The sequence below is a fragment of the Nonomuraea sp. B19D2 genome (assembly GCF_040137845.1).
Taxonomy (GTDB): domain Bacteria; phylum Actinomycetota; class Actinomycetes; order Streptosporangiales; family Streptosporangiaceae; genus Nonomuraea.
In genome coordinates, this window is the sequence record NZ_JBEFAK010000028.1 from 1 (window position 1) to 113,557 (window position 113,557).

The 113,557-nt window shown below is 69.5% G+C and carries 99 protein-coding genes and 6 pseudogenes (1 of these 105 cut by a window edge); 55 read left to right on the forward strand and 50 right to left on the reverse strand.

The genetic code is table 11. The features are described 5' to 3' along the window. Both ABN273_RS38105 and ABN273_RS38110 read right to left on the reverse strand, forming a co-directional pair. Positions 1-261 (reverse strand): annotated as a pseudogene (locus ABN273_RS38105) (hypothetical protein); the annotation flags it as partial. Between the two features lie 481 nt (positions 262-742). Then, positions 743-1,462 (reverse strand): annotated as a pseudogene (locus ABN273_RS38110) (recombinase family protein). A 226-nt stretch (positions 1,463-1,688) separates the two neighbouring features. Here ABN273_RS38110 and ABN273_RS59785 point away from each other — a divergent pair. From ABN273_RS59785 to ABN273_RS38130, 4 genes and pseudogenes are all read left to right on the forward strand, one after another. Beyond that, positions 1,689-1,814, forward strand: a pseudogene (locus tag ABN273_RS59785) (helix-turn-helix domain-containing protein); the annotation flags it as partial. A 272-nt stretch (positions 1,815-2,086) separates the two neighbouring features. Next, positions 2,087-2,491: an SRPBCC family protein gene (locus ABN273_RS38120; RefSeq protein ID WP_349454010.1), complete on the forward strand. Its 405-nt coding sequence runs from the start codon at positions 2,087-2,089 to the stop codon at positions 2,489-2,491. A gap of 1 nt (position 2,492) precedes the next feature. After that, the gene (locus tag ABN273_RS38125) at positions 2,493-2,924 is read left to right on the forward strand and encodes a MarR family winged helix-turn-helix transcriptional regulator (RefSeq protein ID WP_349454011.1); all 432 of its coding nucleotides are present in this window, start codon (positions 2,493-2,495) and stop codon (positions 2,922-2,924) included. After that, a complete protein-coding gene (locus ABN273_RS38130) occupies positions 2,921-3,814 on the forward strand; it encodes a DNA-3-methyladenine glycosylase family protein (protein ID WP_349454013.1) in 894 nt (297 codons plus the stop codon). The genes ABN273_RS38125 and ABN273_RS38130 overlap by 4 nt, the downstream gene beginning before the upstream one ends. A gap of 775 nt (positions 3,815-4,589) precedes the next feature. Here ABN273_RS38130 and ABN273_RS38135 read toward each other — a convergent pair. Next, positions 4,590-5,561: an FAD-dependent oxidoreductase gene (locus tag ABN273_RS38135; RefSeq protein ID WP_349454014.1), complete on the reverse strand. Its 972-nt coding sequence runs from the start codon at positions 5,559-5,561 to the stop codon at positions 4,590-4,592. 88 nt (positions 5,562-5,649) lie between these two features. Further along, a pseudogene (locus ABN273_RS38140) lies at positions 5,650-5,988 on the reverse strand (FAD-dependent oxidoreductase); the annotation flags it as partial. A 429-nt stretch (positions 5,989-6,417) separates the two neighbouring features. On the opposite strand from ABN273_RS38140, the gene ABN273_RS38145 reads away from it, so the two are divergent. From ABN273_RS38145 to sigJ, 3 genes are all read left to right on the forward strand, one after another. Next, positions 6,418-6,855 carry a hypothetical protein gene (locus tag ABN273_RS38145; RefSeq protein WP_349454015.1) on the forward strand — a complete coding sequence of 146 codons (438 nt, stop codon included), beginning with the start codon at positions 6,418-6,420 and terminating at the stop codon, positions 6,853-6,855. Positions 6,856-7,152: 297 nt separating this feature from the next. After that, positions 7,153-7,665 (forward strand): SDR family oxidoreductase, encoded by a 513-nt coding sequence (locus ABN273_RS38150; protein ID WP_349454017.1) that lies wholly within the window; start codon positions 7,153-7,155, stop codon positions 7,663-7,665. After that, a complete protein-coding gene (gene sigJ / locus ABN273_RS38155; protein ID WP_349454018.1) occupies positions 7,662-8,669 on the forward strand; it encodes an RNA polymerase sigma factor SigJ in 1,008 nt (335 codons plus the stop codon). The genes ABN273_RS38150 and sigJ overlap by 4 nt, the downstream gene beginning before the upstream one ends. A gap of 47 nt (positions 8,670-8,716) precedes the next feature. Here the strand turns inward: sigJ and ABN273_RS38160 are convergent, their stop codons facing one another. Next, the gene (locus tag ABN273_RS38160; RefSeq protein ID WP_349454020.1) at positions 8,717-9,178 is read right to left on the reverse strand and encodes a hypothetical protein; all 462 of its coding nucleotides are present in this window, start codon (positions 9,176-9,178) and stop codon (positions 8,717-8,719) included. Positions 9,179-9,310: 132 nt separating this feature from the next. After that, positions 9,311-9,616, reverse strand: a complete 306-nt coding sequence (locus ABN273_RS59790) for a GMC oxidoreductase (protein ID WP_502911189.1) — start codon at positions 9,614-9,616, stop codon at positions 9,311-9,313. 114 nt (positions 9,617-9,730) lie between these two features. Between ABN273_RS59790 and ABN273_RS59795 the strand changes: the two are divergent. Then, positions 9,731-9,865, forward strand: a pseudogene (locus tag ABN273_RS59795) (galactonate dehydratase); the annotation flags it as partial. Positions 9,866-10,078: 213 nt separating this feature from the next. Here the strand turns inward: ABN273_RS59795 and ABN273_RS38170 are convergent. The 3 genes from ABN273_RS38170 to ABN273_RS38180 form a co-directional block, all read right to left on the reverse strand. After that, positions 10,079-10,393, reverse strand: a complete 315-nt coding sequence (locus tag ABN273_RS38170; protein WP_349454023.1) for a hypothetical protein — start codon at positions 10,391-10,393, stop codon at positions 10,079-10,081. Positions 10,394-10,469: 76 nt separating this feature from the next. Then, positions 10,470-10,634 carry a hypothetical protein gene (locus tag ABN273_RS38175; protein WP_349454025.1) on the reverse strand — a complete coding sequence of 55 codons (165 nt, stop codon included), beginning with the start codon at positions 10,632-10,634 and terminating at the stop codon, positions 10,470-10,472. Positions 10,635-10,995: 361 nt separating this feature from the next. Next, on the reverse strand, positions 10,996-11,406 hold the full coding sequence (locus ABN273_RS38180; protein ID WP_349454026.1) for a TraG/VirB4 family ATPase: 411 nt from the start codon (positions 11,404-11,406) through the stop codon (positions 10,996-10,998). 716 nt (positions 11,407-12,122) lie between these two features. On the opposite strand from ABN273_RS38180, the gene ABN273_RS38185 reads away from it, so the two are divergent. Together ABN273_RS38185 and ABN273_RS38190 are read left to right on the forward strand one after the other, a co-directional pair. Further along, a complete protein-coding gene (locus ABN273_RS38185; protein ID WP_349454027.1) occupies positions 12,123-13,316 on the forward strand; it encodes a hypothetical protein in 1,194 nt (397 codons plus the stop codon). A gap of 65 nt (positions 13,317-13,381) precedes the next feature. After that, positions 13,382-14,236: an SGNH/GDSL hydrolase family protein gene (locus ABN273_RS38190; protein ID WP_349454029.1), complete on the forward strand. Its 855-nt coding sequence runs from the start codon at positions 13,382-13,384 to the stop codon at positions 14,234-14,236. A gap of 195 nt (positions 14,237-14,431) precedes the next feature. On the opposite strand, the gene ABN273_RS38195 is transcribed toward ABN273_RS38190, so the two are convergent. Both ABN273_RS38195 and ABN273_RS38200 read right to left on the reverse strand, forming a co-directional pair. Further along, positions 14,432-14,986, reverse strand: coding sequence for an ArsR/SmtB family transcription factor (locus ABN273_RS38195; protein WP_349454030.1), 555 nt, complete (start codon positions 14,984-14,986; stop codon positions 14,432-14,434). Between the two features lie 1,215 nt (positions 14,987-16,201). Then, on the reverse strand, positions 16,202-16,456 hold the full coding sequence (locus ABN273_RS38200) for a TetR/AcrR family transcriptional regulator (protein ID WP_349454184.1): 255 nt from the start codon (positions 16,454-16,456) through the stop codon (positions 16,202-16,204). Here ABN273_RS38200 and ABN273_RS38205 point away from each other — a divergent pair. From ABN273_RS38205 to ABN273_RS38220, 4 genes are all read left to right on the forward strand, one after another. Then, entirely contained in the window at positions 16,341-16,637 is a 297-nt protein-coding gene (locus ABN273_RS38205; RefSeq protein WP_349454031.1) for a hypothetical protein, read from the forward strand. The genes ABN273_RS38200 and ABN273_RS38205 overlap by 116 nt on opposite strands. 45 nt (positions 16,638-16,682) lie before the next feature. Further along, positions 16,683-17,558 (forward strand): alpha/beta hydrolase family protein, encoded by an 876-nt coding sequence (locus ABN273_RS38210; RefSeq protein WP_349454032.1) that lies wholly within the window; start codon positions 16,683-16,685, stop codon positions 17,556-17,558. Between the two features lie 498 nt (positions 17,559-18,056). Continuing rightward, complete coding sequence (locus tag ABN273_RS38215; protein WP_349454033.1) at positions 18,057-19,163, forward strand: FAD-dependent oxidoreductase; 1,107 nt, start codon at positions 18,057-18,059, stop codon at positions 19,161-19,163. Between the two features lie 20 nt (positions 19,164-19,183). Beyond that, entirely contained in the window at positions 19,184-20,806 is a 1,623-nt protein-coding gene (locus tag ABN273_RS38220; protein ID WP_349454034.1) for a thiamine pyrophosphate-binding protein, read from the forward strand. 421 nt (positions 20,807-21,227) lie between these two features. On the opposite strand, the gene ABN273_RS38225 is transcribed toward ABN273_RS38220, so the two are convergent. Continuing rightward, complete coding sequence (locus ABN273_RS38225) at positions 21,228-21,686, reverse strand: winged helix-turn-helix transcriptional regulator (protein ID WP_349454035.1); 459 nt, start codon at positions 21,684-21,686, stop codon at positions 21,228-21,230. A gap of 87 nt (positions 21,687-21,773) precedes the next feature. Here ABN273_RS38225 and ABN273_RS38230 point away from each other — a divergent pair, with 87 nt between their 5' ends. Further along, a complete protein-coding gene (locus ABN273_RS38230; protein ID WP_349454036.1) occupies positions 21,774-22,967 on the forward strand; it encodes an MFS transporter in 1,194 nt (397 codons plus the stop codon). A gap of 338 nt (positions 22,968-23,305) precedes the next feature. Beyond that, a complete protein-coding gene (locus tag ABN273_RS38235; protein ID WP_349454039.1) occupies positions 23,306-23,884 on the forward strand; it encodes a dihydrofolate reductase family protein in 579 nt (192 codons plus the stop codon). A 99-nt stretch (positions 23,885-23,983) separates the two neighbouring features. On the opposite strand, the pseudogene ABN273_RS59800 reads toward ABN273_RS38235, so the two are convergent. Continuing rightward, a pseudogene (locus ABN273_RS59800) lies at positions 23,984-24,205 on the reverse strand (tyrosine-type recombinase/integrase); the annotation flags it as partial. Positions 24,206-24,336: 131 nt separating this feature from the next. On the opposite strand from ABN273_RS59800, the gene ABN273_RS38240 reads away from it, so the two are divergent. Beyond that, positions 24,337-24,750, forward strand: coding sequence for a VOC family protein (locus ABN273_RS38240; protein ID WP_349454041.1), 414 nt, complete (start codon positions 24,337-24,339; stop codon positions 24,748-24,750). 918 nt (positions 24,751-25,668) lie between these two features. Here the strand turns inward: ABN273_RS38240 and ABN273_RS38245 are convergent. The 3 genes from ABN273_RS38245 to ABN273_RS38255 all read right to left on the reverse strand — a co-directional run bounded on the left by ABN273_RS38245 (position 25,669) and on the right by ABN273_RS38255 (position 27,319). Continuing rightward, positions 25,669-25,878: a hypothetical protein gene (locus ABN273_RS38245; RefSeq protein WP_349454043.1), complete on the reverse strand. Its 210-nt coding sequence runs from the start codon at positions 25,876-25,878 to the stop codon at positions 25,669-25,671. Positions 25,879-25,920: 42 nt separating this feature from the next. After that, complete coding sequence (locus tag ABN273_RS38250; RefSeq protein ID WP_349454045.1) at positions 25,921-26,196, reverse strand: hypothetical protein; 276 nt, start codon at positions 26,194-26,196, stop codon at positions 25,921-25,923. Positions 26,197-26,698: 502 nt separating this feature from the next. Beyond that, the gene (locus ABN273_RS38255) at positions 26,699-27,319 is read right to left on the reverse strand and encodes an SAM-dependent methyltransferase (protein WP_349454047.1); all 621 of its coding nucleotides are present in this window, start codon (positions 27,317-27,319) and stop codon (positions 26,699-26,701) included. A 122-nt stretch (positions 27,320-27,441) separates the two neighbouring features. Here ABN273_RS38255 and ABN273_RS38260 point away from each other — a divergent pair, with 122 nt between their 5' ends. The 4 genes from ABN273_RS38260 (at position 27,442) to ABN273_RS38275 (ending at position 32,212) form a co-directional block, all read left to right on the forward strand. Then, positions 27,442-28,539: a radical SAM protein gene (locus ABN273_RS38260; RefSeq protein WP_349454049.1), complete on the forward strand. Its 1,098-nt coding sequence runs from the start codon at positions 27,442-27,444 to the stop codon at positions 28,537-28,539. Between the two features lie 210 nt (positions 28,540-28,749). Further along, the gene (locus ABN273_RS38265) at positions 28,750-29,655 is read left to right on the forward strand and encodes a putative selenate ABC transporter substrate-binding protein (protein ID WP_349454050.1); all 906 of its coding nucleotides are present in this window, start codon (positions 28,750-28,752) and stop codon (positions 29,653-29,655) included. Continuing rightward, a complete protein-coding gene (locus ABN273_RS38270; protein ID WP_349454052.1) occupies positions 29,652-30,398 on the forward strand; it encodes a phosphonate ABC transporter ATP-binding protein in 747 nt (248 codons plus the stop codon). Before ABN273_RS38265 ends, ABN273_RS38270 begins: the two co-directional genes overlap by 4 nt. Then, positions 30,395-32,212, forward strand: a complete 1,818-nt coding sequence (locus ABN273_RS38275) for a PhnE/PtxC family ABC transporter permease (protein WP_349454054.1) — start codon at positions 30,395-30,397, stop codon at positions 32,210-32,212. The genes ABN273_RS38270 and ABN273_RS38275 overlap by 4 nt, the downstream gene beginning before the upstream one ends. A gap of 21 nt (positions 32,213-32,233) precedes the next feature. On the opposite strand, the gene ABN273_RS38280 is transcribed toward ABN273_RS38275, so the two are convergent. From ABN273_RS38280 to ABN273_RS38290, 3 genes are all read right to left on the reverse strand, one after another. Continuing rightward, positions 32,234-32,515, reverse strand: a complete 282-nt coding sequence (locus tag ABN273_RS38280; protein ID WP_349454056.1) for a hypothetical protein — start codon at positions 32,513-32,515, stop codon at positions 32,234-32,236. 51 nt (positions 32,516-32,566) lie between these two features. After that, positions 32,567-33,361, reverse strand: coding sequence for an Rv1678 family membrane protein (locus tag ABN273_RS38285; RefSeq protein ID WP_349454058.1), 795 nt, complete (start codon positions 33,359-33,361; stop codon positions 32,567-32,569). Between the two features lie 486 nt (positions 33,362-33,847). Beyond that, a complete protein-coding gene (locus ABN273_RS38290) occupies positions 33,848-34,249 on the reverse strand; it encodes a MerR family transcriptional regulator (protein ID WP_349454060.1) in 402 nt (133 codons plus the stop codon). A 545-nt stretch (positions 34,250-34,794) separates the two neighbouring features. Here ABN273_RS38290 and ABN273_RS38295 point away from each other — a divergent pair. Beyond that, on the forward strand, positions 34,795-36,297 hold the full coding sequence (locus tag ABN273_RS38295; RefSeq protein ID WP_349454062.1) for a SulP family inorganic anion transporter: 1,503 nt from the start codon (positions 34,795-34,797) through the stop codon (positions 36,295-36,297). A 560-nt stretch (positions 36,298-36,857) separates the two neighbouring features. Here the strand turns inward: ABN273_RS38295 and ABN273_RS38300 are convergent. Next, entirely contained in the window at positions 36,858-37,415 is a 558-nt protein-coding gene (locus tag ABN273_RS38300; RefSeq protein WP_349454063.1) for a carboxymuconolactone decarboxylase family protein, read from the reverse strand. Next, positions 37,415-38,011, reverse strand: coding sequence for a TetR/AcrR family transcriptional regulator (locus ABN273_RS38305; RefSeq protein WP_349454065.1), 597 nt, complete (start codon positions 38,009-38,011; stop codon positions 37,415-37,417). The genes ABN273_RS38300 and ABN273_RS38305 overlap by 1 nt, the downstream gene beginning before the upstream one ends. A 472-nt stretch (positions 38,012-38,483) precedes the next feature. Here ABN273_RS38305 and ABN273_RS38310 point away from each other — a divergent pair, with 472 nt between their 5' ends. Further along, positions 38,484-38,795, forward strand: a complete 312-nt coding sequence (locus ABN273_RS38310) for a DoxX family membrane protein (RefSeq protein WP_349454066.1) — start codon at positions 38,484-38,486, stop codon at positions 38,793-38,795. An 83-nt stretch (positions 38,796-38,878) separates the two neighbouring features. Next, positions 38,879-39,475 carry an FAD-dependent oxidoreductase gene (locus ABN273_RS38315; protein ID WP_349454068.1) on the forward strand — a complete coding sequence of 199 codons (597 nt, stop codon included), beginning with the start codon at positions 38,879-38,881 and terminating at the stop codon, positions 39,473-39,475. Between the two features lie 114 nt (positions 39,476-39,589). Here the strand turns inward: ABN273_RS38315 and ABN273_RS38320 are convergent, their stop codons facing one another. Continuing rightward, positions 39,590-39,976 carry a hypothetical protein gene (locus ABN273_RS38320; RefSeq protein WP_349454070.1) on the reverse strand — a complete coding sequence of 129 codons (387 nt, stop codon included), beginning with the start codon at positions 39,974-39,976 and terminating at the stop codon, positions 39,590-39,592. A 454-nt stretch (positions 39,977-40,430) separates the two neighbouring features. On the opposite strand from ABN273_RS38320, the gene ABN273_RS38325 reads away from it, so the two are divergent. Beyond that, a complete protein-coding gene (locus tag ABN273_RS38325; protein WP_349454072.1) occupies positions 40,431-41,204 on the forward strand; it encodes an SDR family oxidoreductase in 774 nt (257 codons plus the stop codon). A gap of 182 nt (positions 41,205-41,386) precedes the next feature. Here the strand turns inward: ABN273_RS38325 and ABN273_RS38330 are convergent, their stop codons facing one another. Next, the gene (locus ABN273_RS38330) at positions 41,387-41,668 is read right to left on the reverse strand and encodes a class I SAM-dependent methyltransferase (RefSeq protein WP_349454186.1); all 282 of its coding nucleotides are present in this window, start codon (positions 41,666-41,668) and stop codon (positions 41,387-41,389) included. 221 nt (positions 41,669-41,889) lie between these two features. Then, positions 41,890-42,642, reverse strand: a complete 753-nt coding sequence (locus ABN273_RS38335) for a glycoside hydrolase family 12 protein (RefSeq protein ID WP_349454074.1) — start codon at positions 42,640-42,642, stop codon at positions 41,890-41,892. Positions 42,643-43,011: 369 nt separating this feature from the next. Here ABN273_RS38335 and ABN273_RS38340 point away from each other — a divergent pair, with 369 nt between their 5' ends. Both ABN273_RS38340 and ABN273_RS38345 read left to right on the forward strand, forming a co-directional pair. Then, a complete protein-coding gene (locus ABN273_RS38340) occupies positions 43,012-43,830 on the forward strand; it encodes an NmrA family NAD(P)-binding protein (protein ID WP_349454075.1) in 819 nt (272 codons plus the stop codon). 18 nt (positions 43,831-43,848) lie between these two features. Further along, positions 43,849-44,994: an epoxide hydrolase family protein gene (locus ABN273_RS38345; protein ID WP_349454187.1), complete on the forward strand. Its 1,146-nt coding sequence runs from the start codon at positions 43,849-43,851 to the stop codon at positions 44,992-44,994. 21 nt (positions 44,995-45,015) lie between these two features. Here the strand turns inward: ABN273_RS38345 and ABN273_RS38350 are convergent, their stop codons facing one another. Next, positions 45,016-48,408, reverse strand: coding sequence for an ATP-binding protein (locus ABN273_RS38350; RefSeq protein ID WP_349454077.1), 3,393 nt, complete (start codon positions 48,406-48,408; stop codon positions 45,016-45,018). 224 nt (positions 48,409-48,632) lie between these two features. Between ABN273_RS38350 and ABN273_RS38355 the strand changes: the two genes are divergently transcribed. After that, positions 48,633-49,883 carry a hypothetical protein gene (locus ABN273_RS38355; protein WP_349454080.1) on the forward strand — a complete coding sequence of 417 codons (1,251 nt, stop codon included), beginning with the start codon at positions 48,633-48,635 and terminating at the stop codon, positions 49,881-49,883. Between the two features lie 42 nt (positions 49,884-49,925). Here the strand turns inward: ABN273_RS38355 and ABN273_RS38360 are convergent, their stop codons facing one another. The 3 genes from ABN273_RS38360 to ABN273_RS38370 form a co-directional block, all read right to left on the reverse strand. Continuing rightward, positions 49,926-51,425, reverse strand: a complete 1,500-nt coding sequence (locus ABN273_RS38360; RefSeq protein WP_349454081.1) for a putative Ig domain-containing protein — start codon at positions 51,423-51,425, stop codon at positions 49,926-49,928. An 11-nt stretch (positions 51,426-51,436) separates the two neighbouring features. Continuing rightward, complete coding sequence (locus ABN273_RS38365) at positions 51,437-53,302, reverse strand: Ig domain-containing protein (RefSeq protein ID WP_349454083.1); 1,866 nt, start codon at positions 53,300-53,302, stop codon at positions 51,437-51,439. Positions 53,303-53,486: 184 nt separating this feature from the next. Beyond that, positions 53,487-54,518 carry a LacI family DNA-binding transcriptional regulator gene (locus ABN273_RS38370; RefSeq protein WP_349454085.1) on the reverse strand — a complete coding sequence of 344 codons (1,032 nt, stop codon included), beginning with the start codon at positions 54,516-54,518 and terminating at the stop codon, positions 53,487-53,489. A gap of 134 nt (positions 54,519-54,652) precedes the next feature. Here ABN273_RS38370 and ABN273_RS38375 point away from each other — a divergent pair, with 134 nt between their 5' ends. Genes ABN273_RS38375 through ABN273_RS38390 form a run of 4 tightly spaced genes read left to right on the forward strand, consistent with a single transcriptional unit; the run spans position 54,653 to position 59,666 of the window. Further along, positions 54,653-56,506, forward strand: a complete 1,854-nt coding sequence (locus tag ABN273_RS38375; RefSeq protein ID WP_349454087.1) for a glycoside hydrolase family 127 protein — start codon at positions 54,653-54,655, stop codon at positions 56,504-56,506. A 12-nt stretch (positions 56,507-56,518) separates the two neighbouring features. Then, positions 56,519-57,886 carry an extracellular solute-binding protein gene (locus ABN273_RS38380; RefSeq protein WP_349454089.1) on the forward strand — a complete coding sequence of 456 codons (1,368 nt, stop codon included), beginning with the start codon at positions 56,519-56,521 and terminating at the stop codon, positions 57,884-57,886. Further along, positions 57,886-58,767, forward strand: coding sequence for a carbohydrate ABC transporter permease (locus tag ABN273_RS38385; RefSeq protein WP_349454091.1), 882 nt, complete (start codon positions 57,886-57,888; stop codon positions 58,765-58,767). The genes ABN273_RS38380 and ABN273_RS38385 overlap by 1 nt, the downstream gene beginning before the upstream one ends. Further along, on the forward strand, positions 58,764-59,666 hold the full coding sequence (locus ABN273_RS38390; protein WP_349454093.1) for a carbohydrate ABC transporter permease: 903 nt from the start codon (positions 58,764-58,766) through the stop codon (positions 59,664-59,666). Before ABN273_RS38385 ends, ABN273_RS38390 begins: the two co-directional genes overlap by 4 nt. 242 nt (positions 59,667-59,908) lie before the next feature. On the opposite strand, the gene ABN273_RS38395 is transcribed toward ABN273_RS38390, so the two are convergent. Beyond that, positions 59,909-60,883: a LacI family DNA-binding transcriptional regulator gene (locus tag ABN273_RS38395; RefSeq protein WP_349454095.1), complete on the reverse strand. Its 975-nt coding sequence runs from the start codon at positions 60,881-60,883 to the stop codon at positions 59,909-59,911. 307 nt (positions 60,884-61,190) lie between these two features. Between ABN273_RS38395 and ABN273_RS38400 the strand changes: the two genes are divergently transcribed. From ABN273_RS38400 to ABN273_RS38420, 5 genes are all read left to right on the forward strand, one after another. Further along, positions 61,191-61,637, forward strand: coding sequence for a hypothetical protein (locus ABN273_RS38400; protein ID WP_349454097.1), 447 nt, complete (start codon positions 61,191-61,193; stop codon positions 61,635-61,637). Continuing rightward, entirely contained in the window at positions 61,638-62,054 is a 417-nt protein-coding gene (locus ABN273_RS38405; protein ID WP_349454098.1) for a hypothetical protein, read from the forward strand. Between the two features lie 195 nt (positions 62,055-62,249). Then, the gene (locus ABN273_RS38410) at positions 62,250-62,582 is read left to right on the forward strand and encodes a hypothetical protein (protein ID WP_349454100.1); all 333 of its coding nucleotides are present in this window, start codon (positions 62,250-62,252) and stop codon (positions 62,580-62,582) included. 289 nt (positions 62,583-62,871) lie between these two features. Beyond that, positions 62,872-63,210 (forward strand): STAS domain-containing protein, encoded by a 339-nt coding sequence (locus tag ABN273_RS38415; RefSeq protein WP_349454189.1) that lies wholly within the window; start codon positions 62,872-62,874, stop codon positions 63,208-63,210. A 73-nt stretch (positions 63,211-63,283) separates the two neighbouring features. Continuing rightward, complete coding sequence (locus ABN273_RS38420) at positions 63,284-64,123, forward strand: universal stress protein (RefSeq protein WP_349454102.1); 840 nt, start codon at positions 63,284-63,286, stop codon at positions 64,121-64,123. A 109-nt stretch (positions 64,124-64,232) separates the two neighbouring features. Here ABN273_RS38420 and ABN273_RS38425 read toward each other — a convergent pair whose 3' ends face one another. Beyond that, positions 64,233-64,910, reverse strand: a complete 678-nt coding sequence (locus ABN273_RS38425) for an SDR family NAD(P)-dependent oxidoreductase (protein ID WP_349454104.1) — start codon at positions 64,908-64,910, stop codon at positions 64,233-64,235. Between the two features lie 2 nt (positions 64,911-64,912). Then, positions 64,913-65,902, reverse strand: coding sequence for an NADP-dependent oxidoreductase (locus ABN273_RS38430; RefSeq protein ID WP_349454106.1), 990 nt, complete (start codon positions 65,900-65,902; stop codon positions 64,913-64,915). Positions 65,903-65,998: 96 nt separating this feature from the next. Here ABN273_RS38430 and ABN273_RS38435 point away from each other — a divergent pair, with 96 nt between their 5' ends. Beyond that, positions 65,999-66,721: a TetR/AcrR family transcriptional regulator gene (locus ABN273_RS38435; RefSeq protein WP_349454107.1), complete on the forward strand. Its 723-nt coding sequence runs from the start codon at positions 65,999-66,001 to the stop codon at positions 66,719-66,721. 366 nt (positions 66,722-67,087) lie between these two features. Here the strand turns inward: ABN273_RS38435 and ABN273_RS38440 are convergent, their stop codons facing one another. The 3 genes from ABN273_RS38440 to ABN273_RS38450 all read right to left on the reverse strand — a co-directional run bounded on the left by ABN273_RS38440 (position 67,088) and on the right by ABN273_RS38450 (position 70,973). Next, positions 67,088-68,611: a glycoside hydrolase family 43 protein gene (locus tag ABN273_RS38440; protein WP_349454108.1), complete on the reverse strand. Its 1,524-nt coding sequence runs from the start codon at positions 68,609-68,611 to the stop codon at positions 67,088-67,090. A 25-nt stretch (positions 68,612-68,636) separates the two neighbouring features. Next, positions 68,637-69,635, reverse strand: a complete 999-nt coding sequence (locus ABN273_RS38445) for a pectinesterase family protein (protein ID WP_349454109.1) — start codon at positions 69,633-69,635, stop codon at positions 68,637-68,639. Positions 69,636-69,746: 111 nt separating this feature from the next. Further along, positions 69,747-70,973 carry a pectate lyase family protein gene (locus tag ABN273_RS38450; protein ID WP_349454110.1) on the reverse strand — a complete coding sequence of 409 codons (1,227 nt, stop codon included), beginning with the start codon at positions 70,971-70,973 and terminating at the stop codon, positions 69,747-69,749. A 209-nt stretch (positions 70,974-71,182) separates the two neighbouring features. On the opposite strand from ABN273_RS38450, the gene ABN273_RS38455 reads away from it, so the two are divergent. From ABN273_RS38455 to ABN273_RS38480, 6 genes are all read left to right on the forward strand, one after another. Beyond that, positions 71,183-72,484, forward strand: a complete 1,302-nt coding sequence (locus tag ABN273_RS38455) for an ABC transporter substrate-binding protein (protein WP_349454111.1) — start codon at positions 71,183-71,185, stop codon at positions 72,482-72,484. 11 nt (positions 72,485-72,495) lie between these two features. Further along, positions 72,496-73,416 carry a carbohydrate ABC transporter permease gene (locus tag ABN273_RS38460; protein ID WP_349454112.1) on the forward strand — a complete coding sequence of 307 codons (921 nt, stop codon included), beginning with the start codon at positions 72,496-72,498 and terminating at the stop codon, positions 73,414-73,416. Beyond that, positions 73,406-74,269, forward strand: coding sequence for a carbohydrate ABC transporter permease (locus ABN273_RS38465; protein WP_349454114.1), 864 nt, complete (start codon positions 73,406-73,408; stop codon positions 74,267-74,269). Before ABN273_RS38460 ends, ABN273_RS38465 begins: the two co-directional genes overlap by 11 nt. Next, positions 74,266-75,663 carry a Gfo/Idh/MocA family protein gene (locus ABN273_RS38470; RefSeq protein ID WP_349454115.1) on the forward strand — a complete coding sequence of 466 codons (1,398 nt, stop codon included), beginning with the start codon at positions 74,266-74,268 and terminating at the stop codon, positions 75,661-75,663. The genes ABN273_RS38465 and ABN273_RS38470 overlap by 4 nt, the downstream gene beginning before the upstream one ends. Positions 75,664-75,734: 71 nt before the next feature. Beyond that, the gene (locus ABN273_RS38475) at positions 75,735-76,649 is read left to right on the forward strand and encodes a DUF6807 domain-containing protein (RefSeq protein ID WP_349454117.1); all 915 of its coding nucleotides are present in this window, start codon (positions 75,735-75,737) and stop codon (positions 76,647-76,649) included. Next, positions 76,646-77,932 (forward strand): ROK family transcriptional regulator, encoded by a 1,287-nt coding sequence (locus ABN273_RS38480; RefSeq protein WP_349454118.1) that lies wholly within the window; start codon positions 76,646-76,648, stop codon positions 77,930-77,932. Before ABN273_RS38475 ends, ABN273_RS38480 begins: the two co-directional genes overlap by 4 nt. Before the next feature lie 17 nt (positions 77,933-77,949). Here the strand turns inward: ABN273_RS38480 and ABN273_RS38485 are convergent, their stop codons facing one another. The 8 genes from ABN273_RS38485 to ABN273_RS38520 all read right to left on the reverse strand — a co-directional run bounded on the left by ABN273_RS38485 (position 77,950) and on the right by ABN273_RS38520 (position 88,586). Next, positions 77,950-79,356 (reverse strand): MFS transporter, encoded by a 1,407-nt coding sequence (locus tag ABN273_RS38485; protein WP_349454119.1) that lies wholly within the window; start codon positions 79,354-79,356, stop codon positions 77,950-77,952. A gap of 258 nt (positions 79,357-79,614) precedes the next feature. Beyond that, positions 79,615-80,958: an ankyrin repeat domain-containing protein gene (locus tag ABN273_RS38490; protein ID WP_349454120.1), complete on the reverse strand. Its 1,344-nt coding sequence runs from the start codon at positions 80,956-80,958 to the stop codon at positions 79,615-79,617. 413 nt (positions 80,959-81,371) lie between these two features. Then, positions 81,372-81,566 carry a Gfo/Idh/MocA family oxidoreductase gene (locus ABN273_RS38495; RefSeq protein WP_349454122.1) on the reverse strand — a complete coding sequence of 65 codons (195 nt, stop codon included), beginning with the start codon at positions 81,564-81,566 and terminating at the stop codon, positions 81,372-81,374. 53 nt (positions 81,567-81,619) lie between these two features. After that, positions 81,620-82,345, reverse strand: coding sequence for a ThuA domain-containing protein (locus ABN273_RS38500; protein ID WP_349454123.1), 726 nt, complete (start codon positions 82,343-82,345; stop codon positions 81,620-81,622). A gap of 32 nt (positions 82,346-82,377) precedes the next feature. Then, positions 82,378-84,456 (reverse strand): beta-galactosidase, encoded by a 2,079-nt coding sequence (locus ABN273_RS38505; protein ID WP_349454124.1) that lies wholly within the window; start codon positions 84,454-84,456, stop codon positions 82,378-82,380. Next, on the reverse strand, positions 84,396-85,508 hold the full coding sequence (locus tag ABN273_RS38510; protein ID WP_349454125.1) for a LacI family DNA-binding transcriptional regulator: 1,113 nt from the start codon (positions 85,506-85,508) through the stop codon (positions 84,396-84,398). The genes ABN273_RS38505 and ABN273_RS38510 overlap by 61 nt, the downstream gene beginning before the upstream one ends. 99 nt (positions 85,509-85,607) lie before the next feature. Further along, positions 85,608-86,513, reverse strand: coding sequence for a sugar phosphate isomerase/epimerase family protein (locus ABN273_RS38515; protein ID WP_349454126.1), 906 nt, complete (start codon positions 86,511-86,513; stop codon positions 85,608-85,610). 9 nt (positions 86,514-86,522) lie between these two features. Then, the gene (locus ABN273_RS38520) at positions 86,523-88,586 is read right to left on the reverse strand and encodes a PQQ-dependent sugar dehydrogenase (protein ID WP_349454127.1); all 2,064 of its coding nucleotides are present in this window, start codon (positions 88,584-88,586) and stop codon (positions 86,523-86,525) included. Positions 88,587-88,863: 277 nt separating this feature from the next. On the opposite strand from ABN273_RS38520, the gene ABN273_RS38525 reads away from it, so the two are divergent. The 4 genes from ABN273_RS38525 to ABN273_RS38540 are packed head-to-tail and all read left to right on the forward strand — an operon-like array spanning position 88,864 to position 94,930. Then, positions 88,864-89,436 (forward strand): RNA polymerase sigma factor, encoded by a 573-nt coding sequence (locus ABN273_RS38525; protein ID WP_349454128.1) that lies wholly within the window; start codon positions 88,864-88,866, stop codon positions 89,434-89,436. Further along, positions 89,429-90,307, forward strand: a complete 879-nt coding sequence (locus tag ABN273_RS38530; protein WP_349454129.1) for a CU044_5270 family protein — start codon at positions 89,429-89,431, stop codon at positions 90,305-90,307. Before ABN273_RS38525 ends, ABN273_RS38530 begins: the two co-directional genes overlap by 8 nt. Before the next feature lie 29 nt (positions 90,308-90,336). Next, on the forward strand, positions 90,337-93,477 hold the full coding sequence (locus ABN273_RS38535) for a S8 family peptidase (RefSeq protein WP_349454131.1): 3,141 nt from the start codon (positions 90,337-90,339) through the stop codon (positions 93,475-93,477). Between the two features lie 58 nt (positions 93,478-93,535). Further along, positions 93,536-94,930: a serine hydrolase domain-containing protein gene (locus ABN273_RS38540; RefSeq protein WP_349454132.1), complete on the forward strand. Its 1,395-nt coding sequence runs from the start codon at positions 93,536-93,538 to the stop codon at positions 94,928-94,930. A gap of 67 nt (positions 94,931-94,997) precedes the next feature. Here the strand turns inward: ABN273_RS38540 and ABN273_RS38545 are convergent, their stop codons facing one another. Then, positions 94,998-96,119 carry a glycoside hydrolase family 53 protein gene (locus tag ABN273_RS38545; protein WP_349454134.1) on the reverse strand — a complete coding sequence of 374 codons (1,122 nt, stop codon included), beginning with the start codon at positions 96,117-96,119 and terminating at the stop codon, positions 94,998-95,000. Positions 96,120-96,504: 385 nt separating this feature from the next. Between ABN273_RS38545 and ABN273_RS38550 the strand changes: the two genes are divergently transcribed. From ABN273_RS38550 to ABN273_RS38570, 5 genes are all read left to right on the forward strand, one after another. Then, positions 96,505-100,464 carry a metallophosphoesterase gene (locus ABN273_RS38550; protein ID WP_349454135.1) on the forward strand — a complete coding sequence of 1,320 codons (3,960 nt, stop codon included), beginning with the start codon at positions 96,505-96,507 and terminating at the stop codon, positions 100,462-100,464. 68 nt (positions 100,465-100,532) lie between these two features. Then, complete coding sequence (locus tag ABN273_RS38555; RefSeq protein ID WP_349454136.1) at positions 100,533-101,672, forward strand: HupE/UreJ family protein; 1,140 nt, start codon at positions 100,533-100,535, stop codon at positions 101,670-101,672. Positions 101,673-101,786: 114 nt separating this feature from the next. Beyond that, complete coding sequence (locus ABN273_RS38560) at positions 101,787-104,678, forward strand: ATP-binding protein (RefSeq protein WP_349454137.1); 2,892 nt, start codon at positions 101,787-101,789, stop codon at positions 104,676-104,678. 19 nt (positions 104,679-104,697) lie between these two features. Next, the gene (locus ABN273_RS38565; RefSeq protein ID WP_349454138.1) at positions 104,698-104,892 is read left to right on the forward strand and encodes a hypothetical protein; all 195 of its coding nucleotides are present in this window, start codon (positions 104,698-104,700) and stop codon (positions 104,890-104,892) included. 530 nt (positions 104,893-105,422) lie between these two features. After that, positions 105,423-107,423, forward strand: coding sequence for a zinc ribbon domain-containing protein (locus ABN273_RS38570; RefSeq protein ID WP_349454140.1), 2,001 nt, complete (start codon positions 105,423-105,425; stop codon positions 107,421-107,423). 340 nt (positions 107,424-107,763) lie between these two features. Here the strand turns inward: ABN273_RS38570 and ABN273_RS38575 are convergent, their stop codons facing one another. The 3 genes from ABN273_RS38575 to ABN273_RS38585 are packed head-to-tail and all read right to left on the reverse strand — an operon-like array spanning position 107,764 to position 110,337. Then, on the reverse strand, positions 107,764-108,912 hold the full coding sequence (locus tag ABN273_RS38575; protein ID WP_349454141.1) for an NAD(P)/FAD-dependent oxidoreductase: 1,149 nt from the start codon (positions 108,910-108,912) through the stop codon (positions 107,764-107,766). Between the two features lie 3 nt (positions 108,913-108,915). Further along, complete coding sequence (locus tag ABN273_RS38580; protein WP_349454143.1) at positions 108,916-109,110, reverse strand: ferredoxin; 195 nt, start codon at positions 109,108-109,110, stop codon at positions 108,916-108,918. 15 nt (positions 109,111-109,125) lie between these two features. After that, on the reverse strand, positions 109,126-110,337 hold the full coding sequence (locus ABN273_RS38585; RefSeq protein WP_349454145.1) for a cytochrome P450: 1,212 nt from the start codon (positions 110,335-110,337) through the stop codon (positions 109,126-109,128). A 140-nt stretch (positions 110,338-110,477) separates the two neighbouring features. Between ABN273_RS38585 and ABN273_RS38590 the strand changes: the two genes are divergently transcribed. Beyond that, positions 110,478-111,032 (forward strand): TetR family transcriptional regulator, encoded by a 555-nt coding sequence (locus tag ABN273_RS38590; RefSeq protein WP_349454146.1) that lies wholly within the window; start codon positions 110,478-110,480, stop codon positions 111,030-111,032. 3 nt (positions 111,033-111,035) lie between these two features. Here ABN273_RS38590 and ABN273_RS38595 read toward each other — a convergent pair whose 3' ends face one another. From ABN273_RS38595 to ABN273_RS38605, 3 genes are read right to left on the reverse strand one after another with little or no spacing between them, the layout of a single operon-like run. Further along, positions 111,036-111,617 carry an arabinan endo-1,5-alpha-L-arabinosidase gene (locus tag ABN273_RS38595; RefSeq protein ID WP_349454190.1) on the reverse strand — a complete coding sequence of 194 codons (582 nt, stop codon included), beginning with the start codon at positions 111,615-111,617 and terminating at the stop codon, positions 111,036-111,038. Between the two features lie 19 nt (positions 111,618-111,636). Further along, on the reverse strand, positions 111,637-111,804 hold the full coding sequence (locus tag ABN273_RS38600; protein WP_349454148.1) for a hypothetical protein: 168 nt from the start codon (positions 111,802-111,804) through the stop codon (positions 111,637-111,639). 28 nt (positions 111,805-111,832) lie between these two features. Then, on the reverse strand, positions 111,833-112,306 hold the full coding sequence (locus ABN273_RS38605; protein ID WP_349454149.1) for an RrF2 family transcriptional regulator: 474 nt from the start codon (positions 112,304-112,306) through the stop codon (positions 111,833-111,835). An 82-nt stretch (positions 112,307-112,388) separates the two neighbouring features. Here ABN273_RS38605 and ABN273_RS38610 point away from each other — a divergent pair, with 82 nt between their 5' ends. Continuing rightward, the gene (locus ABN273_RS38610; RefSeq protein WP_349454150.1) at positions 112,389-113,132 is read left to right on the forward strand and encodes an SDR family oxidoreductase; all 744 of its coding nucleotides are present in this window, start codon (positions 112,389-112,391) and stop codon (positions 113,130-113,132) included. Between the two features lie 86 nt (positions 113,133-113,218). Here the strand turns inward: ABN273_RS38610 and ABN273_RS38615 are convergent, their stop codons facing one another. After that, a protein-coding gene (locus tag ABN273_RS38615) for a hypothetical protein (RefSeq protein WP_349454151.1) crosses the window boundary here: on the reverse strand, positions 113,219-113,557 show its 3' portion. Its footprint extends 996 nt past the window's final position; only the last 339 of its 1,335 coding nucleotides appear in the window; the start codon falls outside the window, past its right edge; its stop codon occupies positions 113,219-113,221.

Genomic DNA, 113,557 nt, shown 5'->3' on the forward strand with positions numbered 1-113,557 from the left:
GGGGTGGGGGAGTTCGAGGTCGGCCACGATGGGGAAGTGGTCGGAGGCCTCGGTGCCGATGACGGCCACCGAGGTCGTTTTGATGTCGCGAGAGGTCATGACGTAGTCGATGCGCTGGTACGGCCTGCTCACGCTGTAGGTGAAGCCGTCGCCCGCACCGGCCACGTCCCAGGCGTCAAGCAGCCCCCGCCAGCCCAGAGGTCTGACCGCGTCCTCGGCCGCCGCCCTGCAAATGCCCCTCGCTTGTGGCCTGTCCGGCAAGGGTGTACCCCAACACCACACTCGAGACTGCAGGCGAACGGCGTCAAGATAGGTTCCATTTCCCAGTTTCTTGACGCCTGTCTGCTCGGTTCTTAGAGTCCAACCTGACATTTGAGGACGTGGAAAGGGCCACGACGGTGCGCGTCGGCTACATCAGGGTCTCCAGCGTTGATCAGAACACCGTCCGGCAACTGGACGGGATCGAGATCGAGAGGACTCTGGGACTTCCCCGGGGTTGAGGAACCGGCGGACGGCCGTTATCGATGAGAATGATCTTTCTAGGGCGCCGAAGGGGCAATTGCGGGATGCGGGTGGAATAGCTGCTGGTCAGCGTCCGACGAGTGCCGCATAGGCGGTGGAGCGGCCGATTTTGAGAGTGCGGGCGGCTTCGGTGACCGAGATGCCGTCGTCGACCAGGCGGCGTGAGGCCCAGAACTCCTATAGCTACGGCGAGGGGCAGAGTAGATGGTGATCCTGCGTTCTACCTGGGGTTGTCCGGGCCGCTGATGATGCGGTGGATGGTGGAGCGTCCGACGCTGTACTCGGTGGCCAGGTCGGCGAGGGAGACCTCGCCTTCGGCGTAGCGGCGGCGGATGGAGCGGCGGGCGGGTTCGGGGAGTTTGGGCTGCTTGCCCTTGAGCTTGCCGTTCTTCTTGGCCAGGGCCATGCCTTCGCGGGTGCGCTGGTGCCCGATGTTGGCTTCGAATTCCGCGGCCATCGCGAGGGTCTGGGAGAAGAGCCGGCCGAAGGGGTCGCTCTAGTCGTAGACGGATGCGCCGAGGCCGAAGTGGACGCCGCGGCTGGACAGGTCGGTGAGCAGGTCGTTGGCTTCGGCCATGTTGCGGGCGAACCGGTCGAACTTGGTGACGGTGAACACCGTGCCGTCCCATACGGCGGCGAGGGCCTGATCGAGGCCGGCGCGGTTGCGGCGGCTGGTCCCGGAGAACCCGCGGTCGATGTAGATCCGGTCTTGCGGCACGCCGAGCGCCAGGAGCTGCTCGGTCTGGATGATGACGTCTTGTTCGTCGGTGGAGCAGCGCGCGTAGCCGACCCGGGTCCCGTTCACGCGTTTACGTGTTCCGGATAGGGGGCCTTCACCGGAACAGTTCGCGGAACACCTATACGGAACACCCCGACCTGGGTGTCCGCCCGGCCCGGGTGGTGTTCCGTTGAGGGATCCCCTTACGGAACACCGGTTCATCCCAGATGCCTTCTGATGCTCTGGGTCGCGCGTCTTCGGCCCCGGCGAACGAAGAGACCAGTCAAGTGATGCTGGTCAGCCCGCCGTTCGCGATGATGGATAGGTCCTGCGCCATCTGCGGAGTGACGAGGTCGGCGCGGTTGTCGCCGCAGATGGCGCTTCACGCGGAGTTCGCCGGGATCGGGGCCCGCATCGGGGCATCCCCAGGAGCTTCGATCGTTCGGCTGGCGTGAGCAACCGCGACATCGCGGCGCAGCTGTTCCTCGGCCATCGGACCGTCGAATACCACCTCTACAAGGCCTATCCGAAGCTCGGCATCAGATCTCGTCACGAGCTGGCCGCCCTGGAGCTCGGGCCGGTTGTGGGCCAGCAATCTTTCAGAGACCCCGGTGAAGTCCATCGCGATCGCCAACCGCGGTGCCCACCGAACGAGCCTGGGCGATCAGTTCCGCAAGGCCCTCCTCGATCGGGCCTCACGGCAAGCGAGGAACCAACTGGCGTCGGCTCGATGGGAATCTCTGGACGGGCACTTCGCTCCAGAACCAGTCCTGGGCTGTAGGGGTTGCACATAAAATCTGCGCGCAGATAGTCTACGCACAGATTTTTCAGTGAAGGGAACACGAGATGTACGCCTACGAGCACACGATGGACACCACCGCCCCCACCGCTGCGATCTGGGCCCTCTACGCCGACGTCAACGGCTGGACCGCGTGGGACACCAGCGTCCTCCAGATCAACCTGGAGGGCCCCTTCGAGGTGGGCGCGGAGGGCACCATGACCCCCGAAGGCCAGGACACCGTCCGATTCCGCATCGTCGAGCTGCTCACCAACGAGCTGTTCACCGATGAGACCGTCGTCGGCGAGCTGACCCTGCGCTTCATCCACAAGCTGGAGGATGCCGGAGCCGGCACCCGCGTCACCCACCGCGTCGAGATCATCGGCCCGGGCGCCGAGCAGATCGGCCCGATGGTCACCTCCGACGTCCCCGATGCCATGGCCGCCCTGATCAAACTGGCCGAGGCGTCCTGAGATGGCGCTCGGGCCCGACGACAGCCCGGGATTCCTGCTCTGGCGGACCACGCTGCGCTGGCAGCGGACCATCGCCGCCGCGCTGGCGCCCTTCGATCTGACGCACGTCCAGTTCGTCCTGCTGGCCAGCACCGAGTGGCTGAACCGGCACGGCGAGCTGCCCAACCAGCTCGCCGTCGCCACCTTCGCCGACACCGACGTCAAGATGACCTCCCAGGTCGTGCGCAAGCTGGAGGAGAAGGGCCTGCTCGTGCGCGAGCCAGACCCCGCTGACAGCCGCGCCCGTCTGCTGCGCGTCACCAGCCAGGGCGGCGACCTGATCCGCCGGGCCGTCGAGGAGGTGGAGCGGGCCGACGCCGAGTTCTTCCAGACCGTGCCCGAAGCGGCCGGCCTCGTCACAATCCTGCGACAACTTGCCGAAAGACAGCCGTGATCCTCACCGCACGCGGCCCCTTCAATTTCGCCGCCTCGCTCGCCTTCCTGCGCCGCTTCCCGCCCACCGCAGGCGAGCAGCGGCTCACCGCCGACACCCTGACCAAGGCCTTCCGAGTGGCGGGCCAAACAGTCCTGGCCCGCGTCACCGCCACCGAGGCCGGGCTGGAGCTCACCCCCGACCTCGACGCGCTGTCCGACCGGGTCCGCTTCTACCTCAGCCTCGACGACGACCTGTCCCCCTTCTACGCTCGCGCCGACGAACGCTTCGCCCAGGTCGTTTCACGACTGCGCGGCTACCACCAGGTCAAGTTCCCCTCTCCCGTGCAGAACCTGGTCTGGGCCATCCTGTGTCAGCGCACACCCATGTCGGTCGCCTCGCGTGCCAAGGCCGCCCTGGTCGAGCACGTCGGCAACGAGCACGGTGCCTTCCCCGACCTCGACCAGCTCCTGGCCATCCCCGAGGAGCGGCTGACCACCCTGGTGAAAGACCCGCGCAAAGGCGCACGACTGCACGCCGCCCTGCGAACCTGGGGCGAAGTGTCCGAGCCGTTCCTGCGCGACGGGCCGTACGAGGAGGTCAAAAGCTTCCTCCTCGGCCTGCCGGGCATCGGGCCCTGGTCGGCGAACTTCATCCTCATCCGCGGCCTCGGCCGAATGGACGAGGCGCCGATCGACAACGAACTGAAGTTGTCCACCCAGCGGGTCTACGGCCAGGCGTACAGCGAGCACGAGTTGCGCGCGATGGCCGAACGCTACGGACCCTGGCAGGGCTACTGGGCCCACTACCTCCGAGTGGCCGCCAAGCGCCCCCGGCCCCGTGCTTGGCGCACGGAACGACCACTCAGCCCTGCGCACATCCAAGACCGAGGGAAGGAGGCGATCTTGTAGTGCGCTCAGAGCTTGATCGTACCCACTATGTTCCCGAGACGCCCATCGCTATAGGAAAAGAGGAGGTCAGAGGCCTATCGCGACGGGACTGTAAAACCGTCGGCTCAGCCTACGCAAGTTCGAACCTTGCGCCTGCCATACCAGCGGGAAGAGGCCCGTCACCAGCGGAAACGCGGTGACGGGCCTCTCGCGCTGTGTCCGGTTATCTACGGTGATCATCGGTGTCCTACGGCTTCTCACGGCCAATACGCGGCCGAGTTTCGGAGGGGCAATCGTCGCACGCTCAACGCGATCGTCCGGTTCGTACGGGACGGTTTGGGCGTGAGGCGGGGCTGGAGCTCAGGGCCACAAGCCGAACAGCGAAAGCGGCGAGGCTGGCCTGATCGTCCGCCTTGCAGCGGACAGGCTGCTTAGGTTCAGACCGTCCCCGTGAGGTCAACGGGTAGGTACGTAAGTGGGCTGATACTCGCTTGTGGCGGGTTACCTTGTCGCCAGCCCAGCTATCTAAGGCATAGCCACAGCGTAGAAGGCAGGGGTACCCGATCGCCCCAATCGATGACGGCGACGGCCAATAGCCAGCGATCGCCTCGCATCAGTCAAATTGGATCATGAGACAACAAGATCGTGTATGGCTCTTGCCCCACTACGTGCTGTGAGCACGACGGTGGTCCAAGTTGAGCCGCTTCAGCTACCAACGAGTCACGCAACCTCAGCGGATCCTGGCGGAGCATGATCGTCGGTAACCTAGTGCGCGAAGCGGTCGATGCGCTTGACGTCAAGGACCGCTTCCGTGGGCAGGCTGGCCGACAGGCGCAGTAGCCCTGCCGAGCCCAGCGCGAGCAGGGTGGCGAGCAGGCCCCACAGCAGCGGTGGTGCCACGCCGAGCAGGAGCGAGAACCCGGCGGGCGCCAGAACCTGGCCCACGGACCAGGTCATCTGGTGGACCGCCAGGTAGCGGCCGCGCGGGGCGGGGGGTGCGGCGCTCGCGGCCAGGGAGGAGGGGGTGGCGTGCATGAGTTCGGCGAGGGTGAAGACGGGGGTAGCGGCCACCACGGCGGCGATGCGTGGCGGGCCGGACGGGAGGAGGGCGGCGGGCGTACAGGGCGCAGGAGGCGATGAACACCACGCCGGACAGGGCCATGGCGTGCGTGCGGCGGGCGTGCCGCTGGAGGCGGCGCACCCCCATCTGCCCGGCCGCGACCAGCAGGGTGTTGATCGTGTAGAGGATGCCGAGCACGGCGGGTGGGGTGCCGAGCGCGGTGACCGCGTACAGCGGCAGGCCCACGGACAGGATGAGCTTGGTTAGCGTGAAGGCCTGCTCGACGCCCACCAGGGCCATGAACGGCCAGTCGGTGCCGCCGAATCCCCGGGCCGCGACTATGCGCCCATCGTCCACGCTGGCCAACGTCTCGTCTGTGAGCAAGCGGCCCACGGCGTCGGTCCTCAGCCCGCTGCGCGCGGCCAGGTCCGGGACGCCGAACCCGGCGGTCCAGATGGTCACCGTGCTCGGCAGCTCGCGGCCGTCACGGAGCTGCACGGCGTCGCGCGTCACAGCTGTCACCGTCGCGTCGGGGCCGTCGAGCACGGTCACACCGAGTCGGGCCAGCTGCTTGGCGACCGAGCGCCGCCCCTGTGGGTGCAGGTACGGGCCCAGCACCCCGCCGCACACCAGCGTCACGGCCCGGCCGGCCTCCGCCAGCTCGGCGGCGGTCTCGATGCCGGCCGGACCCGCTCCGATCACGGTCACCGCTGCCCTTGCGGGAGCGGCGTCGAGGACCCCCCCGTAGACGTTGAGCCTCCTCAAGGCTGGCGATCTGGTACGCGAACTCGGCCGCTCCCGGCACACCCGGGTCGGCGCTGCCACTTCCCACAGCGTAGATCAGGTAGTCGTAGCCGATGGTGTCACCGGTCGCCAGCATCACGCGGCGCTCGGCCGCGTCGATCCGCGTCACGGTGTCGACCACCAGCCAGATACCCTCGGCCAGGACGTCGCGGTAATCGACGACCGCGTCGTGGGACCCGCCTACCAGTTGGTGCAGGCGGATCCGGTCGACGAAGGTCGGGCGCGGGTTGATCAGCGTCGCTGTCACGTCGTCGCGCTGCATCAGGCGATTGGCTGCCAGGACGCCGGCGTATCCGCCGCCGACCACCACCACATCGGTGTTCCCAGTCATGGTGTCTCCTTGCTTCTTGGGCGTTCGGCATCAAGGCACCGCGTGGCCGACCGTTATAACAGCGTGTGAGACAGATCACTCGACCGGTGTGGACTCGGCTAAGAAATAACCCCAGGGCTCACTGAGCCCCTCCAGCTGATTTCACGCACGGAGATGCCAGCCTTACACCCCTTCAGTGCCGCAGGCCGAGCCCGGACGCACCTGCAGGACGTGAAGCGGTGGTGTGGATGCCTTCTGGGCGGCGGGGGATGGGCATCTCCGCCCATCGTGCGCGCTGCCCGCCGACTGCTCAGCCAGCCCGGCTACCAGGTCACCCAGACGGTGGCAGACGACCCCCTTGGTTGGCGGCCTGCGGCCTGATGGGGCCGCGAGACCACGGCGAGTCCCAGCCGGTGTCACATTTCGGCAAGACGGTCTCGTCCAATGTGTATGAAGCTCCGCACTAAACGACTACTTGCCGCCGTGCTGGCAGTGGCAGCGGCAGGCATCGGCGTGTGGGCGCAGTTCGCTCCCCACTCGTTCTACACCTCGTTCCCGCTACCCGGGCGGCACTGGGTATCGGCGCTGGGCCCCTACAACGAGCACATGACACGCGACACCGGCGGCCTGTTCCTCTCGATGCTGCTCGTCAGCACCTGGGCGACGGTACGCCCGCGAGCGGAGACGATGCGCTTGGCCGGGGCCGCATGGCTGGCGTTCAGCATCCCGCACTTCGTCTTCCACATGTTGCACCTGGACATTTACGAAACCGTCGACAAGATCGCGAACATCATCGCGCTCGGCGGAATGGTCGTTCTGGCCGCACTGCTGCTCCTGCCCACCCGGCCGACGACGTCCGTCAGCGTGAATGGAGAGGGGAAGACGTGAAGATCGCAGTGGCCGGGGGCACTGGCTGGGTCGGCAGGCTGGTTGTGGACGCGGTGCACGCCGCCGGCGACACCCCGGTGGTGCTCGCACGCTCGACCGGCGTCGACCTGACCACGGGGGCGGGCCTTGGAGAAGCGCTCCATGGCGTGACGGCCGTGATCGACGTGAGCAATGTGGGCACCCTCGCCAAGAGGCAAGCCATCGCGTTCTTCGAATCCGCTACGACGAACCTGCTCACAGCGGGCGAGCGGGCGGCAGCTGTCCATCATGTCGCCCTCTCGATCGTGGGCAGCGACCGTGTGGACCTGGGTTTACTATCTCGGCAAGCGGCGTCAGGAGGAGCTGGTGCTTTCTGGAAGGGTCCCGGGGAGCGTGCTGCGGACGACGCAGTTTTACGAGTTCGCCGCGCAGATGCTGGCACGCGGGGGACCGTTCGTGTTCGTGCCCCAGCAGCTCAGCCAGCCCATCGCGGCCCGAGAGGTCGCCGAAGCCCTGGTCGAGCTCGCGCGGAGGAGCACACCCATCGGTCTGGCTCCAGAGCTCGCCGGTCCCGGACGCCACACGATGCCGGACCTGGTGCGCCGGTTGCTCCGAGCGCGCGGCGAACACCGGCTCGTCATCCCGGTGCGCCTGCCCGGCCCGGTCGGCAAGGCCATGGCCGGCGGCGGGTTGCTGCCCACTGAGCCCGGGCCACGCGGCAAGATCACCTTCGCTGAATGGGTCGCCACCGATGGCAAGACGCCGGCGCCCGCCCACGGTCGAGACCGCAGCGCCGAACCTCACAGCACGCCAAGACGGGACCGGCCGTGAACGCCCGAGAGAGTGAACTCGCCGCTGCCTACGAGCAGGTCCGGCCACGCCTCGTCCGTGTGGCTTATGCCGTGCTCGGCAGCCATGCCGAGGCCGAGGACGTCGTCTCCGAATGCTGGCTGCGTCTGATCGTCGCGGACGGCCGAGAGCCGGTTGTTGACGTGGAGGCGTTCGCCACGACCACCGTTGCCCGTGCCGCCCTCGACACGCTGCGCTCTGCTCGTCGACGCCGTGAGCTCTACCTCGGACCATGGCTGCCCGAGCCCATCATCGAACTCGGCCCGACAGAACAGGACCCGGCCGACCGGGTAACCCTCGACGACACGATCAGCTACGCGCTCCTGGTCGTCCTGGAGACGCTGACCCCGGCCGAGCGCACCGCCTGGGTCCTGCACGACCTATTCGGCATGAGGTTCACCGACGTCGCGCAGACGGTCGGCCGCACACCTGCCGCCGTCCGCCAACTCGCGGCCCGCGCCCGCGCGCACATCAACGCCCGGGCACCACGCGTCACAGTCGGCACCATCGAGCACAACGTGGCCGTGGCAAGGTTCCTGCAGGCGGCAGTCGGCGGCGACCTGGCGCCCCTGCTTGAGGCGCTTGACCCCGACGTCATCTTGACCAGCGACGGTGGCGGCCAGGTCACCGCTGCCCGCCGTCCCGTGCACGGCGCCGATAACGTGGCGCGCTTCCTCAGCGGAGCGATCAGAATGCTCAAGCCGTCCGAGCACGCGAAGATCCTCAACGTCAACGGCACCCCCGGCCTCGGCTTCTTCGACGGCGACTCGCTGACCAGCGTCGTCTCGTTGACTTTCCTCGAGAACCGCATCAGCCGCATCGACATCATCCGCGCCCCCTCCAAGCTGCCTCGACCCTCTCGACATGACGAATCGCATGACCTGCGCCTCACGGCAAATCCGCGCTCCGGCACCTCCCGCGAGCCGGCCGCCAAGCAACGCCCGGCTCGCCCATCGGACCCGGGCCGCGATCAGCGGGGTGGCTAGGACGATCGGACCAATCATGGCCACGAGCCCGAGCGCCGAGCCATTGCTCAACTTGGGATTGCCTGCATCGTCTTCGCGGGGATCGGCGCCTCGGCCTGGAGCTCAAGCCACCGCTTGTAGGCGTCGCCGTGCTTTTTGCGCGCCTTGAGCGGGTCGAGCCCGGTTTCGGTGCAGAACGCGAACCACCGCGCGATCTCGCGCCGGTAGGCGTCGCGTGTGTCCGGCGATTCGTACGACAGCAGCCACGCCATCGTCGTGTCCTGTGCGAAGCCGAGCAGGGTCGGAGGGAAGCCGATCCCGCCCGCCTCGCTGACAAGCTCAGCGCTCAACGCCTGCGACTCCGGGTCGGCATACCTGGTGTCGAGCGGGCTGCCGGCTGACAGCCACCGCGTCTCACCAGGCGCGATGTCGTACGCCTTCCGCATCAGGCCGAGCAACATGCGCACGTCCTGCGGGTCCAGGTCGGCCAGCGCGCTGACCGCACGCCGGTCCTGGACTCCCGGGCGCACGCCCAGCTCGTCGAACGTGGCGATGATCTGCTGGAGGTTCCGGTCACGCGCCCCACGCCGACGACAACCGGGCCCTGTTCCTCAATGTCAAGGGCAGACGGCTGACCGCCCGCGCGGCCAGCAGCAGCAGCATCATCGCCGCCACCACCCTGGTCTGCGGCAAGACGGACCTCGTCCTGGTCGCGTGGCGCGAGGGATCACGGGCATGATCGAGGCGTCGATGATCCAGAGGTTGTTGCTGCCGTGCACTCGCCCCGTGCTGTCGACCAGGCCCCCGTGGCCGGATCGGGGCCGCTCGTGACCTCGTTCACCACCCGCCGCCGGGGCCGATTGTTGGGCACCCTCCTCGACGGCGCCACCGAGGATGTGGCCCGACAGGTATTTAGCGACCGTCCGCCGGTTCGGCCCGGTCTCGGCTGCGATCTCCCGCAAGCTCATCGCGTCGGACTCGTGGCGACTGCGAAGTGTCAGCGCATCAAGAACGGTGCATTCTCATCCATACGCGCTGGCGCACGTTCGCTCGTGCGCCGACACGCGGCCGAGATCCGGGCGATGGCACGCCGCGTGGAGATCCGGCGCGACGCGCTCGGCGACGACGTCGACATCGCGCTGGACCTCCACGACCACTTCAGCATCGCGGCAGCCCGCCGGATCCTGCCGCTGCTCCCGTTGTTCGTGGAGGAGCCGGTGCTGCCGGATTTCGCGCGGGGCATGCGCCGGATCACCGACGCCACCAGCATCCCGATTCGCCACCGGGGAACGGCTCTACTCCCGGTGGAACTTCCGCGACGTCCTGCCCACCGGCATCGCGGTCGCGCAACCCGCCCCGACTTGGCGCGGATCAGCGGGTCGAGAGCAGGTAGGGGCCTGGACCTCAAGGAGAGGCCCAGGCCTGGTGGTTCAGCAGTCTTCCTTCTTGTAGCAGCCGATTACGTCCCACATGCCGCTGTAGCAGCCGCTGCTGGTGGCCTTGCTCGTGCCGCCCTTTTTGGCCAGGCTGCCCGGCAGCCACTGGCAGTTCGAGGTGGAGCAGAAGTAGCCGTGGACCCGGAAGTAGTTCCCCTCCCCCTTGGTGCACTTGACGCTCACGGAGTGCTTGCTGCTCGCGGTCTTGGAGCAGCCGGTTATTGCGGCTGCGGGGGAGGCGGTGACGCCGACGAGGGTGGCGGCCCCGAGAACGATGCCGGCGACGCTGGAAATGATCTTTTTCGTCACGGGTGTTCATGATCGCGTGTCGGGACCGCTCTTGACAAGTGGGAGCGTGAGTTCTTGACAGGCGCCTTCGGCCGCGTCACGTGCGGAAGTAGGCGCGGGCCGGCGGGAGCAGGAGTAGGACGATGACGGTCAGCGAGGCCAGCATGGTGAAGACCAGTCGGCAGTTGGACACGGCGAGCAGCCAGGGCCGGGGGCAGGCCGCACCGTCTCGGCGGGCAGTCGCCCAAGCAGCGGCACTCACCCTGCGCAACATGCTCGACGACATCGCCGCCTGGGGCTGGGCCGAGGCACCCACGCGTCGTCTGGTCTTCGCCGCCGCCATCCCCAAACTCGGCCCAGCCGCCGACGCGCGTACGGCCACGGCCACCCCGAGCGATGATCAGATGGGTGACACCGGCGGCGACGAGTGCCGCGGCGGCCGTCTCACCACACGCCCACCAGGTAGCCGCCCGCCGGTCAGGTCGTCTTCCCGGCCATCCAGGAGATGGCAGGCGAACGGGTTGGCGGCCGGCGGTGGGTGCCCGCGGTGGCCGCGGCCAGCTGGGCGGCACTCCGCAGGAGGCTTCCTGCGTCCACGCGTGACGTACTCCGCACGGTGGGCCTCAGATTTCAGCGGGCGACGCCACGATGCTCAGCGCTGCTCGATTCGCGGGCCCGGCGATGAGCAGGGCTTCGCCCCGGTCAGCTGTGAGCAGGAACTGGCGTTCACCGTCGGTGAGGTCGAAGGCGTCACCGACGGCGCCGATGGCCTGCGGTGCTTGGCGGAGCAGGATCTGGCTGGCGGCATTGGCGACGATCGCCTGCCCCAGCTCCGAGCCGAGCAAGTCGGCGGCATCCTGAGTGACGACCGCCAGCCCAGCCCAGTGCTTCCGCGCGGCCTTGGCCATCCGGAACAGGAAACGGGCGCCCTCAGGCTCCTTCATCAGCAGCCAGGCTTCGAGTTTGGTGAAAAAGCGGCGCCGGAGCGGGCCAGGGCGATGGAGTTGTGGTTGTCCTGGTTGTAGCGGTCCCACAGGATGACGCCGGAACCGGTGGCGCTCAGCCCGTACAACACTCCGGTATCGCCGATCGGAGCCGCGAGGTCAGATGAGGTGAACGGGAAGGCAGCGGCCAGGGCGGTGGTGTCGAAGCTGCGCGTCGTGCGCAGCGAGTCGACGGCGTACCGTCCCGGATCCGATCAACGATCCGAAGCGAATAGATCACCTGAACATAGGCCGACGAGATCGGTTCGGCGGGGTTCCTCCAGTACTCACATGCCGCTTGAACTGCACGGACGGGGTTTCGGCAGGCGCAGTGCCGACCGCGCTCGTCGTACATCCAGCACTGCCCCCGCATGAAACGTTCACGGGGCCGCGCCGCGGAATGCCGAGTCGCGACCCGGTGGCCCGGCGCTGCCTGACACATTGCTTGACACGATCGCCATCCATCCTTAATGTCGCGGTGGCAAGGCGGTGTGAAACGTTTTATCGAAGCTGTGCGCGCTTGGCGGCAAGGCGCGGTCGCCATCTCCCATCCTCCAATCCACGGGAGACGTTCATGCGGTTCTGGAAAGCGCTTACCGTGGCGCACGCCGACGTGATCAGTGACTCCATCGGCGAGGGACGCCTCAGTCCCGGGCGCCGGCCATGACTGCGCCGGACTGTACAAGCCATCCCGACAGGCCCCGTGTTGAAACGATTCAGCACAGTCTTCCGCACCCCGTTTCGCGAATCATCCACGGAGAACCCCCATGACCACAGCCACCCCCACGGCGTTACGCTCGTCCAAGGGACGGCCTCGCCTGCTCACCCGAGTCACCACTGCGCTCGCCGCCCTGACGGCCGGCGCCGGGGCCGGTGTCGTGCTCGGCTCGTCCCCGGCGTTCGCCGCCTGCGGAGACGGCACCTTCCAGTCGCAGGTGACGGTCAGCGGTAGCACCTGGACCGCCCGCAACAGCGCCGGCAGCAGCGTCTACACCGGCACCGACTTCCGGGCGGCGGTCCAGGCCGGCATCGGCAGTCTCGCGGCCGGGCGCACCTCGATCCAGCGCGTCGTCGTGCGCGGCAACGGCACGATGAGCGCGGGCACCCGGATCTCGCTGCCGAGCTACACCTCCCTGTCGGTCTGCGGCACCATCAACGTCACCGGCTCCGGCTCCGGCGACTACGCGCCGGTCTACTCCCGCGGCACCACGAACATCGAGGTTCCCTACCTCAACGTCACCGGTACCCCGGTGTATGGCATTTTCCTGCGCAACGTCACGAACGTCTGGCTCGGCCAGATCGACATGCGGCTCGGCTCGGGCCTGGGCGTGCGCATCGACAACCGCGGCGACACCAGCCAGTGGACCCGCAACGTCCGGGTCGACAACGTGTACGTGCAGGGAGCCAGCTCGCATGCGATGGAGACCTACGGCGTCGACGGCATCACCGTCGGCACCGTGACGGCCCGCAGCGTCGGCGAGTCCGGGCTGCTGCTCAACCAGACCATCAACGCGACGGTCGGCACCGTGGACGCCGACAACGCCGGTGCCGGCACCGGGTACGCGGCCTTCCGCATGGCCAACCGCAACGGCCGGGTCGGCAGCTCCTACCCGAACAACATCCGTGTGGGCACGGTCAAGGCACGCGGCGGCGGCCGGGGCATCTTCTGCGTCTCGGAGAGCGGCGGCGCCACCATCGACCGGGTCGACATCGCCAACACCGGCAACAACTCGGTCCTGGTGGAGAACTGCTACAACGTCGTCATCGCCGGGGTGTCGGGCACGATCAGCGGCGGCGGCGAGGTCCGCATCGCGGCCCGCACGGAGTTCGCTCCGTCGTCGGGCATCCGGTTCCAGAACCTGACGGTCTCCAACACCAACATCAGGTGGAGCCCCTGCACCGGCAGCAACAACACGATCAGCAACGTGACTCGGGTCAACTCGACGCTGACCTGGTGCTGAACCGGCCGCGCCGGCAGTCCGCCGCGGCTGCCGGCGCGGTTCCACTCCCGTTGACAGGAGAAACCATGCGTAAGGTCTGCCTCCTCATCGTCTTCGCCCTGACGTTATCCCTGTCGCTGGTCGCCCCGAACGCCGCTTCCGCCGCGGCGCTCGGCTCGGCCGCGTGCAGCGCCCGGACCGGCACGGCTGCCACGGCGGCAACCGCCGCCATGGCGACGACCACCGTCTGGCTGGCAGGCGACTCGACCATGGCCAACCCCAGCGGCACCTGCCCCGTGGGCTGGGGCACCGAGTTCGACTCGCTGTTCCACAGCAACATCGTGGTCAACAACCTTGCCGTCGGCGGGCGCAGCATCCAGACCTGGCTGTACGAGGGCAACGTGACCTCCACCATCGGCTCGAACGGCGAGTGCGTGCTCAGCTCCACCACCTACTCGTCCCGGTGGCAGCAGGTGCTCACCAACATGAAGGCCGGCGACTACCTGTTCATCCAGTTCGGCATCAACGACGGCTCGACCACCTGTCCCCGGCACGTCGGCACCACGCGCTACCAGCAGCTCATGACGATGATGGCGCAGACGGCGCTGGCCCGTGGCGCCCACCCGGTCTTGCTCACCGCCGTCGCGGCCATCACCTGCTCGGGCAGCACCGCGGTCAAGAACCGCGGCTACGTCTCCCAGACCAACGCCGCCGGCGCCGCCACCGGCTCCCCGGTCATCGACCTGCAGACCCTCAGCGTCGACTACTACAACTCTCTGGGCCTGTGCCCCAACAACGGTGACTACACCTCCGGGCTGCTCGGACAATTCTTCTGCAACGACCACACGCACTTCGAGGCGTACGGCGCCCGGCGGATCGCCCGGCTGGTCACCGGCGCCCTGCGAACGCAGAACATCCCGCTCGCCGGATCCCTGCTATGAAGGACGAAGCATCCATGAGATGCCTCTTGATCAAACTGGTCCTGTCGTCATCATCTTGCGCATGGCCGCGTACAGGCGGTGACAGCACCCCGGGCGATGGAAGATCGTCGGTGTTGCTGGGGTCGTGTGCGGACACTGCGGGTGGTGGTGTCACAGACGCCGGCGGCGCCGCTGAGGAGGGAGACGCCGAGGTGGTCAGGAGCCGCGGGGGTCGGGGAAACCGATCCAGCGCAGCAGGATCATCCGGGCGTCGGCGGGTGCGTTGTCGCGGTCGGAGCCGAAGCGGTGCACCAGTTTGAGGTACTCCTCGTGAAATTCCTTGAGCTGTGCTTTGGTCATGAAGGTGCTGGCGCGGGAGCCCTGCTGCCAGTCGCCGGCCTCGTCCCGGTTGTGGGCGAAGGCTGACAGCAGCCGTAGGTCCTCGGCGAGTTTGGAGTCGCCCAATCGCTCGGCGAGGTCTTGTTCGGCATCGGTCAGTTCTTCGCGGGCGGGCATCCGCCGGTCGGCTTTGACGACGTCCCACCAGCGTTCCCGCCCTTTGGCGCGCTCGCGCAGCTCGGTCACGAAACCGGTGTCGGACAGCATCCGCAGGTGGTAGCTCGTGGTCCCGGTGTTCTGGCCCATGGCTTTGGCCAGCGTGGTGGAGGTGGCCGGGCCGTGATTGGCGAGATGCCTGAGGATCTCTCGCCGCAGTGGACTGGCGAGCGCCTTCATCGCCGCCGGGGTGTGCATGACCGGTTCGGTTGACATCTGACCAGCTTAGCCGCACCGGGACCATTGTGCAGAAAACTTTATGCAGAGAAGAACTTGCAGAAAAAATTCTGCAAGGCTAGGGTCGGGCCCCATGCATTGGAAGCGAATCGTCGGGCTGTCCTTTGTCGCCGCACCGCTGCTGGTCCTGGCCGGCTGGGCTTTGATGCGCCTGGGTGGTACCGGTGGCCAGGAACCCGGCTGGACCCTGGCCCACATCGCCTGGGCCGTCAGCAACATCATGTACGCGATCATCTGCGTCGAGCTGTATCGACGAGCCAAGGACACCACCTCGGGAGGGCGGATGCCGGCCACCGCCTCGCTGATCATCGGTGTCGTCGGCGCGGGCTGCCTGCTCATCCAGATGGTGATCGATCTGGTGGTGGGCTTCTCCACCGGCAACCGCACCGACATGCGGGCGCTGAGCAGCCAGATCCACGACCTGCCCGGAGTGCAGGCGGCCATCTACGACGTCGGGCCGGCGCTGCTGTTCCTGGCACTGACCGTGCAGGCGATACATCTCGCGGCGCAGGGCAAGGGCACCGCACTCTTCGCGATCCTGGTGACCGTGGCGGTACTGGTCAACGGCGCCGAACTGCTGGTGGAGATCCCGTTGCGGCTGGCGCAGGCCGGATCGGCACTGATCCTGTGGCTGGCCTTCCTGCCAGTAGGGCGTGAACTGTTGCGCCGCAGCCCATCCGACCGGACCCGGGCGGGGACGATGACCTGGCGAACCCTCGCCGGGTGGTCACTCATCCTGGCGCCGGTGGGGCAACTCGGCGGCTGGACCTTCATGAGATTCGGCGGCAACGAAGGAGTCGAGCCATGGACGACGATCGCGCATACGGTGTGGCTCATCGGCTTCGTGATGCTGGCGATCGCCTGCGTCGAACTGTTTCGCCAGGTACGAAGCCGCGGTGCCGGGCAGATCCTCGCCAGAGCGAGTCTGGCGGTGGCGCTGATCAGCGTCACCGCCTCCATCGCCGAGATGCTCGTCGACCTGTATGTCGGGTTCGCGACCGACAACCGCGCACAGTTGGAGGCCCTGGACCAGCAGATCCGGAGCATCCCGGCAGCCGAGCCGATCCTGTATGGATTCGGCACCCAGCTTGTCTACCTCGGGTTCCTGGTCCTGATCATTCAGTTGGCCATCCTGAGGCGAATCAGCACGACGACCCTGGCACTCGTGCTGGCCACCCTGGTCCTGTTCATCAGCTACGAAGTGTTGGACGGACCCGGCCGCCAGGCCATCATGCCGTTCGCGGTCCTGTGCATGTGGCTGGCCCTGGCGCCCTTGGGACGGCGACTACTGAAGCCTGCGCCGGCCGCCGACGCGATCACGCCGTAGCGGTTCGTGGGGAAGTGGTGGAAGAACGTCTTCCTGGCCACGTCGGCCACCTGGGTGATCTGCGCGATGGTGGTCGGCTCGTTTCCCTGTTCGGCGAACAGCCTGAGCGCCGTGTCGACCAGCCGTTGCCTCGTCTGGAGCTTCTTTCACCTCGCAGGTGCTTATCTGCACCTGGCCGATCTTGGCAACATGGATGATCATTGCTCTGGGCTCTTGTCTCGTGCGGGGTGGCAGGGATGGGATGCCGCAGCTGATGATCGGCCGTCTTGCCTGGCGCTCAGCCTCATCGCGTTTCGCGTTTAGGACGGTGAGGATCAGGTCGATCGGTGGTCTCGCTACGCTGTCGCCATGACGATCTTTGAGTGGGAAAAGCCGCAGATACGTGTTTTGTCCGACACGTCGCGCCGGGATCTTCGCGAGCCGGATCGTCCGCGTCCCGTTCGGCTCTACCTGTGGGAACCGCGGCGCCCGGTAGCCGTACCCGCTCCGCTGGTTGTCGTCTCGCACGGCACAGGAGGCTCCGGGGGCGACATGGAGTGGCTGGTCGTACCGCTGACCGAGGCGGGGTTCCAAGTGGCTGCTGTCGACCACCACGGCAACAACCTCGTCGACGGCTACGATCCGGAGGGCTTCTGCTTCATCTGGGAGCGGCCCCGGGACATCTCGTTCGCTCTTGATGTTCTGGCCAGCGAGCAGACGCTGGGACCGGTCGGCGCCGCCGGCTTTTCCCTGGGCGGTTACACCGTGGCGGCGCTGGCCGGTGCGCGGCTGGACATGCAAATCTTGGAGGCCGTTGTGGCGGGGCATGTGCCGTTGCCGGTGGTTCCGGAGTTCCCTGGACTGTCTGAGGCGCTGCGGAAGATGGTGTCGGAGGCATCGGAGGACGAACTCAGGGCGGCGTTGAGCATTGCGGGGACGGATCTGTCCGATCCCCGCGTGCAGGCCGTCTTCCAAGTGGCTCCCAGCGACGGGATGTCCGTAACGGCAGAAAGCATGCAAAGTGTGCATGTGCCCGTGGAGATCCGGTGGGGCGGAGCCGACACGATCGTGCCGTTCGACGACCACATCAGGCCCTACCTGGAGCACATCCCCACGGCGCACGGTTGCTCGGTCGGACCTGATGTCCGCCACGAGGACTTCATTGGGCCGGACCCGGCGGATCCGACCGCCCGCACCCGGGTCGGCGAAGAGGCGGCCGCTTTCTTCCTGCGGCAACTCACCTGACGTCCTCCCACGCAAGCCCTCAAGTGTTGCCGAAACAGGTCGCCGACTTCGGGCCGTCTCAGGTGTGAGCGCACCGGAACTGGCCTGGCGTTTCACTGATCCTCCTTCGCCCGGCGGGCGGTGGGGATACCGAGGTCGACTGCCGGACGCTGGGCTCGGCGTTGGGTCTCGTCCGTTTCGCGCGAAGGAATGTAAGGGTGAGGTCGACGCCTTCGATCTCACCGATCCAGCCCTCCGCTTCGGCGCGCTCGCGGCGGGCGAGCAGATCGGGTGAAGCCTGAGCCGCCGTCAACGTCCCCGGCACGCAGGCGGCGAATATCCGTTTCGTCCGCCTATTTTGACACGCCCCAGGTGATGTATGTGGCATATCGCCCAACGCGATCTCGCGGAAACAGCATACGGCAGGTCAAAGCCTTGTATCCGGTGAGTCCGCCACCGTGACCAGGGGTAGACATTCGGACGGACAGCCTTCCAGAAGGTAATTGGAGCGTTGACAGGATGCCATCCGAGCGCGCGAACGCCGTACCAAATCTACCCACCCCAAATTTCGCTTTCGATCCAGATGTGCCGTGTGCGTGCATCGCGGGAGTCAGGCCTTACCGCGAAGGTTCCTATCGCCTCGACACCGAGCTGTCGTCCGGCAAGTTCATCGTGCACAATTACGGTCACGGTGGCGCCGGCATCACGATGAGCTGGGGCTGCGCAGCCAAGGTGAAGGAGATCGTCCAGCACCGCATCGCGACGTCGCATGACACGGAGGTCGCGGTGCTCGGGGCCGGCGTCATGGGGCTGACCGCCGCCACCCGGCTGCGCGAGCTCGGCCTCAAGGTCACGATCTATGCGCACCGCAGGCCGGTGCAGACCACGTCGTTCAAGGCCGGTGGCCAGTGGGCCGTGTCCGTCGTCGCGCACGAAGGCAAGGACAACGAGCTCAGGGACATCATCAGGACCTCCCACACGACCTTCAAGAACAGCATCGGCAAGGGCTTCGGCGTCTCCGAGGTGCCCAACTTCAGCAGGAAAAGGACGCCGGGTCTCGAACTCGTGGAGCAACTCGTGCCCGGGCTGCTGCCGGCCCGCGTCTCGCTGGACCGGCTGCCGTTCGAAGGGCACACCCAGCCGGGCTTCAAATATACGACGCTGCTGGTCGAGACACCCATTTTCCTGCCTCGGCTGGAACGCGATCTGAAAGCAGCCGCCGTCACATTCGTGCAACGTAAATTCCTGGCCAAGGAAGAGGTGCTCACGTCGTTGCCGGAGAAGCTCATCGTCAATTGCACCGGGGTGGGCGCGAAGAGGCTGTGGAAAGACGAGAAAGTGGTCCCGATCCAGGGGCAGCTCGCGATGTTGCCGGCGCAGCCCGAGCTGAAATATCTCTACGGACAGGACGGCTACATGTTCCCGCGCGCCGATCACGTCGTCATCGGCGCCACGTTCGAGGAGTGCTCGGACAGCGAGGTGGCCGAGCCGGACCTGTGCAAGACCCTGGTCCGGCACATGGCCTCGCTGTTCGGCCAGGCGGCGCCCGTGGCGATGCCCGACTTCCACATTCACCACCCGAGTAACGCGCGGCTGGTCAACCCGCCGCTGCCCGTCACCGTCTGAGCCTCACCGCAGGGATGACCATGGTCTTCACCGTCGCCGACTACATTCTGAAACGGCTGAGCCAGCAGCGGGTCGACACGCTGTTCGGCGTGCCGGCTGCCTTCTGCGCGCCGTTGTTCGACGCGGTGGGCGCGCACAACATCAAACCGGTCGTCACCGCAAGCGACCTCGAAGCCGGTTACGCGGCGGACGGCTACGCGCGGACGAAGGGTCTGGGCGCGGTCGCGGTGGCCAACGGCGTAGGCACGCTGAGCATGCTGAACGCCATCGCCGGAGCCTTCGTCGAACGCAGCCCGGTCGTCGTCATCAACGGCGGCCCGAACGCCCGCAACCTCAACAATCTGAAGGACTTCGACGTCCTGTTCTCACACTCCACCGGCCAGCCCGACGCCGACCTGGCCGCGTACAAGCTCGTCACCGCGACCGCGGCGCGCGCCGGCCAGGCTTCAGAAGTGCCCACTCTGGTGGACAACGCGATCGCGACCGCGGTCAAGAAGAAACGGCCGGTCTACATCGAGATCAACCGGGATATCTGGAAACTTGCCTGTCCCATGCCGAGTGGGCCGCTGTCAGTGAGCAATCCCGCGGCAGGCACCGAGACGCAACTCGCGACGACGATCGTCGGGCTGATCCGCAACGCGACGTCGCCGCTCATTCTCGTCGGCACCGAGATCCAGCGCTACGGACTCGCGGACAAGGCCGCCGAGCTGATCGCGAAGCTCGGGATACGCTGGTCGAGCCAACTGCTCGCGAAGTCGGCGCTGGCCGAGCAGGGCAACGGCTGGGTCGGGGTGTACGCCCCGCCCAACTCGACCCCCGCCGCCGCGAACGCCGTCGAGCGCGCCGACCTGCTCGTGATGCTCGGCTGCGTCTTCCCGAGCGGCTTCGCGCCACTGGTGACGAGCGCCGGCAACCGCATCGTCTCAGCCTATGACGGCAAGGTGAGAATCAAGGGCGGCCCCAAACAGAACGCGGAAATCGGTGCCCTTGTCACGGCACTCGTCACCGAAGCCGCAAAGGCGCCGCCGGCACTCGTACCCGCCGCGGTGGATCCGCCCCCGCCCGCGCCGGCTGCGGGCCCGTTGACCTATCGCCAGTTGTTCGAGCGGATCGGCGCCGCGCTGGACAGTTCCTGGCTCGTGGTCCCCGACACGTTCATCGGCATTTCCTCGGCCGCGAACCTGCCGGTGAAAGGGCGCGACTCGTTCATGTGCGGCGCCGTGTGGGCCTCGATCGGGCATTCGGTGGCCGCCGCGGTGGGGGCGTCGTTCGGGTCGAGCAGGCGACCGCTGGTCATCTGCGGCGACGGCGGCTTCCACATGACCGCGCAGGCGCTCTCCACGATCGTGCGATACGGGCGCAACCCGGTCTTCGTCGTCATCGACAACGGCATCTACGCGTTCGAGCAGTTCCTCATCGACGACACGTATTTCAGCAATCCCAACGCGCAGCCGAAACCGTACGTGGTGCTCAACAGGTGGGACTTCGTCAAGTTCGCGAACGGGCTCGGCCTGCAGTCCGCTCAGGCGGTCAACACCGCGGCGGCTTTCGACACGGCCCTCGGTACGGCGAAGGCGTCCAACGCCCCGGCCCTGATCGTCGCGAGGGTCAACCCGCGCGACCTGCCGGCCGAGCTTTCCTAGAGCGCGCCGAGCTCCCCCCAACGGCGTGCGCCAGTGGTCCTCGTCGAGGGGACCTGCTCTGGAACATGGCCCGGCCGCCGATCAGCGTGCCCGCCCCGGCGGGAAGAGCCGTCCGCAGGCCCCGCCCGACGAGTGGGCTCGCCAGGGCCTGTGGTCGGCGATGGTGGATGCCATGGGGTGTTCAGCGGTTGCCGCGTTCGCGTCATCCCGCAGGCCCGGCTGGTGAAGTTGTTCGCCGCCGACCGCCGCTCGCTGCGGAACGGGTTCTACGGCGGCTCCTCCAGGAGACGGCCGCCAGAGTGGAGGAAATCCTCTCGCTCGACGTCGGTGACCTCGACCTCGAGTTCCGCAGGCCGACTCCTCTGACGGGCGCGTGGGGGCGGGGTGTCTGCGAGGTCTGAAGGCGCCGAGGGTCTGCTTTCTACCGGATCTTCTGCACGTGGGTGGTGTCGGTGTCGAGAAGGGTGCCGTCGGCGCTGGTCGGCGCGATTTCCGGCACAGGGGCGCCGTGCTGGTCGACAAGCGTGGAGTGGGTCTCGCCGGGGGCGAAGGCGTGGCGTTCTCCCCACTGTCGCAGGGTGAGGATGACCGGGAAGAGGTCGCGGCCGGCGTCGGTGAGCACGTATTCCTGGCGGCGGCCCGATGGTGCGGTGCGCTGGGCGAGGAGTCCGTGAGCGATGAGCTTGCGGAGGCGGTCGGTGAGGATGTTGCGGGCGATGCCGGTGCGTCGCTGGAACTCGGTGAACGATCGTGCCCCGTCCATCGCGTCGCGGATGACGAGAAGGCTCCACCTGTCGCCGACGAGGTCGAGCGTGCGGGCGACGGGGCACTCGGGGTCGGTCCAGCCGGAGTCCGGAGCGCGCGTGACGGTGCGCGACATGACACCTCCCCGATGGGTTGCAGATTGAAACCATCATGCCCTACGGTCAAATTAGTTGCAATCTGCTACTGATTGGATTGGAGTGCGATGGACGTGTGGCGGCGGTTGCTGCTCGCGGTGGTGTGTGGTGTCGCTGTGGCGAGCATCTATGCCGCGCAACCGGTTCTGGAGCCGATGGGCCGCGATCTCGGTGTGCCGGCAGAGCTCACTGGGTGGATCGTCGCGACCGGCCAGGTCGGCTATCTGGCAGGGCTGGTGCTGCTGGTGCCGCTTGGCGATGTGGTCGACAGGCGCCGACTCATCGCCGTGCACCTGGCACTCACCGCAGTGGGCATGATCCTGACGGCCTCGGCGTCAGCCGCATGGGTGGCGTTCGTGGGGCTCGCGGCGGCTGGGGTGTTCTCGGTCGTGGTGCAGACCACGGTGGCCTACGCCGCGTCGGTCTCGGCGCCTGCCGAACGCGGACGGAACATCGGTGTCGTGACCTCGGGCGTTGTGGTCGGCATCCTGGGCGCGCGGATCGTCACCGGCACGCTCGCCCAGGTGTGGGGCTGGCGGAGCGTCTACGCCGTGCTCGCGGTGCTGTCACTCGGGCTCGCGGCCCTCGTCCTCGTCATACTGCCGTCAGAGGAGCGCCCCAACCGGCCTGCGGGGTACCGGCGGGCCGTCGTCTCGCTCGGCGGACTGTTCCGGCAGCGCATCTTCCTGACGCGCGGGCTCATCGCGTTCTTCCTGTTCGCATCGTTCGGAACGCTTTGGAGCGGACTGTCGCTGCCGCTGGCGGACACGCCGTGGCAGCTGAGCGAGAGCCAGATCGGACTGTTCGGCATCGCCGGACTCGCCGGCGCACTCGGCGCGGCACGCGCGGGACGGTGGGCGGACGCAGGACGGGCGGCCCCGGTCACCGGTCTCGCGCTCACCCTGCTCATCCTCTCGTGGGCAGCGATCGCGCAGCTGCCGTGGTCACTGTGGCTCCTCATCGTCGGAATCGTGGTTCTCGACTTCGCGGTCCAGGCCGTGCATGTGAGCAACCAGCACCTGCTCACCGCCGCGCATCCGGATCGTACCAGCAGCGTCATCGGCAGCTACATGGTCTTCTACTCGCTCGGCTCCGCCCTCGGCGCAGCCGCAACCACCGCCATCTTCACCGCCCACGGCTGGGCGGGCTCCGGTCTTCTCGGGGCCGGATTCGCGGCCTGCGCGCTGGCCGTCTGGGCGACCGGCAGGCGACTACCCCTCGATAGCGCGAACCTCCGATCCGTGAAGGCAGGCACGCGATGACCTCACCTGACCCGTTTGCCGAACCCGAGTTGATCGCGTACGCGGACCGACGCGCCCAGCGTTGGCCGGCGGGCATCGGCTCGACGGGTCAAGCGAGGCGAGACCCTACACGACCACGCCCTCGTCACACGCGCTGCGGCCCTGCGCCGCGCCCGCAGATGGCCGGTGGGACGCGCCCTCAGCGGCATCCTCATCGGAGAAGCCGGCGTCCACGGCCGTCCACGTTCACGTCATTGCCACTGATCTTTCCGTCGTGGTGTCAAGACGGCCGGATCGGCTCCGACCTTCTCATGACGGCGCCGGATGGCGGCGACGGTGGAGCGAAAGGCAGGCTCGCGATGAGCAAGGTGGTGCTGGATGTGTCGGTGTCCCTGGACGGGTTCACGGCGGGGCCGAATGTCCGGAAGGAGGAGCCTATGGGGGACGGCGGCGAACGGCTGCACGAGTGGATGGCCGGGAACGGGCCGGACGGCGGGGTCGACATCGGCATCCGCCGACAGGTGGACGCGGCGGTAGGGGCCGCCGTCATCGGACGGCGTACCTTCGACCTCGGCGTGGTCCCCTGGGGCGGCACACCATGGCCCGGCGTCCCGAGCTTCGTGGTCACCCACCGGACCAGGCAGGACCTCCTCGGCGACAACGGCGGGACGTTCGCCTTCGATGGGCTGCAGGCCGCAGTCCGACGTGCCAAGGACGCCGCGGGGGACAAGGACGTCCTCGTGCTGGGTGCGGACGTCGCCCGGCAGTTGCTCAGAGCGGGCCTGCTCGACGAGGTATGGCTCCACCTCGTCCCCCTGCTGATGGGGGCAGGTACGCCGCTGTTCGCCGGGGAGCGGGCCGAGCTGGTCCCGGAGGGAAAACCCGTCGCGGGCACCGGGTCGGTGACCCACCTGCGCTACCGCGTCCTGAAGCCCTGACGCCCTTGACGCCCGCTGCCTCGCAGCGCGTGACCGCGCCACCGTGACCAGCTTGAGGGCGTCTTCCTTGTCCTTGTCAGGCTGCAAGCTGTAGCGGCGGTTCGTCTCCGGGCGGGCGTGGCCGAGGCTCTCGGCGACCAGGACCAGGCCGGTCTTGCCGCGGACCAGAGTGGTGGCGAGCGTGTGGCGCAGGACGTGCGCGGTCGTGGAGTCGTCCAGGCCAGATCTCTGGGCGATCTCGGGGATGATGCCGCCGGCGGCGCGGGCGGTCAGCCGCCCGCCCTTGGCGTTGAGGAATAAGGGCCCGGTTGTCGCCGGCATGGGTCCAGAGCTGCAGTCAGGTGCGGAGCACAGGTGACCAAACCGATCAGGAATCAAGAAGCGCCGGGTACGGGGCCGTTTCTAGCCTGATCCGCATGTGCAGCATCCCTGAACCACGAAGGAGACAAGGCATGAAATCGCATGTTAGCTCGATCCTCCTCGGCGTCCGGGACCTGGACCGGGCCAAGCAGTTCTACACGGAGGGGCTCGGCTGGAAGGTCAAGGACGACTACGGCGTCTCGGTGTTCTTCGAATCGGACGGAGGCTCGCTGGTCGGCTTCTACGGTCGCGACGGCCTGGCCGACCAGGTGGGCACGAGCCCGGAAGGCAGCGGCTTCAGCGGGCTGGTCCTCACCTATGTCGTCCGTAGTGAGGCGCGGGTCGACGAGATCATCGCGGAGGCCGGGAAGGCCGGCGGCACGATTCTCAAGCCCGCCGGCGCCCTGCCGTGGGGCGGGTACGGCGGCTCCTTCGCGGACCCGGACGGCTACATCTGGAGTCTCGGCTACAGCGCTCAGGGAACGGACCAGCCCTACGCGGAGTAGCCGCCGAGGAAAGCCTCCGGCGACTGTGGGCGACGCGGCGATTGTCGGGCACGCCGGCCGGACTCCTCTGGACGGATGGTCCCACAGCGTGACCGGCGTGACCGGTGCCGACGAGTAGGTTCGGCGTCGACGCGGGATCGTGTCGACGCCGAACCACCACGCGTTGTCGGACGAGGCCTTAGCCATCCAGGCCGGTCTTGAGACGTCGGCTCGCCCGGGAACCGCATCTCGGGCTCGTACGGAACAGAGCGTGACGTCGGGTAGGCCGCCGCTGACGTGGTGCCAGGGGGCGCGCCACCCTCGTCGATCCCGACCCCACCGGCGCCCTCATCGACGAAGTCGGCGAGCTCTCACGTCAGTAGGGGAAGTGGCTGCAGGACCGCGCCCACGTAGTGCAGCGCCACCGAGCACACCTCCGGGTCGCCGTCGCGGCGCTCGGAGCGAACGTCCAGAGGAGAAAGGTGTCCACGGCCCGCTGCTCTTGCATGACCTCTTGAGATGCATCAACAAGGTGTGGCAATCCGCGCGGCGACCCTCTCGCGGACGTCGGCCAACGATCCCGGAGCCCCGCCGCAGTTCATGGGTGCCGCATCGGTGATGAGCAGATCATGATCGACAAAACCACGCCCACGACTCCGGAGGCGGTGGAGTCGCAGCACATCTTGCGCACCATGCGTGATGCAGGGGCGGGCGCGGTGGTGTTCCCCGTCAAGTCTGCGTGTTGAACTTCGTGTCGCTGTCTCCCATGTCCCTGATGCTTGAGCTTGATCCTCCGCCAAAGCCGTCACATAGCCGGGACGGGCGAACACCTGGCGCAGCCCGGTCTCTGTCCGTCCCGGCCGGTTCCATTCAGCGGACCTTCTCCATGGTGAGCCCGCAGCAGCAGGTGGGGTTGCGGTCCCCGCCATGCCCTGGGCCCTACCCTTGTGCGGATTCACCGCTGCCGGCGTCGTCCAGGGGCGGATGAACGAGCGCCCACGCCCGGTCCTGCTGCGTCCGGCCGCCGCGCTTCAGGTTGTCCTGGCCGTACGTGCGCTTACGCGCCGTACGCGCCCGGGTCCGGCTCGCCCCATAGCCGACTCCCGCCGTGCAGTGGGCAATCGAGGCGAGGCTGATGGGGGCCCGCACGCAGGCTGATCCCCCAACCCGCGTGCATGGCCTGCTCGCGGCTCATGGCCGGGACCGGGCCAGCCGCCGCAGGACGACCACGACGACAACGAGGCAGGCGAGGGCCACCACCAGCAGGCCGGGCAGTTGCAGACCGGCGGCGAACTCCTGCAGCCCGGCCTCCCCGCTGTCCGGGAACGGCACGGTCAGGCTGCGGGTGCCGTCGAAGACGAGGAAGACGATGCCAAGGCCGATGAACTTCAGCCCCGACAGCAGGGCGGTTGTGTGCAGGTGCAACGGGCCGAGCCGGATGCCGCGCCCGCGCAGCCAGCGCGGCAAGAGTAGAGAGCAACTGTTCGCTGGGCCCACTACTTCCGCTCATTCGATCATCTCCGAGGAGAAGGCGGTTGGATCACCAGCTGAGCCACAGTCTCAAGCTCCGCCGGAACCCTTCGTAATCCCATCTCTCTCTTCTGCCAATTATTGCAGCTGCATTCGTTAGCTGAGCTGGGGACGGACAGGGAGCGCGCGCCGGACACGAGCCCTGACGTGATCCAGCCCTCACCACCTTCGAGCCGCCGGGCGGGCCACGTCATCGCCGTGACGATGCCGTGCACCGCAGCGGTCTGACCGACTTCCTGGCGGATAAGGACGCTGGCGCGCACGGAGCAGGTGACGCTCAGCGGCGGCAGTCCGCCGACGCCCTCCAGCAGGTCGGTGGCCGCGCTGTGCAGCCCACCGACATCGCCAGAGCAGTGACCGCGAGCCCGAACAGGCCGAAAACCGTGACGAATCCGGCGGTTATGGCCGCCGAAAGCATCAGCGCCTGTGCCGAGGAGGCTCAGTCCGGGCGACGTAGCAGGACCGCGGTGAACTGCTGGGTGGTGCCCCAGGGGGTCACGTGGTCTTCGCCGCTGGTGGCGATCAGCTCGTAGTTGGGGAACTCGGCGGCGAGTTCCTGATGGGTGTAGCGCACGATCGGCAATCCGCTGCAGGTGGTCGGCCCGTCCGGTCCGAAGGTGGCCACGATCGCCCGTCCTCCGGGGCTCAGGCATCGCTCGAGTGAGGCGAAATAGTCGGCACGTTCGTCAGGTTCAATGAGGAAGTGATAGACGGCACGGTCGTGCCAGAGCGTGTACCGGCGGCTCGGACGCAGGTCGAGGACGTCGGCCAGCTGGAAGACCACATGCTTCCCGGCGGGGCCGAGGCGTGAGCGGACGGTGTCGAGCGCGGTCGTGGACAGGTCGACGGCGGTCAGGTCACGGTAATGACGATCGACGAGGTGGTCGACGAGGGTGGACCAGCCGGCGCCGACGTCGATGATCGGGTCGTCGGTTTCGACCCGGGCCTGCTCCACCAGGCTGAGGGAGAGTTCGGGGACCGACTGCCACCAGGAGACCGCGTCCACGTCCTTGGCGTCATGCACACCCTCCCAGAAGTCCTTGCGTGATGTGGGGTCCATGGGGCGAGCTGGAGGCGACATGGCGCCACGGTAGTGCGCGGCATCACGGCCGGCGGCGGTCCGCGGGTTGAGGTCATGGAATCGTAAGATCCGTCGACGGCCCCGCTGGCTAGGGTCGGCGCATGCCTGACCAGATCCCCACATCGACGCGACCGACCCCGGCGGGTGAGGTCGCCGCCTTGGTGGACGGCGGTGACATGGACTGCGGCAGCGGGCTGTTGCTGCTCATCACCCGTGCGATGCGACGCCTGGAACCGGGCCAGGTGCTCGGGATCCGTAGCGCTGAACCGAGCGTGGTCGTCGATCTGCCGGCCTGGGCCGACCTGGTCGGGCACTCGGTCGACGCGCAGGTGGGCGAGACGCCGGATGGGCCGTGGTGGTTCGGGGTGCGCAAGGCCGCACGGGCGGATCAGCCGGTCGCGATGTTCAGCCGAGGAGGGCGTACGCCATTGGGGCAGCGGCTCTGGGCGTACACCAACTTCGACTGCAACCTCGCCTGCGGGTACTGCTGCGCGGAATCCTCCCCGCGTGCCGCGGCCCGGCGGCTGGAGCCCGACCTGGGCCGGGAGGTGTTCGGCGAGTTCCGTGCCGTGGGCGGCAGGGAGGTGTTCCTGACCGGTGGCGAGCCCTTTATGCACCCTCGGCTGACCGAGTTGGTGGACGCCGCCGAGGGGTTGGAGCGCACCGTGCTGACCAACGCCATGATCTTCGGGCGTGGGCGGCGGCGCGAGATGCTGGAGGCGCTGGACCGGTCCGTGACGCTGCAGGTCAGTCTCGATTCCGCGACGCCGGACCTGCACGACCGGCAGCGTGGTGCGGGATCCTGGGCGCGGGCGCTGGACGGTATCGGGCTGGCCGTGTCCCTCGGCTTCCGGGTCCGGGTGGCGGCGACGTTGTACGACGAGGACCCGGCGGGGGTGGAGGCCCTGCACCGCAGGCTGGACTCCGAAGGAATCGCCGGCGAGGACCGGCTGATCCGGCCGGTCGCCCGGGAGGGCTTCGCCCAGGCAGGGGTCCACGTGTCGATCGACACCCTGGAGCCCGAGCCCACCGTCACCGCGGACGGTGCCTGGTGGCACCCCGTGGCGGTGACCGATCCCCACATGCGTATCGCCGATGCGGCCCTGCCGGTCGCGGAGGTGTTCGGCGTGGTCCGGGACACGCTGGCGGTGCAGGACGCCGCGGCCCGGTCCGGACGGCAGGTCTTCCGCTGTGCCTGAGACGAACACCGCTCCCGAGGCGTGTGGCCATGTCTGGGCCCGCCGCATGCTCACCGGCGCTTTCGTACAGCTGGGTGATGGAACACCTGGTGCTCCCGGCCTGCACCGCCTTCGGATGGGCGCTCATCCATCGTCCGTGCCGTCCTCGCCGGGGCAACCAGGCCGCAATGAGTATGAGCGATCGGTAGCTGACTTCGGCTGGAGAAACCTGTGCCTTACCTGAAGCGCCGTGAGCTGTTGCTCGGATCTGCCGGACTGTTCCTGCTCGCCGCGTGCGGCACGCAGGAAGGCCGCGCCGCCGGTGCGTCCTTGATGATCTCCGCGATCCCCGACCAGGATCCCGAGAAGCTGAACCGGCTGTACCCCATGCTGGCCGACAGGTTCGCGGCCGTCACGAAGCTCAAGGTGGTCTACCGGCCGGTTACCGACTACACCGCCGTGGTCCGGGCGTTCGAGGTCGGTGACATCTACCTGGCCTGGATGGGCGGCCTGACCGGGGCCCAGGCCCGTAACCGGGTCTCCGGGGCGACGGCAGTGGCCCAGCGCAATATCGACCAGGACTTCCACAGCGTGTTCATCGCGAACAAGGCCTCCGGTCTGAGGCCGTTCGACACGGTCGAGGGGGTGCGCACGCTCGCCGGTCACACCTTCACCTTCGGCAGCGAGACGTCCACCTCCGGCCGGCTGATGCCGCAGTACTTCCTGCGCCAGGGCGGCCTCGACCAGGCCGCCTTCAAGGGCAAACCTGGGTTCTCCGGCTCTCACGATGCGACGATCGAGGCGGTCGCCTCCGGCAGCTTCGAGGCCGGTGTGGTCAACGAGCAGGTGTGGAAGGCCACGCAGGCGGCCGGCGAGGTGGACCTGAGCGACGTCGTGGTGCTGTGGAAGACCCCCGGATACGCCGACTACCACTGGCTGGCACGCCCCGATCTCGACGACCGGTTCGGCAAGGGCGCGACTCGGGCGGTGACCGACATGCTCCTGGGTCTGAACGTCTCCGATCCGGCCGACAAGGCGATCTTGGATCTCTTCGGCGCCACTTCGTTCATCGCGACGGACAACGCGAACTACGACCGGATCGAGGCTGTCGCCCGCGAACAAGGGCTATTGACGTGACCGCTTCCCCTCCCGTCATCCGTCTTCGGGGGGCAGGCCGGCGGTTCGGGTCGCACCACGCCGTGGCCGACGTCGACCTCACCGTTTACGCGGGCGAGCGGGTGGCGGTTCTCGGCACCAGCGGGGCCGGCAAGAGCACGCTGCTGTCGATGCTCAACGGATCGCTCTCCGCGACGTCCGGCGAAGTGGAGGTGTTGGGCGCAAACCTGGCGAATCTTTCGCCGTCCCGGCTTCGGGCGATCCAGCGGCGTATCGGCACGGTCTCCCAGCGCCTGGATCTCGTGAACCAGGTCCGGGTGTTGCACAACGTGAACGCCGGACGGCTCGGCCGGTGGGGCAGCATCCGCGCGCTGGCCGCGCTGGCCTGGCCAAGGGCTGATCCGACGGTCACCGAGGCCCTGCGACGGGTCGGACTCCCGTGGGCCGTCCACGAGCGCACGGAGCGCCTGTCCGGCGGGGAGCGGCAGCGCGTCGCCATCGCCCGGCTGCTCGTCCAGGAGCCCGATCTCGTGGTGGCCGACGAACCGGTCGCCAGCCTGGATCCGACCCGGGCGGCCGGCATCCTGGAGCTGCTCGGCGTGCCGGGCCGGCCGGTCACCGTCGTGGTGAGCCTGCACCAGCCCGAGCTGGCCCGGCGACACTGCACCCGGGCCATCGGGCTGCGCGGTGGACGCCTGGTCTTCGACCTGCCCGTCGAGCATCTCGACGACCGCGTCCTGGCCGACCTGTACACCCTGACATGACACTCCAGGTCGACGCCCCCAGCGAGCCCTCGCCGGCGGCGACTGCGCAGGCGTACCGGGTGACTGGGCGGACGGTCGCGGCCCGGCGGATCGTCGGACTGTTGCTGGTCGCGGTCCCCCTCGTCTGGTCCTGGCGGCAGGCGATGCCGGACGGCTCGGACGTGGTGAATCGCAGCGGCCTCTCGCTCGTTGCCGACCTGTTCGCGTCGATGCTGCACCCGCAGCTGTCGACGGAGTTCCTGGCCGTGGTGCTGAACGCCATGGTGGTGACTTTGGTGTTCGCGGTGCTGGGGACGGCGGGAGCATTGGCGGTCGGCCTCGCCGGCGGGATCGTGCTCAGCGACGCCGCCTGGCACAGCCGGCCGCCGCGTGCGGTGCGGGCGCTGCGCCTGCTGATACGGAGTCTGCTGGTCGCGGCCCGGTCCGTCCACGAGCTGGTCTGGGCATTGTTGTTCGTCAGTGTGCTGGGCCTCGATCCGCTGGCCGCCGTCCTGGCGATCGCCGTCCCGTTCGGAGCGCAGACCGCGAAGATCTTCGGTGAAACTCTGGACGGCATCCCGCCCGGACCGTTGCTGACCCTACGCAATGCCGGGGCGCGACCGATCGCCGCCCTGTGCTACGGCCTGTTCCCCCCGGCCGCACCGCTGCTGCTGTCCTACACCTTCTACCGTTTCGAGTGCGCCATCCGCTCTGCGGTGGTCCTCGGAGTGGTGGGACTCGGTGGGCTAGGACAGGAGCTGGTGGTCAGTCTCCAGTCACGCAACTGGGACGAGGTGTGGACGCTCGTGTGGGCCGTCCTGCTGCTCTCGGCGGTTGTGGACCTGTGGAACAGCCGCCTGCGCCGCGATCTGGCCGTCGTCACCTGCGCCGACTGGTCCGGCGGCCAAGACGCCGGAGCGCGCCGATCGTCCCGCGCCGAGGACCGCAACGCCCGGCCGGCCACGTCGCGGTGGGCACGCGCGTCCGCCGTCGTGGCGGTCCCGGGGCTGCTGCTGGCATGGCTGGCCTCGGAGGTGTCCCTGTCCGGCCTGAGTTCGCCGCGCACCCGTGACCTGACCGTACGGCTACTGGACGAGATGTGGCCGCCCGCGCTCCCGAACGGCGGCTGGCCAGCCCTCGCGGAGGCGATACCGGACACCGTGGCGATCGCGGTCCTCGCCATGGCCGTTGCCGTCATCATCACCCTGGTGATCGGTCCCTGGGCGGGACGGGCACGGCACGGGTCCTTCGACGAGCGAGCCCACCCCACCCGCCACATCCCGCGCAAGGTGGCATGGTGGGCCGCGCGCGCGGTGCTGCTGGTGCTGCGTTCCATCCCGCCGACGGTCTGGGCCGTGATCGCCCTCCTCGCACTGTTCCCCGGCGTGCTGCCGGGCGCCCTGGCCCTCGGCCTCTACACCGGAGGCATCCTCGGCAGGTTGGTTGCCGAGGCATGGGAAAGCGTCGATACCCGTCCCCGTGATGCCCTGCGCGCCATCGGGACACGGGGTTGGCTCGCCTCCGTGGCCACGATCGTCCCACCGTCGGCCCACCACCTTCTGACCTATACGCTTTACCGCTTCGAGATCTGCATCCGGGACACGGCCGTCGTCGGCGTCGTCGGCGCCGCGGGTCTGGGCCGCCTGATCGCCGAGAATCTGGCCGCCTTCCGCTGGCCGGCGGTCACGACACTGCTCGTCGCATCCTTCGCGCTGAGCGTCGGCAGCGAGGCCGTCGGACGGCGACTCAGACGGGCGCTACAGGGATCGGCCGGGGAGGGGCGTAACCGGTCCGGCCGGGCACGCCCGCCCACCTCGACCACAGGCGGCCGATGAAGGAGATGACCGAGTCAACGATCACCTGGTGGCGCCCTCGGCCATCACCGACGGGAAGATGACACCCGCCGGCTGCCCCGCGTCATGCCTTGTCCGGCACTCGCCCTTGGGAGTTCCGGCCGACGAAGACGCGTTGCTTGGGCAGCTCGTAGTGGCGGGTGAGGCCTTTGAGGGCCAGAGCGTGCGGGAGAGCACCAGCAGCAGGTACGTCGCTGCCGTGACCAGCGCCACGCTGATGGCGGTGAGGGAGACGGCTTGACGCTCGGCGGCCCAGGCAGGCAGTCGCTGATGCCCCGCATTCACCTGCGGCGCGGCATCGCGAGCACGGGATCCAAGCGGGACGACGGCTCCCTCTCACTCCTTCACGTGGGTTGCCACCGAGGTACGCCGAGCCGCCGCCACCAGCCCGGCGCCGAGCCCGAGCCACACGCTGAACACCGATCCGGTGCCGCCGGTGAGCCGGAAACCGAAGGTCATCTCTGCCAGCACGAGCAGCGCCGCCACCAGGAACAGCGCCCCGGCGGCGAGCGTCAGCGGCGGCCGGTCCAGCCGCGCGGCCACGCAGGCCAGCAGGCCGAGCGCCACCGCGACGAAGCGCCAGTCGCCGCTCGCGTCCACGAACACGGTGCTGACGACCGACGCGACGCCCAGCGCGAAGGCGTACGGCACCGGCCTCGTCTCTCCCATCCGCAGCCCATCCGCGCCGTAGTACCGTCCCGCCGCGGTCGCGAACAGCACGATGAGCACCATGAACATCAGGAAGTACGACCAGCGCCACTCGTGCGGTGCGTTCAGCACCGACAGCGTGATCGCCATCGTCTGCCCGATCCCGATCAGCGCCCACACCCGGGTCCACAGCCCCGCCAGCAGGAACGCGCCCAGGCCTGCCTCCACCAGCAGCACCGTCCAGCCGAAGAGCGTGAAGTTCGGCAGCACGACGTGCTCCACCAGCCAGGCGTACGGGGCCAGCACCGGATATTCGACGGCGTAGCCGGTCCACTGGAACAGCCCGCGCGGCGGCGACGTCTGGCCGAAACCGTCCCCGGGCGTCTTCCAGCCCGCGTTCTCCACCCACAACATGGCCATCGCGACGCGGACGACCGCAAGGGCGGCGGGCGCCCCGCGGGGCAGACCGGCAATATCAGGCATCGGGCGCCTCCTTACAGGCGGGTCACCACTGATCCAATACCGAAACGGCCGCCGCGTTCCTTACAGATCCCGAACGTCCGACCGCACCAGCACAACAGCCGCCAGCCGAGGAGTTTCCTCGGGCAACTGCATCTGGACCATCCAGGCAGGGATCTTCCCCGAGAACGCCGCCAGCCTCGCCCTGCACGCCCGCGCCGGGTTCCGGGTGATCGGCACTCGGGAGCGAGTCGGCCGCCATCACGGCCTCTGGCGCGACGTCGTACTCATCGAGCGGCGCAGCTCCGTCATCGCCTGAAGGAACAGGCGCCTTCACCAGCCGTCAGCCAGCCTACTTGCCTTACATGGTTTACAGGCCTGCAAGCCACTGACCAGCCAGATCGCTTGGCAACCCTAGATAAGGCCCAAGGCCCATCCTCAAACGTCAACCGCAGTCGAGGTCAAGGCGGTAGTCTCTGGCCGCCCAGGGCTGAAGGTGCCGGCCGCCGGTCAGGAAGTGCCGGCGGTCAGCTGGCCGGCGCGCCGCTGTAGGTCGGCGGCGAACTCCTCGGCCCTGCTCAGCTGAGTGCGCAGCGCCGCGCAGCGCTCGCGGGTGGCCTGCTCGAACCGCCCCAGCCGCGCCAGCAACTGCTCGCGCTCGGCCGTCTCCAGGGCCGCCGCGCTGCTGTTGTCGAGCCGATCGGTGATGGACAGCAACTCGCCCATCTCCTCCAGCGTGAAGCCCAGCGGCTTCATCCGGCGGATCACCATCAGCCGGGCCACATCGGCCTCGGTGTAGAGCCGGAAGCCACCTTGGCTGCGGGCCGAGGGCCGCACCAGGCCCAGCTCGTCGTAGTGCCGGATGGTCCGCAGCGACAGCCCGGTCCGCGCCGCCACCTGCCCGATGTGCATGTGATCTCCACCACTACCCACCGAAGCCGGATCTTCGCCATCGGCGGCGGGAAGCGCCGGTCCGTCCATCTTTCGCACGACCTCCCTGCTGGCTGATGGCGGCGGTAGCGAGCGGCAACGCCCGCCCCGCCGAATCTCTACCTTAACGTTAAGGTAGAGTTGCCGATGCCGGACCACCGAGGCGCGCTCCGGCACAGGCACACCGACACCCTGGCACAACCCGGTCGCCTGACGACATTCACCGGGTGTCTGCTGAGCGCCGCCATCACGATCGCGAGGTAAGGAACATCGACGCGCGCATGCCTTTGATCACCACCGCCTGCTGCCCGCCGTGACCTGCCCGCGGTAGCGCCGCCGACATCATTGTCGCCTCGCCCTGCCTCCCGCCCTTCCTTTGACCCGGCACGCCTGCGAGCCTGTCGGCGGCCCTTTCCCCGGCCGCTTCCTCACCTACTGCCGCCGTGCCTGCGGCCGGTGGCCTGCTGCCCGCTGCCCCTTGAGGGGCCGGTCCAACGTTTGAAGGACGCCTGTTGCCCAGTTCATCCATGCCCGCACGCCCGTTTTTGACCCTGGCTGGGCGCCTGCGGCCCGGCCGGCCCACCTGGCTGAAGCCCTCGGTGGCCCGTACCGAGATCCTGTCTGGCCTGGTCGTCGCCCTCGCCCTCATCCCCGAGGCGATCTCGTTCTCCATCATCGCCGGGGTCGATCCCAGCATCGGACTGTTCGCCTCCTTCACCATGGCCGTGGTCATCGCCATCGCCGGCGGCCGCCCCGCCATGATCTCCGCCGCCACCGGCGCCATCGCCCTGGTCGTCGCCCCGCTGGCGCGCGAGCATGGTCTGGATTACCTGGTCGCCACCGTCATCCTCGGGGGCCTCATCCAGGTCGTGCTCGGCGCGCTCGGCGTGGCCAAGCTCATGCGCTTCGTCCCGCGCAGCGTCATGGTCGGCTTCGTCAACGCCCTGGCCATCCTCATCTTCATGGCCCAGGTACCCGAGCTCATCGACGTCCCGTGGGTCGTCTATCCGCTGGTCGGCGGTGCGCTGGCGCTGATGGTGTTCCTGCCTCGCCTGACCAAGGTGATCCCGGCGCCGCTGATCTCCATTGCCGCGCTCACCGCGCTCACCATCGGCGTCCACCTGGCCGTGCCCACCGTCGGCGACCGCGGCGCGCTGCCCTCCTCCCTGCCCGTCCCCGGCCTGCCGGACGTGCCCTTCACCCTGGATACCCTGACACTCATCGCCCCGTACGCGCTCGGGTTCGCGCTGGTCGGGCTGATGGAGTCGCTGATGACGGCCAAGCTGGTGGACGACATCACCGATACCCGCTCCTCCAAGACCCGCGAATCCATCGGCCAAGGCGTCGCCAACATCGTCACTGGCTTCTTCGGCGGCATGGGCGGCTGCGCGATGATCGGCCAGACCATGATCAACGTGAAGAACGGGGCCCGCACCCGCCTGTCCACCTTCACCGCCGGCGTCATGCTCATGGTGCTGTGCATCGTCTTCGGCCCGCTGGTCTCTCAGATCCCGATGGCCGCCCTGGTCGCCGTCATGATCCTGGTCTCGTTCGGCACCTTCGACTGGCACTCCGTCGCCCCGGCCACGCTCAAGCGCATGCCCGCCGGCGAGATCGGCGTCATGGCCATCACCGTCGCCGTCGTGGTCGCCACGCACAACCTGGCCATCGGCGTTGTGGTCGGCTCGCTGACCGGCCTGGTCATCTTCGCCCGCCGGGTGGCGCACCTGGCCAACGTGACCGCCTGCCTCGACCCCGACGGCGGCCAGGTCGTCTACGCAGTCACCGGCGAGCTGTTCTTCGCCTCCAGCAACGACCTGGTCTCCCAGTTCAACTACGCCAGCGACCCCGACGACGTGGTCATCGACCTGACCGACGCCCACATCTGGGACGCCTCCTCCGTCGCCGCCCTGGACGCCGTCGAAGCCAAGTACGCAGCTCGCGGCAAGAGCGTGCGCATCATCGGCCTCAACCAGCCCAGTGCCCGCATGCACGGCGCGCTGTCCGGCGAGCTGTCCGGCAGCCACTGACGCCTGGTCCAGATCGTGTTGCGCGATCCGGCTTGGCAAAACGGCTGAGCCCGGCCGATCGGCGGGGCCTGTCGGCGTGGTTCTGGACCATCTGAACGTACGGGCGCTTCGAGCTCGACAAGTACCGCGATCTGGAACTGGAGGCCGTCGCCGCTTTGCCGGAGTGACCGGCGACGCGGACGCGCACTGGCTGGCCGGCGTGGAGTCCATGCGCCCGACCAGCGGGTGCGGTGATCATGCTGTGCCCGGCGCGAAGAATTTCGGCGTCCCTGTCGTATCGAGGCGTCGGCCGATCGTCTGTGAAATGAGGGCCAAGCCGTCAACGGGCAGGTCGCAGTATGCGGCTCGTGGCCACGTGATGTGAGGTGAGCCCGATAGGGGCCTCACGGACGGCCTGGGAAACTCACCGACCGAGCCCGAAGGAGCGCAACATGCATCCCACCCTGAACACCATCGACATCGTGGTGTCCGACATGGACGCCTCCCGCCCCGCCCGTGCCGGACCAGGACAGCGGCAGTGCGGCGGTCGTCCCCGCAGAGTCGGGCGGCCGGGGACGGTTTCAGGTCCGGTCGCGGGTCCACTCCTGATCTTGCCAGGCCGGGTCGAGTGGGGTGTGGGCGATGTGGTTGGTGTAGTTCGACAAGGTCTTCATCCCCACGCCGAGCACGATGTCCAGCACGTGCCGGCGCGTGTAGCCCGCACTCAGGAACCCCTCGATCTCGGTGTCGTCCACCCAGCCACGCTGGGCGACCATCGCCTGGGTCAGCCGGCGGGCGGCCTCCAGCGCCGCGTCCTCCAACGGCTTGCCCGTCCGTAGCGCGGCCACCACCTCCTCTGGGACCCGGGCGCGCAAGGCGAGCGTGGAGTGCGCCGCAACGCAGTACTCGCAGCCGTTCTCCACGCTGGCCGTGATCCACACCACGTGCTTGGCCGGTCCCGGCAGTGAGGACTTGCTGAACTGCTCGGCCAGCGCGTTGTAACCGGCCAGCAGCTCGGGTGACTCGGCCATCACGCCGTTGAGCGTGGTGACGAAACCCATGCGCCTCTTGGCCGCCTCCAGCATCGGGCGCGCCGCCTCGGGGGCGTCGCTCTCGTCATACACCGTGAAATCGATCATCACTTCTTCTCCTTGGTGAGGGAATCCAGTACGGCGCGCACGCCGGTCAGCAGCTCGGTCGCGTCGGCGCCGGCTCGCGAGCGGAGATTGACCCCGTAGGCCAGTAGGGTGAGCGCCTCCGCTTCGGACTCCAGGTCGAGCTCGGGCCGCAGCTGGCCGTGCCCGCGGGCCGCCTCCAGTGCGGTGCGCATGGCCGAGCGCAACGTGCCGTGGTGGTCATCCAGTGCCTGCCGCACCGCGGGAAGGTCGCGTCCTGACGCGGCGTGCGCGTTGGTGACCAGGCATCCCCAGCGGGCGTGCTCACCCGCGCAGCGGGCGGCCACCAGTTGCTCGAAGAATCCGAGGATGGCGGGCAGGCCCCGCTCGTCGGCGGCCAGGGCGGCGAACACCGGCTGTGACTGCCGCTGCAGGTAGCGGCGCAGGGCGGCCGTGTACAACTGTCCTTTGCCGCCAAAGGTCGCATACAGGCTGGAGCGGCTCAGCCCGGTCACCTCGACCACATCGGCGATGCCGGTGGTGTCGGCACCCCGCTCCCAGAACAAGCGGACGACCTGATCCAGCGCCACGTCGGGATCGAAGTGCTTGACGTCCGGCATCTGCCAGCTCCTATCTTGGAACGATTATTCCAAGATAGGGCAAGGCGGCCGTCAAGAGCAAGTAGCGCCGACAGGTCCGCTGACCTGCCCGACCACGATCCGCGCGCCGGTGGGGCGGTCGCTCAGCTACACCTCCACCCAGCTGCTGGTGATGCCGCGAAGAACACTGTCACCTCGTGAACAATCAGCGCGCGCCCCGCCCGGTGACGGGGAGGTGCCGCGCGACAACGCATCAACGCTCACCCGTGACCGGGTGAGCCATCCACAACGGGGGGAACATCGTGATCGCTGCAGCATCAACCGCCCTGGCGGCCATCATGCTCGCCGGAACCGGACCAGCCCTATCGGCGGGCGAACAGCCGAGAACCACCAAGATCATCCAGCTGACCGGCAAGCGCACCTCTATGCATAAGCCCGACAAGCTCGCCCCCGGCGCGTCGATGACGTCCACGCTCGACTTCTGTTCGCGGTCGTGGCCGGGCTCAGCGAGTTCGGCGGCGGCCTACTGCTGGCAGCCGGGCTGTTCGCCCCGCTGGCTTCGGCCGTCGTGCTCGGCGTCATGGTCAACGCCATCGCCGTCGAATGGCCCAAGGGGCTCCTGCAAGGTTTCGAGTTCCCGCTCGTCCTGGCCACCGCCGCGGGAGCCCTCGCGGGTACGGGGCCGGGCCGGTACGCGCTGGACGAAGGACGCCTCTGGCAGCGCCACGGCCCGGAATGGGCAGGCGCGAGCATCACGCTGGGTCTGGGCGCTGCCGCCTTCACACTCCTGCTCCGCGCATTCTGAAGGCAAGACTGTCATGCGGGTGACAGTCCGGGTGGCCGTCGCCGCCGCCACCGGTTGCACTCCACCAAAGAAGGGGGCCGGCGATGAACGCTGAGCAGTACGACGTGATCGTGATCGGAATGGGACCGGGCGGCGAGGAGGTGGCAGGGCGGCTGGCCGAGGCCGGGCTGCGCGTCGCCGGGATCGAGGCCAAGCTGGTCGGCGGCGAATGCCCCTACTGGGGCTGCGTGCCGTCCAAGATGATGATCCGCGCCGCCGACCTGCTCGCCGAGGCCAGGCGAATCCCCGGGATGGCCGGCGAGGCCGGCGTACAACCGGATTGGGCCCCGGTGGCGCGGCGCATCCGTCAGGAGGCCACCGACGACTGGAACGACAAGGTCGCCGTCGACCGGTTCGAGGGCAAGGGTGGCCACTTCGTCCGCGGACACGGCCGGATCACCGCACCCGGGCAGGTCAGCGTCGACGGCGAGCGAGTACTGCGCGCCCGGCGTGGCATCGTCATCGCCACCGGCACCGAACCGGCCGTCCCGCCGATCCCCGGCCTGGACGGCACACCGTACTGGACCAACCGCGAAGCGATCGAGACCAAGGAAGTGCCCGCCTCGCTGATCGTGCTCGGAGGCGGCGCCGTCGGTACCGAACTCGCCCAAGTCTTTGCCCGCCTCATCACACAGACATGATCATGAGCGGCTGCTCTCGTCGCGTCCGCATCCGACCACAAGATCGCATCGACCGGCCGCCATCATCCCAGCTCACACCCCAATTGGCGCTGCCGTACCAGGCTCGGCGCACTCCTAGCGGTCCTGGCATCCGTCGCAGGGAACCTCCGTCACCTGGCCTGTTGCGGCCGAGATGGCCAGGAGACGGTCGCCGGCCATGGTGAACACGTGGCGGCCGTCGGTGGTGAAGGCGGGGCGGGTGCCGAGCCAGCCCAAGGAGGCGCGGCCGATCTGCTTGGTGCCGTTCATGGCGACGAGTTCGCTGTTCGTCTGCGTCCAGTCCTGGCCGAAATGCACCGTCATGTAGGCGTAGACACGCGGCGGGTCCGGCTGCTTGACCTCGTCGGTGCCCGATGGGGCAGCGCTGCCTGATGGGGCCGATTGGTTCAGCACGATCGCGATAGCGGTCACAGTTGCCACCACGAGTCCGACCACGGCGAGCATGACCGTGCGTTTCGACACCCCATACACCTCCGAACGCGACTGCACGTGACACTGTGCGCGCTCCGCGGTGGGACCGGTCCCGACACAGGCCAGCCCGCCCCAGAGAGTGAGCCCGCCCATGACGACGACCCGCGCGCAACACCACGCACTTCCCTCTGTGGGCCACCGCGGTCGAGCTGGGGAAGCGGCGACACGACGCACTTGGCCCTCCACACTGCGACTGACCCCGCCGGCGACTGGCGTTGACGAGCGGGCGGCCGCGATGACCGCCTGTGGTGGATCCGCCCGAGCAGCTTCGGGTGTCCTCGGTGAGGAACGCGGACACCCGACCATCGCGTCTGGAACCCGGTCAGTTGACGGATTTGTCCATTCGGCCCCAGGTCTACTATTTATGATCTGCGATCTGGTCCAAATTTCATGCTTTCGTCAGGCATGGCGCTGGACGCGGGTCCATGAGGACTGGGGGCGTGTTGTGAGCGGATTGGTCCTGGTGACCGGGGCGACCGGCAGGCTGGGCAAGGCGTTGCTGCCGCGGCTGGCCGAGGCCGGGTTCGAGGTGCGCGGGATGAGCCGCAGCCCTCGCTCCGGGGACGAGGTCCACTGGACGGTGGCGGACCTGACGACCGGTCAGGGCCTGGCCGAGGCGCTGCGCGGGGTCGACGTGGTGGTGCATCTGGCCGCGGCGCCGTACAAGGGCAGGTACACCGATCGGGTCGAGGTGGATGGCACCCGGCGGCTCTGCGAAGCGGCCCGTGAGGCGAACGTCGGGCATCTGCTCTACACCTCGATCATCGGTGCGGACCAGATCCCATGGGGGTATTTCCGCACGAAGGTGCGCACAGAGGAGATCGTCAAGTCGGCCCAGGTGCCGTGGTCGATCGTGCGGGCCGCGCAGTTCCACGAATTCATGGACCAAGCGTTCGGACTGGCGGCGCGTACCGGGCTGATGATCGCCGACCCCGGCATCAAGGCGCAGCCGGTCGATGTGCGCGATCTGGCGGACCTGCTCGTGCGGCGTATCCAGGCCGGCCCCACGAGCCGGACGGAGGATTTCGGCGGGCCGGAGGTGCTGGCACTCGATGAGGTCGTCCGGCAATGGCTGGGCGCGAGGCGCAAGAGGCGGCCCATCGTGCGCGTGAAGCTTCCCGGCAAGCTCGGCGCAGCCTTCCGCGATGGCCGCCTCGCCACCCATTCCACCCCCACGGGGACGATCACCTGGAAGCGATACCTGCAAGAGAGGTCTTGAGCACCGCCGAGCAACCAAGAGGGCAACTCGGGCAGATGTGACTTGGTCCTGCTCATTGGGCGAGCAAACGAACAGGCGGTGATCAATCGACTGCTCGTGGACGTTCGTGCCGGCAGGAGCGGGGCCCTGGTGCTGCGTGGCGAGGCGGGCATCGGCAAGCCGGCGCTGCCGGACCACGCCGCCTACGTCGCCGCGGGCGAGATGCGAGTGAGCATCTCCTCCAGCCAGCCGGGTTCAGTCAGGTTCGCGGCGATGCTGTGGACGTGCGGGCGATCGGGGATGGCCTGAGGCCGGGCCTCGATGACGTCGGGGAAGTCGATGTCGAACCAGCGCACCGACGGCGGCGGGTCCAGCCGGTGTACGCGGGTGTCCAGGCCGCAGGCCAGGTGCGGCACGGTGGCCTCAGGGTGGGCGGTCAGGAATTCTCTGGTCCAGCGGTCGAGCTCTCGGCCGCGCAGGGCCAGCGTGGCGGCGTCCCACGGCGCCGGGTGTACGTCTCTTGCACGACATCTGCCGCATCGGCCAGGGAGCCTCTGAACGGGCGCTCACAGTGTCGCCGACTTCCTTTGCCGCATCTGCCCTCACCAGATGGACGAGACAACCCCGCGGAATGTGAGCACCTCGCCGCACATTCCGCGGGGTTGGCTGGTTCTACTGCTGAGACGAACACGCCTCACCGGCGCTGTCAGCTCGCCGACACCGAGAAGCTGTTGGTACGGAAGTCCATTCCGCCGCTGGATGACGTGATCTCGTACCCGAACTGGACGTCGCCGAGCGTCACGTCGCCGAACCAGTTCCTGGACCGGAGCCAGTTCAAGATCGCCTTGATGTCCACGGTCCCGGAGTTGACGTTGCCCTGCCGCACGAAGGAGAACACCTGGTTGGACCCGTTGGAGCCACGGTAGACGTCCCAGCTGTGGCCGCCCACCGATGCGCTGGTCTGCCGGGACCCGATCGGGCCGACCGGGCCGTACTTGTTCATCCAGAGCATGATCTCGTAGGTGTGACCGTCGCACCAGATGTCGTACGCGGACGTGTAGGCGCCGCCGTTCGGCACGGTGACGTTGAAGCTGCTGGTCGCGCTGCCGAGAGCACTGAGCCGCCGGTTCACGTTCTTCGTGGCGTTGGGGTAGGACTTGACGCCACCGGTGTTGGGATGGTTCGCCCAGACACCCCAGTTGCTGTACGAGTTTGCCCAGATCGTTTGTGGGCCGGCGCCGCTGCCCCAGATGTTGTTGTAAAGGGTGTAGCCGCCGTTGGTCCAGGTCGCCCACTGGGCCGACGAGGACCAGACGGCGGCCTGGGCCGGCTGGGCGAGCACGGCGATGAGCGCGACGAGCATGGATGCCGGGACGAAGAGGCGGAGCGTCCTGAGCATGGTCTCCCTTTCCGCTGTTGTCCGCCGGTGGCGGGCACCACTTTGTCGAATCCGGTGCATCGAAGCGCTTCGACGACAGTTCGACGCGGCCGAGACCGGTTTCAACGGGAAGTGGGGTCACCGTAAGTCCGCGTCCGGCCAGAGGAAACACCGGCGAGCAAGAAATCCTCACCAGCGCAGGTCAAGCGATGAGAGGCGATGGGAGCGACGTGAAAGTTTCACCCCCGCCGGTGGCCGACGTCGCCGAGTCGGCCGTAGTGGCGGTCCTGGCCGTTGACGAAGAGGCCACTTTGCCGGCCTCGGCGCGATAGCGCTTGCCGAACTGCGGGAGCGGGTCCGCGGTGGCGGCGTAGCGGGTGCTATTTCGCATGTAGCGCCTCCTGGTCGAGAAGTCCGAGACGTTCGAGACGTCCTGACTGGAGGAAAGCAATGACGATTCTCGTGACGGGCGCCACCGGGACGGTCGGCCGGCAGATCGTGGCGCAGCTCGTCGCCCGCGGCGAGCGGGTGCGCGCGCTGACCAGGAACCCGGCCGCGGCCCGGCTGCCCGCCTCCGTGGAAGTGGCCTGCGGCGATCTGACCAGGCCGCAGTCACTGGCCCCGGCGCTGGAAGGTGTGACCGCGCTTCACCTGATCACGGTCGGCGGCGACGACCAGGCGGCGCTCCAGACCGGGCCCGAGCTCGTCGAGCTGGCCGCGAAGGCGGGAGTGACCCGGGTCAGCGTGCTGAGCAGCTGGGACGAGAGCTCGGTCGAGGAGGCGCTGCGGGCCAGGGAGATCGGCTGGACGCAGCTGCTGTGCGTGGAGTTCATGGCCAACGCGCTCGAATGGGCCCAGTCCATCCGTGAGGAGGGGGTGGTCCGGGTGTTCGGCAATAACCCGGGGGCCGTCGTGCACGAGGCCGACATCGCCGCCGTGGCCGTGGCGGCGCTGGTCTCCGACGGGCACGCCGGCGAGTCGTACCTGATCACCGGACCGGAGACGCTGACGCCCGCGCAGCGGGCCCAGCTGATCGGGGAGGCGATCGGCCGGGAGATCCGGTTCGAGGAGCTGAGCGAGGCGCAGTATCGGGCCTCGATGGAGGCGTGGGGAGCGGGGGAGGAGTTGATCGAGTTCGCGGTCCAGCTCGGCGCCAACCCGCCGGACGCCGCCTCGGTCGTGCTGCCGACCGTCGAGCAGGTCACCGGCCGTCCCGGCCGTACGTTCGCCCAGTGGGCCGCGGAACACGCCACCGCGTTCCTTCTTTGATCCAGGAGAACTATCGTGATGATTGATCCGTTCCGCATTGACATCGTCCAGCAGGACCTGGACGACCTCCGTACCCGCCTGGCCATGACCCGCTGGCAGGACCAGCTTCCCGGCACCGGCTGGGAGCGCGGCGTCCCCCTGGACTACCTCAGGGACCTGGCCGAATACTGGCGTACCGGCTACGACTGGCGCGCGCACGAGGCCAGGCTCAACACGATCCCGCAGTTCACCACCACGATCGACGGGCAGAACATCCACTTCGCCCACATCCGCTCCGAGAACCCGTCCGCCCTGCCGCTCATGCTGCTGCACGGCTGGCCGGGCACGTTCGCGATGTTCCTGGACGTCATCGAGCCGCTCTCGCGCGACTTCCACCTGGTCATCCCGTCGCTGCCGGGTTTCGGCTTCTCCACTCCGCTGTCCGGACCCGGCTGGGGTCCCGTCCGCACCGCGAAGGCGTTCACCCACCTCATGGCGTTGCTCGGCTATGAGAGGTACGGGGTGCAGGGCGGCGACAGCGGGTCGTTCATCGCACCGGAAATGGGCAAGCACGATCCCGGCCACATCGCAGGCATCCACCTCAACGCCGCGATCACCTTCCCCGCCGGTGAAGAAGGTGAGATGGACGGGCTCACGCAGGAGGAACGGCGGCGCTGGAACTCGATGGAGAACTTCAACGACGGCTACCTCCAAACCCAGTCGAAGCGGCCTCAGACGGTCTCGTACGGGTTGCACGACTCGCCGGTGGGGCAGCTCGCGTGGATCATGGAGAAGTTCAAGGAGCTGACGGAGCCCGTGGAGGGCCTGCCGGAGGACTCGCTTGATCGCGACCTGATGCTGACCAACGTCACCATCTACTGGCTGACCGGGACGGCGGGGTCATCGGCGCAGTTCTACTACGAGAGCATGAGCGCCGACGACTGGAGCGACGCCGGCACGGGCGACTGGGGAGATGGCGCTGAATGGGCCGCAGCCGACCGGGGCACCGTGCCGACGGGGGTGCTCGTGTCCAAGGCATGCGACGTCACCATCCGCCCCTGGGCGGAACGGGACCACAACATCGTGCACTGGGCGGAGTACGACCAGGGCGGCCACTTCTTCGCGACCGAGCAGCCCGCCCTCTTCGCGGATGACGTCACCACGTTCTTCGCCAAGCTGCGCTGAACCAGGTCCGTGTGCCCGCCGTCAAAGTGACCAGCGCACCGCCGGGCTCGGATGGTAGCGGCAAGTGGCGCCGGTGGAGACCGAGGCCCTCAGGTGGGCGGCCAGCTCCGGGTGGCGCTGGTCGAGCTGGCGTAGCGTGCTGCGGATGCGGTTGGTGACGGCCTTGCGGGCGCGTTCGGCCTCGTCGCCGAGCCTTCGCGTACGGCCGCCGAGCCCGGCAGCCGTACGCAGCTCGTCCAGCAGCGCCTTCCGCTCGGCGTCGAGCTCGGCCGCCCGCCGGTCGTCACCCAGCTCGGCGGCCCGGTCGATCTCGTAGTCGAGCAGCTCCAGCCGCTGCCGGTAGCGCTTCTTGGCCTCCTCGTCCAGCACGTCGTCGCCGCCCATGCTCCGCGCCGCGACCACGACCTCGCCGCCCGCCGGGTTCAGCAGCTCGACCGCCCGGACCTCGCTCCCCGGACGGCCGAGCAGGACGCGGAGGTCGGCCAGGCCCTTGGAGTCGGGCAGGTGCACGGTCCTGCCGGCGTAGGTCAGGGTCCAGACCTGGCCGTCGAAGCGGAAGGCGTCGGCTCCTGGGCGCGGCAGGCGCACCAGCATGCCGAGGGCGGCGGCGTCCCGTTCGACCTGCTCGATCAGCGCGGAGGCGTCGTCGCCACGCGCCTGCAGCACCTCGGCCAGGCGGGCGCGGGACTCGATCGACCACGGGCGCGCGCCCAGCAGGTCGGCCGCGCGGTAGGCGGCGGTGAAGCCGTCGACGGCCTCGTCCCAGCGTCCCTGGGCGGCGTCGAGCACGGCCGCCCAGTGCGCGAACGGCCCCTCCACGGCGACCGTGGCGGTCACGGCCCACTGGCCGACGTACGGGGTGATCGCGGCCCGTGCGTGCGCGCACAGCACCGGGTCCTTCGACAGGGCGGCCGCCTGCGCCTGGAACCTCAGCCACAGCGGCGCCATCCACCGCAGGTACTGCTCGCCTGCCGCCATGATCTCCGCCAGGTGACGTACGGCGGCCTCACCCCCGTCGCCCCGCTGCACCGCCGTCACCGCGCGGTAGAGCGGGAAGTGGCGGCTGCCCGCCCGCTCCATCTCGCCCAGCACGCTGTCGGCCACGTCGAACCGGCCCCTGAGCAGCGCGACCGACCACCGTTGCATGCAGCGCAGGTCCCGCCGGCCGATGCCCGGCTGCTCGCCCAGCTCGTAGGCGGCGTCGATGTGGGTCCCGGCCTCGTCGAAGCGTCCGGCGAGCGTGGCGAACATGGCCTTGAGCACCGCGGCCTCGTGCTGGAACAACGCCAGCTCGGCCCCCTCGGCGCGCGCCACGAAGCCGCGGAGCTCCGGGAGGCACCGGGGATCGCCCGCCTCCAGGAGCGCGCCGACACGCCAGGATCGGGCGGTCAGGTCGAGCCGGGCGTCTCGCGTCCGCCGGGCAACGGCAGCCAGCTCCTCGGTGATGGCCAGCCGCTCGCCCGCGGTGTCCGGCCCCCAGATGGCCCCGAGCCTGGCCACCAGGCTGAACCCGAGCGTCTCGTCGTCATCCCCCCGGCGGGCCAGCTCGGCCGCGACCTCAGTCAACTCCAGCGCCGCGGCGTCCAGCCGTCCACCGCCAGTGCCGGGCTCACGGGAGCCGCCGCCCGTCGATGGCGGGAGGTCGCCGGGCTTGTGTGGAGCGTCGCCGGGTCGGCGTGCTCCGGCGTCGAAGGCGTGTGGGGTGACGCCTGAGCCGGGTGCGAGGCCGCCCGGCCCCTGTGTGGTGCGGCCATGATCGAGTGCGGCGCTGCGCGGACCGCGGACGACGTTGCTCGGCTCGCGTGCGGCGTCGGCCGGTCCGGGGGTGGCGGCGCGCGCGGGCATCGTGGTGTGCGAGGGATCGTACGTGGCCGGGCGCACCAGGCGGTGGTGCGCCTCGTGGACGAAGTCGGCCCATTGGCCGCCCTGGCCGAAGTAGCAGAGGTCGTGCAGCTTCAAAGCCGTCAGCGCCATCAGGTCGGCGTCGTCGAGCCGGCGGGTGATCGCGATGGCCGCCTCCAGCGTGCGCACGCCGGTGGCGGCGTCGCCCGCGCGGTGCTGCGCCACGCCGAGGTCGAGCCCGATCGTGGCCCGCCTGCGCGGCTCCCAGGCAGGGGTCAGCTCCAGCGCGCGGCGGTAGTGCCCGGCGGCCTCCTCCTCCGCCATCCGCGCCTCGGCGTCCCTGGCGGCGGCGAGCAGCAGGTCGGGCGCGTCGGGCACGGCGGCGAGGTACGCGTGGTGGGCACGGGTCGCGGGCAGCGCCGAGTCCAGCGCACGCAGCGCGGCCGCGTGCCGGGCACGGGCCTCGTCCTCGTCGAGCTCGGCGTAGAGGGTCTCACGAACGAGGTCGTGCACGAAGGCGTGGCGCCCGGAGCCCAGCGAGGTGATCAGCTTGGCCGACACCGCCTGCTCGAGCGCCGACCACACCGAAGCCTCCGAACCGCCCAAGAGCGCCGACCGCACCGAAGCCCCGGAACCGCCCAAGAGCGCCGACTCCACCGAAGCCTCCGAACCGCCCAAGAGCGTCCGGTCGTGCGGGAGAGCGGCTCGATCCCTCAAGCTCACCGCCGCCGAACCGCGCGAGGCGGCCCGCCGGTCGAGGGCATCAGGGGGCACCGGGGTGAGCGCCGCACGAAGAGCGTCCGCGGTGAACTCACGGCCCAGGACCGCCGCCATCCGCAGCACCTCCAGCACCGCCTCTGGCAGCCGCGACAACCGCCGCCGCACCGCCGCCCCCACCCCAGGGGGGATCGTGGCGAGCGGAGTCCCGCCCTGCCACAGCCGGGCGGTCTGCTCCACGAAGAAGGGATTGCCACCCGTACGCCGGTGGATCTCCGTCACCAGCCGCTCGTCGGGGGAGAGGCCCGTGGTGCGGGCCACGAGCCGGCCGACCTCCTCCCGGCTCAGCCCCGTCAGCGTCAGCGTGATGGCCTTGGCTTCCAGGGGCAGCGCCCCGCCCACCTCAGAGTCCCGATAGGTGCCGATCACCAGCAGCCGCTCGAACCAGGCATGCCGCACCACGAACTCCAGCAGCCGCAAGGACGCCGCGTCCGCCCAATGGAGGTCTTCGAGCACCACCACGACGGGCCGCTCCCTGGAGGCGTCCACCAGCAGCCCGGTCACCGTGTCGTACAGCTCGAACCCCTCGGATCCCGTCAGGGGCTGGGCGTCGAGGCGGCGGACCACCTGCACCCACGGCCAGTGGCCCGGCGCCCCCTCGCCCTCCCAGCAGACCCCGGTGAGCAGCCGGGCGCCTCCGCGGACGGCCTCCTCCGCCGCGCTCGCCACCAGGGCGCTCTTGCCGATCCCCGCCTCGCCCGTGACCAGCACCAGCGAGCCGTGGCTGACCAGGGCACGCTCGACCTCGCCCCGCAGAATGGCCGTGGGCCGGTCCCGTCCGATGAGCGTCGCCATGCGGGGCACCCTACGCGGCCCGGCCGACAATCCAGGCTCTGCGGCGCCGCCGGCGGGGGTGCCGGGCGTGAAAGTTTCAGCGGGAACCCGCAGGTCGCTGAGAACACCTTGACTCCCGGTTTGACGGGAGCGTTCGCCCGTGCGATCAAAGCAGGCGCGGTTCCCGCCGGAAGGGGCGTGCCGCGTTCGCCAATGTTAGCGCTACCAAAAACAGAGGTGACCGAATGAAACGCCTGGCCGTCCTGCCCCTCCTGTTGATCGCCACTTTCCTGTTACCCGCCCAGGCCGCCCTGGCCGACACGAACGTGGCCAGGAGTGCGACGCCGTCCGCCTCCTACACCTCGTCCTGGGAGAGCGTGGCGGCGATCAACGACGGCATCGACCCGCCCAGCTCGAACGACACCGTCAACCGCCGCTGGGGCACCTGGCCCAACACCGGCACCCAATGGGCCGAGCTCACCTGGGGGTCGTCCCAGACGCTCAAAGGCGCCGACGTGTACTTCTTCGACGACGGCGGCGGCGTCCGCGTCCCGGCCTCCTGGAAGCTCCAGTACTGGAACGGCAGCGCCTACACCGACATCTCCGCCACGTACCCGATCGCGGTGAACGCCTACAACAAGGTGAGCTTCACGCAGGTCAGCACCACCCGGCTGCGCGTCGTCCTGCAGAGCGGCCAGGGCTCGGTGGGGCTGCTCGAGGTGAAGGCGTGGGCCCCCGACTCCGGCGGCGGCACCTCGACCTGGAACCCGCCGGCCAACCTGGTCACGCCGCTCAACGAGGTCTGGCAGCACGTCGAGAGCACGTACCCCAACCTGTACGGGTTCCGCAACTACGGCTGGGACCAGATCATGGCCAACCGCGGCTCGATCAACTACTGCGTCCGCTGGGACACCACCGCCACGGTGACGGCGGCCCAGCGTGACCAGATCCACGCCGCGCTGGCCCGCCAGTTCAAGAAGTGGATGGACGTCATGGCCGGCCACAACGGCTGGCCGTACGCGAACGTGCCGGTGAAGGTCGTGGGCTGGGCCGTACGTGACCGCGCCCAGCTGCAGTGGAACGACAACTCGGTGGACATCTACGTCAACGACATCCGGGAGAACGCGCCCCAGTGCGCCGAGCCCTGCGGCCGGTTCTTCAACCAGAGCGGCAACTACCCCAACTGCCCGGGCGGCGCGTCGCACCACTACGACATGTCGCTGTGGCTGACCGCCGGGTTCGGCGGCGGAGCCGGGGGCGACTGGGGGCAGCGGATCGGCAGCGAGTACTACATGTCGAACCTCAACGCCGACAACATCCACATCCTCCTGCATGAGATGGGCCACTCGTTCGGCCTGGACGACTTCTACGACTGGACTCCGACGGGCGTCTGCTGCTTCCTGATGAAGGCGGGCAGCGCGGCGTACATCACGGACTTCGACGCGTGGATGTTCCGGGACTGGTGGCGGCACCTGAAGAGCCGTTACGGCTACTGAAGAAAGGGGAGGGCGGCGGGGTCTCCGCCGCCCTCCTTCTCGCTATCCGACGGTGAGTTTGTACCCACGCGTGACGGGGGTGCTCAGCTTGTCGTTGTCCCTGAGCTGGACGGTGAACGTGGCGGTCCCGGCCGTGGTGGGGGTGCCGGTGATCGCCCCGGTGAACCGGTCGAGGCTGAGGCCCGCGGGCAGCGAGCCCTCGACGACCTGCCAGTCGTAGAACGGGACCCCGCCCTTGGCCTGGAGCCGCTGCTCGTAGGCGGCCCCGGCCTTCGCCGCGGGGACGGCGGAGGTCTCGATCGAGGGCTTGAGGAACGGGGTCAGCTTCCTGTTCAGCTTCCACCCGGCGTTCTCCGCGATCAGCAGCGTGAGCTTGGTCAGTTCCCACCTGCGGGTCGGGAAGATGTGCCGCCAGCCGCCGCTCTGCCCGCTGATCCGGTCCCAGTAGGGGTCGTCACCGGGTACGTGGTAGCTGGTGTCGAGCGGCACGGGGTAGCCCTGGTAGTCGATGACGTCCTGGTCGTCCTTGCCCTTGGACGCCACGTAGTCGGCCATGCCCTGCCAGTCGCTGTGGAAGGCGACCGCGTGGCCGTACTCGTGCATGACCAGGCCCTGGACGTCGATCACCTGGCCGAGGTCCGTCTTCCACCAGTCCTCGTCCTTGAGCGAGGTGAACAGCTTCATCAGCTGCTCGTCGTACTCGAGGATCATGCTGGTGGAGCGGTGGTAGGGGGTGGGCTTGCCGTTCTGGGTGTGGAACTTGCCGTTGATGGTGGGGTAGCCGGTCGAGTACGGCGTCTGGATGCCGCGGAAGAAGACGTACATGCCGTTGTACGGCTTGGCGTTGGAGACCTCGACCTCGTTCTGCCAGTCGTCGCCCGGCAGCCGGTTGACCTCGTCGCCCGCCGGGACCGTGTCGAACGGCTGCAGGTCGAAGAACGCGAACCAGTTGCGCACCGCGGCCTCGGCGGCCTTGCGCACGGCGGGGTCCTTGAAGTAGCCGGTGATGTTGTCGTAGCGGTAGTCGAAGTCGATGGGGATGGTGGGCTTGATCGGGGTCTTCTCGTCCTGCTGCACCCGGATCGGCATGGTCTGGGTGCCGGTGGCGCCGGTCGCGTCAGTGGTCTTCATGACCCACTGGTGCAGTTCGTCCTGGCCGCCGCTCTGCTTGGAGTGGATGGCCAGCCGCACGACCTCGCGGTCGGCGGGGCCGGTGAGCGTGAAGGACTTGGTCGCGCCGGTGGCCGTCAGCTCGCTCGGCATGTTGAACATCAGCCTGGAGGTGCCCCTGGCCTGCAGGTCAACCTTCAGCGGGTAGCTGATGCCGGGGACCTTGGGCGCGCGTACCGTCAGCTCGATGTACGGGTTGGCGAGGTAGCCCTGCCAGTCCACGAGCTGGACGCCGTAGTCGTTGACCTTGCGGTAGAAGATGTCGAACACGTCCAGCGCGGGAGCCGCCTGACGGGCGGCGAGGCTGGGGGAGGGGACCGACAGCGCGCCGGCCAGGGCGGCCAGCGCGCTGAGGGTGGCGAACTTCCTCATCGAATCCTTTTCTAGGTGAAGGCCTTCACTTCGAGCAGTCCCACCGAGGCTTGGCCGCTCTCCAGGACCACGCGTAAGCGGGTGGTGCTGATCGGGTTGAAGGTGACCTTGTTGTAGGCGTTGATGGCGATCGGGTAGGTGCCGGGGACGTCGGCGTACGCGCTGCCGTTCCAGTACTGGAGCTTCCAGGAGGCGGGCAGGCGGACGCCGTCGTTGTCGTCGAAGAAGTAGACGTCGGCGGCTTTGAGGGTCTGGGCGGAGCCCCAGGTGAGCTCGGCCCATTGGGTGCCGGTGTTGGGCCAGGTGCCCCAGCGGCGGTTGACGGTGTCATTGGAGCTGGGCGGGTCGATGCCGTCGTTGATCGCCGCCACGCTCTCCCACGGGGAGGTGTACGAGGCGGACGGCGTCGCGCTGCCGGCGACGTTCACGGAGGTCCCGCCGCCGCTGCCGACAGTGAGCTGGAACGTCCTGGTCAGCGGCGTGCTCAGCTTGTCGTAGTCCCGCAGCTGGACGGTGAAGCTGGACGTCCCCGCCGTGGTGGGGGTGCCGCTGATCGTCCCGGTGAACCGGTCGAGGGTGAGCCCCGCGGGCAGGGATCCGCTGGTGACCTGCCAGTCGTAGAACGGCACGCCGCCCTTGGCCTGCAGCGTCTGGCTGTAGGCAGCGCCCGGCGTGGCCGACGGCAGCGAGGTGGTGACGATCGACGGCGGCAGGAACGGGGTCAGGTTGCGGTTGAGCTTCCAGCCCGCGTTCTCGGCCACCAGCAGGGCGAGCTTGGTCAGCATCCACCTGCGGGTGGGGAACAGGTGGGTCCAGCCGCCGCTCTGCCCGCTCAGCCGGTCCCAATAGCGCTGCTCGCCGGGAATGTGGTAGCTGCTGTCGAGGGGGACGGCATAGCCCTGGTACGCCACCACGTCCGGATCGTTGCCGCCGCCCTGCACGTATGAGCGCATGCCGGCCCAGTCGCTGTGGAAGGCCACCGCGTGGCCGTACTCGTGCATGACCAGGCCGTGCACGTCGAGCACCGAGCCGGCGATCTCCGTCTTGTACCAGTCCTCGTCGGCCAGGGAGGTGAACAGCTGCTTGTTCGCCTCGTCGTACTCGAAGATCATCGCGGTCGAGCGGTGCAGCGGGCCCGCGAGCTGCTGGCCGCCCCGGGTGCTGTACTTGCCGTTGGCGGCGGGGTAGCCGGTCGAGTACGGGGTCTGGATGCCGCGGAAGAACACGTACATGCCGTTGTAGGCGGCGTTGTTGGCGACGTTGATGGTGTTCTGCCAGTCGTTGCCCGGCAGGTGGTTGTTCTCCGCCCCGGCCGCCACGGTGTCGAACGGCTGCATGTCGAAGAACCTGAACCAGTCCTTCACCGCCTCCTCGGCGGCGGTCCTGAAGTTCGGCTGGTTGAAGTAGCCGGTGATGTTGTCGTAGCGGTAGTCGAACGTGGTGGGCAGGCTGGGCTGCAGCGCGGTCTTCTCGTCCTGCTGCACCCGGATCGGCATCTGCTGCTGGTACGTCGCGCCTGACGCGTCCCGGATGTTGAGCTTGAGCGTGTAACTTTCATCCTGGCCTGGACCGCGCTTGGAGTGGATCGCGAGGCGGAACGGCTTCTGCTCGGTGGCGCCGGCGAAGGTCAGCGTCTTGGTGGCGCCGGTCGCGGTCAGCTGGCTGGGCAGGTCCATCATGAGCCTGGAGGTGCCCTCGGCCTTGAGGTCGATGGTGACCGGATACCGCACGTCGGCCGGGGGTTTGACGGTGAGCTCGACGTACGGGTTGGCCAGGTAGCCCTGCCAGTCGACCAGCTTGACGCCGTAGTCGTTGACGGTCCTGCCGAACATGTCGACCACCGTGGCGGTGGTCGCGGCGTGCGCTTGTTGCGGCACGCCGCTGAGTAAGGAGGCGAGTAAGGCTGCCGCTACGGTGATTCGCCTGGCGCCCTTAGCGGCCCTCAGGGCATGGCGGGATCCTCGGTCCATCCGGACTCCTCTAAGGATTTTGGGAATAGGTTTTCCCAGGCGCACAGTAAGGTGTTACACAGCACCGGTCAACCCCCGCCCCGGCGGGTCGTCAGGGGGTGGCGCGGCGGGTGGACTCGCGCAGGACCAGGCTGGCCGGGACGATGGTGACGCCGCCGGTCGTCGGGTTGCCCGCGATCGCGTCCAGCAGGTGGCGGGCCGCCAGGCGCCCGATCTCGCCCAGGTTCATGTCCACGGTCGTCAGCGGCGGCCGGCACCCCAGCGCCATCGGCTCCCAGTTGTCGAACCCCACCAGGGCCACGTCCTCGGGCACCCGCCGCCCCCGCTCGCGCAGCGTCTCCGCCACCCCGCGCGCGATCTGGTCGCTCCCGCAGAAGATGGCGTCCACGTCGGGCTCCGCGTGCAGCAGCACGTCGGCTCCCTGCCGGCCCCACTCCTCGCTCCACTGCCCGTACAGGATCTCGCCCGCCGGCGACAGCCCGGCGGAGGCGAGGGCGGTGGTCAGCCCCTGCGCGCGGCGGCGCGCCGCCTGGAAGCGCTGGGGTCCGGTCACGTGGCCGATGCGCATGCGTCCCGTCGCCATGAGGTGGCGGGCGGCCAGCGCTCCGCCGCCCTCGTCGTCCGGGATGATCGAGACGTCCGAGTCGTCGGTGGACTGCGTCATCGCGTACACGACGGGAACGGGCAGGTCGCGGCCGATCCCGGGCCGCGGCTCCGTGCGCCGCCCCGTCACGATGATGCCCTCGACGCGCCTGGCCAGCAGGCGCTCGACGTAGTGCCGCTCCCTGATCGGGTCGTCGCGCGTGTCGCACATGAACACCGAGATCTGGCCCGCGCCCAGCGCGTCCTCGGCACCCAGCATCACCGGGATGCTGAAGCGGCCGAAGCTGTCGCCCGTGACCAGGCCCACGGTGTACGTGCGGCCCGCCAGCAGTCCCTGGGCGAGCGGGTTGGGCCGGAAGCCGAGCCGTTCGGCGGCGGCGAGCACCCGGTCGCGGGTCTCGGTACGCATCCGGCCCCGCCCGTTGAGCGCCTTGGACGCGGTGCCGATCGACACGTCGGCGGCCGCCGCGACATCCCTGATCGTGACGGTTCTCGTTGTCCCATCGGAAGGGTTGGCCAACCGAGTCCCCTTTCGCGGTCACACCCTATTGCGCACAAGCATCCCCTTGACCGGTGATGTATCACACCTTACCCTCCGTTTGAGAAAACCTATTCCCATTGTTTTCTCACCGAGGTCCGAGGTCGAGGAGCTAGATGCAGCAGAGTCCTGTCATTCCGTCCGGCCGGACAGTGTGGCGGCCGCTCGGGATCGAAGACGTGGTCATCACCGCCGGCCCGTTGGCGCGCTGGCAGCGGATCAACCACAAGGCCAGCATCCCGCTGGGTCTGGAGCAGATGGAGCGCTCAGGTGCTCTGCCCAACCTGCGCCGCGCGGGAGGAGAGGGCGAGGGGCCGTTCCAGGGCTACCGGTTCCAGGACTCCGACCTCTACAAGCAGCTCGAGGCGATCTCCTGGGAGCACGTCCGCGCGCCCGAGCCCGGCTACGGCGAGTTCGCCGACCAGGCGGCGGCCGTCCTGAAGAAGGCACAGCGGGACGACGGCTACCTCAACTCGCACTACCAGGTCGTCAAGCCGGACAAGATCTACACCGAGCTCGAGTACAGCCACGAGATGTACTGCGCCGGCCACCTGTTCCAGGCGGCGGTGGCGGCCGCCCGCGCCGGGATCGGCGAGGGGGTGGTCGAGGTCGCCAGGCGCCTGGCCGATCACCTGGTCGAGGTCTTCCTGACCGGCGGGAACGACGGCATCGACGGCCACGCGGAGGTCGAGACCGCGCTGGTCGAGCTGTACCGGCTGACCGGCGAGCGTTCCTACCTGGACCTGGCGGCCAAGCTGATCGACAACCGCGGCAAGGGCCTCATCAAGGACAGCGGCATGGGCATGCTGTACGCCCAGGACCACCTGCCGGTACGCGAGGCCGACACCGCGGTGGGCCATGCCGTGCGCCAGCTCTACCTGGAGTCCGGCATCGTCGACGTCTACCTGGAGACCGGTGACGAGTCGCTGCTGGAGTGCTCGCTGCGCCGCTGGGCGGACATGGTCGCCACCAAGACGTACATCACCGGCGGCCACGGCTCGCGCCACGACGGCGAGGCGTTCGGCGAGCGGTACGAACTGCCGCCCGACCGCGCCTACAGCGAGAGCTGCGCCGCCATCGCCAGCATCCACTGGAACTGGCGGCTGCTCCTGGCCACCGGCCAGGGCCGCCACGCGGACCTGATCGAGCGCACGCTCTACAACGCCTTCGCCGCCTCGACCTCGGCCGACGGCGTGCGCTTCTTCTACGTCAACCCGCTTCAGCGCAGGAACGACCTCGTCGAGGACGCCTACCTCGGGCGGCGCAGGGAGTGGTTCGCGTGCGCCTGCTGCCCGCCGAACATCATGCGCCTGGTGGCTTCCCTCGGCGCCTACGTGGCCACCACGACCGACGCCGGCCTCCAGCTGCACCAGTACGTCCCGGGGACCGTCGCCGGGAAGATCCGGATCGAGACCGAGTACCCGTGGGACGGGCTCGTCCGCATCACGGTCGAGGAGGCGGGCGAATGGGAGCTCGCCCTGCGCGTCCCGGCCTGGAGCGAGACCACGTACGTCGACGACCGCCCGGCCCGGGCGGCCGAAGACGGATATTTCCGCATCCGCCGCAACTGGCAGAGCGGTGACACGCTCGAGCTGCGGCTCGACATGACGCCCAGGCTCACCTACCCCCACCGCAAGATCGACGCGGTCAGGGGCTCCGTGGCGCTGGAGCGCGGACCGCTCGTCTACTGCTTCGAGAACGCCGACCAGCCCGAAGGCGTGGAGGTGGACGACCTCGCCCTGAACCCGCAGGCCCCGCTGCGCGTGAAGCCCGTCGACGACCTCGAGGGCGTCGGCCGCACCGTACTGATCGAAACCGACGCCGTCGTCGTGCACCAGCCGGGCGACGGCCTGCCGTACACCACGAAACCCCTGGCGACCAGCACCAGCGTGACCGCGACCGCCGTCCCCTACTTCCAGTGGGACAACCGCGACGGCGGCGCGATGCGGGTCTGGATCCCCCTCGCGTAAGGAAAGACGCGGATGAGAAGACGCGACCTGTTGAAGCTGGGCGGGCTCGCCGCCCTCGGCACCGCAGCGGCTGCCTGCGGCGGCTCGGGCTCCGGCTCGGGCGGGAAGAACGTGCAGCTGCAGTTCATGTACTGGGGCTCGACGTTCGAGAAGGCGGCCGTCGAGCGCATGCTCAAGCAGTACGAGCAGAAGCACGCGGGGGTGACGGTCAAGCCGCTCTACACGCCCGACGAGTACGACGTGAAGCTCAACACGCTCGTGGCCAGCAACCGGCTGCCGGACGCCGGGTATGTGCCGCTGGCGATGTCGTACCGCCTGGGCCAGCAGGGCAAGCTGGTCAACCTGTTCCCCTATTTGAAGAAATATCCGCAGCTGGCCGGATACCTGCCGGACGCGTACCTGTGGAGCGGCCAGGACAACCTGCACGGCGTTGCGACCGCGAACGAGATCGAGCTGCTGTGGTACAGCAAGTCCGCCGTCGCCGCCGCCGGCGTCACGCCGCCCGCCGACGCCGCCTCCGCCTGGACGTGGGACCAGCTCGTCGAGAACGCCTACAAGCTGACGATCGACCAGAACGGCAAGCACCCGGACGAGTCGGGCTTCGACTCGAAGCAGATCAAGCAGTTCGGCATCTCCAGCAGCATCACCTACGGTGCGGCCTGGTACGGGTTCCTGCGCAGCAACGGCGTGGACTTCGCCGACGAGGCCGGCAAGAAGTGCCTGCTCGACACGCCCGAGGCGATCCAGGTGTTCCAGAACCTGCAGGACCTCATCTACAAGCACCGCGTCGCGCCCGGCCCCGGCCAGCTCGCCGCGACCGGCGACGACGCGCCGGGCACCAACATCCTGCTCAAGACCAAGCGGGTGGCCATGGTGGTGGACGGCCACTGGAGCCTGCTCGACATGAACGAGAGCAAGGTGGACTACGGCATCGGCGTGCTGCCTAAGTACAAGGAGCCGTTCACCGCCACGCAGGTGGCGGGCGCGTCGGCGGTGTTCGCGGGGAGCAAGCACGAGCAGGAGGCGGTCGAGCTGTTCGCCTTCCACAACGACCCGCGCTACGTCGACCTGTTCGCCAAGGGCCTGTGGATGCCGCAGGAGAAGAAGTACTACGAGGACCAGGCGGCCATCGACTCCTGGACCAAGAACGACCTGCACCCGCCGGAGTTCCGCACGGCCGTGGTGGACTACGCCCGCGCCCACGGCGCGCCCACGTTCGGCAACCGCGTCAAGAACATGTCCACCATCAGCAGCGACGTGCTGACCCCCGCGCTCCAGGAGATCGAGACCGGCAAGCGCCCGGCCGCCGAGATCCTCAAGGAAGTCGCACCGAAGATCACCAGCATGCTCCAGGGCTGGCAGCACACCCAGGAGCTCTGATGCGCCGCCTCGAAACGCGCTGGGGCATCCTGATGGCGCTCCCCGCCATCCTGGGGTTCGTCATCTTCACCATCGGCCCCATGGTGGCCTCGGCGTTCTTCAGCCTGACCGACTGGACGATCGGCGCCAGCCCGTCGTTCATCGGCCTGGACAACTACACCGCGATGGTCCACGACGAGCTGTTCTGGAAGTCGCTGAGTACCACCACGTACTACACGCTCGGCGCGGTCCCGCTGGTGCTGATCGTCAGCTTCGCCGTGGCCATGCTGCTCAACCAGAAGGTGCGCGGCCTGGCCATCTGGCGGACGATCTTCTACCTGCCGACGCTCGTCCCGGCCATCGCGAACGTCGTGCTCTGGATCTGGATCTTCAACCCGGACTTCGGCCTGCTGAACTCCCTGCTCCGGCAGGGCGGCCTGCCCGGCTCCCAGTGGATCTACAGCGAGTCGACGGCCGTGCCCTCGATGATCATCATGAGCACCTGGGGCTTCGGCAACACCATGGTGATCTTCCTGGCCGGGCTCCAGGGCGTGCCGAGGCACCTGTACGAGGCCGTGTCGATCGACGGCGGCGGCGCGTGGCGGCGCTTCTGGCACGTCACGCTGCCGATGATGACGCCGACCATCTTCTACAACCTGGTGGTCGGCGTCGTCGGCACCTTCCAGGTCTTCAACCAGGCGTACGTGATGACCGAGGGCGGGCCGAACCACGCCACGCTCTTCTACGTCTACTACCTGTTCCGCAAGGCGTTCACCGAGAGCGAGATGGGCTACGCCAGCGCGCTCGCCTGGACCCTGTTCATGATCATCATGGTGGTGACGTTCCTGATGTTCAGAAACGCCCGCCGCTGGGTCTACTACGAGATGGCAGGCGCCCGATGACCGCCCTGGCAACCCCGGACAAGACCCGCGCGGCCCGGGTGGCTCCCACCGAGGGGCTGCGCAAACCCCGCAGGTACGGCCGGGCCCTGCTGTACGTGGCGCTGGTGGCCGGGTCGATCCCGACCCTGCTGCCGTTCGTCTGGCTGGTGCGCAGCGCGCTCATGCAGGACGCGCAGATGTTCGTCTCACCGCCCCAGTGGATCCCCTCGCCGTTCCAGTGGTCGAACTTCACCGAGGCGCTCACCACACAGCCGTTCGGCCGCTACTTCGTCAACACGCTGGTCATCGCCGTCATCAGCGTCCTCGGCACGGTGCTGACCTGCGCGGTCGCGGCCTTCAGCTTCTCCCGGCTGCGCTGGCGCGGGCGCAACGTCGTCTTCGCGCTGCTGCTGAGCGGCGTGATGCTGCCGTACGCGGTGACGCTCATCCCGACGTTCGTCATGTGGCAGGAGCTGGACGCGATCGACACGATCGCGCCGCTCACGGTGCCCAGCTGGTTCGCGGGGGCGGGCGGGGGTGTGTTCAACATCTTCCTGCTCAGGCAGTTCTTCCTGACGATCCCGTTCGAGCTGGACGAGGCCGCCTATATCGACGGGGCCTCCCCGTGGCGGGTGTTCTGGACGATCGTCATGCCGCTGTCCAAGCCCGCGATCATCGTGGTGACCATCTTCACGTTCATCGGCACCTGGAACGACTTCCTCGGGCCGCTGCTTTACCTGCAGAGCGAGGAGAACTACACGCTGTCGCTGGGACTGGCCTCGTTCCAGAGCATGTACATCACCCAGTGGGGGTACCTCATGGCGGCGTCGGCGGCGGTGATCGCGCCGATCGTCGCGCTCTTCTTCTTCCTGCAGCGGTACTTCATCGAGGGGGTCACCCTGACGGGCATCAAGAACTAAGAGCTATCCCGCGGATCGGGGTAGTCCGGCTGGCGATGACGTCTGTCCGGCGTGGTCCCCTGGGCGGATCGGGCAAGCGCCTGGTGGCGGTGGGGGGCGGCACCTCGGCGATCCTGGAGCGGTGCGGGTCGCCGCTCACCTCCCAAGCCGTGGGGCCCAAGCTGGAGTGGCTGCGGGCTGTACGAGCTCTACCGCGACCTGTACGAGGCGACGTCCCACATTGCCAACGAGCTCGCGGGGCGTTAACGGGCGCTGCTCCGGCGCGGGTGGAGCTCGGCCGGCAGGACGATCGTGGCGGGTTTGGCGGCCGGGGTCGCGATGCGGTCGACCAGGAGGCGGGCGGCCATCCGGCCCAGCTCATAGGTCGGCTGCGTCACCGTCGTGGGCGAGGGATGCACCAGGTCGGCCCACGGGATCTCGTCGAAGCCGACCAGCCCCATCTGCCCGGGCACGTCCACCCCGCGCTCGGTCAGGCAGCGCAGCGCACCCACCGTCATCAGGTTGTTGGCCACGAACACCGCGTCGGGAGGCTCGGGAGAGGACAGCAGTGCGGCCATGGCGTCGTAACCCCCCTGCTCGCGGAAGTCCGTGCGGACGATCACCGGCGGCGTGGACACGGCGGCGGTGTAGCCGCGCAGGCGCAGGTCGGCGGTGCTCACGCCCTCGGGCCCCGCAATGCACGCGATCCGCCGGTATCCGGCCGCGCGCAGATGCTCCACGGCCGTGCGCGCGCCCGCCTCGTTGTCGACCACCACCGTGTCCACGTCGCCGCGGGGCAGCTCGCGGTCGACGGCGACGACCGGGATGGGCGATTCGATCAGGGTCTTGGCCGCCTTGACGCTCCCCGACGAGGAGATGATCACGCCGGCCATCTGCTCGCTCAGCGCCGCCGCGACGTACGTCTCCTCCTTGACCGGGTTCTCGTCGCTGTTGCACAGCACGACCGAGTAGCCCTCCTGCTGGGCGACGTCCTCGATGCCGCGGACCATGGCGGTGAAGAACGGGTTGCCGATGTCGGAGATGATCACTGCCCAGAGTGTCGTACGGCTGCGCCGCAGGTTGCGCGCCACCGCGTTGGGGCGGTAGCCGAGCTCACGGACCGCGGTGAGCACCCGCGCGACCATGGCGGGGTCGACGGTCCGGGCGCCGTTGAGCACGCGGGAAACGGTGGCGGCCGACACGCCGGCCTCGCGCGCGACATCGTAGATAGTGGGCATCGACTCCAAGTTTCTACCATCGCGGAGCCCCGTACCCCGTCCTCGCGTGGACCGGGTCGAGGTCCTGGTCCGGGAATCGCTTTCCGTCCATGATCATACTTCCACATTTCTAGAAATATTGAAATATGGGGGTTTAGCTGGATAAATGCCCGACTCAAATCCTGACAAGTCGGGGCTTGACGGGTGTCAGGCCGTGATTGTACGTTCATCCAGAAATCGATTGCTCAGACCTCTTCTCCCTTCACCCCCACCCTCACGGCCTCCTGACTGCCGCGCGCTCAGGGGTCCCGCACCGCCAGGAGAAGTCATGTTCCCGATCGTTCGACGATGTCTGGCCACGGGCGCGCCTGCCTGGTCGGCGGACATCGGCAAGCGGGTCGCGGTGCTCCACGACGATCGGCGGCTCTACCCGGAGGTCTACACCGCCAACCGGGTCAGGAACCTGAGCGTGATCAGCCAGGGCGGCGTGGTCTACAACAGGCCGCCCAACCGCTACATCTACGCGTCCTGGACGGAGTACACCTTCGAGTTCTACGAGTCGCCCACGCCGTGCGGCCCCTGGAAGCACTTCTCGGGCAAGGACTTCGGCGGCTACCCGTGGACCAGGACCAAGCACGGCGGTTACGCCACGACCATCCCGTCGAAGTACATCAGCGCCGACGGCAAGTCGATGTGGCTGCAGTCGAACGTCTGCCCGTGCGGCGGCGGCTTCCCCGACGGGGAGCACTGGGCGTACACGTTCTCGCTGCGCTAGATGCGCCTCGAGCCGCACGTGGACACCACCCCGGGCAACGTGCCGGACGGAGCCAGGAACCTGGCCCGCGAGCCGGGCACCGTGGGCATCGAGCGGGCCACGCATTTCGGCAACACCGCGTTCTACAACGACGGCGACAAAGGGCAGAACGAGGACGACTGGAACGACGAGCGCAAGGGCGCGAGCTGGTGGGGCTACACCTGGCCGCGCGCATATCTGATGAACAAGGTCGTGTTCACCGGCGGGCAGATGTTCGGCGACGGCGGCTGGTTCGCCCAGGACCTGCGGGTGCAGGTGCGCAGGAACCACCAATGGGTGGACGTGAGCGGGCAGCGCGTCACGCCGGACTACCCGTACGACAACACCCGGCACGACCGGGATGCCGCTCGGCGGCTCGCCGGCGGATCTCACCGGTGACGGCAAGGACGACGTCGTCGCGTTCACGCACGGGCCGGGCGCGGACGTGTGGGCGGCCGCCTCCACCGAGACGGGCTTCGGCACGTCCGGCGGGCGCGTCCACCGAGCAAGACGGTGATGCGCCCGTCACGCCGCCATCACGGTGTGGTGACACGGTCCTGGCCAGGCTGGGTGATTACAGGAAGGGAGACCAGGATGCGCATCGAGAAATGCCTGATGCTGGCTGGTCCAGCGCTTCTCGCCGCTGTCGCACTCGGACCGGCCGGGGTCGCGGCCTCGCCTGCTCAGGCCGTTGCCCAGACGAGCACGCAGGTCGTGAGCCAGCCGCCGGGAGACGAGCAGGAGCAGTACGACCGCGGCAGGAACGCCGGTTTCGCCGACGGTCAAGCTGACTGCCAAGGTGACAGGCCTTACGACCGCATGCGCATGCACATGCGGAAGCACATGCGCATGGGCATGGGCCCCTATGAGCGCGGCTTCATGGAGGGGTACCACTCGGGCTACCACGGCTGTGCTCAACCCCAGTGACCTCCGGCCTCAAGACGGGGATCCCACCCCCCGCCGGCGGGTGGGATCCCCCTTTGTTTCCCCAGACGGTCCTCCCGCTGAGCAGCGGCTGCATGGGAAGGTCCCGGCCCGCGTACGGGTCGTGGTGCCGCGCTCACGCGCTGTGCTGCCCGGTTGGTGCTCAGCTCGGCAAGGTCACCGGGGTCCGGGTGTCCGGGGACGGCGTCATCGCCGAGCTGCTCTCGTTCGGGCGGGGACTGGCGGGGATGCATGACGTGGACGACTATCCGGACGCGCGGACCATTCAGGGCTGGTCATCTATCGCTACGATTCCCCGCTGTTCTTCGCCAACGCCGAGGATTTCCGGCGCCGCGCGCTTGCCGCGGTCGACCAGCACGAGGGCCCTGTGTCGTGGTTCGTGCTCAACGTCGAAGCCGATGTGGAGGTGGACGCCATGGCTCTGGACGCGGTGGAGTCGCTCCGCGCCGAACTGACTCGCCGGGGCATCGTGTTCGCCATGGCCAGGGTCAAGCAGGATCTGCGTACCTCGCTCGACGCGTTCGGCTTGACGGAGGCCATCGGAGCGGACCTGCTGTTCCCGACTCTGCCGACCGCCGTGGCCGCCTACCAGCGATGGCAGGCCCCGTGACGGGACCATGTGCGCAGATGTCCGTTTCGGGAAGGAGGAGGGAAGGGGAGAGCTCTGTGAAGGAGGCCCGGTGATGGCCGGACCGATCGTGGTCGGCGTGGACGGCTCCGAGTCGGCGAACGCGGCGGTGGAGTGGGCGGCGGTCGACGCCCGGCGCAGACGGCTGCCACTGAAGGTCGTGCATGTGTGCGAACGGCGGCCGGGTGGTGTCGAGGGCAGGAAGTACTGCCTCGGCGTGCTGGAAGCCGCCGCCGGCAGCGCTCGCGCGGTGAGCGGGGATGTCGAGGTGAGCACCGAGCTGGCCGATGAGAATGTCGTCGAATTCCTGATCGGCCAGTCGGCGTCGGCTGATTCCCTGGTGCTGGGCAGCCGGGGATCGGGGGGATTCGCGGGATTGGTGCTCGGCTCGGTCGGCCTGGCGGTCGCGGGGCATGCCGAGGGACCGGTGGTCATCGTCCGCGGGCCTGTCGCCGCGGAGCACGGCCAGATCGTGGTCGGCGACGACGGCTCCGAAAGCGCGCAGGCAGCAATGACGTACGCCGTCGAGCAGGCGCGTGCCCGCCACGCACGGCTGCTCGCCATTCACGCGTGGCAGGCGCCGCTCGTCTCTGCCTACGCCCCGGACTACGGTCTCCTGCTGGAGGACGCTTTCCAGGAGGAGGCCCGTGCGGCTCGGGAGCGGACGAACCGGTGGCGCACGGAGAACCCTGACGTTGAGATCACGGAACAGCACGTGAGAGAGCATCCGGTGCCCGCCCTCAGCGAGGCCTCGGGCACAGCTGACCTGGTCGTGGTCGGTTCGCGTGGGCTGGGCGCTTTCGCCTCCGCGGTGCTCGGCTCGGTCAGCCACGGTGTGCTGCACCGTGCCGCGTGCCCGGTCGCGGTGGTACGGCCACGCGCCAGGAAGTCATGAGCGCCTCTGGACGCCCAGGAGTTCCGAGGCTCGGGCGTCCCTTCAGGACCGCGCCGCGGCCAGGCACTCCGCGGCGCGATCGGGGTTCGACGAGGGAGCCGGTGCGGCGTCAGAGCGTGAAAACGTGCTCGGCCTCGTCGCGGTGGGTGGTGTGCAGCTCCCAGTAGACGGGGGCGATCTCCTTGGGCTGGGCCGTCGGAAAGCCGGGGATGACGGACAGGCCGATCGACACGTCGATGCCGACGTGGGCGGCCTGGATGCCGGTTCCGGTCAGTTCCTTGTGCAGGTTGATCACCCAGTTGCGCAGGGCCGCGGCGGCGGCGTTGACGTTGCCGACCTGCGGGACGGGGTCGATCGAGCCGGCGCCGGTGGTGTAGAGCAGGGTGCCCGCGCCGGCCTCGCGCATCGCCGGCAGTACCGCCTTGGTGGCGGCGATGGCGCCGTAGAGCTGAAACTCCATCTCGTGCTGCACATGCGAGGGTTCGGTCTCGGACGGAGTGGTCAACGCGGTGGCGCCGAGCGTCCCGACGGGGGAGTATTCCAGGACGTCGATGCCGCCGAACTGGGTGGCGGCGGCCTTGAGCGCCTGGGCGAGCGCGTCGCGGTCGAGCACGTCCGCGGGGAACGCGGCGGCGGTGATGCCCTCGGCGGTGAGCCGGCCGACGAGATCGTCCAGCTTGGCGCGGTTGCGGGAGATCAGGGCTACGTCGAAGCCGTGGGAGCCGAAGGTGCGGGCGATGGCCAGCCCCAGCTGGGGGCCGGCGCCGACGATGGCGATGGTGGGCATGATCAGATCTCTTTTCGTTGCCTTGGACAAGAGCGATGGATGCAAGGACCCGAGGTCAGGAGCAGGTGACGGCGAGCTTGCCGAGCGCGCCGGCGCCGAAGGCGGCGAACGCCTCGGGTGCCCGCTCCAGCGAGTAGGTGGCGGTGACCGGCACGCGCAGCGCGCCGGAGGCGGCCTGCTCGGCCAGGACGGCCAGGGTCTGCCATGATCGTGTGCACGGTGACGTTCCCGCCGTGGACGCTGTCCTTGACGGCGTCGGCGGTCAGGCCGAGGGTGGAGGCGAGGCGGCCGCCCGGCCGCAGCAGGCTCGCGAGCTGAACGCCGTCGCCCGCCAGGTGCAGCACAGCGTCCACACCCTCGGGGGCGAGGGCGCGGACCTCGGCCGGCAGGTCGCCGGCGAAGTCCACGAGGTGGACCGGCGTGCCGGTCAGGCCGGCGACGAAGTCTGCCTCGGCGCCGGGGCGGGCGGTGGCGATGACGCGGGCGCCGCGGGCGGCGGCCAGCTGCACGGCCAGCGCGCCCACTCCGCCGGTGGCACCGGAGATCAGCACCGTCTCGCCGTCGGCAGGGGCGACGGCGTTGAGGCTGTCCAGCGCCGCGGTGCCGGCCACGCCCAGCGCGCCCGCCTCCTGCACGGACAGGCCGTCGGGGACGGGGGCCACGCCGTAGCCGGCGGACACGGTGACGTACTCGGCCAGCGAGCCGGTGCCCAGGAACGGCTTGATCACCACGCCGAAGACCGCCTGCCCGACCTCGAAACCGGCCACGCCCTCGCCCAGAGCCTCGACGGTGCCCGCGAAGTCCTTGCCGATCACCAACGGAAAGCGGTGCTCCATCGCCCCTTGCAGGTAGCCGGCCGCGGTGGCGGCGTCGAAGCCGTTGACGGAGGAGGCGGCCACCTTCACCAGCAGCTCACCGGCCTCAGGGCGGGGAGTGCCGACCTCGGTCACGGCCGGGGTCGCGGGGACGGAATCCAGGGTCACAGCACGCATGATCTGCACCTTTCGAAAGTGGAACGGCCTGCCCGTTTCATGTAGACAGCTTAACACGAAACTGGGTAGCCTGTTCCAATTAGGTAGGATGGAATCATGACACCCGCCGCAGACCCCGACTCGTCCCTGGACCGGCAGCCCGAAACGGGGCTGCGCGCCGACGCCGAACGCAACCGCGAGCGCATCCTGGCCGCCGCCCGCCGCCTGTACGCCAGCCACGGGCTCGGCGTCTCCATGGCCTGCATCGCCCGCGAAGCAGGCGTCGGCAAGGCCACCCTGTCGCGCCGCTTCGCCACCCCGGAAGAACTCATCAACGCGGTCTTCGCCGACCGCATGGACGCCTACGCCGCCGCCACCGCCGAAGCCCTCGCCGACCCCGACCCCTGGCACGGCTTCACCAGCTACATCCACACGGTGTGCGCCATGCAGGCCGCCGACCGCGGCTTCGCCGACGTGCTGACCATGACCTTCCCCGCCGCCAAGGCGCTGGAAGGCCGCCGCGCCGAGGCCTACGACGGATTCCTCGAACTCATCGCCCGCGCCCAGGCCACCGGCCACCTGCGCGCCGACTTCACCCCACAAGACCTCGTCATCTTGCTCATGGCCAACGCCGGCGTCGTCGCCGCCACCCAAGATGCCGCCCCCGACGCCTGGCGCCGCCTGGTCGGCCAGATGCTGCGCGCCTACGCGGTCCCCGGCACCGACCTTCCACCTCTGGAGCAGGCTCCTGCACACACCGCGCTGTACCGGGCCATGGTCCGCCTCACCCGCCCCGCCGCCGGCCCTCATGGAGACGTGGAGCGACCAGACGGCCGGTGACGTCGCCAAACGATCGTCTTGGAGCTGTGCGCTGTGGCGTCAGCGGTCAGTGCTCCAGCGGGATCTTCTCCCCGCCGTACGCCTTCGACATGCGTGCGCGCAACGTGCCGAGCGGCCCGCGCATGCCCTTCGGCGGGATGCCCGAGCTGTCCTGGTCCACCGGTAACGGCCTGGAAGAAGGCCGCTGGCATCGTCCAGGCCGGAGCCCTGTCCTGGCCGCCACGGCTGGGCCCGTCGACCTGCCCGCCGAATCAAGCTCGCCAGGAAGAGCCCCGGCCTCGGAAGAGGCGGCGTGGCCGCCGTCGACCGCCGTGGCACCGCCACTGGCGCTGGATGCTCGCCTTCGTCAGTGACCCGATAGCCCGGTCACGCGTCTCCCGGCGGCCGGTAGTCGTACCAGTCGAAGCTCACGCTGCCGCCTGTGGCGTACATTCCGATCACCCTTCCGGTGAAGCCGGTGGCGACCTCGGTCGACAGGTACCGCCCGTCGAGCTCAGCCAGTACGTCTGGCTGGGCTGCGTCGATCGTCATCGTCACGGTGTCCGGACCGGTGGCGACCACGCCCAGCGGGTCGCCGGTCAGCTGATCGCGGCCGGTGACGGTCGGTGGCAGCACATCTGTGGTGCGGAAGTCGATGATGAGATCAAGTGGGCCCGGTGGCACCGTCCGATACGCCACGCAGTGGCTCACCGGGCCGATCCGGGCGATGACCCGTGCTTGTCCTCCGCCGACCTCCAGGTCGTAGTGGTGCGCCTCGTCGAGGCGCACCGACAGGCCGCCACACCCCGTGCCGGGATCCAGCCGAGCCGCCACTCGCACGTCGTGGTGCTGTTGCCGACGGCCCAGGAAGGTGGTGCCGGGCCGGTCCAGCGTGTCGCCGGTGGCCCGCAATGTGAGCCAGCCCGGCCGTTCGGTCAGCGACCACGCGTGTGGCGGGCGGCTTCGGGGTGAGATCCAGCGCGGCGACAGCGCCGTGGCATCGAAGTCGTCACGCTCGGGTTCGGCCGGCAACGGGTTCCAGGCCCGAGGCGCCTGGCCGTGCTCTTCAATCGGCCCGACGACCGGCCAGTCGTCGACCCAGGTGACGGGGGCGAGGAACGTCTCACGGCCGAGGACGTGGTGGTACGGGAAGCGCCCCTTCGGCCGGATCCCCAACAGCACCATCCACCAGTCGCCCTCGGGCGTGTCGACCAGGTCGGCGTGGCCGATCGCCTGGATCGGCCTGTTGGTGCTGCGGTGGGAGAGGATGGGGTTGGCCGGTGCGGGCGTGAACGGTCCGCGTGGCGATCGAGCGCGGGCGACCGATATCGCATGCCCGGTGTGCGTCCCTCCTTCGGACATCAGCAGGTACCACCAGTCGCCACGGCGGTACAGGTGGGGCCCCTCCGGCCAGGCCAGGCCCGTGCCGGACCAGACCGGCCACGGTCCTTCCACGATGACGCCGCGCTTGGGGTCGATGCGCGCCTGTTGCAGTCCGGAGAAGGTGCAGTAGCACGTTCCGTCAGAGTCCCAGGCCAGGTCCGGATCGATCCCCGGCAGGTCGATCCAGACCGGGTCGCTCCACGGGCCTTCGGCGCGTTCGGCGGTGACCAGGAAGTTGCCTCGCCCTGTGACGTTCTTGGTGATCATCCAGAACAGACCGTCATGGTGGCGGAGGGTCGGCGCCCAGATACCTCCCGAGGCGCGTACCGACGGCGGCAGGTCCAGTTGTTCAGGCCTGTCCAGGATGTTGCCGATCTGCCGCCAGTGCACCAGGTCCCGGCTGTGGAAGATCGGGACACCGGGGAAGTACTCAAAGCTGGAGCAGGCCAGGTAGTAGTCCTCACCGACCCGGCAGATGCTGGGGTCGGGGTGGAAGCCGCCGATGATGGGATTGCGGTACTCGGGCATGACCGGAGGTCCTTCGTCGTGCGGATCAGAGGTCAAAAGGGTTCCAGCCGTCCGAGCCGGCGAGGTACTTCTGAGGGGTGTGGTTCTCCGCGTCGGCGTCGGTCAGCTGAGGACGGTTGCCATTGACGGCAGCCCCGGGTCCGCTGTTGCGATACTCGGAGAACCGGGCGGCGGTCCAGGAGTTCGCGGACATGTTGATCCATGGTTGTGCGGTGGCGATGGTGGCCGACAGCCACGATTCCCGGTACACCACCTGCGCATCCGGGTACCACGGCCGGCCGAGTTGGGTGACGTTGTCGGCGGCGCCGGTGATGGTCGACCGGTAGAACAAGAAGCCGTAAGTGCTCTCGGCCGGAGTGCTCGCCGCGGTGATCGGACCGCCGGTGAGCCGCTTCTGGTAGATGTCGCAGCGGTCGAAGACAGCGCTGGCCGCGCCGAAGATGAAGTCGACGGTGCCTTCCACGTAGCAGTTCCTGAAGTAGGCACGGCCGCCACGGGCGTAGAGGGTGTCCTGGTCGCCGAGCACGCGGACGTCGCGATAGACGGCGCGGTCCGCCCGGGTGTACAGCGCCACCGCCTGCCCGCCGCTGGTGGCAGTGCTCTCGTCGAAGTCGTTGGCGATGGTCAGGTTGCGGGCGGTGAAGTCGTGGCCGTAGACGAACATGGTCGAACTGCCCGTTGTGCCGTACTGTCCGGCGTGGCGGTTGTTCACGATGACGGTGCTGTCGGGGGAGCGGCCAAGCCCGCGCAGCGTGATGTATGGCTTGTTCGACGGCACCGTGACGATCTCTCGATAGGTGCCGGGGGCGACGGTGATGGTGACCGGGCCGGTGTTGCCGCTCGGCACGGCGTCGATGGCGGCCTGGACGGTGGTGTACATCCCGCTGCCGTCGGTGGCCACGGTCGGCGGTGGCGTGGCGGTGGCCGGTGACGTCGCCGCGACCACCGCGCCCGCCGGCAGCACCAGCGCAGCGGCGGCAAGGATGATCCAGCGGCTTACCCTGCCGAGGTTCGGTGTTCTCATGAATGTCCTCATCATCTGTTGGAGACTGGCCCTTCACGTGGTGCTTCTGTCCGGCGATGAAGGCGGACCACGCTGCGATGAAGGTGAATGTCGCCGCGGTAGCGCCTGGCCTTACCTGCCGATCGAGTCCTGCGGGCCGGAGCAGGCGGCCAGCACCTCGGGAAGGGCGGTGGCGGGGTCGACGGTGTAGGCGTAGAACCGCGTCGGGTCGAAGGCGGCCCCCTGCTCCTTGATGAGGCCGTCCCGCCAGGAGCTCGTGCCGGTGACGACGTTGCCTCGCTGGACCAGCTCGCCGGCGGGGTCGACGAAGTAGGGGTCGGCCACGTTGTGGAAGAGGCTGTGCTCGATCACGGCCCTGGTCTCGCCACGCGCCCAGTTGCCGTATGACCTGATGTCCTGCAGGTAGTTGCTGTACATGTGCATGTTGAGCAGGTTGCCGCCGCTGGGATTGCGCTGGTTGGTGCGGGCGAACCAGTTGTGGTGGAGAGTCATCCGCGTGATGAGGTTGGCCGTCCACCCGATGCCGAGGGTCTTGTTGTTCTCCAGGAACTGGTTCCACGACACCGTGATGTCGGTGGCGTCCTTGCGGCTGTCGAGCAGGCCGTCGTTCATCCGGGCGAGCCGGTTGTGGTCGATCCAGACCTTCTTCGCGGAATCGATCTGGATGGCGTCGTAGTCGAAGTCCTTGTCATCCGGGTCGTCCTCGGGCATGAGGGTGTCGCGGATCGTCAGGTTCCGGATGATCACGTTGCTCGTGGTCGCGCCGAGGAAGAAGCCGCCGCCAACGATCTCACCTGCCGTTCCGACCCCGATGATGGTCTTGTTGGAGGCGACTTTGAGCTCGGTGCCCTTCGGGCTGATCTCGATCGCCCCGGCGACCTTGATGATGTACGGCTCGGCGGCCGTGACGTAGGTGTTCAGCTCCTCCTGGGTGGTTACGGTGACGACCTGGCCGCCCCGGCCCCCGGTGGTGCCCGCGGCGAAGCCGTCGGCCTGGTCGGTCCAGTGGCGCGGCCCGCCCACCGGGCGGAAGGTCCAGAGCCGGTCGGCGATCTGGTACTTGCCGTCGCCCGCGTAGGTCAGGGTGACCTCGGCGGAGCTGCGGTTGGCGCCGTTGACCAGGCGGACCTGGCCGCCCGCCGCGGCTTGCAGGCGGAGCTCGGCGTCCTGGCCGCGGCAAGGCCGTTCCCGGAGCTTGATGTCCAGGCACTGGCCGGTCCCGGCGTTGACGATGTGGTAGCCGCCGCCCACGTGGCCTGCGGCTGAGGCCGGGGTCGCGGTGGCGGCGAACAGGGTCAGGGTGGCAGCCGCCAGGGCGGCATGACGCGCAGTGGTCACAGGGGGGTTCGCTTTCCTGAGGGAGATCCGGCCGTGCTGATCTCAGCAGTCGCCACGGCCGTGAGCCTGAGCGGCGAGGTGCCCTCACTGTAGGAAGCCCGCGGAATTACCGTCAATGGCTTTCCTTAATATTTGTTTCACAGATTGACGTAACCGGAAACGCGGCCGTAGCCTCCTGGCAACCCCCCGTGCGAAGGGCAAGACGACTGATGATTTCCAGAAGAGACATGCTGCGTACCGCCGGTCTGACCGGGCTCGGTCTGGCCGTGGCCGCCTGTGGCCGTGGTTTCGGAGGCGGCGGCAGCGAGGCGGCCTCCGGCAAGATCGAGCTGAACATGGTCTGGTGGGGCGACGCTTTCCGCGCCCAGAAGACCCAGGCCGCGCTCGACCTGTTCATGAAGGCCAACCCGGGCATCACCATCAAGACCGAGTACCAGGACAGCGGCCCCTACAAGGACAAGCTGGCCACCCGCTTCGCCGCCGGCAACCCGCCGGACCTGATGATGATGCGGATGGACAGCCTGCGGGAGTACGCCGACCGCAAGTCGCTGCTCAACCTCAATGACCACCCCGGCATCGTGGACACCGCCAACCTCAGCCCCGCCGCGCTGAACCTGAGCAAGGTCGGCGACGCCGTCTTCGGCATCCCCTCGGGGCTCAACGCGATCGGCTTCATCGTCAACAAGACGATCACCGACCAGTACGGCGTGGCCATCCCCGACGGCAATACCTGGAGCTGGCAGGACCTGGCCAAGTTCGCCAAGGAGGTCACCGACAAGAGCGGCAAGAAGGTCTACGGCACCCTGGTGGACGCGGCGACCCTGGCCAACCTGGTCGTCTACACCTCCCAGCAGGGTGAGGACCTCTTCACCCCAGACGGCAAGTTCGGCGTCAGCGAGGCCACGCTCACCGCGTGGTTCCAGATGTTCGAGGACATGCGCAAGGAGGGCGGCTTCCCGCCCGCCGGATTCGTCGAGACGATCGGTTCCTCGCCCGACCAGTCCTACATCGCCAAGGGCTCCGTCGCCTCGCAGATCATCCCGACCAACGGCTTCCTCGGCTACAACAAGGCCGCCGGCGGCAACCTGGTGCTGCTGGGCATCCCCGGCGAGGCCACCGCCAAGCGGCGCGGCACGAACATCGGAACCCCGGCGCTGTGGTCGATCGCAGCCTCCTCCAAGCACCCGAAGGAGGCGCTGCAACTGCTCAACTTCCTCATCAACGACGTGGAGGCCAACAAGGCCATGGGCACCACCCGCGGCGTGCCCGCCAGCACCGTCGTCGCCGACGCGATCAAGCCGACGCTGGAGAAGGACGACCAGGTGGCCACCGACTACCTGATCGGCCTGCAGAAGCAGACACTGGTCCCCGTCCCGCCCTACCCCAAGGGCGCCAGCGGCATCCAGGACGAGCTCACCGCGGTCGCTCCCGAGGTCGAGCACGGGCGGCTGACCCCGGCCGAGGCCGCCAAGAAGGTCATCGACGCGGCGACGAAGGCCCTGTCGCAGTGACGCTCGCGCCTGTGAAGCACCCGGCCGTGTCCGAGGCGCCGGTTTCGCCACCCAAGGCGGCGAAACCCCCTCAGGACCGGTCGGGCTACCTGTTCATCCTGCCCTGGTTCCTCGGGATGGCCTTCACGATCATCCCGTTCTTCGCCTCGCTCTTCCTGGCCTTCACCGACTACAACCTGCTGAACGTCCCGAACTGGATCGGCCTGGAGAACTTCGCCGAGATGTTCTCCGACGACACCTGGTGGCAGTCGGTCAAGGTCACGTTCGTCTACACCTTCGTCTCGGTGCCGCTGTCGCTGGCCGCCGCGCTGGGCGTCGCCATGCTGCTCAACCGGGGCGTGCGCGGCCTGCCGGTCTATCGGGCGATCTTCTACCTGCCCTCGCTGCTGGGCGGGAGCGTGGCGCTGGTGCTGCTGTGGCGCTACATCTTCGGCCTCAACGGCATCGTCAACGCCTTCCTCGGCTTCTTCGGCATCGAGAAGATCGGATGGACCTCCGACCCGGACTTCGCCCTCACCACGCTGATCATCCTGCACATCTGGACGTTCGGCTCCCCAATGGTGATCTTCCTGGCCGGCCTGAAGCAGATCCCGGCGATGTACTACGAGGCCGCCGCCATCGACGGTGCGACCAAGTGGCAGCAGTTTCGCAAGATCACGCTGCCGCTGCTCAGCCCGATCATCTTCTTCAACCTGATCCAGTCGCTGATCTCCTCCTTCCAGACCTTCACGCAGGGGTTCATCTTCAGCGGCGGCAAGGGCGGGCCGGCGAACTCCACGATGTTCTACAACCTCTACCTGTACAAGCAGGGGTTCGAGCAGTTCCACATGGGCTACGCCTCGGCGATGGCCTGGATGCTGCTGATCATCATCGCGGCGTTCACCGGCCTCAACTTCCTCCTGGCCAAGCGGTGGGTGCACTATGACAACTGACGAGAGCTACATCGAGCGCATCGGCAACACCCGCCGCAAGCGCTTCACCAAACACCTGCTGCTCTGCCTGGCGAGCATCGTCATGCTCTACCCGTTGCTGTGGCTGGTGTCCAGTTCGGTCAAGCCGACCGAGATCGTCTTCAAGGACCTCTCGCTCTGGCCCGCCGAGTGGGACTTCTCCAACTACACCGAGGGCTGGACGGCCCTGGAGTTCCCCTTCGACCTCTACCTGGTCAACTCGGTCGTCATCGTCGTGCTGAGCATCCTGGGCAACCTGCTGTCGTGCTCGCTGGCCGCCTACGCCTTCGCCCGGCTCAACTTCCGTGGCCGCAAGCTGTTCTTCGCGCTGACGCTCGGCACGATGATGCTCCCCGGTCACGTGCTGCTGGTGCCGCAGTACATCGTCTTCGCCAAGCTGGGCTGGCTCAACACCTACTTCCCGCTGATCGTGCCGAACTTCCTGGCCACCAGCGCGTTCTACATCTTCCTGATGGTGCAGTTCATCCGCTCGCTGCCCAGGGAGCTGGACGAGGCGGCCCGCATCGACGGCGCGGGCACGTTCCGGATCTTCTGGAGCGTGATCCTGCCGCTGTGCAAGCCCGCCTTCGCGACCACGGCGATCTTCACGTTCATCTCGACGTGGAACGAGTTCTTCAGCCCGCTGCTCTATCTGACCGAGCAGGAGCTGTACACCGTCCCGCTGGCGCTGCGGCAGTTCATCGACTCCGAGGGCCAGTCGCAGTGGGGGCAGATGTTCGCCATGTCGTTCGTCTCCCTCGCCCCGGTCATCGGCTTCTTCATCGCCGGCCAGAAGTACCTGGTCAAGGGCATCGCCACCACAGGACTGAAATGAGACGCTACGCCTTCGTCGGGACCGGCTCACGCGCCCGGATGTACCTGGACGCCCTGCTCGGCCCCTACGCCGACCTCGGCCGTCCGGCGGCCTTCTGCGACACCAACGAGGTGCGCATGGCCTACTACGACCGGGTCGCGGGCACCCCGCTGCCGCACTACGCCCCTGATGACTACGACCGGGTGCTGAAGGAGTCGGACGTGGTGGTGGTCACCTCGCCCGACTCCACGCACGCCGGCTACGTCAGCCGCGCGCTGCGCGCAGGCGTGGACGTGGTCGTGGAGAAGCCCATGACCACCGACCTGGACGGGCTGCGGCAGATCGGCTCGGCTCTGGAAGAGGGTACGGCGGAGCTGACGGTCACCTTCAACTACCGGTATTCGCCACGCAACAGTCTCATCAGGCAGCTGATCGCCGACGGCGAAATCGGCGACGTCACCTCGGTCACCTTCGAGTGGTGCCTGGACACCGTGCACGGCGCCGACTACTTCCGCCGCTGGCACCGCGACAAGTCCGCCTCCGGCGGGCTGCTGGTACACAAGGCCACCCACCACTTCGACCTGGTCAACTGGTGGCTGGACGACCGGCCCGAGGTCGTCTTCGCCCGCGGCGGGCTGCGCTTCTACGGCTCGGCCAACGCCGCGCGGCGCGGCCTGGGACCGCGGCCGGACCGGGGGCCGGTCGCGGGCGACCCGTTCGCCCTGGACCTGGCCTCCGACGAGAAACTCCGCGAGCTGTACCGCGCCGGCGAACACCTCGACGGCTACATCCGAGACCGCGACGTCTTCTCCGACGGCATCACCATCGAGGACAACCTCAACGTGGTCGTCGGCTACCGAGGCGGGGCGTCGATGTCGTACAGCCTGCACGCGCACTGCCCGTGGGAGGGCTACCGGGTCGCGATCAACGGTACGGCGGGGCGGATCGAGCTCGACGTGGTGGAACGGCCCCACGTCTCCCCGACGGGCGTCTCGGCGACCATCGGCGCGGCCACGGCGAACCCGGATTCCGGTACGGCACGCGGCTCGGCTGCCCGCTCCGAGGGCGAGCCCGGCTCGGCGCTCGACCCGAGTGCCGAACCCGAGGGCTCCGGGAGCGGCCCCGCCGACAGCGGGCACCGCACCCGCGGTTCACAGCTGTTGCTGCAGCGGCACTGGGAGCCCGCCGTGGAGATCCCCATCCCCGACGCTGCGGGCGGCCACGGCGGCGGTGACGCGATGCTCCTGCACGACGTCTTCCGCGGACCCTCCGATGACCCGCTGCGGCGGCAGGCCGGCTTCGCCGAGGGGGCGGCCAGCGTGCTGGTGGGCGTGGCGGGCAACGAGTCACTGCGCACCGGCCGCGCCGTACGGCTGGACGAGCTCGAGCCGATCCCGGGCACGTCCGCGCGATGACGCCTGCCGTACTCGTGGCCGCACCGCTCGGGGGCTACGCGCAGAACGTACGAGTACGAGAAGGCGGCGAGATGTCTGCGGAAGTGTTGCAGCTCAACGGGCGTGAGGTCGCCACCTACGTCTGGCAGCCGGAGGCGCCCGTCTCCAGCTCGCCGCGTCCCTTCCTGCACCCGGTGCGCACGCTCGCCGGCCGTACCGTCACCGACGCCGTCCCCGACTCCCACCCGCACCAGTTCGGCATCGGCGTGGCCTACCCCGACATCGGCGGGGTCAACTTCTGGGGCGGGCGCACCTTCGTCTCCGGCCACGGCCCTGCCTGGCTGGACAATCACGGCTCTCAGCGGCACGAGCGCTGGGAGCGGCGCGGCGGTGGCGAGCTGGCGCACAGCCTGCGCTGGCTCGGCCCGGACGAGCGGGTGCTGCTGCACGAGCGGCGCGTGATCGGCTGCGAGCCGGTGTCGGGCAGCGTGTGGGCGCTGTCGGTGCGCAGCAGGCTGGCCAATGTCACCGACCGGCCGCTGGAGGTGCGCAGCCCGGCCGCCAAGGGGCGGGTGGGCGCCGGGTACGGCGGTTTCTTCTGGCGCGGCCCGGCGGTGTCGGGCGCGACGGTGCTCAGCCCGGCGGGTCCTGGGGCGGAGCCGGTGCACGGGTGCAGCGCCGCGTGGGTGGCGGTGGCGGGGGCCGACTGGACGATGGTGTTCGTGCCCGGCGACGCGGACACCGCCCGCGACCGGTGGTTTGTGCGGGCCCGCGACTACGTCGGGGTGTGCTCGAGCGTGGCCTGGGACGAGCCGCTGGTGCTGCGGCCGGGCGAGGAGATCGCCCGCCATGTGGTGACCCTGGTCGCCGACGGCGTACTGAACGCCGAGTCGGCGGCCGAACTGGTAGCGGAAAGCGAACGCGGCGCGACGGACCACGGGCTCCCTGCGGCGGATCGGCCGGTGCCCGGCGGCACGCCGGGCTTACACCCGCGGCCGGTGACATGACGGCCGCCTTCCGGCCGAGCGGTCCGCCGCTGCCCGAGGGCGCCGTCCGGCAGGAGGATCTGCGCGATCTCAACCTCAAGGTGGTCTTCCAGCGCATCCTCGAGGCGGGCAGCCCGATCTCGCGTACGGAGCTGGCCACCGCGACCGGGCTGACCCGGCCCACGATCACCCGCATCGCCGAGGAACTGCTGGCCGGGCGGCTCATCACGGAGAAGGGCGTCACCCACAACGGCCGCGCGGGCCGCCCCCGGGTGGGCCTGACCCTGTCCGACCGGGGACCCGCCGGGCTGGGCCTGGACATCCGCGCCGACGGGCTGGCCGCCTGCGTCGTGGACCTCACCGGCACGGTGCGCCACCTGACGTTCGCGCCCATGCCGCCCACCGGACGTGACGCCGAGGCGGTGCTGGGCTCGCTGATCCGCATGGGCTGCGAGGCGATCGAGGCGGTCACGGTCAAGGAGCTGACCGTGGTCACCGCGACGCTGGCGGTGCCCGGACCGGTCGACGGCGGGGTGGTGCGCATTGCACCCGCGCTGGGCTGGCGCGACGTCGACGCCGGAACGTTCCTGGCCGACCTGGGCGTGCCGTGCGTGGTGGACAACGAGGCCAACCTGGCCGCGATGGGCGAGCTGTATGCCGGGGACGACCCCCTGGGGAGTTTCCTGTACGTCTCGGGAGGACTCGGCATCGGCGCCGGGATCGTGCTGGACGGCCGCCTGATGCGCGGGGCGCGCGGCTGGAGCGGCGAGCTGGGGCACGTGACCGTCGAGCCGGAGGGCGCCGCGTGCGCCTGCGGGTCGCGCGGCTGCCTGGAAACCTACGCCAGCACCGGCGCCATCCTCGGCGCGCTGCCAGGAGCGACCAACCGGACCGACGCCCGCGAAGGCGCCGTCCCACACGGTGTCGTCCCCGGAGAGGCCGGTGACATTTTCGAGAGGATCAACCCCGGCTCCGTCATCACCACCCGCGCCGAGGCCGCCGACCCCGCCGCGCTGGCCGCGCTCGACCGGGCCGGGAGCGCGCTCGGCATCGCGCTGTCCGGCGCGGTCAACGTGCTCGACATCGACACTGTCCTGCTCGGCGGCAGTTTCGCGCTGCTGTCGTCGTGGCTTACCGACTCGGTGCGCGCCGAGATCGACCGAAGGGTGCTGACCGCCTCCTGGTCACCGGTCACCGTCCGCCCCACCCTGCTCGGCCCCGACGCGGCCGTCATCGGCGCGGCGCTCACCTCCATCGACCAGATCCGCCGCCGCCCCACCACCTGGCTGGCCCACCAGAGCTGAACTGCCACCCGCGCGTGCTACAGATCGTGCCCATGGTTGGCGCGTGGGGTCCCGGGCATCCGCTCCTTCTCCGCCGAACCCTCGCTCAGCACTGACGTCTCGGCCGCCGAAGGGGCTTCTTGCCCTCGGCCCGGACGGTACCGGGGAACCCGAAGGACGGCAGCGGAGATCACCGCGACCACGCCGAGGCCGATCAGCGCCATCGTCTCTCCCCGATGCCCCGCGTCGAGGAGGTGGCCTACGGCGAACCCTCCTGCCAGAGCGAGCGCTCCGGACAAGAAGTTGAGCAGGCCGAAATAGGCCCCGAACCGCTCAGACTGCGCGCGGCGTGCGATGGCCTGGAACAACGCCGACTGCGTCAGCCCGCAGGCCAGCCCGTGCAGGACGGCGGCCACCAGCAGCACGGCGACCGGGCCTCCCCCCGAAGGGATGGACAAAAGCACCAGATAGCAGGCGCCCGAGCAGAGCAGCCCGGCCCTGAGCACCCAAGGACGCGCGCCTCTCTCGCCGGACGCGCACCACGGCTGGATCGCTGCCATGGCCACTGCCACCACGCAGAAGAACAGGGTCGTCGCGTGCGCGCCGATCTCCTTGAGCGGGACCAGGCTCACGACCTGGTCGGCGAGCAGCGTGCTTGGCGCCGCGGTCATGGCGAACAGGAGGAAACTCCGGTCCTGGAGCACCACCGAAACCCCGTCAGCGAGCCGGCGTACGTCCATGCGCGCGCCGGTCCGCCCATCCGCCCGCGAACCGGCGCGGCGTTCAGCACGCAGCAGCATGAAAAGGACAGCGGCGACCGACCAGATGCCCGCCGTCACGGCCGACAGCAGCCCGAACCCTCCGGCCAGCAGGACCAGCCCGACAGGCGGGCCGGCCACCGCGCCGACCTGACCGGCGATCACGTACGCCGCGAAGCCTCGGGAGCGGCGCGCCGGCGCGACCCTGGCCAGCAGGGACTGGGCGGCCGGATGGAACAATGCTCCACCCACGGCCAGCACCATGGCCGCGCAGAGCACGTCTGCCAACCCGCCGGCCGCGGCCAGCAACGCGAATCCCGCCGCCCGCAGGGCACAGGCCAGCGCTCCCGCACGTGCGGGGCCGATCGCGTCAGTCACCGCGCCGGCCGGCAGGTACAGCATGGACTGGACCGCGATCCGCGCGCTGAGCACCACGGTGATGGTCCCGGCGAGCATGCCGAGGTCGTGACGCAGGTGTACGACAAGATGCGCCATCACCGCGAAGAAGCCGATCGAGATGGCAAGCTGCACCCCCACCACGACCACGATCACACGGCGGTCGAGGGCACCCGGCTCTCCCGGCGATCCGGCTGCGAGCGCTGCCGCCGGGCCTTCGGCCGCGCGGTTGCCGGCGGGATCGGGATCAACGCGCGGCGTGCGGAGCCCGGGGGCGTCGCGAGACTTCACGCGATCGCGCCGTCCGCGGACCCGCCGAACAGTGCGGAGGTCTGGACGGCGATGGCCGGCGAGGTCTGGACTCGAGATCGCCAGACAAGGGCACGGGGTTGCCGCATGACGATCTCCTCTCTCTGTCTTCGCCGCAGAGCAGACCAGACCTGCCCGTCTCATGTCCAATATCGATACAGGCCGTCAGCGATATCCATCCGGATATCGGACATTTAACGTGGCGCCATTCAGGCGTGCATTGTGCACTGGCACCGGGAGTCATCCGGCGGTGTCATGGGCGGTCAGCAGGGCGTCGATGGCCGCGTCGCCGGTGGGCGGGCCATGGCGGGTGGGGGCGCCTGCCCGCAGGAGGGCCTTGACGGTGCCGAGGTAGTCGCCGTCCTCTGCCCGGTTGTTACGCAGCCCCCACAGCGCGCAGTCCAGCGGCGTCGGGCCCTCGTCGTCGAAGGCGCGGTCGTCGAGGTCGGCGCCGCGTTCGATGAGCAGCCGCACCGTCTCCGTGCGGCCGTGCATGGCGGCCTGGTCGAGCGGCGTGAAGTTGCTCCAGCCCCGCGTGTCCACCGCCATCCCGCCGTCCAGCAGCGCCCGCACCACGCCGGTACGGCCCAGCAGGGCGAACTGCCCCAGGATCCAGTCGAAGTCCCCCGTGTCCGGGTTGCCGAGTGCCGGGGGCGGGGCGGCGGGCAGATGCGCGGACTCGCCCCGCGCGACGGCCAGGACCGCGGCGTCCACCGGGTCCAGGTCGGCGCTCGCCCCGCGGGCGGCCAGCAGCTCGTACGCCGCCAGGTGCCCGCAGCGGGCGGCCAGGGCGAGGGGGCGGCGGCCGACGTCCCAGCGGTCCCACGGCAGGTTCACGTCGGCACCGGCGTCAAGGAGCATCGTGAGGACGGTGGTGCCGCGGCCACGGGCGATGGCGTGATGCAGGGCGCGGCAGGCGTTCACGTCGGCGCCGTGGCCGAGGAACCAGCGCAGCCCCGCCGCGTCCTCGAAGTCCAGCTTGTGCACCACCAGGCGCTCGTAGCCGGGCCGGTAGAGCAGGTCGAGGAAGGCCGTGTCCGACTGCTCGCAGGCGTGGTAGAACGCGTCCTCGTCGGGAGCGGCGCCCCGCTCGACCAGGAGCCGGGCCAGGGCCAGGTCACCTCGCTCCACGGCGTCGAACAGGGCCGTGCGCCTGCCCTCGCCGCCCCACTCGACGGTGTGGCTGCCCGGGTCGGCGCCCGCGTCCAGCAGCAGCCGGGCGCACTCGCGTACCCGGGCGTCAGGGGCGAAGGACCGCCGTAGCAGCACCAGCAGCGGCGCAAGCCCGGCGGCGGCCGGGCTCGCTCCGGGCTGCCCGCGCGGTGGCACCGGATCGGTGGCCGCGGCAGGGTCGGCTGCCAGGAGCGCCGCCAGCGCGGCGGGATCGGCCAGGACGAGCGCCCGCTCGACGCCCTCCAGGGCGGCGACGCGTACGTGCTCGACCAGCTTCGGCCAGCTGGGGAAGCCGTAGTCGCGGGCGAGCTCGAACTGCGCCCGGCTCAGCGGGATGCCCTGGGCGCGCTTGCGATGTTTGGCCTGCTTGCGCAGGTGCTCGAGCGAAGGGCGCTGGGGAAGACCAGACACGGCGAACCTCCGTCTGCCCGTGTCCGCGCGCGCGGGCCGAGGTCCGTCGGGGGACGTACGACGTGCCGCCGGTGGGATGGTCCCTTCCCCGCGGACTGGACGCGCCCGGCAACGCGGCCCCCATCATAACGTCCGGGGCCGCGCCGCGGTGTCAGGGCGTGATCGCGACCCGCGCGCCCGTGCGGGCCGACTCCAGGGCGGCGGTCACCATGGCCAGGGTATGGACTGTCGCTGGCGCTTGCTATGCGAGCCTGTGCGCGGCGTCGGCTTCCACTGGATCGCTGCCCGGCCTCGGCCGGCTGGCGACGAGGCTACGCCGGTGTCCGTTTTACCCAGGTAAACACAGAGAACCGAAGACGCTGCGGATGTTGTCATGACACTCACCCTGCGACGGCTGCCCCGTACGCAGCCCGTCACCTCCAGCCCTTCGGCCAGCCTCTGGAAACGTCGGCGGCCCGCACCATGGAGCGGGCCTCGTCCAGGGTGACCGCCATGGGCTTCTCGCTCAGCACCGACACCCCGCGCCGCAGCGCCGTGACCGTCACGTCGTGGTGGGCCTGGGGGACGGTGCAGTTGACGATGAAGTCGGGCTCCTCGCCGTCCAGCACGGCGGCCGCGCAGCGGCCTGTCCGCCTCGACGGTGTTGAAGGTCATGCGGCGCCTACCACGTGATCGGGGTGTGGGCGTTCTGCAGCGGCTCGCCGACGCCGTCCGCCGGGGCGGCCCACAGGACCGCGTTGGCCAGCACGCGCCGGACGCCGGGATGGTGGTAGATCGGATATTCCTGGTCACCGGGGCTGAAGTAGAAGATCCGGCCCAGGCCCCTGCGGAAGCAGCAGCCGCTGCGGAACACCTCGCCGCCACTGAAGTTGCTGATGAACACCAGCTCGTCGGGCTCCGGGATGCCGAACGGCTCGCCGTAGGTCTCCTGCTGCTCGATGACCAGCGGGCGGGGCACGCCGCGCGCGATGGGGTGGCCGGGCGCGACCGTCCACACCAGCTCGCGCTCGCCCGCGTCGCGCCAGGTGATCGTGCAGGTGGTGCCCATCAGCGCACGGAAGATCTTGGAGTAGTGGCCCGAGTGCAGCACCAGCAGGCCCATCCCGCCCAGCACGCGCCGCCGCACACGCTCCACGATCTTGTCGTTCACCTCCTCGTGCGCCATGTGCCCCCACCAGGTCAGCACGTCGGTGCCGGCCAGGACCTCGTCGGTCAGGCCGTGCTCGGGGTCGTCGAGCACGGCGGTGCGCACCCGCACCTGGTCGCCGAGCAGCTCGGTCAGCCCCTGCGCGATGGCGCCGTGGATGCCGTCGGGGTAGATGCGGCGTACCGCCTCCTCGCGTGGCTCGTGGTAGTACTCGCTCCAGACAGTGACGTTGACGGCCATGCGTTTCCCTCCTGGCACGTACGGGCGCGTGATCAGCGTACGTCGCCGCCCGCCGTCTCCGACAGCACCCGCACGTCCCACGGGCCGAGTCGCACCTCCGCCCCTGCCTCCAGCACGGAACCGCCGAGCACGTCCCTGACCTGCACGGGCACCCGCGCGGACGCGGGCTCCCACGACCAGTTGTGCAGGAAGCGCACGCGCCGCCCGTCGGACGCGGTGGCGCCGGTCGAGGTGACGCCGGCCGGCGTGTCCGCCCACGGCCCGGGGGACGGCACGAGCCGGCGGAACAGTGCCTCGGCCAGCGCCGGGTTCGGCACGGTGCCGACGTACGTGATGCGGCCCGCGCCGTGCGCCTGCGTGGTGATCGCCGGGAACTGCCCGAAATGCGGGTGCTCGTACGACGCCAGCACCTGCGCGCCGTCCGTCTGGAGGGCGTCCGCCCACCGGGTGCCCGCGGCGCCGTCCGGGAGCTTCGGCCCGCGTACGGGCAGCTCGCCGTCGAGGTTGCTGAACTCGTCGTACCAGGCGCCCGCGGCCTCGGCGAGCCGGCCCGGCTGCACCTCCCTGCGTGCCCGCGCCTCCGCGTCGGCGTAGCCCGTGCGCGGGCCGAGCACCAGGTGCCCGCCGGCGGCCGCGTACGCCACCAGCCAGTCCAGCGTGGCGTCGTCGGCCGCGTACAGCCCGGCGGCCACGAGCACCGGGTGCCGCGCCGCCAGCGCGCCCGGATCCTCCGCGACGGCCTGCCCGGCGTGCAGCACCCGCACCTGGCAGCCCGCGTCGAACGCGCCCCGGTAGAACGGCTCGAAGATGCCCTGGTAGGAGCGCTCGTCCGGCCCGCCGTCGGCCCGCGCGAGCGCGGGCTGGGCGGCCAGCGCCCACTTGCTGGGCGTGGAGTAGAGCATCGCCACGTCGGCGTCCGGGGTCAGCCCGGCGACCAGGTCTCCGGCCGCCTCCAGCTCGGCGCCGATGCGGGCGATCTCCCGGTACGTGCGCCCCGGCCGGCCGCTGTGCGGCAGCACGCCGCCCCAGTACGTCTCGGTGCCGAACACCAGCGTCCGCCACTGCCAGTACTCGATCATGGAGGCCCCGCGGGAGACGAGCGCCCAGGCGGCCTGCCGCCACTGGCCGTCGTAGGCGGGCTGGTTCACCCAGGAAGGGCCGATGGCCTGCGCGTTCGTCTCGGTGACCAGGAACGGCTCCTGCCGCGAGGAGAACATCCGGTCCGCGCTGAGGTACAGCGCCCAGGTGTTCCTGCTCATCCAGCTCTGCGGCCCGTCCTGCGGCGCGGGCAGCGCGAAGCCGTCCTGCATCGTGTAGTACGGGTTGCCCGCCGTGACGTCGAGCCGCCGGGTCAGGTCGTCGTCGGCCACCCCGGGCCGGTCGTAGGCGATGCAGGTGGTGACGAACTGCGCAGGCCGGGCGTACTCCCGCACGATGTCCGCCTGCCAGGCGATGAACTCGGTCACCTGGTCGACCTGGAAGCGCCGCCACGCCTGCGTGTACTGGGGCTGGGCGTTGCCGTCGGGCCGCCACAGGTCGGACCAGTCCGACAGCCGGTGCGACCAGTAGACCAGCCCCCACTCCTCGTTGAGGGTCGCCACGTCGCCGTACCGGTCGCGCAGCCAGTCCACGAACCGCTGGAACACGGCGTGGTTGTGCAGCAGGTGCAGGCCCGGCTCGTTGTCCACCTGGAAGCCGATGACCGACGGGTGATCCGCGTACCGCTCGACGACCTTGCGGATGATCCGCTCGGCGTGGAAACGGAAGGCGGGATGCGTGAAGTCCATCTCCTGGCGGGCGCCCCACGGGATGCGCTGCCCGGTGGCCCGCTCCCCGGCGATCTCCGGGTGGAGCCGGGCCAGCCACGGCGGCACCGCGTACGTCGGCGTGCCCAGGATGACGGAGATGCCGCGCTCGTGCGCGCCGTCCAGGGCCGGTTGGAGCCAGTCGAGGTCGAAGCGGCCGTTCTCCGGCTCCCAGGTGGACCAGACCGACTCGCCGACCCTGATCACCGAGAACCGCGCCTCGGTCATCAGGTCGAGGTCGGTCTTCAGCAGCTCGGCGGGGTGGTACTCGGGATAGTAGGCGGCACCGAAGAGCACTCGCGGCACAGGTCTTCCTTCCGTTGTTCGGCCCCCGGCGGGGGCGCGGCCGACTGGCGCACCACGAGGCGCGCGGTCAGGTCGTCGTGGGCACGCGGGCCCGGGGCGCGCTCGATCTGCTCGACGAGCAGCGCCAGGCCGTGGCGGGCGACGGCCTCGAAGTCCTGGCGGACGGTGGTCAGGGGCGGAGACAGGTACGCGGCGGGCGGGATGTCGTCCATCCCGACCACGCTCACCTCCCCGGGCACCGCGCGCCCCGCCTCGGCCAGCGCGCACAGCACGCCGATCGCCATGTCGTCGTTCGCCACGAACACCGCCGTGACCTCCGGCTTCGCCGCCAGGATCCGTCCCGCGGCGTATCCGGACGCGGGGGACCAGTCGCCCTCCAGCGGCGGCGGCTCGGCGGCCCCCGCGGCGGCCAGCGCCTCCCGCCAGCCGCGCGCCCGATCGCGCGCCGCCCACCAGCGCCGCGGCCCGGCGACGTGCCAGACGGTGGCGTGCCCGAGTCCGAGCAGGTGCTCGGTCGCCTGCCGGCCCGCGGCCACGCCGGACGCTCCGGCGACCACCACGCGCGGCCCGTCGAGCCCGGGGATCGGCCGGAAGCTGAGCACGGGCACGTCCCGGTCGATGCGGAGCGCCCCGCCCTCGCCAGGGCCCTCGTCGATCGGGTCGGACACCACGATGCCGTCCACGCCCTGCCCGAGCAGCGATTCGACGGCGCTCATGATGGCGTCGTCCTCGCCTTCGAGCGTGTTGACCACGGCGAGCGCGTACCCGATCTCCCTGGCCGCCCGTTCCAGGGCGACGAGCAGGGACGACGGGCCGTAGAGGGCGGAGCCGAGCGCGGCCACCCCGATGCGGTGGAAGCGGCCCAGGTGGAGCGCGCGGGCCGCGGTGTTGCGCCGGTAGCCGAGCTCACGCGCCGCCGCCAGCACCCGCTCGCGAACCTCTTCGCTCACGTACGGCTCGCCGTTCAGCACCCGGGAGACCGTCTTCTGCGACACGCCCGCAAGCCGGGCGACGTCGGTGCTGCTCGGTGGCCTGCGTGCCGGCTGGGACATCGCGGCTCCTCGCGCTCTGACTACGTAGTCAGGTTCCGCGAGAGGCACGCCGGTTGTCAAGAGCGCGGCGCGGAGCCCGCGCCGCGCTCAGCGGCACCTTTAGAACCTCAGCTTCCGCAGGTAGCGGTATCCGACCTCCGCCGTCTGCCGAGGAGTCACGTCAGGAGTGTCGTTCTCCACGATGTACTCCTTCACGCGGTGCCGGTCGAAGATCCGCCGGAAGTCGATGGTCCCGGTGCCGAGGTCGGCCATGTCGCCGTCGAGGTGCCGGTCCTTGACGTGGAACTGCAGCACGCGCTGCGGCGCCCTGCGGATGACGTCGAGCGCGAAGCCGACCGGGTCGGCCGCGCCGCGCCCGACGCCGCCGGTGACGGCCCAGTAGATGTCGATCTCCAGGTGGACCAGGCGCGGATCGAGCTCGGCGGTGAGCACGTCCCAGGGCGTCCTCCCGTTTCCGAGGTCGATGGTGAACTCGTGCGCGTGGTTGTGGTAGCCGTAGCGCAGCCCCGCCGAGCGGGCGGCCTGCGCCTCGACGTTCATGCGCTCGGCCCACGCCTTCCACTGGTCCTCGCTGGTGGAGTTCAGGTAGGGGACGACCATGAACGACTGGCCCAGGGTGAGCGCGTTGCTGATCTTCGTGTCGAGTGCGGCCTGGTCGGTGGTGAGGCCGTCGTGGCTGGAGGTGGCACGGATGCCGAGACCGTCGAGGAACTCGCGCAGCTGCCGGGCCGTCCGGCCGAAGTAGCCGAGCGCGACCTCGATCTTCGGGTAGCCGATCTCGGCCAGGTAGGCGAGCGTGGTGTCGTAGTTCTTGGCCAGGTCGTCGCGTACCGTCCACAGCTGGATGCTGATCTGGCCCGGCGGGATGCGGTCTCTGCCGTGCTGGAGCGGCGCGTCCATGGTGGTCGCCGCGGCGGCGGGGGAGGCGGCGGCGACGGCGGCTGCCCCGATGCCGAGGCCCGCGGCGAGCAGGGACCGCCTGCTGGGGCCGTATCCGTAACACATGGTGATCTCCTAATGCGTGGGCTGGAGCACGACCTGGTCGCTGCTGGTGAGCGAGGGCAGGTCGCCGGTGCCGGGGTCGGTGTAGGTCGCGACGAAAACGCCGGTGAGGTGGTCGGTGTCCGGGTCGTGCCCGCTCGGCACGGTGGTCTGGATGGAGCCCGAGCAGCCGCGGGCGGTGGTCTGCGGGTGGCCGTGATCGTCATGGCCGAGGATGTAGTCCACGGTCACGTTGGCGCAGTTCACGGGCTGGTCGTCGGTGACCCGTACCTCGAACTCCACGAGGTCGCCGAAGGCGAAGGGCTGCCCTTCCGCGGGCCGGATCAGCTCCACGACCGGCGCCGCGTTGCCGACCACGATCCGCACCGACGCCGCCGCGGACATGCCGCTGGGATCGCTGACCCTGAGCGTGGCGTTGTAGAGGCCGTTCTTGCCGAACGTGTACGACGCCTCGGGGCTGCGGGAGTCGACCCTGCCGTCGGCGTTGAAGTCCCACGCGTAGCGGAGCCTGTCGCCGTCGGGGTCGGTCGTACCGGTGCTGGTGAAGTTGACGGTGAGCGGCGCGTGGCCGGCGGTCGCCGACGCCGCGGCGGCGGGGACGGGAGTGTGGTTGCCCGTGCGGCCGACGTAGTCGATGCGCGCGAGCTGGGCGTCCGGGTTCTCCTGGAAGTAGCCGTCCCCGTACTCCAGCACATACAGCGCGCCGTCGGGGCCGAACTCCAGGTCCATCGGGTTGTCGAACACGAACGAGGGCAGCACGTCCTCGATCCGCCCGTCACGGTGGAACGCCTTGACGTAGTCGCGGGTCCACTCGTAGAAGAGCGGAACCCCGTCGTAGTACTTGGGCCAGGCCACGGAGCCACGGCCCGTCGTGTCACGCGGGTCGAAGCGGTACGCCGGACCGGCCATCGGGCCGATGCCGCCGGTGCCCAGCTGTGGGAACTCCTGCGACTGCCCGTAGGAGTACCACACGTCCGGCTGGACGACCGGCGGCAGCCTGCGCAGGCCGGTGTTGTGCGGCGACTCGTTGACGGGCGCGGCGCAGTCGAACGTCCGCCCGGACGCGCCGGTCGCGAAGTCGTAGTCGACGTACGGGAGCCGCGCCGTCGCGCAGTACGGCCAGCCGTAGTTGCCGGGCCTGCGGATCGTCGTCCACTTGCCGGTCCCCGCCGGGCCGCGCTTGGGATCGGCCTGCCGCGCGTCGGGCGAGTAGTCGGCGACGTAGAGCTCCCCGGTGCCGCGGTTGATCTCGATGCGGAACGGGTTGCGCAGCCCCATCGCGTAGATCTCCGGCCGGGTGCCCGCCGTGCCCGGCGCGAAGAGGTTGCCGCGGGGGATCGAGTACGACCCGTCCGCGCGGACCTTGACGCGCAGGATCTTGCCGCGCAGGTCGTCGGTGTTCCCGGCGCTGCGCTGGGCGTCGAACGCCGGGTTCCGGTCGGCCCGCTCGTCGATCGGGGTGTAGCCGCCGGAGGAGAAGGGGTTCGTGTCGTCGCCGGTCGACAGGTAGAGGTTGCCGGCGGCGTCGAAGACGATGTCCCCGCCGACGTGGCAGCAGATGCCGCGATCCACGGGCACGTCCAGGATGCGCTGCTCGGTGCGCAGATCGATCGTGGCGCCGGTGAAACGGAACCGGGACAGCCGGATCAGCCCCTTGAAGGGCGCGAAGTCCTCCGGCGTGCCGGTGACGGGGGCGTCGCCCTCGTTGACGTCCGGCGTGGCCGGGTCGTCGATCGGGGTGTCGAGGGGCGGGGAGTAGTAGAGGTAGACCCAGTCGTCCGCCTTGGAGCCCTTGCCGAAGCCGGGGCTGAGGGCGATGCTCTGCAGGCCCTCCTCGTCGTGGCGGTAGACGTCGAGCCGTGCGGCCTGCGTGTTGAGGCCGGTCTTCGGATCGTGTAACCAGACCTCGCCTTTCCTGGTGGTGTGCAGGACCCTCGAATCCGGTAACACCGCCAGGTCCATCGGCTCGCCCGGGGTGTCGTTGAGGGTCACCTTCTGGAAGTCGCTGTCGGGCGGCGGGGCCGTCGCAGAGGCCTGTGCGGCGGCGGCCGGCATGAGGATCGCCACAGCAGTCATGGCCGCGATTGCGGTTCGCGCTCCCATGCCTCTCCCTTCGGTCTACTCGGGGGGATAAGAGAGGGCAAAGTAACGTGAATGTAACCCAAGTTACGCCGATCGAGGAGGGCCTAATCGCGGGCGATGGCCCACCTTTCGCGCTAAATCGCACTAAGTGCGTAGCGCGCTGAGACGGCGGGGCGGCTCGCGCCGGTGGGAAGACGATCCCGGCTTGCGGCGAAGGATGGATGATCGTTGACCACCATCCGGAAGGCACACCTATGACGGAGACGGAAACGTGACCGCCGAACTGGGCGAGCAGGTGACCGACGCCGAACTCGTCGCCGAGTACCAGCGGAACCCCGAGCTGTTCACCGCAGTGCACGACCGTTATTTCCGCGACATCTACCTGTACGTGGCAGGCCGCCTGGACACACAGGTCGCCGAGGACATCACGGCCGAGACGTTCCTGCTGGCCTTCGACCGGCGCGACCGGTTCGACCCGGAACGCGGGGGCCTGCGGCCCTGGCTGTTCGGCTTCGCCACCAACCTGGTGGCCAGGCACCGCCGCAAAGAGGCACGCCACTACCGGGCGCTGGCCCGGCTGGCCCCCGAACCCGTCGTGGAAGGACACGAGAACCGGGTCGTCACCTCTGTCGCGGCCCAGCGCATGCAGCCGCACCTGGCCAAGGCGCTCGCCGCGCTGACCAGCGGCGAGCGCGACGTCCTGCTGCTCGTGGCCCTGGCCCAGCTCAGCTACGACGAGGTGGCACAGGCGCTCGGCATCTCCACCGGCACGGTCGGCTCAAGACTGAGCCGGGCCCGCACGAAGATCCACACCCTCATCGACAAGGAGACCGTCCATGACTGACCTCGAAGAGCTCTCCGCTCTGCTGGCCAAGCCCGAGCCGTCCGCCGAGATGGCCGCGCGCAGCAGGCGCCGGCTCCAGGACAGGACGCGTGGCCGCGCGCGAAGGCGCATCGGCTGGCTCGCACCGGGAGTCGCACTGGCCGCCGCCGCAGCCGTGACCGCGGTCGTGGTCTCCACGGGGGCGACGACGACCGCCGGCACGGCCACGAGGACGGTGACGACCGCCGGCGCACCGGGCTCGGCCAAGGAGATCCTGCTCGTGGCCGCAGCCAGCGCGGCACGCGCGCCGCAGAGCTCAGGGACGTACTGGCACGTCACACGTGTGTTCCTGAACACGGACATTCCGCAGATGGAGTCCTGGACCAGGCGCGACGGCCGGCGCTGGTCCAGGAACGAGCCGGGCGACCCTCCCGGCGCCGTCGTGGTAGACCAGATCCCGCTCATGCTCAAGGGCGCCGAGGTGAGCTTCGAGGATCTCGAAGGGCTGCCGACCGACCCCGAGGCGTTGAAGGCGTGGATCGCCGAGCGTAAGGGGCGCGACAGCAACATGTCCGCATCCGAACTGCGAGGTGAACCGCTCTTCCCCCTGATCTCGCTGATCATGGAGCTGCCGGTGCCGTCGGAGGTCCGTTCCGCGGCGTTCCGGGCGCTCGCCACGCTGCCGGGAGTCGAGAGCACGGGCGCGGTCGAAGGCGGGCAGGAACTGCGGATCGCTGATCCTGACAGCGGGCGGGAGATCAAGCTGGTCGTCGATCCCGAGGCCGCTCGGGTGACGCGCACCAACCTTCTCCTGGGCAACAACGGAAGCGTGGGCCGGGCCGGGAAATTCATCTCGGTGACCACCGAATGGACGGACCAGCTTCCCCAGTAGCGTCCTTCTCCGCACAGACGAGGTTGATCATGACTTTAGGCAAGTCGTTCCTCGCCGCTCTCCTGGCGGGGACGGTCGGCGTGACACCGACACCGGCACCACAGGCCCAATCTCAGCAGGTGAACGGGGTGACCCTGATCACCGGCGACCGGGTCGTGCTCATGGGCCGGGGGCACCGCGTGGAGCCCGGGCCGGGCAGGCAGGTGGACTTCACCCGCCAGGTACGCGGAGGCCACCTGTACGTGATCCCGTCCGACGCCATGCCGCTGATCGCCCAGGGCGTGCTGGACCGGCGGTTGTTCGACGTCACCCAGCTGCTGGCCTGGCGCTACGGCGACGCGGACACCCCGGACATACCCGTCATCTCCCAGGGGACCGCCGGGCCGGAGGGGTACCGGCGGGTCCGGCAGCTGTCCAGTCTCGGGATGAGCGCGGCACGCGTACCCAAGGCGAACGCCGCCCAGACGTGGCGGGAGCTCACGGCGTCCCGCACGCTGACGGCGGGACGCGCCAAGTTGTGGCTGGACGGCCGTAAGTCCTACACGCTGGACGAGAGCGTCAAGCAGATCGGCGCCCCGCAGGCGTGGCAGCAGGGCCTGACGGGCAAGGGCGTCACCGTCGCGGTCCTCGACTCCGGCTACGACCCCGACCATCCGGACCTCAAGGGGGCGGTCGTACAGGAACGAAACTTCTCCACCGACCCTGACATGCGCGACAACAACGGCCACGGCACCCACGTCGCCTCGATCGTGGCGAGCCGGGGGGAGAAGTACCGAGGGGTGGCGCCGGAGGCGGGGCTGGCCATCGGGAAAGTGGCCTTGACCGACTCCTCCATTCTCGCCGGCATCGAGTGGGCGGCCGTCGAGGTCAAGGCCAAGGTCGTCAGCATGAGTTTCGGCGGCGACGACGGCCCGGATCTGGACCCGATAGAACAGGCGGTCAACACGCTGTCGGACCGGACCGGCACGCTGTTCGTCGCGGCGGCGGGCAACGGCGGCCATGTGAAGACTCCCGGCAGCGCCGACGCGGCGCTCACCGTGGGCGCGGTGGACCGGCAGGGCCGAATGGCGGACTTCTCCAGCCCGGGCCCGAGGATGGGCGACCATGCGGTCAAGCCCGATGTGACAGCGCCGGGCGTGGGCATCATGGCCGCTGCCCTCGGGGGCGGCCACATCTCCGAGAGCGGTACCTCGATGGCCACCCCGCACGTGGCCGGGGCGGCGGCGATCCTGGCCCAGCGCCATCCGGACTGGACGGGCGCGCAGCTCAAGGCCGCGCTGATCGGCAGCGCCGCCCCGGTCCAGGGGGCGACGCTCTACCAGCAGGGCGCCGGGCTGGTCGACCTGGGACGCGTGCTGCGTCAGGACGTCGTGGCCCGGCAGGGCAACCTGTGGGCCGCGTTCCCGTGGAACGGGCCAGGCGGGCGTACGGCGACCAAGACGATCACCTACGCCAACGCAGGTGACGCGCCGGTCACCCTCACCCTGTCGGCGGAGGGCGAGACGCTGAAGCTGCCGGCCGAGCAGATCACGGTCCCGGCCAAGGGCGAGGCGTCCGTCACGCTCACCATCGACGCCGAGGGGAAGACCCCCGGAGACTACCCGGGCACCGTCACCGCCAGATCGGGCGAGACGGTGATCCGCACGCTGGCCGGCGCGTACGTCGAGCCGGAGTCGTACGACGTCACCCTCACTGTCGTCGGCAGGCGGGGACTCCCCGTCGACCCCACGACCAGCGAGATCTACGACGCGAAGACCGGGACCGTCCACACCCTGTTCTTCCAGAACGGTCAGGCCAGGGCCCGGCTGCCCAAGGGTGAATGGAACGTCTACAGCCACATCATGGAGAAGGTCGACGGGAAGGTGGCCGTGACCATCGCCGACCTCCCGTTCACGGTCGGCGGCGACCAGCAGGTCACGGTGGACGCGCGCCAGGGCAGGCCGGTCAAGGTCACACTCGACGATCCGAGCGCGCAACTCCGGCCCGAGTTCCAGTACGGCCTGGTGCACGGCGCCTGGGCACAGGGGGGCAGCGTGCACCGGGTGGACCCCAACAGCCAGCTCTTCGTCGTTCCGACCTCCCAGCCAGGACTGACGTACACACTGGGGACCAAGTGGCTCAGCAAGGACGTCACCCCCAGCCCGTACGTCTACAACATCTTCGACCGTCGCACGGACGGTATCCCGGAAGACCCCACCTACCACGTCAGGCAGCGGGACCTGGCCAAGGTCACCATGACCTACCGGGCCTCCGGAGTGGGGGCAACGGGCACCCCGATGGCCGGGCTGGACAGCGGCGCTCCCGCGGGCACGGTCATGGTGCCGCTGGTCGGCGAGATCGCCCTGCCGGGCACGCTCATCCACTACCGGACTCCTGGGCTGACCTACGAGAGCGGGCTCCAGGTCGGCTCCTCGCTGATCTTCGACGACGGCAGGCGCGCCGAGCACGGCCAGACCAGCGAGGTCTGGAACACCGCGGTCACCGGGCCGTCGTTCCTGCTGCCGGGCGGCAGCCGTACCGGAGACGCCTTGACCTTCTCCGGAACGGGGCTGTTCGCCGACGGCGGCCCGGGCAGAGCGGGGTCGGACACCGCCGCCACCGGCACCGCCACCCTCGCCAAGGACGGTCAGGTGCTGGCCACGGGCGACCTGTCCGACTGTGACGTCTTCGTTCCGGAACGGTGCGAGCTCCGCGCCGACCTGCCCGCCGGGACCGGTGCCTACACGCTGACCGCGTCGATGCGCAGGCAGGTCCCGCACTCGGCGCTGTCCACCGGCGTGGAGTCGGTGTGGACGTTCCGCTCCGCGGCCACGGCCAAGGAGCAGCCGCTGCCGCTGATGGCGGTCCGCTACAGCCCCGCGGGCCTGGACACGTCGAACCGCGCCACACCGGGCAGTGCGACCCGCCTGCCCCTGTGGGTCGAACGCAACCCCGGCTCCGCGCGGGCGGAGGTGACGTCGGTGCGGCTGGAGATGTCCGCCGACGACGGTGCGAACTGGCGTCCGGTCGCGGTCACCCGCACCGGCTCCGGCTGGAGCGCGGTGCTGCCGAACCCGCGTACGGCCGGATTCGTCTCCCTCCGCGCCACGGTGGCCGACACGGCGGGCGCCCGGCTGACCCAGACGATCGTGCGCGCGTACGCGGTCGGCAACGGTGGTGGTTTCCCGTAACAAATGCGGAGGGGGCCAGCAATGGTGCATGGGTGAGGGGCCTCAGTAGCTTCGCCTGGTGCTCAGAACCGCCCTTGCCGCAATGTGTCTTGCCCTGGTCCCCACCGTTTCCGGACCACCGGTCCCCGCGTCGGTCGACGCCTACGTCGAGCAGTACCGCGCGGCCACGGGCCTGCCAGGCGTCGCGGTGGCGATCACGAAGGGAAGCAGAGTCATCCACGCCACCGGATACGGCCGGACCGCCACCGGCGAGCCCGTCACGGCCGACACCCCCATGGCGGTGGCCTCGGTCAGCAAGTCCTTCACCGCCCTGGCCGTCATGCAACTGGCCGAGCAGGGCAAGGTCGCCCTCGACCAGCCGGTGCGCCGCTACCTGCCCGAGTTCACGATGGCCGATCCGCGGGCCGCGAAGATCACCGTACGGGAGCTGCTCAACCAGACCTCGGGCATGGCCGACTCGGCCTTCCCCGAAAAGAGCGTGCCTCAGGCGCAAACGCTGCAAGGCGCCGTGGCCCGGCTCAAGACGGCCAGGCTCGCCACGGACCCCGGGACCGCCTACAGCTATCACAACACCAACTACCAGGTCGCCGCCCGGCTCGTCGAAGTGGTCAGCGGCGAGCCGTTCGCGGCCTACCTCGACGCGCATGTGTTCAAGCCCCTCGGCATGCGCCACAGCACGACCGTCAACACCGACCGTGACCTGCCCGGCAGCGCCCGCGGCCACCTGTACGTCCTCGGCCGGGCCGTCGCCCTGCCCGAGCCCACCGGGTTCGGAAACGGCTCGGGCGGAGTCCTCAGCACCGCGGGCGACATGGCCAGGTGGCTGATCGCACAGCATGCCGGCATCCTGTCCCCGCAGAGCGTCAAGGAGATGCGCACCCCTTCCAAGCAGAACGAGAACTACGCCCTCGGCTGGATGATCGACAAGACCGAACGCGGCACCCCCGTGCTCGAGCACGGGGGAGACCTGTTCACCTCCACCGCTCACCAGCTGCTGATGACCGACTCGGGATACGGCATCGCCGTCATGGCCAACACCGGTATGGCCTTCTCCGACGCGCACGCCCTCATGAAGGGGCTGGTCGCCATCGTCGAGGGCGGCACCCCGCCGCTGCCTTCCAGGCAGTCGCCGCTCCTCACCGACGTGCTCTTCGCGCTGCTGACCCTGGTGACCATCGGGCTCGCGGCACGGGGCACGGCACGTGCCCGGCGATGGGCCGCGCGCCGCACGGGATGGCGGCTGTTGCGGCTGGCGCCGTACCTGCTGCCTGTCACGTTGTGCGCGACGATCGCCCCGATCCATCGCATGCTGGCACGCGGCCGCGACGCCACGTGGGTCCAGTTGGCCTACCTCTACCCGACGTTCATGGTCTGGCTGGTGGTGGCCGCCGCCGCGGGCCTCACGGTGGTCGCGGCGCGCCTCTGGGGCGCAACGCGGCCGGCCGAGCACTGATCCGCCCCGGGGATGGCGACCCGCCTGAGCGCGGGCGCGTCGCCATCCTGGACAGGGTGCCCGTGTTCTACGGGGTCCACCTGATGTTGGGATTGATGCCGCCGGTCCAGTTGAAGGTGGCCATGTTGTCCCACTGGTCGCCGGTGCCGTTGATGTCGGCCGGGTCCCAGCCGTTGCCCGAGATGGCGTACCAGGTCGGTTCCCAGTAGAAGACGCCGATCGCTCCGGCGCCGCGGGCGGTGTTCTGGACCGCGGTGAAGTTGTTCGCCTGCCCTGTCCAGGTGGCCGGGTAGCCGGAGCACGGCGCCGAGCCGCCGATCACGTTCGGCTCGCTGTCGGCGTTGGCGGCGGTGAACGGGTAGGCGGTCTCCGCCACGATGACCGGCTTCCCGTAGCGGGTCCGCACATCGTTGATCACTGTGGACAGGTTGGACAGCGAGCCGTGCCACATGCAGTAGTACGACAGCGCGGTGATGTCCCACGGCACGCCTTTGGCGCGGATCCCGTCGTAGAACCAGCGCGCGTTCGCGAGGCTGTCGGCGTCCGCGGTGTGGATGATCACCTGGGTGCCGCTGTTGCACGCCTTGGTCGCGTTGTAGCCGGCCTTGAGCAGCAGGCTCAGGTTGGTGAAGTCGTTGTTGATGACCTTGCCGTCGTTCCAGAGCATGCCGACGTTGATCTCGTTGCCGATCTGCACGCTGTCCGGCGTGGTGCCCTGCGCCTTCAGGCTGTTGCAGACGTCGTAGGTGTAGTTGTAGACGTCCGTCTGGAGCTGGCTGATGCCGTGGCTCGCCCACGCCGCCGGCTTGAACTGCTTGCCGGGGTCGGCCCAGGTGTCCGAATAGTGGAAGTCGATCATCAGGCCGAGGCCCTTGGCCTTGACCGTCCTGGCGTAGGCCAGGACTTTGGCCTTGTTGTTGTAGCCGCTCGCCGGATTGTTCCAGATGCGCAGCCGGACGTAGTTGACTCCGGCGCCCTTGAGGATGTCCAGCGGGTCGGCGGCTGTCCCGGCGGCGTTGTAGTACTTGGCCCCGAGGTCCAGGCTCCGCTGGAGCGAGGAGACGTCGGCGCCGCGCATGCTCAGCGTGGCGGCAGAGGCGGGCGCGGCACTCAACGGTATGACCGCGAGCAGCGTCGCGAGGGTCAGCAGGAGCGTGACGCGGATCCTACGTAAGGGGTGGACGGCCATCTCGATCTCCTTACCTTGTGTGAACGCTCACAGATGAGTGGGGCGGCGGTATGCAGGGAGAATGCACCTTCGGGGGACAAAGTCGGCCTTCTGTGTGCTGTGAACGTTCACAGACTTGTTGAGCACGAGGATAAAGAACAATCCGGCACCGGGAAAGAGCGAGTTTCGCCCATGTTCCGCGCGGGAGGCGGCCGCGCTTCAGTGCGCATGTGACCTAGTTGTTCCTGTTTCGTGACAAATGACCAGAATGAGCCGATCGTTTGTCGTCCCTTCTGTCACTGCACGCACATTGTTCACTCGTGCGCTCCAAAGTGTCCGCCCGAGAGCACGCCGCCTTATCGGCTGCTTATGCACGACAGAGAAGGGACTGCACCTGATGCAGCCAATGGCAGCCCGAAAGCCAGTGGGCGGCTTACGGAACCGAGGACGTCTCGCTGCGGTCGCCGCGGTCGCGGCGTTGCTCGCCGGCAGCCTCGTCACCGCGGCGTACGCCGACCCGGGACAGGGAGAACAAGATCGGGGACGGCCCAGCCCGACGCCGACCGGCTCTCAGAGCCCTCCGGCGCTCACCCCAGCCGGCGGTTCGTACCTCGAGGGCACGGTGAAGGTCGCGGCGGTCCCGGCCGCGGCCGGTGACAGCGTCACGAAACTCGCCATCGACGACAAAGCGCTCGACGCCACCCGGACCGTGGGCGTCTCCAAGCTCAGCTTCGACGTCGGCTCGAACTCGACGGAGGCGCAGTACCACAGCTACGTGCTCGTCAACGGGGCGTACCGGAGCGACATCGGCGACCACGTGAACGAGCGGGCGACGATGGAGATCCCGAACGAGCACCTGGTCAAGGGAGAGAACACCGTCGAGTTCGTCGTCGGCACGATCCAGTCGTCGTGCGGCCTCAACCACGACGACTTCGTACTGTCCGACGTGGGCCTCGAACTGCTCGGCGAGGTCGCGGACGGCGAGGACAACCCGTACACCTTCTCCTTCGGCGACGGCAGCTGCGGCACCAACACCACGCTGCTGAAGCGCGCCACGCTCAAGTTCTTCGTCCAGGGCGACCCGCAGGGCACCACGGGTCTCAGCGCGGACGTGGACACCACGACGCTGGCCAACGGCGAGCACGCCATCACCGCCACGACCGCGGCCGGCGTGACCGTCAAGAACACCGTCACCGTGAACAACGCTCCGGCCGGGGCGCCGCGGCTGCTGCCCACGGACGGCACGCTCGTGGCGGGCACGAAGCCGGTCTTCGCCACGGTTCCGGCGAACAGCGCGGGCGGCGTCAAGTCCCTCACCGTCGACGGCGAGAAGCCCGTCACGAAGCCCACGCTCGGCAACGGCGCCGCGATGCTCGGCTTCGACGTGGGCGCGGACGGGATCGAGGACAAGTTCGACAACTTCCTGCTGGTCAACGGCAAGCGCATCGACCTCGGCGGCTCCTGGGCGAACCAGCGGGTGACCATCGCGGTTCCGGCCAAATTCCTGGTGCCCGGCGACAACACGATCAAGGTCGTCACCGGCGACGCCAAGGAGTCCTGCGGGAACAACCGCGACGACTTCACGATCGCGAACCTCGCCCTCGCCCTCGACGGCGCCACCGTGACCGGCCAGGACATCAAGCCGTCGTACGAGATGGGCGACGGCGCCTGCGGCAGCGTCCAGACCCTCCTCCGCGAGGCCGAGCTGCGCTACACGATCGACGCCCCCGCGGTGCACGTCGTCGAGACGCTGGGCTCGGGCAACGCCACCCTCAGCTTCAACGTGGGCAGCAACTCGATCGAGGCGCGCTACCAGAACTTCCTGCTCGTCAACGGCCAGAAGGTCGTGCTCGACGGCGACTTCGTGAGCAAGCGCGTCGACTTCACGATCCCGAACGAGTTCCTGGTGCCCGGCTGGAACACGATCGACTTCGTGGCGGGCACCTTCCCGACGTCGTGCGGCAGGAACCGCGACGACTTCGCGATCTCGAACATCGTGCTGACCCCGGCGCAGGGCACGGCGACCGGCCAGATGCTGAAGACCTCATACGGCATGGGCGACGGCAACTGCGGTGACAACGTGAACCCGCTCACCGAGATCGACCTCGAGTTCCTGGTGGACGCCCCGGCCCGCGGCCTGCGCGCCGACCTCGACACCACCGCCATCAAGGACGGCAAGCACAAGCTCGCCGCGGAGTCGGCAACCGGGGAGGTCGCCACCCGCACCCTGATCACCGACAACTCCGCGCCGAAGGTCGCCAGGAGCGGCCCGGCCGAGGGCGAGAAGATCGCCGCCACGGTCGTGCTGGACGTCAAGCTGGAGGACGCCTCCGGCGTCGTGTCCGGGCCGGACGTCAAGCTCGACGGCCAGCCGATCGAGCTGGGCGCCCAGGTGGGGCCGGGGCTCCGCGCCGGCACGCACACCCTGGCCGTGACCGGTGCCGACGGGCTCGGCAACACCGCGACCCGCGAGGTCGTGTTCGAGTCCGCGGGCATCCCGGACGTGCCCGCCGAGCTGACCCCGGCGCGGGGAGCCACCGACGTGTCGGACCCCGTCCGGCTCTCGGCGAAGGTGGCCGAGCCCGACGGCGGCCAGGTGACGGCGACGTTCTCCGAGGCGAAGATCCTCACCCCGGACCAGGTGTTCCAGGGCACGGCCCAGTCCGTCCCGACGACCCTGCGGGTCCCGGGCGAGAAGCGCGTCAGGACCGACGGGCTCGAGCCCGCCGACGGCAGGACGCTCGACGCCCCCTCCGGGCAGGACCTCGTCTACCAGCGGTACGACGTCGAGGTCCAGGGCCACGTGGACTCGCCGGTCCTGCGCTGGGAGGGCGTCATCGACCCCGAGCGCCTGGCGTCGCTGCGGGTGTGGAACACGAAGGCCGAGGCGTGGGACCTCTTGACGAGCGCCCGCGGCGCCGCCGGGGGCAGGACCGTCCTCACGGCCGTCGTCGGCCGGGAGTACGTCGACAAGCAGCAGGTGCACGTCATGGTGACGGGCGAGGACCCGTTCGCCGACGACATCCAGCCCGGCGACCCGAACGGGTTCGCCGACCCCGCGAGCTACGACTTCTCGATCGTCCACTTCACCGACACGCAGTACCTCTCCGAGGGCGCGGTGGAGCAGGAGACGCCCGAGGAGCGCGCGGTGTGGGAGTCGGCCTACGCCGGCATCGTCAACTGGATCAAGGAGAACAAGGACCAGCGGAAGATCTCGTACGTCGCCCACACCGGCGACATCATCGAGAACAACATCCGCAAGCCCGCCGACGAGGCCGCGCAGCGGCAGGTCACCGGCGAGCTCGAGGTCTCCTCGAAGCAGCAGAAGGTGCTGGACGACGCGGGCGTCCCGAACGGCGTGATCGCCGGTAACCACGACAACCAGTCGGGCACCGAGAACGGGCCGGAGGCGATCTACAACAAGTACTACGGCCCCAGCCGGTACCAGGACGTGTCCCAGGGCTGGCAGCACGCCAAGTACGGCGGGCCGTGGAAGGAAGGCGACAACCAGAACCACTACGACCTGTTCTCCGCGGGCGGGCTGGACTTCGTCGTGGTCGGCCTGTCGTACGGCGTGACCAGGGAGGAGGCCGAATGGGCCGACTCCGTCTTCAAGAAGTACGCCAACCGCAACGGCATCCTGCTCTCGCACGACTACCTGGTGCCGAGCACCAACCCCGACGGGCGCGGCACCGGATTCTCCGCCCCCGACGGCTCGATGCTGTACAAGACGGTGGTCGAGAAGAACCCGAACGTCTTCTTGATCCTCGCCGGACACGAGCACGGCGTGGGCACCAACGTGAAGCCGAAGGTCGGCCAGGTCGGCAACGGCGTCGTCGAGCTGCTGGCGGACTACCAGTTCTACACGGTGTCGGCCGACCGCCTGGGGCTCACCCAGATCGGCGGGTACAACCCGCAGGACCAGCTCCAGTTCGGCGCGAGCTTCTTCCGGTTGCTGCAGTTCGACGTCAAGCGGGCGGAGCTGAGCGTGGACACCTACTCCCCGCTGCTCAACGACTTCGGCGCCACCGAGTTCGACCCGATGCGCCGCTATGACGGGCGCGAGGACAACATGGTGCTGCCGGTCGACCTCACCTCCCGCACGACGACCTTCCAGACCGACTCGCTGGCGCTCTACAAGCCCACGCGGATCATCGGCAGGAGCACGGTCGCCTCAGGCCAGGTCGCCTCGGTGACCTGGGACCGCCTCAAGGACGACACGGCTTACGCCTGGTTCGTCACGGCACGCTCCGCCGGCGGCGGCGTGACCGCCTCCGAGCCGAGCGTCTTCGTCACCAAGGACGAGCACGGCCGCCCGGGCAAGTGGGGGCCTGACTCGCCCATGTACCGCTGGTTCAACCGCTGACCGATCAACGCCGCCCCGGGCCGCCTGGTCCGGGGCGGCGTTCACCCGCTGATCCGGAGAAGACAGACATGCCTCGCAGGTGCCGGCTGTCCGCCGTCGTGGTGCTCGCTGCCGTCATCCTCGGCGGCGTGCTGGCCAATATGGTCCACCCCGCCCCGGCGGCGGCGCACGACGCGACCACGACCGCCCACGCCGAGGTGACCGGCACGGGCGCGAACGTCCGGGTCGTACTCGACCTGGAGTACGACCTGCTCATGAAATCGGCCTGGCTCTACGCGGAGGCCTACGAGGCGAAGGAGCGGGCCGAACAGCTCCGCCAGCTCAAGCTCAACCGTGACGCCGTGACCGACTACGTGACGCGCCGCTTCGCCGTGGCGTACGACGGCAAGCCGTGCGCGCCCACGACGGCAGGCGACGCGGACGTGCGCCTGCGTGGCAAGACGGCCTTCGCGGTGCTGACCTTCGCCTACGCCTGCCAAGGCGAGGCCGGGGGAGCGCACGCGATCTCGAGCGCGCTGTTCCCCGACGCCGAGAGCTTCGTGCACAGCACGAAGACGACGGTCCGGTACGACCTCGACGGCGAGACGAGCTCCGCGGTCCTGGACGCCAAGAACCCGACGCTGCGGATCGGCGAGCGCCCGGCATCGCATCAGGTGTGGGAGTTCTTCCTGCTCGGTGCCGAGCACCTGGCATTCGGCCTCGACCACGGCCTCTTCCTGCTCGCGCTCCTCATCGGCGCGCGGCGGCTGCGCGACGTCGTCGTCACGGCCTCCGCCTTCACGGTCGCCCACAGCATCACGTTCCTCCTGGCGGCGATGGGGGTCGTGGACGTGCCGGGAGAGATCGTCGAGCCGGTCATCGCGGCGTCGATCATCGTCGTGGCGGTCGCCAACCTGCTGGGCCGCGAGGAGGACAGACTGGGCAAATGGCGGCTGCCCATCGTCCTCGCCTTCGGCCTGATCCACGGGCTGGGCTTCGCGGGCGCGCTGGACATCGAGGAGAGCGGGTCGTGGCAGCTGCTCCTGTCGCTCCTGAGCTTCAACGTCGGCATCGAGGTGACGCAGCTCGTGATCATCGCGCTGCTCTTCCCGCTGCTGGCGCTGCTGCGCCGGACGTCCGCGGCCCGCTGGGCGGTGGCCGTGATGTCGGTGCCCATCGCGGCGGTCAGCCTGTACTGGTTCTTCGACCGCATCCCGCTGCCGCTCTGACGCTTCGCACCCGCGCAGGCGGCCGGTGACCGGCCAGGCCATCGACCTGTCCGGCGGGACGTGCCTCGGCCCGCTCGCCATGGCGTGATCCCGTGCCGGTGGATAATCACCGGCATGCGGTTTGCGATCCTGGGCGAGACCCGGGCATGGCGCGACGACGGGGCGGAAGCGCCGCTGGGCGGCCCGGCCCGCCGCGCGCTGCTCACCCTGCTGCTGGTCAGGCCCGGCGAGGTCGTGCCGGCCGATCGGCTGGCCGACGAGGTCGACCCGGGCGGGGCGCTGTCGGCGCACGCGCTGCAGTCCCAGGTGTCCCGGCTGCGCACGGCGCTGGGCTCGGCCGCCGCGATCGAGCGGGCCGGGGCGGGCTACCGGATCGTGGTCGACGACGATGACGTGGACGCCTGCCGGTTCGAGCGGCTGGCGCAGGAGGGCCGGGCCGCGCTGCGCGACGGCGACGCCGGGCGGGCGGTCGCGCTGCTGCGCGAGGCGCTGGAGCTGTGGCGGGGGCCGGCGCTGGCCGGCCTGGCCGAGAGCCGGACCGCTCAGGCCGCCGCCGTACGGCTGGAGGAACGCCGGCTCGGCGCCCTCGAGGACCGGATCGAGGGCGAGCTGCGACTCGGCGAGCAGCGCGCGGCCGTGGCGGAGCTGCGCGAGCTGGTCGGCCGCCATCCGCTCCGTGAACGGCTGGCGGGGCTGCTGATGCGGGCGCTGTACGCCGAGGGCGGGCAGGCCGAGGCGCTGGTGGTGTTCGAGGAGACCAGGCGGCACCTGGCCGGCGAGCTGGGCGCCGATCCCTCGGCCGAGCTGGTCGCGCTCCACCGGGAGCTGCTGAGCGCCGATCCGTCGCCGACCCCGGTCGCGCCGCCCGCCCAGCTGACGTCCTTCGTCGGCCGCGCCGATGAGGTGGCCGGGGTCGCCGATCTGCTGCGCGTGGCCCGGCTGGTCACGCTGGCCGGCCCCGGCGGGGTCGGCAAGACCCGGCTGTCGGTCGAGGTGGCCGCGGTCGCGGCGGACGACGTGTGCTTCGTGGAGCTGGCGCCGCTGCGTGACGGCGGCGCCCTGGCCCAGGTGCTGCTGGGCGCGCTGGGCCTGCGCGCGAACGGGCTCCAGCTGGGGGACGGCGGGCAGCAGCCGGTCGACCGCCTGATCGGGGCGCTGTCGGACCGGCTGCTCCTGCTCGTCCTGGACAACTGCGAGCATCTGGTCGAAGAGGCTGCCGCGCTGGTGGCGCGGCTGCTGGCGGCCTGCCCGCGGCTGCGGGTCCTGGCGACGAGCCGGGAGCCGCTCGGCATCATCGGCGAGAACCTCTGGCAGGTGCGGCCGCTCGATGACGAGGCGGCCGCAGGGCTGTTCACCGATCGGGCCCGAGCCGTGCGGCGCGGGTTCGCGGCCGACTCCCGGCTCGTGCGGCGGATCTGCGCGGCGCTCGACAACCTGCCGCTGGCCATCGAGCTGGCGGCGGCGCGGCTGCGCACGCTGGACATCGACGACCTGGCGGGACGGCTCCACGACCGGCTCGCCGTCGCGGCCCGCGGCAGCCGTACCACCGATGAGCGGCATCGCACGCTGCGCTCGGTGGTGGCGTGGAGCTGGGAGCTGCTGTCCGAGCCCGAGCAGCGGGCCGCGCGGTGGTTCACGGTCTTCGCCGGAGGCGCGACGGCGGAGTCCGCGCTGCGGGTGTGCGGCACCGACGGCGAGACGCTGGAGTCGCTGGCCGACAAGTCGCTCCTGGAGGTCTCGGGCGGCCGCTACCGCATGCTGGAGACGATCCGCGCGTACGGCGCCGAACGGCTCGACGCCGCGGGCGAGCGCGAGCCGGCCCGGCGTGCCCACGCCCGGCACGTCCTGGCGCTGGCGCGGACCGCGGATCCGCATCTGCGGCAGGCCGAACAGCTGGAGTGGCTGCCGGTCCTGGCGGCCGAGCACGCCGACCTGCTGGCGGCCGTGCGCTGGGCGGTCGAGGCGCGGGAGGCGGAGACGGCTCTGGAACTGCTCGCCTCGGCCTCGACGTACCTGTGGATCCGCGGCGTGGCCGCCTCGGTCGCGCCGGAGGCGGTCGCGCTGCTGGACACGCTGGGCGTCGCGCCCCCTGCCGGCCTCGGCGAGGAGTTCGTGGTGTGCGTGCTGCTCGCGGCGTTCGGCGAAGCCGGGCGGCCGGTGTGGCAGCGGCACCGTGCGCAGGCCGAGAAGGCGCTGGCCGCGGCATGGTCGGGTGCCCAGCCGGGCCGTCATCCGGCCGTCCTGCTGCTGTGGATGATGCGGGTCGCGGGCGAGGCCGACCCGCACGGCGCGTTCGCACTCGTCTCGTCCCAGCGCGACCGCCCCGAGCCGTGGGTACGGGCGGTCGCCGAGTACGTGTGGGGATTCGGGCTTCTCGGCGAGGGCGACGACGCGGCGGAGCGCGGCTTCGGCGCCGCCGTCGAGGGTTTCCGCTCGATCGGCGACCGGTGGGGCACCGCGCTGGCGTTGGACATGCTCGCGAGTCTGGCGGGCGCGCGCGGTGATCGCGCGACGGCCATCGCGCTCACCGACGAGGCGCTCACCCTCACCGAGCAGCTCGGCGCCCTGGAGGACAGCGCCGACCTGCTGGTCAACCGGGGCGATCACCTCGCCGGCGACGACGCGGCGGCGGCCCGCGCCGACTATGCCAGGGCCGCCGACCTCGCCCGCCGCGCCGGCAGCGCCTCCACCCTGGCGGCCGCACTCCGCGGCCTCGGCGACATCGCGCTGCTGGAGCAGGACCGGGCCGAGGCGGAGCGGCTGTACGCGGAGGCTCTTGACCGGATCGACCCGTACTGGATCAGAAGCCTCGGCAACCGGGTGCGCGCCCTCGCCGGGCTCGGCCGCGTCGCCGAGGCGCGCGGCGACCACGCCACGGCCCGTTCGCGGTACCGGGAGATCGCTGAGGCGGCGGCCGTGATCGGCGCCTCCACCCCGGAAGCGCTGCGCCTGATGGGCCTGCCCGAAAACCTCATCGAGGCGGTGAGCCGCCTGATTTGCCGCTGAACGCTTTACGCTGGCGGTTGTGACCGTCACTCCCGCGCAATTGCGTGCCCTCGCGAGCCGCGCCGAGGCACTCACCGCCGAGGTCAGGGAGCTCTGCGGCAGCGCCCCGGCCGAATCGCCCGAACGCGCCCACCTCCAGGCCGCACTGCATGCGGCGGGCTGGCTCGCCAGAGGCGCCGAGGATCTGCAGCGTGCGGCCGAAGACCTGGCCTAGGGTTTGAACCGTTACGCATATTCGCTATGAAAACCTCAGGTTGTGCCGTGATCCTTTACCGGCTTTGCTGAGTCTGAGGTTGGCGAGGGCCGCCAAGAGTCTTGGGGGGTGCACCCGGCGACGCTGCGGCTGTGGGCCAGCCGGAGCCAGATTCGCTGCGTGTGGGTCGGCATGTCGCAGCCGCGAATGCCACTTCGATGAAGCGGACCTGGGTGGCTTCGCCGGTGCTGCGGTTTCTGTGGTCCGGGAGCTGGCCGAGGTCGCTATGTGTGCGTGTCCGGCACAGGCAGGAGAATCTCCTGACGGTGCGGGAAGACGAACTGTGGCGCACCAGCTGGACCGGGATTGCGGAGGTCTGGGCGAACGGTGTCCGGCGGTTGCGTATCGCTCAAACGTTCTACCCAAGGATGCAAACTGTTGGTAGCGTTACGGTCACACATCGTAGAGGCAGGTGGCGGGAGGCGAGGAGTGGGCGGGATGCAGGCCGAGCGGGACACGCATCAATGCCGCCTCGCGACGGAGGGCGGTGCATGAGCAAGCTCACCGCGACCGCGACCTGCACCGCCCACTCCGCCACGGTGGAAAGGACCGGCGAGATCGTCTCTCACGCCCTGCTTGTGCAGCGGGTTGCCTGGCTGAGTGGCCTGGCGCGGGACCTGACCGCCCATCTGGTCACCGCTCGGTGGAACCCTGATGATCTGGACGCGCTGGCATCCGGGGTCGGGCCGGACGGGCGCGCGTTGCCGTCGAAGGGATGGATGGCCCTGCGTCGGCTCGGCTGGGGCATGCCCCCGGAGCCGGGCGTGTACGCCTGCGATCGGGTGCTGCGATGCGCGCAGGAGCAGGCCGCCCGCACCTTGCGGCTCGCGCTGCACCGGCGCCGCCTGGTGGATGCGATCGTGGCGACCTGGCCGCAGAACCCGCGCGCCCGTACCCGCGCCGAATGGGACGCGCTGCGCACGCTACTGCAAGAAGTGCTGCCGGACGGGGTGACCGCGGCGGACATCCGCAACCGGACCCGGCAGATCCGCGCCCATCACGACGAGCATGACGCGTTCCCGGCCGATCTGACCGACATGGAGGAGCCCCCGGCCAGTGCGGCACAGATCGTGCTGGCAGCCGCCGACCGGCAACTCATCACCCTGGAGCGCGCCGGCCAGCACAGCGCCCGCCTACGGGTACGTCTTCCGCTGGTCGCACGTCCCGCCTGCAGTAAGGAGTGGGCCTGGCATGTGTTGCCGATCGCCTTGCCGCCGACCGTCCCGCCGCAGGCCAAGCTGTGCACCCCCACCCTGCGGGTCAAAAAGGGCCGGGTGCGTGTCGATCTGCCGTTCCAGACCCCGATCGCCTTCGCGCCCGCCACCGGACATCTGATCGGGTGCGGGTTCGACTGGGGCCTCAACACGCTGCTGACCGGCACCGCGGCGCGGCTGGCCGACGGCCGGGTTCTCTCGGATGGGCGGCCGCTGGTCTACGACGCCACCGGCATCTCCGCCAAGCTGCACCGGCTCAGGGACGAGCGTGAACACCTAACCACCAAGCACAAACACCAGGAAACGCTCCTGGCGGGCATCACCGTCGCCGACCCCCGCTTCGCGCAGTTGAGCGCGGCCTGCCAGGCCCTCGGGGTGGAGCACGAGCGCTTATGCACGCGCATCCGCAACCTGAACAAGGCGCTGGCATGGTCGGCCGCACGCTGGGCGGTCGACCAGGCACTCATCGCCGGGGCGACGGTCATCTATCTGGAAGACCTGGCCACCCTGGAAACACGCGGGCGTCGAGGGGGCGCGAACGCGCGCCTGTCGGGGCAGGTGCGCGGGCAGATCGTCGAGGCGATCCGGCACCTGGCGGCCAAGCACACCATCGCCGTGGTCACCGTCCCAGCCCGCGGCACCTCCAAATACTGCCCCCGCTGCGGCGAGGGCACCTCGCTGCTGCGGCACTGCCCGGCCCCGGACCGGCTCAGCGAGCGGGGCTGGACATGGGCACACTGCCCGGCCTGCGGCCTGTCGTGCGATCGGGACTGGGCCGCGGCCGAGCGGATCGTCGCACGCGGCCTGCTCGGCCAAAACGCCACCCGCACCCACCGCACCACCGGCACCCGCACCATCGGCAAGAGCGTGGAGGGCAACGTCGCCCGCGCCCGCCGCACCCGCAAGCCCACCCGGGCCGCCCGGCGTGCCCGCCGCACCCACACCGACCTGCACCCCCGCCCGGCAGCACGAGACAGATCCAAGAACCGCCCCACCCCGAAACGGCCCACCCGCACGTCGAAGAACCCGATCAACACATCGATGACCTCCAGCCGTGTGCCCGACCGGCGCACGGTGCCCGCCCCGCTCCCCGCTGGGAGCGGACAGCGTCCGGCGGGCCATGCACCCAAGCCGGGACGGCACCAGCCGAACCGGACAGGGCATGCCAGGAATTCTCACCACCGGACCGGCTTCCACCACGCCCAAGCCACCCCCGTGCTCGCACTCACCAAGCATGGACGCGGCCCACGCCAGGCCACGCCTGTCCGAGTTGCCTGATCCCTTCAGGAAACTACAGAAAATTCAAGACGCTCAGGTCCCAGCCGTCGGGTGGGGTGTCTGCCCGGAGCACGGCAACACCCTCTCCTCCCGCGCCGGCGTCGCCACGTGCCGGGTGTGCCGCCGTACGTGGAACTACGACCGGCTTGGCCAGCCGTGCCGCGAGCCGGTGACATGGAAGGTGGTCTGACCCGGCCGGGACGGAGACGAGGATGTGCGACGGGCACGTCCTCGGCGCCCGCGCGGTCATGGGGAGCGCCACCTTCACCCGTCTCAATGTAGGGGCCTTCGACGAGCAGTTGTAACCGCCTGGTGGCATCCCTTACGTGATCGGCTTCCTTCAGGTGAGAGCCTGGCGGTGCAGGCGGGCGGCCTTGGCCATGTTCCAGCCCAGCACCCCCGTGACCTTGCCGCCGAGGCGGTGGAGGGCGACGAAGCGGTTCTGCTCGGGATCGCCCTCCACCACCTCGACCTCGGCGTCAGGAGACAGGAGGCCGTGGGCCTGGACCTTGACGTCGTACTGGTCGGTCCAGAAGTAGGGGATGGGCGTGTAGACGCGCTCCTCGCCGAGGATGTTGGCCGCCACGACCTGGGCCTGCTCGACGGCGTTGGTCCGGTTCTCCAGCCGCAGCCTGCGGCCGAGCCGCTCGTGGTGCCAGGAGGCCAGGTCGCCCACGGCGTAGACGCCGTCGGCGGCGCGCAGCCGGGCGTCGCACTCGACGCCGTCGCCCACCGGCAGCCCGCTGCCCTCGAGCCAGGCGGTCGCCGGGCGGGAGCCGATCGCCACCACCACCGCGTCGGCGGGCAGCAGCTCGTCGGAGGCCAGGCGTACCCCCGTGACCCGCCCGCCCTGAGCGGTCAGGCTCTCGACCGCGACGCCGAGCCGCAGCCCGACGCCGCGCTCGGCGTGCCGCCGGGTGAGCAGCGTGGCGGCCGGGTCGCCGAGCAGGTCCGCCAGGACGGCGCGGCCGAGGCCGACAAGGGTGACGTCGAGGCCCATCTCGCGCGCGGTGGCGGCGACCTCGGTGCCCAGCACGCCCTCGCCCACGACCACGAGCCGGGGTCCGTCGAGCAGGTGGGCCCGCAGGGCGAGCGCGTCGTCCAGGGTGCGCAGCACGTGCACGCCCGCCAGCCCGTCCTGGCCGGGGAGGCGGGACGGGGTCAGCCCGGTGGCCAGGACCACGGCGTCGGCGTGCAGGATCCGAGCGGACGCCGTCGTCACCTCGCGCGCCGCCGGAGTGAGCCGTACCGCCGGGTCTCCCAGGATGAACTCGGCGCCCAGCTCGGCCAGCTGGGCCTCGGCTCGCAGGTGCGCTTTCTCGCTCTCCCACGCCCCGGACAGGACCTGCTTGGACAGGGGCGGCCGGTCGTAGGGCGGGTGGGGTTCGGCGCCGAGAAGGGTCAGGCCGCCTTGGTGGCCCTTGCGGCGTAGCGCCTCCGCGACGGCCAGGCCGCCGGCGGACGCGCCCACGATCAGGACGTCGGTCAAGGGTCAGCCCTCCACGGTGATCGCGGCGGCCGGGCAGACGTCGGCGGCCTCGCGGACCGCGGCGTGGTGCTCCTCGGCAGGGGAGGCGTCCAGCAGGATCACGATGCCGTCGTCCTCGCCCTGGTCGAACACGTCGGGCGCGAGCAGCACGCACTGGCCCGCGCCGCAGCACTTGTCCGCGTCAACGGTGATGTTCATCAAGGTTCCCTTCTATTACCAGGTGACCGGGACCTGCTCCAGGCCGCCGACCAGGAGCCCTTCGCGGCGGGCGAGGGCGTCGGCGGGCACGGCCAGCCGCAGCGTGGGGAGGCGGTCGAGCAGCACCTTGAGCACGGTCTGGAGCTCGGTGCGGGCCAGCGACTGGCCGAGGCAGGCGTACGGCCCGGCGCCGAAGATCAGGTGCGGGTTGGGTGAGCGGGTCAGGTCCATCTCGGCGGCGTTCTCGAACGCGTCCTCGTCCCGGTTGGCCGCCGACAGGCTGCAGACGACGGTGGTGCCCTTCGGCAGCGTGGTGTCGCCGACCGCCACCTCCTCGCTGATGTAGCGGGGGATGCCGAAGCCGAAGTTGGCGTCGTAACGCAGGCACTCCTCGACCGCCGAGCGGATCAACGTGCGGTCGGCCACCAGCCGCTCCCAGCGGGTGCGGTCGGCCAGCAGCATCGCGACCATCTTGCCGATCATGTTGGCGGTGGTCTCGTGCCCGGCGACCAGCAGCCCCTGGGCGGTCATCAGCATGACCTCCTCGGTGACCTCGCCGCCGAGCGCGCCGACCATCGAGATCAGCTCGCTGATCAGGTCGTCGCCCGGCTCGGCGCGCTTGGCGGCCACGTGGGCGCGCATGTACGCGGTGAACTCGGCCTGGGCGGCGTCGATCTCGTCCTGGGTGTACTTGGTCAGGCTGAGCAGCGTGTCGGACCAGTACGCGAACCTGTCGCGGTCGGAGTCGGGCACGCCGAGCAGGTCGCAGATCACCCACACCGGCAGCGGGAAGCCGAGGGCCGTGACCAGGTCGGCGGGCGAACCCTGCTTGACCATCTCGTCCACCAGGCGGCCGGCCATCGCCTCCATCCCGGGCTGCATGTTCGACACCCGCTTGGCGGTGAACGCCTTGCCGATCAGCTTGCGCCACTCCCGGTGGGAGTCGTCCTTCACGCGCGTGCCGCCGGCGTTGCCGAACACGCCGCCGGACTCGTTCGAGGTGAGGTTGGCGGCGTCGTCGGCGACCAGATGGTGGGTGAAGCGGGGGTCCGACAGCAGCTGCTTCACATCGGCGTACCGGGTGAGCAGCAGCGCCTGGTCGCCGCTGGCCAGCCGGATCGGCGCCACGGGACAGCCCTGACGCAGCTCGGCCCACTCCTGCGGCGGCTCCAGAGCACTGGGCGCGGGGAACGGGTACTGCGGTGCCTGCTGAGTGGTGTCGCTCACATCTCCTCCAAAGTCATGCGGCGCTAACCGGACAACATTGTCCGGTAACACCGTAGCTTGCTCGCCTGGCGTATGTCGAGTAAAGGAGGAGTCAACGTCAAATAAGCGGACTTTGGTGTCCGGTTGCTATCGTTTCCGTTATGCGAGATGCGCGCCGTACGAACAGAGGCCCCGGCGCCGCGGCGCAGAACCGGGCGGCGCTGCTCGCGGCGGCTCGCGAGGTGTTCGCCGCCGCCGGTTACGACGCGCCGCTCAGCATGGTCGCCCGCGCGGCGGGGGTCGGCCAGGGCAGCCTCTACCGGCACTTCCCCGACCGCATCAGCCTGGCGATGGCCGTGTTCGAGGACGGCGTCGCCGAGGTGGAGGCGCTGGCGGCCGAGCCCGGCGCCACACTCGACGACGTGCTGGCCCTGATCACCGAGCAGGCCATCGCCTCGACCGCGTTCATCGACATGGTCAGCGCGTCCCTCGCCGACCCCCGGATCGTCGCGGTGCACAACCGCGTGGCGGACGTGCTGGCGGGCAAGCTCGCCGAGGCCCAGCGCGCCGGGCGTGTGCGCGCGGACCTGACCGCCGAGGACATGGTCCTGGCGGTCAGCATGATCACCGCGGTTCTTGCCAAGCGACCGGCGCCCGCCCGGCGCGTGTCCGCCGCGCGGGCGTGGACCCTGCTGCGCAGGGGCCTGGAGGCCTGACGCCTAGTAGACGAAGGGCCAGCCCGCGTTGTCGTATCCGATGAGGTTGATGCCGAGCAGGGGCGCGCCGTTGTTGGCGTAGTAGTGGTAGAAGAGCACCTCGGCGTCGCTGTCGGGGATCACCGCCTGGTGGCCCGGCCCGTGGACGCTGCCGTGCCCGGCCAGGACCTGGGTGCCGCCGCCCGAGGTCATGGCGACGCCGTTGCGGTCCACGTAGGGGCCGGTGATGCTGGTCGAACGGCCGACCATGATCCGGTACGTGCTGCTCGCGCCCTGGCAACAGGCGTCGAAGGACACCCACAGGTAGTAGTACGAGCCGTGCCTGAACACGAACGGCGCCTCGACCGCGGTGGTGCCGCCGGTGCGCTGGGCCAGGCTGGTGATCGAGGTGCCGAGGCGCTTGCCGGTGGCGGGGTCGAGCTGGATGAGTTTGATCCCGGTCCAGAAGGACCCGAAGGAGAGCCACCAGCGGCCCTGGGCGTCCACGATGAGGTTGGGGTCGATGGCGTTGTAGTTGCTCGACGACGTGGTGGAGATGATCAGGCCCTGGTTCGTCCAGGAGCCTGCGGCGCCCGTGGGTCGCAGGTCGCCGGGCGTGAAACTTTCACCGAAGCTCGCGCAGGGTTATCTCACGAGGGCTGTTGAAGGGGGCGCCGTCGCGCTCGATGACGATGGCCAGGATGTCGTCGAAGCTGCTGTGCGTGGCGTAGAAGGTCGCGACGCCGGGCGTCAGCCCGGCGGGGGAGGCGGGCGGCCCGGGCAGGTGAGACATGTGCCCCTCTCAAACAGGCGCGTCGATGTCAGGACGTGCCCGCGAGGCGCGACCGGGTGCGGGCCGGCGCCGACGAGGGCAGGGAGGCGAGGATGTCGGCGAGCGAGACACCGGTGAGGCTGCGCCGCCACGCGTCGTGCGCCTCGGCCATCTTCGCGGCGAGGATGCAGGTGTCCCGGCAGTCCTCGGGCGGCAGCGCCCCCCGCCCCTGCTGGCGGATCTCGCGGCACTCGTACGGTGCGGACGTGCCGTCGACGGCCTCGACGATCTGCAGGAGCGTGATCTCGGCGGCGGGCCGCCCGAGCCGGAACCCGCCCCGCGGGCCGGTCGTCGCCGCCAGCACTCCCGCCTTGACCAGCGCCTGCAACTGCTTGGCGAGATAGGGCGCCGGGAGGTCGTAGTAATGCGCGAGCTGTGCCGCTGACGCGGTGGCTCCCGGCTCGAGCTGCGCCAGCGTCGTGGCGCAGTGCAACACCCATTCGGTGCTCGCAGGCAGCTTCACGGTACCCAGCTTATCGCAGATATTGCGGACCTATATAGTCCGTGATAGCTTCCGTGCGTCGCCGAGAAGGGGAGAGATCATCATGCGGATCGCAGTCGCCGGCGCGACCGGGAACATCGGGGCCCGCACTGTCGCCGCCCTCGAACGGGACGGGCACGACGTCGTGCGCGTCAGCCGTTCGCTCGGTGTCGACGTGCTGACCGGTGCCGGGCTTGACGGCGCTCTCGCCGGCGTCGAGGCGGTCGTCGACGCCACCAACGGGCCGGCGACCGATGCGGCCGAGGCGGTGGCGTACTTCGGCGCCGCCACGCGAAACCTGCTCGCCGCCGAGGAGCGGGCCGGCGTCCGTCACCACGTGCTGCTCTCGATCGTCGGGATCGCCCGGGTCGAGGGCAACGCGCACTACGCCGGCAAGCGGGAGCAGGAGCGCCTGGTGGCTGCCGGCCCGGTGCCGTGGACGATCGTCCCGGCCACGCAGTTCCACGACTTCGCCGCGATGGTGGCGAGCTGGACCGAGCAGGACGGCGTGGCCACGATCGCGCCGCTGCTCGTGCAGCCGATCGCGCCCGCCGACGTGGCCGACGTCCTCGCTGAGATCGCGGTGGGCGAGCCGAAGGGGCGCTACGCCGACGTGGCCGGTCCCGAGCCGCAGGACCTGGTGGACATGGCCCGGCGCACCAACCAGGCGCAAGGCCGCGAGGTGAAGCTCGTGCCGACGTGGTCAGGGTTGTTCGGCCCGGCGATGGCCGGCGACGTGCTGCTGCCCGGCGAGGGCGCCCGCATCGCGCCCACCACCTTCGACGAGTGGCTCGCCGCTCAGCGGTAGAGCCCGGCCGCCGCCGCGGTGACAGCGCACGCGGCCGCCGCGGCGCCTTCCGATGACGAGCCCGCAGGGAGCGTGTCGCCGCAGCCTCAGCAGCTCAGATTCGGGCAGTTCAGCGCCAGCACCAGGCGGTCGCTCCCGTAGACGCCGGCGTAGTCCCCGCGGAATTCGTTGACCAGCCACACCTCTCCGCTTGCGGGCCAGTACGCGACGTTCTGCGCGTTGGTGGGAACCGTCGTCATGTAGTGGACGTTGAGCGTGCTGTGGTCGGCCGAGATCGTGACGCGGTGAAGGCAGGACTTCCGGTAGTCGCCGGAGATGTTCGCCGTGCCGCCCGGCATGTAGCTGACAGCGGGCGCGCCATCGGGGCATAACCCGACCAGGATGCCGTTGTCGCCGGTGAACACGCCGCCTTGGAGTTCCCAGAC

What these genes read in the sequence shown, in the direction of transcription:
- ABN273_RS38510 (WP_349454125.1), bottom strand. Translation starts at nt 85,508, where the DNA reads ATGTCCCAGCCGGCACGCAGGCCACCGAGCAGCACCGACGTCGCCCGG.
- ABN273_RS38590 (WP_349454146.1), top strand. Translation starts at nt 110,478, where the DNA reads ATGCGAGATGCGCGCCGTACGAACAGAGGCCCCGGCGCCGCGGCGCAG.
- ABN273_RS38600 (WP_349454148.1), bottom strand. Translation starts at nt 111,804, where the DNA reads ATGTCTCACCTGCCCGGGCCGCCCGCCTCCCCCGCCGGGCTGACGCCC.
- ABN273_RS38480 (WP_349454118.1), top strand. Translation starts at nt 76,646, where the DNA reads ATGACGGCCGCCTTCCGGCCGAGCGGTCCGCCGCTGCCCGAGGGCGCC.
- ABN273_RS38260 (WP_349454049.1), top strand. Translation starts at nt 27,442, where the DNA reads ATGCCTGACCAGATCCCCACATCGACGCGACCGACCCCGGCGGGTGAG.
- ABN273_RS38185 (WP_349454027.1), top strand. Translation starts at nt 12,123, where the DNA reads ATGACCACAGCCACCCCCACGGCGTTACGCTCGTCCAAGGGACGGCCT.
- ABN273_RS38610 (WP_349454150.1), top strand. Translation starts at nt 112,389, where the DNA reads ATGCGGATCGCAGTCGCCGGCGCGACCGGGAACATCGGGGCCCGCACT.
- ABN273_RS38285 (WP_349454058.1), bottom strand. Translation starts at nt 33,361, where the DNA reads ATGCCTGATATTGCCGGTCTGCCCCGCGGGGCGCCCGCCGCCCTTGCG.
- ABN273_RS38215 (WP_349454033.1), top strand. Translation starts at nt 18,057, where the DNA reads ATGCCATCCGAGCGCGCGAACGCCGTACCAAATCTACCCACCCCAAAT.
- ABN273_RS38375 (WP_349454087.1), top strand. Translation starts at nt 54,653, where the DNA reads ATGCAGCAGAGTCCTGTCATTCCGTCCGGCCGGACAGTGTGGCGGCCG.
- ABN273_RS38345 (WP_349454187.1), top strand. Translation starts at nt 43,849, where the DNA reads ATGATTGATCCGTTCCGCATTGACATCGTCCAGCAGGACCTGGACGAC.
- ABN273_RS38570 (WP_349454140.1), top strand. Translation starts at nt 105,423, where the DNA reads ATGAGCAAGCTCACCGCGACCGCGACCTGCACCGCCCACTCCGCCACG.
- ABN273_RS38400 (WP_349454097.1), top strand. Translation starts at nt 61,191, where the DNA reads ATGTTCCCGATCGTTCGACGATGTCTGGCCACGGGCGCGCCTGCCTGG.
- ABN273_RS38430 (WP_349454106.1), bottom strand. Translation starts at nt 65,902, where the DNA reads ATGCGTGCTGTGACCCTGGATTCCGTCCCCGCGACCCCGGCCGTGACC.
- ABN273_RS38230 (WP_349454036.1), top strand. Translation starts at nt 21,774, where the DNA reads ATGGACGTGTGGCGGCGGTTGCTGCTCGCGGTGGTGTGTGGTGTCGCT.
- ABN273_RS38555 (WP_349454136.1), top strand. Translation starts at nt 100,533, where the DNA reads ATGCCTCGCAGGTGCCGGCTGTCCGCCGTCGTGGTGCTCGCTGCCGTC.
- ABN273_RS38535 (WP_349454131.1), top strand. Translation starts at nt 90,337, where the DNA reads ATGACTTTAGGCAAGTCGTTCCTCGCCGCTCTCCTGGCGGGGACGGTC.
- ABN273_RS38445 (WP_349454109.1), bottom strand. Translation starts at nt 69,635, where the DNA reads ATGAGAACACCGAACCTCGGCAGGGTAAGCCGCTGGATCATCCTTGCC.
- ABN273_RS38235 (WP_349454039.1), top strand. Translation starts at nt 23,306, where the DNA reads ATGAGCAAGGTGGTGCTGGATGTGTCGGTGTCCCTGGACGGGTTCACG.
- ABN273_RS38380 (WP_349454089.1), top strand. Translation starts at nt 56,519, where the DNA reads ATGAGAAGACGCGACCTGTTGAAGCTGGGCGGGCTCGCCGCCCTCGGC.
- ABN273_RS38290 (WP_349454060.1), bottom strand. Translation starts at nt 34,249, where the DNA reads ATGCACATCGGGCAGGTGGCGGCGCGGACCGGGCTGTCGCTGCGGACC.
- ABN273_RS38580 (WP_349454143.1), bottom strand. Translation starts at nt 109,110, where the DNA reads ATGAACATCACCGTTGACGCGGACAAGTGCTGCGGCGCGGGCCAGTGC.
- ABN273_RS38390 (WP_349454093.1), top strand. Translation starts at nt 58,764, where the DNA reads ATGACCGCCCTGGCAACCCCGGACAAGACCCGCGCGGCCCGGGTGGCT.
- ABN273_RS38145 (WP_349454015.1), top strand. Translation starts at nt 6,418, where the DNA reads ATGAAGCTCCGCACTAAACGACTACTTGCCGCCGTGCTGGCAGTGGCA.
- ABN273_RS38410 (WP_349454100.1), top strand. Translation starts at nt 62,250, where the DNA reads ATGCGCATCGAGAAATGCCTGATGCTGGCTGGTCCAGCGCTTCTCGCC.
- ABN273_RS38560 (WP_349454137.1), top strand. Translation starts at nt 101,787, where the DNA reads ATGCGGTTTGCGATCCTGGGCGAGACCCGGGCATGGCGCGACGACGGG.
- ABN273_RS38520 (WP_349454127.1), bottom strand. Translation starts at nt 88,586, where the DNA reads ATGACTGCTGTGGCGATCCTCATGCCGGCCGCCGCCGCACAGGCCTCT.
- ABN273_RS38275 (WP_349454054.1), top strand. Translation starts at nt 30,395, where the DNA reads ATGACACTCCAGGTCGACGCCCCCAGCGAGCCCTCGCCGGCGGCGACT.
- ABN273_RS38545 (WP_349454134.1), bottom strand. Translation starts at nt 96,119, where the DNA reads ATGGCCGTCCACCCCTTACGTAGGATCCGCGTCACGCTCCTGCTGACC.
- ABN273_RS38515 (WP_349454126.1), bottom strand. Translation starts at nt 86,513, where the DNA reads ATGTGTTACGGATACGGCCCCAGCAGGCGGTCCCTGCTCGCCGCGGGC.
- ABN273_RS38125 (WP_349454011.1), top strand. Translation starts at nt 2,493, where the DNA reads ATGGCGCTCGGGCCCGACGACAGCCCGGGATTCCTGCTCTGGCGGACC.
- ABN273_RS38425 (WP_349454104.1), bottom strand. Translation starts at nt 64,910, where the DNA reads ATGCCCACCATCGCCATCGTCGGCGCCGGCCCCCAGCTGGGGCTGGCC.
- ABN273_RS38300 (WP_349454063.1), bottom strand. Translation starts at nt 37,415, where the DNA reads ATGATCGATTTCACGGTGTATGACGAGAGCGACGCCCCCGAGGCGGCG.
- ABN273_RS38335 (WP_349454074.1), bottom strand. Translation starts at nt 42,642, where the DNA reads ATGCACCGGATTCGACAAAGTGGTGCCCGCCACCGGCGGACAACAGCG.
- ABN273_RS38385 (WP_349454091.1), top strand. Translation starts at nt 57,886, where the DNA reads ATGCGCCGCCTCGAAACGCGCTGGGGCATCCTGATGGCGCTCCCCGCC.
- ABN273_RS38315 (WP_349454068.1), top strand. Translation starts at nt 38,879, where the DNA reads ATGAACGCTGAGCAGTACGACGTGATCGTGATCGGAATGGGACCGGGC.
- ABN273_RS38455 (WP_349454111.1), top strand. Translation starts at nt 71,183, where the DNA reads ATGATTTCCAGAAGAGACATGCTGCGTACCGCCGGTCTGACCGGGCTC.
- ABN273_RS38360 (WP_349454081.1), bottom strand. Translation starts at nt 51,425, where the DNA reads ATGAGGAAGTTCGCCACCCTCAGCGCGCTGGCCGCCCTGGCCGGCGCG.
- ABN273_RS38435 (WP_349454107.1), top strand. Translation starts at nt 65,999, where the DNA reads ATGACACCCGCCGCAGACCCCGACTCGTCCCTGGACCGGCAGCCCGAA.
- ABN273_RS38220 (WP_349454034.1), top strand. Translation starts at nt 19,184, where the DNA reads ATGGTCTTCACCGTCGCCGACTACATTCTGAAACGGCTGAGCCAGCAG.
- ABN273_RS38440 (WP_349454108.1), bottom strand. Translation starts at nt 68,611, where the DNA reads ATGCCCGAGTACCGCAATCCCATCATCGGCGGCTTCCACCCCGACCCC.
- ABN273_RS38405 (WP_349454098.1), top strand. Translation starts at nt 61,638, where the DNA reads ATGCGCCTCGAGCCGCACGTGGACACCACCCCGGGCAACGTGCCGGAC.
- ABN273_RS38395 (WP_349454095.1), bottom strand. Translation starts at nt 60,883, where the DNA reads ATGCCCACTATCTACGATGTCGCGCGCGAGGCCGGCGTGTCGGCCGCC.
- ABN273_RS38210 (WP_349454032.1), top strand. Translation starts at nt 16,683, where the DNA reads ATGACGATCTTTGAGTGGGAAAAGCCGCAGATACGTGTTTTGTCCGAC.
- ABN273_RS38420 (WP_349454102.1), top strand. Translation starts at nt 63,284, where the DNA reads ATGGCCGGACCGATCGTGGTCGGCGTGGACGGCTCCGAGTCGGCGAAC.
- ABN273_RS38225 (WP_349454035.1), bottom strand. Translation starts at nt 21,686, where the DNA reads ATGTCGCGCACCGTCACGCGCGCTCCGGACTCCGGCTGGACCGACCCC.
- ABN273_RS38255 (WP_349454047.1), bottom strand. Translation starts at nt 27,319, where the DNA reads ATGGACCCCACATCACGCAAGGACTTCTGGGAGGGTGTGCATGACGCC.
- ABN273_RS38350 (WP_349454077.1), bottom strand. Translation starts at nt 48,408, where the DNA reads ATGGCGACGCTCATCGGACGGGACCGGCCCACGGCCATTCTGCGGGGC.
- ABN273_RS38500 (WP_349454123.1), bottom strand. Translation starts at nt 82,345, where the DNA reads ATGGCCGTCAACGTCACTGTCTGGAGCGAGTACTACCACGAGCCACGC.
- ABN273_RS38530 (WP_349454129.1), top strand. Translation starts at nt 89,429, where the DNA reads ATGACTGACCTCGAAGAGCTCTCCGCTCTGCTGGCCAAGCCCGAGCCG.
- ABN273_RS38120 (WP_349454010.1), top strand. Translation starts at nt 2,087, where the DNA reads ATGTACGCCTACGAGCACACGATGGACACCACCGCCCCCACCGCTGCG.
- ABN273_RS38195 (WP_349454030.1), bottom strand. Translation starts at nt 14,986, where the DNA reads ATGTCAACCGAACCGGTCATGCACACCCCGGCGGCGATGAAGGCGCTC.
- ABN273_RS38465 (WP_349454114.1), top strand. Translation starts at nt 73,406, where the DNA reads ATGACAACTGACGAGAGCTACATCGAGCGCATCGGCAACACCCGCCGC.
- ABN273_RS38550 (WP_349454135.1), top strand. Translation starts at nt 96,505, where the DNA reads ATGGCAGCCCGAAAGCCAGTGGGCGGCTTACGGAACCGAGGACGTCTC.
- ABN273_RS38475 (WP_349454117.1), top strand. Translation starts at nt 75,735, where the DNA reads ATGTCTGCGGAAGTGTTGCAGCTCAACGGGCGTGAGGTCGCCACCTAC.
- ABN273_RS38470 (WP_349454115.1), top strand. Translation starts at nt 74,266, where the DNA reads ATGAGACGCTACGCCTTCGTCGGGACCGGCTCACGCGCCCGGATGTAC.
- ABN273_RS38355 (WP_349454080.1), top strand. Translation starts at nt 48,633, where the DNA reads ATGAAACGCCTGGCCGTCCTGCCCCTCCTGTTGATCGCCACTTTCCTG.
- ABN273_RS38240 (WP_349454041.1), top strand. Translation starts at nt 24,337, where the DNA reads ATGAAATCGCATGTTAGCTCGATCCTCCTCGGCGTCCGGGACCTGGAC.
- ABN273_RS38305 (WP_349454065.1), bottom strand. Translation starts at nt 38,011, where the DNA reads ATGCCGGACGTCAAGCACTTCGATCCCGACGTGGCGCTGGATCAGGTC.
- ABN273_RS38190 (WP_349454029.1), top strand. Translation starts at nt 13,382, where the DNA reads ATGCGTAAGGTCTGCCTCCTCATCGTCTTCGCCCTGACGTTATCCCTG.
- ABN273_RS38340 (WP_349454075.1), top strand. Translation starts at nt 43,012, where the DNA reads ATGACGATTCTCGTGACGGGCGCCACCGGGACGGTCGGCCGGCAGATC.
- ABN273_RS38295 (WP_349454062.1), top strand. Translation starts at nt 34,795, where the DNA reads ATGCCCGCACGCCCGTTTTTGACCCTGGCTGGGCGCCTGCGGCCCGGC.
- ABN273_RS59790 (WP_502911189.1), bottom strand. Translation starts at nt 9,616, where the DNA reads ATGAGCTTGCGGGAGATCGCAGCCGAGACCGGGCCGAACCGGCGGACG.